The sequence below is a fragment of the Aeromicrobium sp. PE09-221 genome (assembly GCF_002174305.1).
GTDB lineage: Bacteria > Actinomycetota > Actinomycetes > Propionibacteriales > Nocardioidaceae > Aeromicrobium.
Genome location: NZ_MIJB01000009.1, coordinates 57,672 through 173,014, shown reverse-complemented (window position 1 = coordinate 173,014; position 115,343 = coordinate 57,672). Strand labels below are relative to the sequence as shown.

108 protein-coding genes, 1 tRNA gene and 1 CRISPR repeat array (2 of these 110 cut by a window edge) are annotated in these 115,343 nt (G+C 68.8%); of the genes, 47 read left to right on the top strand and 62 right to left on the bottom strand.

The genetic code is table 11. The features are described from left to right. Positions 1–501, bottom strand: the start of a protein-coding gene (locus tag BHE97_RS05390) for a 3-hydroxyacyl-CoA dehydrogenase family protein (protein WP_087622990.1). Its footprint begins 693 nt before the window's first position; the window shows 501 of its 1,194 coding nt (coding positions 1–501); the start codon lies at positions 499–501; the stop codon falls past the left edge of the window. Positions 502–596: 95 nt separating this feature from the next. Between BHE97_RS05390 and nucS the strand changes: the two genes are divergently transcribed. Then, positions 597–1,274 carry an endonuclease NucS gene (gene nucS, locus BHE97_RS05385; RefSeq protein WP_087622989.1) on the top strand — a complete coding sequence of 226 codons (678 nt, stop codon included), beginning with the start codon at positions 597–599 and terminating at the stop codon, positions 1,272–1,274. Between the two features lie 142 nt (positions 1,275–1,416). Here nucS and BHE97_RS05380 read toward each other — a convergent pair whose 3' ends face one another. Then, positions 1,417–1,941: a ferritin gene (locus BHE97_RS05380; RefSeq protein WP_087622988.1), complete on the bottom strand. Its 525-nt coding sequence runs from the start codon at positions 1,939–1,941 to the stop codon at positions 1,417–1,419. Positions 1,942–2,002: 61 nt separating this feature from the next. Here BHE97_RS05380 and BHE97_RS05375 point away from each other — a divergent pair, with 61 nt between their 5' ends. Then, positions 2,003–2,245, top strand: coding sequence for a hypothetical protein (locus BHE97_RS05375; RefSeq protein ID WP_087622987.1), 243 nt, complete (start codon positions 2,003–2,005; stop codon positions 2,243–2,245). 52 nt (positions 2,246–2,297) lie between these two features. Here the strand turns inward: BHE97_RS05375 and BHE97_RS05370 are convergent, their stop codons facing one another. Next, positions 2,298–4,274, bottom strand: a complete 1,977-nt coding sequence (locus BHE97_RS05370; protein ID WP_087622986.1) for a protein meaA — start codon at positions 4,272–4,274, stop codon at positions 2,298–2,300. Positions 4,275–4,339: 65 nt separating this feature from the next. Then, entirely contained in the window at positions 4,340–5,872 is a 1,533-nt protein-coding gene (locus tag BHE97_RS05365; RefSeq protein WP_087622985.1) for an AMP-binding protein, read from the bottom strand. A gap of 71 nt (positions 5,873–5,943) precedes the next feature. On the opposite strand from BHE97_RS05365, the gene BHE97_RS05360 reads away from it, so the two are divergent. The 3 genes from BHE97_RS05360 (at position 5,944) to BHE97_RS05350 (ending at position 8,915) form a co-directional block, all read left to right on the top strand. After that, complete coding sequence (locus tag BHE97_RS05360; protein ID WP_087622984.1) at positions 5,944–6,591, top strand: TetR/AcrR family transcriptional regulator; 648 nt, start codon at positions 5,944–5,946, stop codon at positions 6,589–6,591. Beyond that, the gene (locus BHE97_RS05355) at positions 6,588–8,228 is read left to right on the top strand and encodes an acyl-CoA dehydrogenase family protein (RefSeq protein WP_087622983.1); all 1,641 of its coding nucleotides are present in this window, start codon (positions 6,588–6,590) and stop codon (positions 8,226–8,228) included. The genes BHE97_RS05360 and BHE97_RS05355 overlap by 4 nt, the downstream gene beginning before the upstream one ends. 99 nt (positions 8,229–8,327) lie before the next feature. Beyond that, complete coding sequence (locus tag BHE97_RS05350; protein ID WP_087622982.1) at positions 8,328–8,915, top strand: cob(I)yrinic acid a,c-diamide adenosyltransferase; 588 nt, start codon at positions 8,328–8,330, stop codon at positions 8,913–8,915. A 70-nt stretch (positions 8,916–8,985) separates the two neighbouring features. Here BHE97_RS05350 and BHE97_RS20055 read toward each other — a convergent pair whose 3' ends face one another. The 28 genes from BHE97_RS20055 to BHE97_RS05210 form a co-directional block, all read right to left on the bottom strand. Then, positions 8,986–9,153 carry a hypothetical protein gene (locus tag BHE97_RS20055; RefSeq protein WP_170931282.1) on the bottom strand — a complete coding sequence of 56 codons (168 nt, stop codon included), beginning with the start codon at positions 9,151–9,153 and terminating at the stop codon, positions 8,986–8,988. A 39-nt stretch (positions 9,154–9,192) separates the two neighbouring features. Further along, positions 9,193–9,639 carry a DUF2550 domain-containing protein gene (locus BHE97_RS05340; protein WP_170931281.1) on the bottom strand — a complete coding sequence of 149 codons (447 nt, stop codon included), beginning with the start codon at positions 9,637–9,639 and terminating at the stop codon, positions 9,193–9,195. Positions 9,640–9,658: 19 nt separating this feature from the next. Further along, complete coding sequence (locus BHE97_RS05335) at positions 9,659–10,036, bottom strand: F0F1 ATP synthase subunit epsilon (RefSeq protein WP_087622979.1); 378 nt, start codon at positions 10,034–10,036, stop codon at positions 9,659–9,661. After that, positions 10,036–11,478, bottom strand: coding sequence for a F0F1 ATP synthase subunit beta (gene atpD / locus BHE97_RS05330; RefSeq protein WP_087622978.1), 1,443 nt, complete (start codon positions 11,476–11,478; stop codon positions 10,036–10,038). The genes BHE97_RS05335 and atpD overlap by 1 nt, the downstream gene beginning before the upstream one ends. Positions 11,479–11,483: 5 nt before the next feature. Beyond that, the gene (locus tag BHE97_RS05325; protein WP_087622977.1) at positions 11,484–12,413 is read right to left on the bottom strand and encodes a F0F1 ATP synthase subunit gamma; all 930 of its coding nucleotides are present in this window, start codon (positions 12,411–12,413) and stop codon (positions 11,484–11,486) included. A gap of 2 nt (positions 12,414–12,415) precedes the next feature. Then, positions 12,416–14,056 (bottom strand): F0F1 ATP synthase subunit alpha, encoded by a 1,641-nt coding sequence (gene atpA / locus BHE97_RS05320; RefSeq protein WP_087622976.1) that lies wholly within the window; start codon positions 14,054–14,056, stop codon positions 12,416–12,418. A gap of 37 nt (positions 14,057–14,093) precedes the next feature. Further along, a complete protein-coding gene (locus BHE97_RS05315; RefSeq protein WP_087622975.1) occupies positions 14,094–14,894 on the bottom strand; it encodes a F0F1 ATP synthase subunit delta in 801 nt (266 codons plus the stop codon). Further along, positions 14,894–15,427, bottom strand: a complete 534-nt coding sequence (locus tag BHE97_RS05310) for a F0F1 ATP synthase subunit B (protein ID WP_087622974.1) — start codon at positions 15,425–15,427, stop codon at positions 14,894–14,896. The genes BHE97_RS05315 and BHE97_RS05310 overlap by 1 nt, the downstream gene beginning before the upstream one ends. A 41-nt stretch (positions 15,428–15,468) precedes the next feature. Beyond that, positions 15,469–15,654, bottom strand: coding sequence for a F0F1 ATP synthase subunit C (locus BHE97_RS05305; protein WP_087622973.1), 186 nt, complete (start codon positions 15,652–15,654; stop codon positions 15,469–15,471). 132 nt (positions 15,655–15,786) lie between these two features. Next, the gene (gene atpB, locus BHE97_RS05300; RefSeq protein ID WP_236757535.1) at positions 15,787–16,578 is read right to left on the bottom strand and encodes a F0F1 ATP synthase subunit A; all 792 of its coding nucleotides are present in this window, start codon (positions 16,576–16,578) and stop codon (positions 15,787–15,789) included. A gap of 78 nt (positions 16,579–16,656) precedes the next feature. Further along, entirely contained in the window at positions 16,657–17,100 is a 444-nt protein-coding gene (locus tag BHE97_RS05295; protein ID WP_087622972.1) for a hypothetical protein, read from the bottom strand. Next, positions 17,091–18,212: an MraY family glycosyltransferase gene (locus BHE97_RS05290; protein ID WP_087622971.1), complete on the bottom strand. Its 1,122-nt coding sequence runs from the start codon at positions 18,210–18,212 to the stop codon at positions 17,091–17,093. The genes BHE97_RS05295 and BHE97_RS05290 overlap by 10 nt, the downstream gene beginning before the upstream one ends. Continuing rightward, complete coding sequence (locus BHE97_RS05285; RefSeq protein WP_236757534.1) at positions 18,212–18,859, bottom strand: L-threonylcarbamoyladenylate synthase; 648 nt, start codon at positions 18,857–18,859, stop codon at positions 18,212–18,214. Before BHE97_RS05285 ends, BHE97_RS05290 begins: the two co-directional genes overlap by 1 nt. A 79-nt stretch (positions 18,860–18,938) precedes the next feature. Further along, positions 18,939–19,436 carry a hypothetical protein gene (locus tag BHE97_RS05280; protein ID WP_087622970.1) on the bottom strand — a complete coding sequence of 166 codons (498 nt, stop codon included), beginning with the start codon at positions 19,434–19,436 and terminating at the stop codon, positions 18,939–18,941. Positions 19,437–19,473: 37 nt separating this feature from the next. Beyond that, on the bottom strand, positions 19,474–20,061 hold the full coding sequence (locus tag BHE97_RS05275; protein ID WP_201791318.1) for a CDP-alcohol phosphatidyltransferase family protein: 588 nt from the start codon (positions 20,059–20,061) through the stop codon (positions 19,474–19,476). 49 nt (positions 20,062–20,110) lie between these two features. Further along, complete coding sequence (gene prmC, locus BHE97_RS05270; protein ID WP_087622969.1) at positions 20,111–20,941, bottom strand: peptide chain release factor N(5)-glutamine methyltransferase; 831 nt, start codon at positions 20,939–20,941, stop codon at positions 20,111–20,113. Between the two features lie 19 nt (positions 20,942–20,960). Then, positions 20,961–22,025, bottom strand: coding sequence for a peptide chain release factor 1 (prfA, locus tag BHE97_RS05265; protein ID WP_087622968.1), 1,065 nt, complete (start codon positions 22,023–22,025; stop codon positions 20,961–20,963). A gap of 79 nt (positions 22,026–22,104) precedes the next feature. Further along, complete coding sequence (gene rpmE / locus BHE97_RS05260) at positions 22,105–22,311, bottom strand: 50S ribosomal protein L31 (protein ID WP_087622967.1); 207 nt, start codon at positions 22,309–22,311, stop codon at positions 22,105–22,107. Positions 22,312–22,453: 142 nt separating this feature from the next. Then, positions 22,454–22,930, bottom strand: coding sequence for a glutathione peroxidase (locus BHE97_RS05255; protein WP_087622966.1), 477 nt, complete (start codon positions 22,928–22,930; stop codon positions 22,454–22,456). A gap of 121 nt (positions 22,931–23,051) precedes the next feature. Next, on the bottom strand, positions 23,052–25,007 hold the full coding sequence (gene rho, locus BHE97_RS05250; RefSeq protein WP_236757533.1) for a transcription termination factor Rho: 1,956 nt from the start codon (positions 25,005–25,007) through the stop codon (positions 23,052–23,054). A gap of 217 nt (positions 25,008–25,224) precedes the next feature. Further along, on the bottom strand, positions 25,225–26,100 hold the full coding sequence (thrB, locus tag BHE97_RS05245) for a homoserine kinase (protein ID WP_087622964.1): 876 nt from the start codon (positions 26,098–26,100) through the stop codon (positions 25,225–25,227). After that, a complete protein-coding gene (gene thrC, locus BHE97_RS05240; RefSeq protein ID WP_087622963.1) occupies positions 26,097–27,161 on the bottom strand; it encodes a threonine synthase in 1,065 nt (354 codons plus the stop codon). Before thrC ends, thrB begins: the two co-directional genes overlap by 4 nt. Further along, on the bottom strand, positions 27,161–28,468 hold the full coding sequence (locus BHE97_RS05235) for a homoserine dehydrogenase (RefSeq protein ID WP_201791317.1): 1,308 nt from the start codon (positions 28,466–28,468) through the stop codon (positions 27,161–27,163). The genes thrC and BHE97_RS05235 overlap by 1 nt, the downstream gene beginning before the upstream one ends. Before the next feature lie 82 nt (positions 28,469–28,550). Next, positions 28,551–28,799 (bottom strand): hypothetical protein, encoded by a 249-nt coding sequence (locus BHE97_RS05230; protein WP_087622962.1) that lies wholly within the window; start codon positions 28,797–28,799, stop codon positions 28,551–28,553. Further along, on the bottom strand, positions 28,787–29,896 hold the full coding sequence (locus tag BHE97_RS05225) for an MFS transporter (protein ID WP_087622961.1): 1,110 nt from the start codon (positions 29,894–29,896) through the stop codon (positions 28,787–28,789). Before BHE97_RS05225 ends, BHE97_RS05230 begins: the two co-directional genes overlap by 13 nt. 106 nt (positions 29,897–30,002) lie before the next feature. Continuing rightward, a complete protein-coding gene (lysA, locus tag BHE97_RS05220; protein WP_087623096.1) occupies positions 30,003–31,397 on the bottom strand; it encodes a diaminopimelate decarboxylase in 1,395 nt (464 codons plus the stop codon). 4 nt (positions 31,398–31,401) lie between these two features. Beyond that, positions 31,402–33,063, bottom strand: a complete 1,662-nt coding sequence (argS, locus tag BHE97_RS05215) for an arginine--tRNA ligase (protein WP_087622960.1) — start codon at positions 33,061–33,063, stop codon at positions 31,402–31,404. Positions 33,064–33,083: 20 nt separating this feature from the next. Further along, positions 33,084–33,473, bottom strand: a complete 390-nt coding sequence (locus BHE97_RS05210; RefSeq protein ID WP_087622959.1) for a response regulator — start codon at positions 33,471–33,473, stop codon at positions 33,084–33,086. A 47-nt stretch (positions 33,474–33,520) separates the two neighbouring features. Between BHE97_RS05210 and BHE97_RS05205 the strand changes: the two genes are divergently transcribed. The 10 genes from BHE97_RS05205 to BHE97_RS05160 all read left to right on the top strand — a co-directional run bounded on the left by BHE97_RS05205 (position 33,521) and on the right by BHE97_RS05160 (position 43,643). Beyond that, positions 33,521–33,592, top strand: a tRNA-Arg gene (locus BHE97_RS05205). A 212-nt stretch (positions 33,593–33,804) separates the two neighbouring features. Continuing rightward, positions 33,805–35,430 (top strand): AMP-binding protein, encoded by a 1,626-nt coding sequence (locus tag BHE97_RS05200; protein WP_087622958.1) that lies wholly within the window; start codon positions 33,805–33,807, stop codon positions 35,428–35,430. Between the two features lie 58 nt (positions 35,431–35,488). Continuing rightward, the gene (locus BHE97_RS05195) at positions 35,489–35,980 is read left to right on the top strand and encodes a metallophosphoesterase (RefSeq protein WP_087622957.1); all 492 of its coding nucleotides are present in this window, start codon (positions 35,489–35,491) and stop codon (positions 35,978–35,980) included. 72 nt (positions 35,981–36,052) lie between these two features. Next, positions 36,053–36,499 (top strand): OsmC family peroxiredoxin, encoded by a 447-nt coding sequence (locus tag BHE97_RS05190; protein WP_087622956.1) that lies wholly within the window; start codon positions 36,053–36,055, stop codon positions 36,497–36,499. A 98-nt stretch (positions 36,500–36,597) separates the two neighbouring features. Next, on the top strand, positions 36,598–37,464 hold the full coding sequence (locus BHE97_RS05185) for an ABC transporter permease (protein ID WP_087622955.1): 867 nt from the start codon (positions 36,598–36,600) through the stop codon (positions 37,462–37,464). 5 nt (positions 37,465–37,469) lie between these two features. Further along, positions 37,470–38,201, top strand: a complete 732-nt coding sequence (locus tag BHE97_RS05180) for an ABC transporter ATP-binding protein (protein WP_087622954.1) — start codon at positions 37,470–37,472, stop codon at positions 38,199–38,201. Between the two features lie 132 nt (positions 38,202–38,333). Beyond that, on the top strand, positions 38,334–42,101 hold the full coding sequence (locus BHE97_RS05175) for a multifunctional oxoglutarate decarboxylase/oxoglutarate dehydrogenase thiamine pyrophosphate-binding subunit/dihydrolipoyllysine-residue succinyltransferase subunit (RefSeq protein ID WP_087622953.1): 3,768 nt from the start codon (positions 38,334–38,336) through the stop codon (positions 42,099–42,101). Between the two features lie 16 nt (positions 42,102–42,117). After that, positions 42,118–42,294 carry a DUF6104 family protein gene (locus BHE97_RS20050; RefSeq protein WP_087622952.1) on the top strand — a complete coding sequence of 59 codons (177 nt, stop codon included), beginning with the start codon at positions 42,118–42,120 and terminating at the stop codon, positions 42,292–42,294. 3 nt (positions 42,295–42,297) lie between these two features. Beyond that, positions 42,298–43,014 carry an AAA family ATPase gene (locus BHE97_RS05165; protein WP_236757532.1) on the top strand — a complete coding sequence of 239 codons (717 nt, stop codon included), beginning with the start codon at positions 42,298–42,300 and terminating at the stop codon, positions 43,012–43,014. Positions 43,015–43,034: 20 nt separating this feature from the next. Continuing rightward, positions 43,035–43,643 (top strand): endonuclease, encoded by a 609-nt coding sequence (locus BHE97_RS05160; RefSeq protein WP_087622951.1) that lies wholly within the window; start codon positions 43,035–43,037, stop codon positions 43,641–43,643. A gap of 137 nt (positions 43,644–43,780) precedes the next feature. Here the strand turns inward: BHE97_RS05160 and BHE97_RS05155 are convergent, their stop codons facing one another. The 3 genes from BHE97_RS05155 to BHE97_RS05145 all read right to left on the bottom strand — a co-directional run bounded on the left by BHE97_RS05155 (position 43,781) and on the right by BHE97_RS05145 (position 46,499). Next, a complete protein-coding gene (locus BHE97_RS05155) occupies positions 43,781–44,749 on the bottom strand; it encodes a zinc-binding dehydrogenase (protein WP_087622950.1) in 969 nt (322 codons plus the stop codon). A 23-nt stretch (positions 44,750–44,772) separates the two neighbouring features. Continuing rightward, positions 44,773–45,984 (bottom strand): NADP-dependent malic enzyme, encoded by a 1,212-nt coding sequence (locus tag BHE97_RS05150; protein WP_087622949.1) that lies wholly within the window; start codon positions 45,982–45,984, stop codon positions 44,773–44,775. A gap of 113 nt (positions 45,985–46,097) precedes the next feature. Next, on the bottom strand, positions 46,098–46,499 hold the full coding sequence (locus BHE97_RS05145) for a hypothetical protein (protein WP_087622948.1): 402 nt from the start codon (positions 46,497–46,499) through the stop codon (positions 46,098–46,100). Between the two features lie 244 nt (positions 46,500–46,743). Here BHE97_RS05145 and BHE97_RS05140 point away from each other — a divergent pair, with 244 nt between their 5' ends. Further along, entirely contained in the window at positions 46,744–46,995 is a 252-nt protein-coding gene (locus BHE97_RS05140; RefSeq protein ID WP_087622947.1) for a WhiB family transcriptional regulator, read from the top strand. Between the two features lie 77 nt (positions 46,996–47,072). On the opposite strand, the gene BHE97_RS05135 is transcribed toward BHE97_RS05140, so the two are convergent. Further along, a complete protein-coding gene (locus tag BHE97_RS05135; protein WP_087622946.1) occupies positions 47,073–48,470 on the bottom strand; it encodes a sensor histidine kinase in 1,398 nt (465 codons plus the stop codon). A 93-nt stretch (positions 48,471–48,563) separates the two neighbouring features. On the opposite strand from BHE97_RS05135, the gene BHE97_RS05130 reads away from it, so the two are divergent. The 3 genes from BHE97_RS05130 (at position 48,564) to BHE97_RS05120 (ending at position 51,242) form a co-directional block, all read left to right on the top strand. Beyond that, complete coding sequence (locus tag BHE97_RS05130; RefSeq protein ID WP_087623094.1) at positions 48,564–50,219, top strand: acetolactate synthase; 1,656 nt, start codon at positions 48,564–48,566, stop codon at positions 50,217–50,219. A 14-nt stretch (positions 50,220–50,233) separates the two neighbouring features. Then, complete coding sequence (locus BHE97_RS05125; protein WP_087622945.1) at positions 50,234–50,734, top strand: GNAT family N-acetyltransferase; 501 nt, start codon at positions 50,234–50,236, stop codon at positions 50,732–50,734. 142 nt (positions 50,735–50,876) lie between these two features. Continuing rightward, entirely contained in the window at positions 50,877–51,242 is a 366-nt protein-coding gene (locus BHE97_RS05120; RefSeq protein WP_087622944.1) for a hotdog domain-containing protein, read from the top strand. A gap of 188 nt (positions 51,243–51,430) precedes the next feature. Here the strand turns inward: BHE97_RS05120 and rsrA are convergent, their stop codons facing one another. The 3 genes from rsrA to BHE97_RS05105 all read right to left on the bottom strand — a co-directional run bounded on the left by rsrA (position 51,431) and on the right by BHE97_RS05105 (position 53,166). Continuing rightward, the gene (gene rsrA / locus BHE97_RS05115; RefSeq protein WP_236757531.1) at positions 51,431–51,718 is read right to left on the bottom strand and encodes a mycothiol system anti-sigma-R factor; all 288 of its coding nucleotides are present in this window, start codon (positions 51,716–51,718) and stop codon (positions 51,431–51,433) included. Beyond that, a complete protein-coding gene (locus BHE97_RS05110; protein ID WP_087623093.1) occupies positions 51,715–52,326 on the bottom strand; it encodes a sigma-70 family RNA polymerase sigma factor in 612 nt (203 codons plus the stop codon). The genes rsrA and BHE97_RS05110 overlap by 4 nt, the downstream gene beginning before the upstream one ends. Before the next feature lie 129 nt (positions 52,327–52,455). Then, positions 52,456–53,166, bottom strand: a complete 711-nt coding sequence (locus BHE97_RS05105; RefSeq protein ID WP_087622942.1) for an SOS response-associated peptidase — start codon at positions 53,164–53,166, stop codon at positions 52,456–52,458. 98 nt (positions 53,167–53,264) lie between these two features. Here BHE97_RS05105 and BHE97_RS05100 point away from each other — a divergent pair, with 98 nt between their 5' ends. From BHE97_RS05100 to folP, 9 genes are all read left to right on the top strand, one after another. Then, complete coding sequence (locus BHE97_RS05100; protein ID WP_087622941.1) at positions 53,265–54,710, top strand: hypothetical protein; 1,446 nt, start codon at positions 53,265–53,267, stop codon at positions 54,708–54,710. A 72-nt stretch (positions 54,711–54,782) separates the two neighbouring features. After that, on the top strand, positions 54,783–55,268 hold the full coding sequence (locus tag BHE97_RS05095; RefSeq protein ID WP_087622940.1) for a DoxX family protein: 486 nt from the start codon (positions 54,783–54,785) through the stop codon (positions 55,266–55,268). Positions 55,269–55,271: 3 nt separating this feature from the next. Continuing rightward, positions 55,272–56,534 carry a 3-phosphoshikimate 1-carboxyvinyltransferase gene (gene aroA, locus BHE97_RS20045; RefSeq protein ID WP_170931280.1) on the top strand — a complete coding sequence of 421 codons (1,263 nt, stop codon included), beginning with the start codon at positions 55,272–55,274 and terminating at the stop codon, positions 56,532–56,534. Further along, entirely contained in the window at positions 56,531–57,520 is a 990-nt protein-coding gene (rsgA, locus tag BHE97_RS05090) for a ribosome small subunit-dependent GTPase A (protein ID WP_170931279.1), read from the top strand. Before aroA ends, rsgA begins: the two co-directional genes overlap by 4 nt. Positions 57,521–57,655: 135 nt before the next feature. Then, on the top strand, positions 57,656–58,513 hold the full coding sequence (locus tag BHE97_RS05085) for an inositol monophosphatase family protein (RefSeq protein ID WP_087622938.1): 858 nt from the start codon (positions 57,656–57,658) through the stop codon (positions 58,511–58,513). 47 nt (positions 58,514–58,560) lie between these two features. Then, positions 58,561–58,992 (top strand): CBS domain-containing protein, encoded by a 432-nt coding sequence (locus tag BHE97_RS05080; protein ID WP_087622937.1) that lies wholly within the window; start codon positions 58,561–58,563, stop codon positions 58,990–58,992. Between the two features lie 86 nt (positions 58,993–59,078). Then, positions 59,079–59,654 carry a PadR family transcriptional regulator gene (locus BHE97_RS05075; protein WP_087622936.1) on the top strand — a complete coding sequence of 192 codons (576 nt, stop codon included), beginning with the start codon at positions 59,079–59,081 and terminating at the stop codon, positions 59,652–59,654. Beyond that, positions 59,651–60,055 carry an alternative ribosome rescue aminoacyl-tRNA hydrolase ArfB gene (gene arfB, locus BHE97_RS05070; RefSeq protein ID WP_087622935.1) on the top strand — a complete coding sequence of 135 codons (405 nt, stop codon included), beginning with the start codon at positions 59,651–59,653 and terminating at the stop codon, positions 60,053–60,055. The genes BHE97_RS05075 and arfB overlap by 4 nt, the downstream gene beginning before the upstream one ends. A gap of 5 nt (positions 60,056–60,060) precedes the next feature. Beyond that, a complete protein-coding gene (gene folP / locus BHE97_RS05065; protein WP_087622934.1) occupies positions 60,061–60,927 on the top strand; it encodes a dihydropteroate synthase in 867 nt (288 codons plus the stop codon). Positions 60,928–61,120: 193 nt separating this feature from the next. Here the strand turns inward: folP and BHE97_RS05060 are convergent, their stop codons facing one another. Further along, the gene (locus BHE97_RS05060; protein ID WP_087622933.1) at positions 61,121–61,888 is read right to left on the bottom strand and encodes an enoyl-CoA hydratase-related protein; all 768 of its coding nucleotides are present in this window, start codon (positions 61,886–61,888) and stop codon (positions 61,121–61,123) included. After that, a complete protein-coding gene (locus BHE97_RS05055; RefSeq protein WP_087622932.1) occupies positions 61,885–62,478 on the bottom strand; it encodes a TetR/AcrR family transcriptional regulator in 594 nt (197 codons plus the stop codon). Before BHE97_RS05055 ends, BHE97_RS05060 begins: the two co-directional genes overlap by 4 nt. Before the next feature lie 60 nt (positions 62,479–62,538). On the opposite strand from BHE97_RS05055, the gene BHE97_RS05050 reads away from it, so the two are divergent. Together BHE97_RS05050 and BHE97_RS20040 are read left to right on the top strand one after the other, a co-directional pair. Continuing rightward, positions 62,539–63,672, top strand: a complete 1,134-nt coding sequence (locus BHE97_RS05050) for an acyl-CoA dehydrogenase family protein (RefSeq protein ID WP_087622931.1) — start codon at positions 62,539–62,541, stop codon at positions 63,670–63,672. 96 nt (positions 63,673–63,768) lie between these two features. Further along, the gene (locus BHE97_RS20040) at positions 63,769–63,909 is read left to right on the top strand and encodes a hypothetical protein (RefSeq protein WP_170931278.1); all 141 of its coding nucleotides are present in this window, start codon (positions 63,769–63,771) and stop codon (positions 63,907–63,909) included. Between the two features lie 134 nt (positions 63,910–64,043). On the opposite strand, the gene BHE97_RS20035 is transcribed toward BHE97_RS20040, so the two are convergent. Together BHE97_RS20035 and ald are read right to left on the bottom strand one after the other, a co-directional pair. Then, entirely contained in the window at positions 64,044–64,205 is a 162-nt protein-coding gene (locus BHE97_RS20035; RefSeq protein WP_170931277.1) for a hypothetical protein, read from the bottom strand. An 87-nt stretch (positions 64,206–64,292) separates the two neighbouring features. Further along, complete coding sequence (ald, locus tag BHE97_RS05045; protein WP_087622930.1) at positions 64,293–65,450, bottom strand: alanine dehydrogenase; 1,158 nt, start codon at positions 65,448–65,450, stop codon at positions 64,293–64,295. 53 nt (positions 65,451–65,503) lie between these two features. Between ald and BHE97_RS05040 the strand changes: the two genes are divergently transcribed. From BHE97_RS05040 to BHE97_RS05030, 3 genes are all read left to right on the top strand, one after another. Continuing rightward, a complete protein-coding gene (locus BHE97_RS05040; protein WP_087622929.1) occupies positions 65,504–65,872 on the top strand; it encodes a nuclear transport factor 2 family protein in 369 nt (122 codons plus the stop codon). 74 nt (positions 65,873–65,946) lie between these two features. Next, the gene (locus tag BHE97_RS05035; RefSeq protein ID WP_087622928.1) at positions 65,947–66,768 is read left to right on the top strand and encodes an alpha/beta hydrolase; all 822 of its coding nucleotides are present in this window, start codon (positions 65,947–65,949) and stop codon (positions 66,766–66,768) included. Positions 66,769–66,816: 48 nt separating this feature from the next. Next, positions 66,817–67,686 carry a DUF817 domain-containing protein gene (locus BHE97_RS05030; protein WP_087622927.1) on the top strand — a complete coding sequence of 290 codons (870 nt, stop codon included), beginning with the start codon at positions 66,817–66,819 and terminating at the stop codon, positions 67,684–67,686. Between the two features lie 54 nt (positions 67,687–67,740). Here the strand turns inward: BHE97_RS05030 and BHE97_RS05025 are convergent, their stop codons facing one another. Continuing rightward, a complete protein-coding gene (locus tag BHE97_RS05025) occupies positions 67,741–68,571 on the bottom strand; it encodes an alpha/beta hydrolase (RefSeq protein ID WP_236757530.1) in 831 nt (276 codons plus the stop codon). A gap of 19 nt (positions 68,572–68,590) precedes the next feature. Then, positions 68,591–68,758: a hypothetical protein gene (locus BHE97_RS20030; RefSeq protein WP_170931259.1), complete on the bottom strand. Its 168-nt coding sequence runs from the start codon at positions 68,756–68,758 to the stop codon at positions 68,591–68,593. 78 nt (positions 68,759–68,836) lie between these two features. On the opposite strand from BHE97_RS20030, the gene BHE97_RS05020 reads away from it, so the two are divergent. From BHE97_RS05020 to BHE97_RS05010, 3 genes are all read left to right on the top strand, one after another. Continuing rightward, a complete protein-coding gene (locus tag BHE97_RS05020) occupies positions 68,837–69,154 on the top strand; it encodes a metalloregulator ArsR/SmtB family transcription factor (RefSeq protein ID WP_236757529.1) in 318 nt (105 codons plus the stop codon). Between the two features lie 19 nt (positions 69,155–69,173). Then, complete coding sequence (locus tag BHE97_RS05015; protein ID WP_087622925.1) at positions 69,174–70,151, top strand: SRPBCC family protein; 978 nt, start codon at positions 69,174–69,176, stop codon at positions 70,149–70,151. A 107-nt stretch (positions 70,152–70,258) separates the two neighbouring features. Further along, a complete protein-coding gene (locus BHE97_RS05010; RefSeq protein ID WP_087622924.1) occupies positions 70,259–70,696 on the top strand; it encodes a universal stress protein in 438 nt (145 codons plus the stop codon). Positions 70,697–70,701: 5 nt separating this feature from the next. On the opposite strand, the gene BHE97_RS05005 is transcribed toward BHE97_RS05010, so the two are convergent. Both BHE97_RS05005 and BHE97_RS05000 read right to left on the bottom strand, forming a co-directional pair. Further along, positions 70,702–71,937: an MFS transporter gene (locus BHE97_RS05005; protein WP_201791316.1), complete on the bottom strand. Its 1,236-nt coding sequence runs from the start codon at positions 71,935–71,937 to the stop codon at positions 70,702–70,704. Between the two features lie 41 nt (positions 71,938–71,978). Further along, positions 71,979–72,635 carry a GntR family transcriptional regulator gene (locus BHE97_RS05000; protein ID WP_236757528.1) on the bottom strand — a complete coding sequence of 219 codons (657 nt, stop codon included), beginning with the start codon at positions 72,633–72,635 and terminating at the stop codon, positions 71,979–71,981. Positions 72,636–72,684: 49 nt separating this feature from the next. Between BHE97_RS05000 and BHE97_RS04995 the strand changes: the two genes are divergently transcribed. Both BHE97_RS04995 and BHE97_RS04990 read left to right on the top strand, forming a co-directional pair. Beyond that, positions 72,685–73,437 (top strand): hypothetical protein, encoded by a 753-nt coding sequence (locus BHE97_RS04995; RefSeq protein ID WP_140399976.1) that lies wholly within the window; start codon positions 72,685–72,687, stop codon positions 73,435–73,437. A 66-nt stretch (positions 73,438–73,503) separates the two neighbouring features. Beyond that, positions 73,504–74,187 (top strand): histidine phosphatase family protein, encoded by a 684-nt coding sequence (locus BHE97_RS04990; RefSeq protein ID WP_087622921.1) that lies wholly within the window; start codon positions 73,504–73,506, stop codon positions 74,185–74,187. A gap of 210 nt (positions 74,188–74,397) precedes the next feature. On the opposite strand, the gene BHE97_RS04985 is transcribed toward BHE97_RS04990, so the two are convergent. After that, entirely contained in the window at positions 74,398–75,528 is a 1,131-nt protein-coding gene (locus BHE97_RS04985) for a DUF222 domain-containing protein (RefSeq protein ID WP_087622920.1), read from the bottom strand. 195 nt (positions 75,529–75,723) lie between these two features. Continuing rightward, positions 75,724–76,666: direct repeats of the CRISPR family, unit length 28 nt; unit sequence GTGCTCCCCGCGCAAGCGGGGATGATCC. 241 nt (positions 76,667–76,907) lie between these two features. On the opposite strand from BHE97_RS04985, the gene BHE97_RS04980 reads away from it, so the two are divergent. From BHE97_RS04980 to BHE97_RS04965, 4 genes are all read left to right on the top strand, one after another. Beyond that, a complete protein-coding gene (locus BHE97_RS04980) occupies positions 76,908–77,468 on the top strand; it encodes a DUF3090 domain-containing protein (protein WP_087622919.1) in 561 nt (186 codons plus the stop codon). Positions 77,469–77,579: 111 nt separating this feature from the next. Then, entirely contained in the window at positions 77,580–78,215 is a 636-nt protein-coding gene (locus tag BHE97_RS20025; RefSeq protein WP_201791315.1) for a G5 domain-containing protein, read from the top strand. Positions 78,216–78,312: 97 nt separating this feature from the next. Beyond that, positions 78,313–79,080 carry an SCO1664 family protein gene (locus tag BHE97_RS04970; RefSeq protein WP_087623089.1) on the top strand — a complete coding sequence of 256 codons (768 nt, stop codon included), beginning with the start codon at positions 78,313–78,315 and terminating at the stop codon, positions 79,078–79,080. Between the two features lie 34 nt (positions 79,081–79,114). Next, entirely contained in the window at positions 79,115–79,459 is a 345-nt protein-coding gene (locus BHE97_RS04965; RefSeq protein ID WP_236757527.1) for a DUF2200 domain-containing protein, read from the top strand. A gap of 197 nt (positions 79,460–79,656) precedes the next feature. Here the strand turns inward: BHE97_RS04965 and BHE97_RS04960 are convergent, their stop codons facing one another. The 3 genes from BHE97_RS04960 to BHE97_RS04950 are packed head-to-tail and all read right to left on the bottom strand — an operon-like array spanning position 79,657 to position 83,758. Next, complete coding sequence (locus BHE97_RS04960) at positions 79,657–80,838, bottom strand: thiolase domain-containing protein (RefSeq protein ID WP_087622918.1); 1,182 nt, start codon at positions 80,836–80,838, stop codon at positions 79,657–79,659. Then, complete coding sequence (locus tag BHE97_RS04955) at positions 80,835–82,163, bottom strand: MFS transporter (RefSeq protein WP_087622917.1); 1,329 nt, start codon at positions 82,161–82,163, stop codon at positions 80,835–80,837. Before BHE97_RS04955 ends, BHE97_RS04960 begins: the two co-directional genes overlap by 4 nt. Then, a complete protein-coding gene (locus BHE97_RS04950; RefSeq protein WP_087623087.1) occupies positions 82,163–83,758 on the bottom strand; it encodes a class I adenylate-forming enzyme family protein in 1,596 nt (531 codons plus the stop codon). The genes BHE97_RS04955 and BHE97_RS04950 overlap by 1 nt, the downstream gene beginning before the upstream one ends. Before the next feature lie 96 nt (positions 83,759–83,854). Between BHE97_RS04950 and BHE97_RS04945 the strand changes: the two genes are divergently transcribed. Beyond that, positions 83,855–85,027, top strand: a complete 1,173-nt coding sequence (locus BHE97_RS04945) for a helix-turn-helix domain-containing protein (RefSeq protein WP_140399974.1) — start codon at positions 83,855–83,857, stop codon at positions 85,025–85,027. A gap of 8 nt (positions 85,028–85,035) precedes the next feature. On the opposite strand, the gene BHE97_RS04940 is transcribed toward BHE97_RS04945, so the two are convergent. The 5 genes from BHE97_RS04940 to BHE97_RS04915 form a co-directional block, all read right to left on the bottom strand. Continuing rightward, on the bottom strand, positions 85,036–85,674 hold the full coding sequence (locus BHE97_RS04940) for a class I SAM-dependent methyltransferase (protein WP_236757526.1): 639 nt from the start codon (positions 85,672–85,674) through the stop codon (positions 85,036–85,038). 188 nt (positions 85,675–85,862) lie between these two features. Then, entirely contained in the window at positions 85,863–87,344 is a 1,482-nt protein-coding gene (locus BHE97_RS04930) for an FAD-dependent oxidoreductase (protein WP_087622913.1), read from the bottom strand. 93 nt (positions 87,345–87,437) lie between these two features. After that, positions 87,438–88,271: a formate dehydrogenase accessory sulfurtransferase FdhD gene (gene fdhD, locus BHE97_RS04925; RefSeq protein ID WP_087622912.1), complete on the bottom strand. Its 834-nt coding sequence runs from the start codon at positions 88,269–88,271 to the stop codon at positions 87,438–87,440. A gap of 5 nt (positions 88,272–88,276) precedes the next feature. Next, positions 88,277–90,589 (bottom strand): FdhF/YdeP family oxidoreductase, encoded by a 2,313-nt coding sequence (locus BHE97_RS04920; RefSeq protein WP_087623086.1) that lies wholly within the window; start codon positions 90,587–90,589, stop codon positions 88,277–88,279. 43 nt (positions 90,590–90,632) lie between these two features. Continuing rightward, entirely contained in the window at positions 90,633–91,133 is a 501-nt protein-coding gene (locus BHE97_RS04915) for an SRPBCC family protein (protein ID WP_087622911.1), read from the bottom strand. A 203-nt stretch (positions 91,134–91,336) separates the two neighbouring features. Here BHE97_RS04915 and BHE97_RS04910 point away from each other — a divergent pair, with 203 nt between their 5' ends. Further along, on the top strand, positions 91,337–91,729 hold the full coding sequence (locus BHE97_RS04910; RefSeq protein ID WP_087622910.1) for a VOC family protein: 393 nt from the start codon (positions 91,337–91,339) through the stop codon (positions 91,727–91,729). A 90-nt stretch (positions 91,730–91,819) separates the two neighbouring features. Here the strand turns inward: BHE97_RS04910 and BHE97_RS04905 are convergent, their stop codons facing one another. Beyond that, positions 91,820–97,261, bottom strand: a complete 5,442-nt coding sequence (locus BHE97_RS04905) for a non-ribosomal peptide synthetase (RefSeq protein ID WP_087622909.1) — start codon at positions 97,259–97,261, stop codon at positions 91,820–91,822. Positions 97,262–97,362: 101 nt separating this feature from the next. Between BHE97_RS04905 and BHE97_RS04900 the strand changes: the two genes are divergently transcribed. From BHE97_RS04900 to BHE97_RS04890, 3 genes are read left to right on the top strand one after another with little or no spacing between them, the layout of a single operon-like run. Continuing rightward, positions 97,363–99,048, top strand: a complete 1,686-nt coding sequence (locus BHE97_RS04900) for an ABC transporter ATP-binding protein (RefSeq protein WP_236757525.1) — start codon at positions 97,363–97,365, stop codon at positions 99,046–99,048. Continuing rightward, entirely contained in the window at positions 99,042–100,742 is a 1,701-nt protein-coding gene (locus tag BHE97_RS04895) for an ABC transporter ATP-binding protein (protein ID WP_140399972.1), read from the top strand. Before BHE97_RS04900 ends, BHE97_RS04895 begins: the two co-directional genes overlap by 7 nt. Further along, positions 100,735–101,661, top strand: coding sequence for an NAD(P)/FAD-dependent oxidoreductase (locus tag BHE97_RS04890; protein WP_087622906.1), 927 nt, complete (start codon positions 100,735–100,737; stop codon positions 101,659–101,661). Before BHE97_RS04895 ends, BHE97_RS04890 begins: the two co-directional genes overlap by 8 nt. A 148-nt stretch (positions 101,662–101,809) precedes the next feature. Here the strand turns inward: BHE97_RS04890 and BHE97_RS04885 are convergent, their stop codons facing one another. The 5 genes in view from BHE97_RS04885 to BHE97_RS04865 are tightly spaced (at most 2 nt apart) and all read right to left on the bottom strand, a layout consistent with a single transcriptional unit that may run on beyond the window. Next, on the bottom strand, positions 101,810–104,005 hold the full coding sequence (locus BHE97_RS04885) for an ATP-binding cassette domain-containing protein (protein ID WP_140399970.1): 2,196 nt from the start codon (positions 104,003–104,005) through the stop codon (positions 101,810–101,812). A 2-nt stretch (positions 104,006–104,007) separates the two neighbouring features. Continuing rightward, entirely contained in the window at positions 104,008–104,997 is a 990-nt protein-coding gene (locus tag BHE97_RS04880; RefSeq protein ID WP_140399968.1) for an ABC transporter permease, read from the bottom strand. Then, complete coding sequence (locus BHE97_RS04875; RefSeq protein WP_087622903.1) at positions 104,994–106,535, bottom strand: ABC transporter substrate-binding protein; 1,542 nt, start codon at positions 106,533–106,535, stop codon at positions 104,994–104,996. The genes BHE97_RS04880 and BHE97_RS04875 overlap by 4 nt, the downstream gene beginning before the upstream one ends. After that, positions 106,535–114,781 carry a type I polyketide synthase gene (locus BHE97_RS04870; protein WP_087622902.1) on the bottom strand — a complete coding sequence of 2,749 codons (8,247 nt, stop codon included), beginning with the start codon at positions 114,779–114,781 and terminating at the stop codon, positions 106,535–106,537. Before BHE97_RS04870 ends, BHE97_RS04875 begins: the two co-directional genes overlap by 1 nt. Further along, positions 114,778–115,343: the 3' portion of a class I SAM-dependent methyltransferase gene (locus BHE97_RS04865; RefSeq protein WP_087622901.1), read on the bottom strand. 532 nt of this gene lie beyond the right edge of the window; 566 of the gene's 1,098 nt are visible here — the last part of the coding sequence; its start codon lies off the right edge, out of view — the gene reads right to left on this strand; it ends in the stop codon at positions 114,778–114,780. The genes BHE97_RS04870 and BHE97_RS04865 overlap by 4 nt, the downstream gene beginning before the upstream one ends.

The window sequence follows — 115,343 nt, the reverse complement described above, 5'->3', positions numbered from 1 at the left end:
GTCGAGGTTCTTGGTGATCCGTGCCAGGACACTGTCCACCTTGTCCTGTCCGCGGCCCACGTAGACGACGTCGTAACCAGACTTGGCGAACACCTCGACGATGCCGGAGGCCATGGTGCCGGTGCCGACGACGCCGACGGTCGAGATCGGCCGCGCGAAGGACGGTGCTGCGGAAGGATCGGCATCCGGGTCCGCCGAGAACGAGCCGTCGCCCGCGGCGTGCCGGGTCAACACATCGGCCGGCTCGTGCAGAGGGTCGCCCGTGCGACCGTGCTGCTCCCTCAGCCCCGCCACGAGGGTCTCGGCACCGAGGGCGTCGATCAGGGTGAGCGGCCCGACGGGGTAACCGCAGCCGAAGATCATCCCGGCGTCGATATCGGCGGCCGTGGCGTAGCCGCTACCGAACATCGTGGCGGCATGATTCAGATAGGGATAGAGCAGCGTCCGGGCAATGCGCCCGCCCTGATCGTCGGCCACGATGCGGTCCACGATGTCCTGCATGCTTTAGTCTCCTTAGGCGGTTTGTGCACGAGTCGGTTACCGACTGGTAGCAAACAGTAGCCCACACCACACCCGACTGAGAGGGAGACTCCACGTTGAGGGTCGTCATCGCCCGCTGCCAGGTCGACTACGCCGGCCGACTGACCGCGCATCTGCCCATGGCCACCCGCGTCATCATGGTCAAGGCCGATGGCTCGGTCCTCGTCCACTCTGACGGCGGTTCCTATAAGCCGCTGAACTGGATGAGCCCTCCCTGCACGCTGCGCGAAGAGGTCGCCGAGGACGGCGTCACCGAGTGGACGGTCTCGGCGGCCAAGTCCGATGACACCTTGAGGATCCGGATCGAGGAGATCTTCCACGACACCTCGCATGATCTCGGCATCGACCCGGGGCTCCGCAAGGACGGCGTGGAGAAGCACCTGCAGGAACTGCTGGCTGAGCACACGACGACCCTCGGCGAGGGCATGTCGTTGGTGCGTCGCGAGTACATGACCGCCATCGGCCCGGTCGACCTGTTGTGCCGCGACGCCGCCGGCGCCGCGGTCGCTGTCGAGATCAAGCGGCGCGGCGAGATCGACGGTGTAGAGCAGCTGACCCGATATCTGGAGCTCATGAACCGCGATCCGCAGTTGCGTCCGGTGCGTGGCGTCTTCGCGGCCCAGGAGATCAAGCCCCAGGCACGGGTGCTCGCCGAGGACCGCGGCATCCGCTGTGTCGTGGTGGACTACGACGAGTTGCGCGGCATCGACGACCCGAGCTTGCGCCTGTTCTGACCCTCCCCTCGGGCGGTGACCCCCGCACCTCTCACTTCGCAGAGCGGTGACCTACGCACCTCTCACCGGCCTCGAGGGGTGCGCCACCCACCGCCCGAGGGAACGAGAGGTGCGTAGGTCACCGCCCCGGGCCGGGAGAGGGTCAGGCGCCGGCGACGGGCGGCGCCATCGGATCGGATTCCGGTCCGGAGTCCTCGCGGGCGACCCAGTCCTCGATGCGCTCAAGGTCGTCCTTCGAGCGGGTCACGACGGCCAATAGATCGCTCATCGTGGCGACCTCCTCGACCTGCTCCTTGATGAACCACTGCATGAACTGGTCCGAGGCGAAGTCCGATGCCTCCCGCGCCACCCGGGTGAGCTCGTTGATCTGGGCCGTGACGCGCTTCTCCTGGGCCAGCGCGAGCTCCACCGGGGACACGACATCGTCGAAGTCCATCCGGGGTGCGTCGAGCGCCGGGATGACGACCTGCTCGTCCGCATCGAGCAGGTACTGCACCATCATCATCGCGTGATCGCGCTCCTCGAGCGCCTGCGCATAGAAGAGCGCCGCCATCTGCGGCATCGTCAGGGCGTCGTAGTACGTCGCGATCGCCACATACTGCTGATGCGCCGCGAACTCGTGTCCGATCTGCTCCTGGAGCTTCTCGACGAAGGCGGGTGCTGCCATGGGGCGTTACTCCTCTCGTGAGGTGAGGTCAGGCTCACCTGCCGCTGGTACCGTTCACCTCGTGCCCAAGCCTCCGAAACGCAAGTGCTGCGAGAGCACGCCGCGGTGCAAGCGGTGCCCGCTGCGCATGCTCAAGGAGGGCACGCTTCCCGCAGAGTACACCGTCAAGAAGCGTCGGCTGGTGATGGCGGACGGGTCGCCCTTGCCCAAGAAGGACAAGAAGAAGAACAAGGGCAAGAAGAAAAGGAAGAAGGCGGCCGCGGAGAAGAAGTCCGCGATGAAGACGACCGCCCTCGCCGGCTGAGCCCCGCACCGCGCTTCCGGCGGACGCGGGATCACTCACCGCCCGCGACGGATCAGTCCAGGCCGTTGGCTTTGCGGATCTCCGCGACCACGCGGCCCATGATGTCCGTCATGCCGAAGTCCTTGGGCGTGAAGACCGCGGCGATACCGGCGGCCTCGAGCTTGCGCCCGTCCGAGTCGGGGATGATGCCGCCCACGATGATCGGCACATTGTCCAGCCCCGCCTCGGACAGTCCACGCTGCACGTCCGGTACCAGCTCCATGTGGGATCCGGAGAGGATGGACAGGCCCACGACATCGACATCCTCGGCCACAGCGGCGGAGACGATCTGATCGGGGGTCAACCGAATGCCCTGGTAGATGACCTCGAAGCCGGCATCACGCGCCCGCACCGCCACCTGCTCGGCACCATTGGAGTGCCCGTCGAGGCCGGGCTTGCCGACCAGGAAGCGCAACCGGCGCCCGCCGAGCTCCTCGCCCGTGCGGCGCACCTCCTCACGGACGGCCGTGAGCTCGGCTCCGGCCTCGGTGACCCCGACGACGCCGCCGACCCCAGTGGGCGCCCGGTACTCGCCGAAGACCTCACGCAGCGACCCGGCCCACTCCCCGACGGTGGCCCCGGCGCGCACGGCGGCGAGCGTGGCCTCCATCAGGTTCTCGTCGGTCTTGGCGACGGCCTGGACGCGTGCGAGCGCCTCGTCCACCGCCGCCTGGTCGCGCTGGTCACGCCACTGCTGCACGTCGGCGATGGCATTGGCCTCGGCCTGCGGATCGGCGAGCATGATCGCGGCGTCGAGGTCCTCGGTCAGCGGGGACGGCTCGGTCTCCGTATAGCAGTTGACGCCGACCACCTTGAGCTCGCCACTCTCGATCTTGGCGCGCCGTTCCGCGTGCGAGGACACGAGGGCCTGCTTCATATAACCGGACTCGACCGCCGCGACGGCCCCGCCCATCGCCTGGACGCGGTCGATCTCGGCCTTGGCCCCCTCGGCGAGCTCGTTCACCTTGGCCTCGATGACATGCGAGCCATCGAAGATGTCCTCGTATTCGAGCAGATCGGACTCGAAGGCCAGGACCTGCTGCAGTCTCAGCGACCACTGCTGGTCCCAGGGTCGCGGCAGCCCCAGGGCCTCATTCCACGCGGGCAGCTGGACGGCCCGCGCACGGGCACGCTTGCTCAGCGTCACCCCGAGCATCTCCAGGACGATGCGCTGGACATTGTTCTCGGGCTGGGCCTCGGTGAGACCGAGCGAGTTCACCTGCACGCCGTAGCGGAAACGGCGCATCTTCTCATCGGTCACGCCGTAGCGCTCGCGCGCGATCTCCTCCCACAGCTGCGTGAAGGCCCGCATCTTGCACATCTCCTCGATGAAGCGCACACCGGCGTTCACGAAGAAGGAGATGCGCCCGACGACCTTCTCGAACTTGTCCTCGGGCACCTGACCGGAGTCCTTGACCGCGTCGAGCACGGCGATGGCCGTGGACAACGAGAAAGCCAGCTCCTGCACCGGCGTCGCTCCCGCCTCCTGCAGGTGATAGCTGGAGATATTGAGCGGGTTCCACTTCGGGATGTTGTTGACCGTGTACGCGATCATGTCGGTGGTCAACCGCATCGACGCCTCCGGCGGGAACACATAGGTCCCCCGCGAGAGATACTCCTTGATGATGTCGTTCTGCGTGGTGCCTGCGAGTGCCGCCGCGTCCACGCCCTGCTCCTCGGCCGCGACCTGGTACATCGCCAGGAGCCACATCGCCGTGGCGTTGATCGTCATCGACGTGTTCATCTCGTCGAGCGGGATGTCCTGGAAGAGCCGGCGCATGGCACCCACGTGCGGGATCGGCACGCCCACCTTGCCGACCTCGCCACGCGACAGCACATGATCGGGGTCGTATCCGGTCTGCGTCGGCAGGTCGAAGGCGACCGAGAGACCGGTCTGCCCCTTCGCGAGGTTGCGGCGGTACAGCGCGTTCGACTCCGCGGCGGAGCTGTGACCGGCATAGGTGCGCATCACCCAAGGCTTGTCAGGCATGGCCACACGTTACCGCCAGGTAAAGCGCTCCGTCACGCACGGTCGCGTGATGCAGGTCACCCCGCTTAGGGGCGTGGCGCGAGCAGGTCGCGGCGGATGACGTGCTTGGTGAGCTTCCCCGACGGGTTACGCGGGAGTTCGGGAACACGGACCACCTCGCGCGGGAGCTTGTAGCGGGCAAGCTTGTCGCCGAGGTACTCCCGCACGTCGTCCACCGCGACATCCTCACCATCGGCACTGACGTAGACCGCGACGACGATCTCGCCCCACTCGGGCTCCGGTCGACCGACGACGGCGACATCGGCCAGCCGCGGATGCCCGCGCAGCGCCTCCTCGACCTCCTGCGAGTGAACGTTCTCGCCACCGACGATGATGATGTCCTTCAGTCGGTCGACGATGAACAGATAGCCGTCCTCATCCACCCGGGCGACATCGCCGGTGCGGAACCACGGACCAACGAATACGGCATCCGTGGCCTCGGGGTTCTCGTGATAGCCGAGCATCCGGGTATCGGCACGCAGCCAGATCTCCCCCGTGCCACCGGGGCCCACCTCCCGGCCGTCCAGATCGACGATCCGCAGGTCGACGCCGGGATGCCCTCCCCTGCCGATCGATCCGGCCTTGGCGATCTGCTCCTCGGGGTAGAGCGCAGTACCGACCGGGCCCATCTCACTCATGCCGTAAACCTGGAAGAAGCGATCCGTCCCATAGGCCTCGACAAGCGAGGTGGCGACCTCTCGCCCGAGGGGCGCACCGCCGTAGAGCCACTTGTCGACGCTCGACAGATCGAAGGTCGCCAGGTCGATCGTGCCGGCCCGCGCGAGCTGCAGCGGCATCGTGTAGGCGATCGGCGCGCCGAAGAAGGCTGTGATCCGGTGTCGCTGGACGTTCTGGAGCATCTCGACGGGATGGTATTCACGCTGCAGCACGACGGTCGCGCCGAGGAACATCATGGTGAGGAACCAGCAGTTCAGGGGTGCGGCGTGCCAGATCGGCATGGCCAGCAGGAATCGCTCCCGGGACGTGAAGCCGAGGGTCGTCGCGAGCAGAGGTGACGCGCTGCTGATAGTGCGATGCGTGTGCACGCAGGCCTTCGGGGCGCTCGTGGTGCCCGAGGTGAAGAGCAGCTGGGCCGGACTGTCCAGATCATCATCGACGGGCGCCGCGATCGGCTCGCAGGAGCGCGAGAGGCCGTCGAAGTCCTCCATCCCGTCCGCCGGCATCTCAGTCGATAACCAGCTGACTCCCGGGGCGGCCTCGCTCGCCGTGTTCGCCAGCTCACCGGTCACGATGCCGAGAACAGCTCCGCTGTGCTCGGCCGCGTGGCGGACCTCTGGCACGGCGAGCTTGTGATTGACCGGGACGAGGACCGCTCCCGCGAACCATGTCGCGAAGGCAGCCACGGCGAAGCCGGGGGTGTTGTAGGACATGACGGCCACCCGATCGCCGGGCCTCACTCCGCGCTCGACCAATGCGGTGGCCCCGCGGCGCGACCTTTCGAGCAGTTCCGCGTAGGTGAGGATCTCGTCGCCGTAGACGATCGCCTCCGTGCCGGGGGTGGAACGGGCGACGCGTTCGAGGACCGCTGTCAGGTGCATGGGGCTTCTCCAAGTCCGAGGGGTGACGGTAGTATTGAATCATCCTTCAATCCTTCAGTAGGGAGCCGGGCATGCCGTACCGCGAGACGGACGCCACTCGTCGACGCGCCGAGGAACGCCGTACCTCCCTGCTCATGGCGGCACGTGCCCTGGTCGCCCGTCACGGATTCGCGGGGGCGAAGGTCTCGGCCATCGCCGACACCGCCGGGACGAGCACGGGCCTCGTCTACTCCTATTTCGACAATCGCGATGAGCTGCTCGCCACCGTCTTCCGCGAGTCCGCCTCACAGGAGCTGGACACGACGCGGCAGGCCACGGCGGCCGCCGGCCCGGATGTGACCGGTCGGCTGGATGCCTTCATCCGCACCTTCGCCGGGCGGGCGCTCCGCGGCCGCCGACTGGCCTGGGCGCTGCTCTTCGAGCCGGTGTCCCCGCTCGTGGAGGCCGAGCGACTCGTCTACCGGCGCGCCTATATCGACATCGCTGAGCACCTCGTCCGCGACGGCATCGACACCGGGGCCTTCGCGGCCCAGCATCCCGGGGTGAGCGGCGCGGCCACGATCGGCGCCATCAGCGAATCGCTCATCGGCCGTCTCAATCCGCTCGGCCACGACAGTCTCGACGGCCTACCCGACGAGACGATCATCGACGACATCGTCCGCTATTGCCATCGCGCGCTCGGCGCGCCCGCCATCGAACCGAAGGAGACACCACGATGAGCCGCACCCATGAGGTCCTGAACCAGTCGCCACCCCGCGTGGACGTCAACGAGTACACGAGCAACGTGCCCCTCACCGAGGCCGTGGCCCGGTACGACGCCGATTGGGCGCACGATGCGCTCGTCGAGGCCGGGGGGCTCGTCGGTCGCGCGGACTTCCAGCGCGACGCCGAGCTCGCCAATACGATCACCCCGGTCCACCACAGCCACGACCGGTGGGGGCATCGTGTCGATGAGATCGAGTTCCATCCCGCGTACCACCGCATCTTCGGGGAGGCGATCTCGCGCGGCGCCCACACGTCCTGCTGGACCGAGGACCGCAAGGGCGCGCACGTCGCCCGCGCGGCGATGTTCATGCAGTTCGGGCAGATCGAGTCCGGTCACTCCTGCCCGGTGAGCATGACTCACGCCGTCGTGCCCTCCCTGCGGCTCGCCGAGGCATCCCTTCGCGAGTTCTGGCTGCCCAAGGTCTTCGCCACCTCCTATGACCCCGAGCTGCGCGATCCTGCCACCAAGGCCAGCGCGGTCTTCGGCATGGCCATGACCGAGAAGCAAGGTGGCTCTGACGTGCGCGCCAACACGACGCGAGCCGTGCCATCGGCCGACGGCACCTGGAACATCACCGGGCACAAGTGGTTCTGCTCGGCGCCGCAGTCCGATGCCTTTTTGATGCTCGCGCAGACCGAGTCCGGACTGTCCTGTTTCGTGGTCCCCCGCGTGCTGCCTGGTGGCGAGCTGAACCGGTTCTTCGTCCAGCGGCTCAAGAACAAGCTCGGCAACAAGTCCAATGCATCCTCCGAGATCGAGGTCGACGGTGCCACCGGCTGGCTCGCCGGGGACGAGGGTCGCGGTGTGCGCACCATCATCGAGATGGTCAACCAGACCAGGCTCGACTGCATCTTCGGCTCCGCCTCGGGGATGCGCCAGTCGGTCGCCGAGGCCGCTTGGCATGCCGCGCATCGCCGAGCCTTCGGCTCGATGCTGATCGACCAGCCCGCGATGGAGCAGGTGATCGCCGACCTGCATCTCGAGGCGGAGGCGGCGACCTGGACCGCGATGCGGATGGCTGCCGCCTTCGATGCGAGCGATGAGCAGTCGGCCGCCTTCGCCCGCCTCGGCACGGCGGTCGCGAAGTACTGGATCTGCAAGCGCGGTCCGCACCACGCCTACGAGGCCATGGAGTGCCTCGGCGGCAATGGCTACACGGAGGACTTCCCACTGGCCCGTCGCTACCGTGAACAGCCGGTCATGGCGATCTGGGAGGGGTCGGGCAATGTCATCGCCCTCGACGTGCTGCGCGCTATGGCGCGTGAGCCGCAGGCGGTCGAAGCCTTCGTCGAGGAGGTCGGTCTGGCCCGAGGCCTCTCGGTCGGCTTCGATGCGCATCTGGACCGCATGGGCGCTCTACTGAGTCGCGCTGCTGAGGATCCGGGATCCGCGCCTGCCTTCGCCCGCCGGGTGGTCGAGTCGATGGCGCTCGCGTTGCAAGGGTCGGTGCTCCTGCGCGAGGCTCCGACAACGGTGGCCGATGCCTTCGTCCTCGGGCGTCTCGGTGCCGACCGCTCCTTCGAGTACGGGGGCCTCCCCCAGGGCGTCAACACGACCGCTCTCGTCGCCCGCGCCGGTCTGCCGCACTGACGCAACCCGCCGAGTGTGACGTTTGGACGCTCATATCGTCGATTCCGCCGTCCAAACGTCACACTCAACGGGCGGCGGGCGGGCCTCTAGACTCGGGGCATGGTGAACCTGACGCGCATCTACACCCGTACGGGCGATGACGGCACGACGGCGCTCGTCGACATGAGCCGGACCTCCAAGAACGACACACGCCTGGTCGCCTATGCCGATGTCGACGAGGCGAACAGCCACATCGGCGTCGCCCTGGCCCTCGGCGGAGTGGACGATGCCGTCGGCGCCATCCTCACGCACATTCAGAACGATCTCTTCGATGTCGGCGCCGACCTCGGAGCCCCCGTCGTCGACGATCCGGAGTTCCCGCCCCTGCGCGTCGAGCCCGACTACATCGAACGGCTTGAAGGATGGTGCGACGAGTACAACGCCCTGACCCCCAAGCTCCGCTCGTTCATCCTGCCCGGCGGCACCCCGGTCGCCGCGCAGCTGCACGTCGCCCGCACCGTCGCCCGGCGCGCCGAGCGATCGGCGTGGGCCGCACTCGACGAGCACGGGGACCGCATGAACGTCCTCACCGCGAAGTACCTCAACCGCCTGAGCGATCTGCTATTCATCCTCGCGCGCCACGCCAATCTCAAGCACGGGGATGTGCTCTGGGTGCCCGGAGGCGAACGCGGAGACCAGCAGGCCTGAGCCCGGATGTGATGATGGGGCCGCCCCGAAGGAGCGGCCCCATCATCGACTCGTCATCTCGTACCGGTGATCAGTACCAATCGATCCGGAACGGCGAGAACGAGGTGACAGGCGCCGTCTTGGACGACGTCGTGACCGAGCTCTTGGTGGAGGTGTCGGCGGGAGCAGCATTCGAGGGAGCCGGGATGGCAATCACCATCGCGGCTGCCACGAACGTCGAGGCGATGATCTTCTTCACCTGCTCATCGTGACACAAAGCGATCCCCGGCGGAACCTTTTACAGCACATTGTTGACGCCCTGGCCCGGCGGGGACGATTCGAGCCAAGCCAGCAGACCGGTGAGCGAGGACGGACTCAGCGCCAGCTGACGGACCGGCGTCGGGCTCTTGGCCCCGACGATGACGTGGCTGTCGTGCAGCGCATAGGCCTCGGCACCCTGGGGCGCGCGCCGGCCCTCGATCAGGACCGCGCCACGCGGGAACCGGTACTTGGGCCGCGGCGAGAGGGAGAATCCACGGAACCACTCGATCTCGGTCGAACCGTACACCGCGATGCCGAGCATCCAGCCGCGCGCCGATGCCTCGGCGTGACGATTGACGCTCATCTCGAAGGCGCCCCCGCGGCGCGTCAGCCAACGGCGACGCACCACGAGGGCGACCAGCAAGAACGCCGAGAGGGCGACGAGCAGGGCCAGGGAGTCGACCAGCCACAACCACAGCGGCACGATCTACTCCCCCGCCAACTCAGGCTGCCTTGCCCAGCAGGCGCAGCTTCACCTCGGCACGATGGCGTGCCTCGTCGTCGTTATTCGCCTCGGCCTCGGAGAGTTCATGACGGACCTCCGCCTCGTCGATCTCCTCCAGCAGCCAGGTGTCCTCGCTGAGGATCGACACGTGGTTGTCGGCCACCGAGAGGAAGCCGTCGCCCACCGCTGCCTGGACGATCGCGCCGTCGACCGGCTTGATCATCACGACGCCAGGGACGAGCAGCGAGAGCAACGGCGCGTGGTCCACGAGCACGCCGAGGTCACCCTCGGAGGTACGGGCGATGACCTCAGAGGCCTCACCGGACCAGACCACGCGATCGGCCGCGACGAGCTCGATCTGCAGCGCGCCCGCCATCAGGAGTTCTTCTGGATCTCGGCCCACTTCTGGTCGACGTCGTCCAGACCGCCGCACATGAAGAAGGCCTGCTCGGCCACGTGGTCGTAGTCGCCGTCACAGATCTTCGTGAACGCCTCGATCGTCTCCGACAGTGGAACGGTCGAGCCCTCGATGCCGGTGAACTGCTTGGCCACGTAGGTGTTCTGGCTCAGGAAGCGCTGGATCCGACGCGCGCGCGAGACGATCGTCTTGTCCTCTTCGCTGAGCTCGTCGACGCCGAGGATCGCGATGATGTCCTGCAGCTCCTTGTTGCGCTGGAGGATCGACTTGACCCGCGTGGCGGTGTTGTAGTGATCCGCGCTGATGTAGCGGGGATCCAGGATCCGCGATGTGGAGGTCAGTGGGTCGACCGCCGGGTAGATGCCCATCGACGCGATCTCACGATTGAGCTCGGTCGTGGCGTCCAGGTGAGCGAAGGTCGTCGCCGGAGCCGGGTCGGTGTAGTCATCGGCCGGCACGTAGATCGCCTGCATCGAGGTGATCGAGTGACCACGCGTCGAGGTGATCCGCTCCTGCAGCACACCCATCTCGTCGGCGAGCGTCGGCTGGTACCCGACCGCTGAGGGCATGCGGCCCAGCAGAGTGGAGACCTCCTGGCCGGCCTGGGTGAAGCGGAAGATGTTGTCGATGAACAACAGCACGTCCTGCTTCTGCACATCGCGGAAGTACTCAGCCATGGTCAGCGCCGACAACGCCACCCGCAGACGGGCTCCCGGCGGCTCGTCCATCTGACCGAAGACGAGGGCCGTCTGTCCGAGGACGCCGGCCTCCTCCATCTCGACGATGAGGTCATTGCCCTCACGGGTGCGCTCACCGACTCCGGCGAACACCGACACACCGCCGTGGTCGCGGGCGACACGGGCGATCATCTCCTGGATCAGCACGGTCTTGCCGACACCGGCACCACCGAACAGGCCGATCTTGCCACCCTGCACGTACGGGGTGAGCAGGTCGATGACCTTGATGCCCGTCTCGAACATCGTGGTCTTGGACTCGAGCTGATCGAAGGCCGGGGCCTTGCGGTGGATGCCCCACCGCTCCTCGGGCTCGAAGGTCTCGCCCTCCTCGAGGTTCATGACCTGGCCGGTGGTGTTGAACACCTTGCCAAGGGTCACATCGCCGACGGGCACCGAGATCGGGCCACCCGTGTTGGTGACCGTGCTGCCGCGTACGACACCATCGGTGGGGCGCAGGCTGATCGCGCGGACCAGTCCATCACCGATGTGCTGCGCGACCTCGAGGGTCAGGGTCTCCTGAGCACCCTCGATCTGCGTGTCGACGGTCAGGGCATTGTAGATCTCGGGCATCGCATCGGACGGGAACTCGATGTCGAGCACCGGACCGGTCACCCGGGCCACGCGGCCCGTGGCGGTCTTCTTCTCTTCGACGGTGGCAGTCATGTCTCTCACTCACTCCCAGCGGCGTCGGCCAGCGCATTAGCGCCACCCACGACCTCGCTGATCTCCTGGGTAATGCCAGCCTGGCGGGCCTGGTTGGCAATGCGGGTGTACTTGTCGATGAGGTCCTCGGCGTTATCCGTCGCGGACTTCATGGCCTTCTGACGGGCGGCGAGCTCGGACGCCGCCGCCTGCAGCAGGCAGTAGTAAATGCGGCTGTGCACGTACTTTGGCAGCAACGCGTCCAGCACCTCGTGCGTGCTGGGCTCGAACTCGTACAGCGGCAGCAGCTCGCCCTCGTCGGGGGGCTCGGTGCCCTCGACGACCTCCAGCGGGAGCAGGCGGATCGTCGTGGGCTCCTGCGTGAGCATCGAGCGGAAGCGCGTGAACACGATGTGCAGCTCGTCGACCGCCCGGGCCGGGTCGATCGCCTCTTCGGCCGACTCATCGACATTGAAGGCCTCGACCAGCGTGTTGCCGATCTCCCGTGCCTCCTCATAGGAGGGCTTGTCGGAGAAACCGGTCCACGAGCGGACGAAGTCGCGCTGCCGGAACGTGAAGTACGCCTCGGCCTTGCGACCGGCGAGGTAGAAGTCGACCTTCTTGCCCTCGCCGCGCAGCTTCTCGGTGAGCCGCTCGGCCTCCTTGAGCACATTTGAGGAGTATGCGCCGGCCAAGCCGCGGTCGCTGGAGATGACCAGCACGGCCGCCTTGGTGGGACTCTCCTTCTCCGTGGTCAACGGATGATCGACATCGGAGAAGGTGGCCACCGCGGAGACCGCTCGGGTCAGCTCGCGGGCGTACGGGGCCGCCGCCGCCGCGTACTGCTGCGCCTTGATGATGCGCGAGGCGGCGATCAGCTCCATGGCACGCGTGATCTTCTTCAGCGACTGCGTCGACCTGATCTTCGCGCGATATTCGCGGAGCGATACGGCCATGCTCAGCCTCGCTTCTGCTTGACGATCTGCTCCTGCTCGACGTCCTCGTCCTCGAGCGCCTCGAACTCTTCGCGACCGGCCTTGATCGACTGACCTTCGCTGGTCTCAAACTGGTCGAGGAATGAGTCGTATGCGGACTCCAGCGCCGAGGCGTTGTCGTCCTCGAAGCGTCCGCTCTCACGGATCGCATCGAGGATGCCGTTGTGGGAGCGCTTGACATAGTCGAGGAACTCGCTCTCGAAGCGACGGACATCGCCCACCGGGACCGGATCGAGCTTGCCGTTCTGGATCGCCCAGAGCGAGACCACCTGCTGCTCCATCGGATACGGAGCGTACTGGCCCTGCTTGAAAACCTCCATGATCCGCTGACCGCGCGCGAGCTGCGCCTTGGAGGCGGCATCGAGGTCAGAGGCGAACATCGCGAAGGCCTCCATCGCGCGGTACTGCGCGAGCTCGACCTTGAGCGAGCCGGTCACGGCCTTCATCGCCTTGGTCATCGCCGAACCGCCGACACGCGACACCGAGATGCCGACATCGACCGCGGGACGCTGATCGGCATTGAACAGATCCGACTGGAGGAAGATCTGGCCGTCGGTGATCGAGATGACATTCGTCGGGATGTACGCCGAGACGTCATTGGCCTTGGTCTCGATGATGGGCAGGCCCGTCATCGAGCCGGCGCCGAGATCGTCGCTCAGCTTGGCGCAACGCTCCAGCAGGCGGCTGTGGAGGTAGAACACATCGCCGGGGTACGCCTCGCGGCCCGGCGGGCGGCGCAGCAGCAGCGAGACGGCGCGGTAGGCCTCGGCCTGCTTCGACAGGTCGTCGAAGACGATGAGGACGTGCTTGCCCTCGTACATCCAGTGCTGGCCGATAGCCGATCCGGTGTAGGGGGCCAGATACTTGAAGCCGGCCGAATCCGAGGCGGGAGCCGCCACGATCGTGGTGTACTCCAGGGCGCCGGACTCCTCCAGCGCACCGCGCACCGAGGCGATCGTCGAACCCTTCTGGCCGATGCCCACGTAGATGCAGCGAACCTGCTTCTCCGGGTCACCGGTCTCCCAGAACTGCTTCTGGTTGATGATGGTGTCGATCGCGATGGCGGTCTTGCCGGTCTGCCGGTCGCCGATGATGAGCTGGCGCTGTCCGCGACCGATCGGCGTGAGCGAGTCGATCGCCTTCATGCCGGTCATCAGCGGCTCGTGGACGCTCTTGCGCTGCATGACCGTGGGGGCCTGCAGCTCCAGCGCGCGGCGACCGACCGTGTCGATCTCGCCGAGGCCGTCGATGGGTTTGCCGAGCGGGTCGACGACGCGACCGAGGTAGCCGTCGCCGACCGGCACGGAGAGCACCTCGCCCGTGCGGCGGACCTTCTGGCCCTCCTCGATGCCGGCGAAGTCACCGAGGATGACGACACCGATCTCGCGTACGTCCAGGTTCAGCGCGAGGCCGAGCGTGCCGTCCTCGAACTCCAGGAGCTCATTGGCCATCGCCGAGGGAAGCCCCTCGACGTGGGCGATGCCGTCGGAGGCATCGGAGACGATGCCGACCTCCTCGGCCTTGTCCGCGGTCGGCTTGTAGTCCGACACGAACTTCTGCAACGCGTCGCGGATCTCGTCCGGACGGATCGAGAGTTCCGTCATGTGTGGTGCCTGCCTTCTTGAGGTAGAGAGATCGGGGTTAGCCAGCGAGGGCCCGGCGGGCGGACTCGAGGCGGGTGGACATCGTGGCGTCGACGACTTCATCGCCCACCGTGACCGCGATGCCGCCGACGACGGCGGGATCGACGATCACATTGAGCTGGACCGCGGTGCCGTACTTGCGCTCCAGCACCGACGCCAGTCGCTCGCGCTCGGCGTCTTCGAGGTCGTAGGCGACCCGCACGGTGGCCGCCAGGCGTCCACGCCGCTGGGCGACGAGGACGTTGAAACCCTCGAGCACCTTCTCGAAGGAGCCGGTCCGCGCCACGGTGGCCTGCTGGAGCACCGCCAGAGCGGTGGGGACGACCTTGCCGCCCAGCACATCGGCCAGAAGCTGCTTCCTGGCCGCCACCGGAGCCGACTTGTCGCTCACCGCACGACGGAGTTCGACATCGCCCAGCACGACCTGTCCGGCCTCGAAGAGGTCGGTCTCGAAGCGCTGACCCTCGCCAGCGTCCTGAGCCGAGCGCACGTAGGCGGCGATACCTGCCTGCTCGAGCCCATCGGCGAGGTCACGCCCGGCGGCCCACCGGCCACCCACTGCCGTCCGCAGCACGGCGACGGTGTCGGCTGAGAAGGTCCCACCGAAGACCGATGCCGCCAGATCCTGCTTGGCGTCGGTATCCGTCGAGGGATCCGTCAGCACACGACGCAACGCGGGGTTGGCGTCGAGGACATCGACCGCCGCCAGCAGCTGGGTGCCGAGCTCGGCGACGTCGCCCTGGGCCGCGTCGACCGCATCCAGGACCTCGTCACGGGACTTCGCTGATGTGCCGCGCATCAGTTGGCAGATCCCTCGAGCTCGTCGATGAAACGAGCTACGGTGCGCTTCTGCCGCTCGTCATCGGCGAGCGACTCACCGACGATCCGCTCCGCGAGCTCGGTCGCCAGCGCACCGACCTCGCCCTTGAGCTGAGCGAGGACCTGCGAGCGCTCCGCCTCGATCTGCGCGTGGGCCGTCGAGGTGATGCGCTCCGCCTCGGCCTGAGCCTGGCTGCGCATCTCCGCGACGATCTGAGCGCCCTGTTCCTTGGCCTCCTCGCGGATGGCCGCGGCTTCGTGACGGGCGTCCGCCAACTGCGCCGTGTATTGCTCGAGCGCGGCCTTGGCCTCGGCCTGGGCCTGCTCGGCGTCGGCGATGCCGCCCTCGATCGCGGCCGTCCGGTCGGCGTACGCCTTCTCGAAGCGCGGAACCACGAACTTGGCGATCGCAGCGACGAGCAGAAGGAAGACGACCGCGCCCAGAACGATCTCGCTGAGGTGCGGGATCAGCGGATTGGGTTCACCGCTGGCCGCCATAAGCGATTCGGACATGATGCTCCTTGGGTCTCGTACACCAGTTCAGAGGCCGGCGATCAAATGACGAATGCGAGCGCGATGCCGATGATGGCGAGCGCCTCGGCCAGGGCGAAGCCCAGGATCGCGATCGGCTGCAGACGCGACTGCGACTCGGGCTGACGGGCGACGCCGTTGATGTACGCGGCGAAGATCAGACCCACGGCGATGGCCGGGCCGATGGTCGCCAGGCCGTAGCCAATCATGTTAAGGGAGCCCACGGGCTTTTCCTTTCGTCGTGACGCACCAAGCGTCTCTTCTGGACCGATGCGGTCCGTTGTTCTCGGTCGTATTCAGTTGTGCCGCCCCGGGATGGCCCGTGGCGAAGTCAGATGAGCTCAGTGCTCGTCGGCGAGAGATTCGCCCAGGTACGTGGCGGCGAGCAGTGTGAAGACATAGGCCTGGAGGAACATGATCAGCAGCTCCAGGACCGTGACGGCCCCGAACATGACGATGGAGAGGACGCCGGCTACACCGTTGATGAGGCTCTGTGACTCGAAGAGCAGGTATTCCGCGCCGAAGGCGAAGAGCATGAGCAGCAGGTGGCCGGCGAACATATTGGCGAACAGACGCAGCGACAGGGTCGCCGGACGCACCAGGATATTGGAGAGGAACTCCAGCGGGATGATGATGATGAGCACCGGGCCCTTGACTCCGCTGGGGATCGTGACGTGCTTGAGATAGCCGCCGAAACCGTGCTTGCCGATGCCGACACCGATGTAGAGGATCCAGACCAGCAGCGCGAGGGCGAGCGGGAAGCCGAAGTGCGACATCGGCGGATACTGGATGAACGGGATCAGGCCGAAGTAGTTGTTGACCGCGATGAAGAGGAAGAGGCTGAAGAGAAACGGCACGAACTTCAAGAACTGTTCCGAGCCGATCGCGTCACGGGCGATGCCGTTGCGGACGAAGCCGTAGACGGCCTCACCCGCATATTGCAAGCGCCCGGGCACAACGGCGGCCGGGCGCGCAGCGAAATAGCTGAAGGTGAAGACGAGTACCGCCGCGAGCACCACGAGCATCATGGGCTTCGTGACCTCGGCGAAGACCGGCGGCAAATGGAAGTCGGCTGGGCCGGGCGGCTGGAATCCATTGCCTCCGGCAGTGCTGATCACGGTCGCGATCGTCAAGTCGTCATTCCTTCATGTGGCGCGGTCGGGTGCTGAACCGCCTGGGCGTGCGTCACGATGCAGTGCTCGGGAAATCCGTCACTTGCTTGGACCTAAGTTATCAGGGCCCTTGTCCTCTTCGTCAGGCAGGTCGAACATCGGAATCCGGGCGCGGGTGGCGTCGAGGGTACTCACGGCGATCCAGACGAGCGTCACGATGATGACGGTGCCCGCGACCGCCTCACGATGCAAGGGACCGGAGGGTTCGGCGAAGCGGTCCACGACCACGAAGAAGGCCAGCAGCGCCACCACTTTGGTGAAGTAGAAGAGCATGGCCGTCGCCAGCGACGCGTGGGGCAGGACCGCGACGATCGGGCCGAGGAAGGCCTTCGTCGAGCCGAAGAAGACGATCACGAGGATCCCCCCGACCGCGGCACTGCCGATCCCGGCCGCTCCGTACTCGGCGGCTGCGACCGCGGCGCAGAGGACGATCGCGGTGAACGCGGCGGCCCCGGTGAAACGCCGTGGCTGCCTCACTTCCATACCCGCTCCTCGATCCGTGGCAGCAGGAGCATCGCCGCGGCTGTCAGCGCCGCGAGCACCCCGAAGACCACCACGAGCTGCCAGCCGCTGAACAGGCTGACGATGACCACGCCGAAGGCGACGAGCGCGGCGGAGGCGTACATCAGCAGGACGGCGCGCCGATGTGAGTGGCCGATCTCCAGCAGTCGGTGATGCAGATGCATCTTGTCCGGGGCCCAGGGGGACTGGCCAGCCCGCGTACGCCGGACGACTGCGAGCACCATGTCCAGGAAGGGGATGAGCAGGATCGCGAAAGGGAGGATGATCGGCAGGTAGGCGGCCAGGAAGCTCGCATCCGCTCCGCCGATGCCCTCGGAGATGCTGGTGGCGGGGAACTGGCCGGTGAGGCTGATCGCCGAGCAGGCGAGCACGAAGCCGATCAGCATCGAACCGGAGTCGCCGATGAACATCTTGGCCGGAAAGAAGTTGTGCGGGAGGATGCCGATACAGGCGCCGGCCAGGCCGGCGGTCAACAGGGCCGACGACATCGCGCGGGACTCCCCGTTCTCGACCGCCAGCACGAAGGCGTACAGGAAGAAGGCGATCGCGCCGATGCCGACGATCCCGGCGGCCAGGCCGTCGAGGCCATCCACGAAGTTGACGGCATTGACGGTCGCGACGATGACGAAGACGGTCAGGATCATCGCCTGGATCTGATCGAGGCCGAAGTAGGTGCCCGGAAGCGGCAGGTAGATGAACTGGACACCCATCGCCACCACTACGACTCCGGCGAAGACCTGTCCGGCCAGCTTGCTCAACGCGTCGAGCTCGAATACATCGTCGATGATCCCGACCGCGCAGATGATCGCCCCGCCGATCAGCACGGCACGCGCGTCCTCGAAGACGGTCGTCCCCGCGCGGGAGAGGAACGGCAGCTGTGTGGCGACCACGAACGCCGCGATGAGTCCGAGCAGCATCGCCGGCCCGCCGAAGTAGGGCATCGGCACCGCGTGCACGTCGCGATCGCGCACCTTGGCGACGGCCCCGAGCGAGTGCGCCGACTGACGCGCCACCGAGGCGAGCAGATAGGTGACCGCGAGGGCGATGCCGAAGACGACGAGGTACTCGCGCACTAGGGAACGTCCTGCGCGGGCTCGATGGTGTTGTTGAAGGCGTGGAGGGACTCCAGCGCCACGGCCCCCTGGCGCAGCACGCGCGGGGTCGCGCCGGTGGCGTCGAGGATCGTGGAGGGCACCGCATCGGCGGTCGGTCCGCCGTCGAGGTAGACCGCCACGCTGTCGCCCAGCATCTCCTCGGCTACCCCGACCGTGGTGGCGGGGGGCTCCCCCGTGCGATTCGCGCTGCTCACCGCGAGCGGACCCGTGACGTCGAGTAACCGCCGTGTCCGCTCGTCCGCGGGGACACGCACAGCGACGGTGCCGTGGGTCTCGCCAAGATCCCAGGTGAGCGAGGGCTGAGCCTGGAGGACGACAGTCAGGGCCCCGGGCCAGATCTGGCCAAGCAGGCGGCGCAGCCATCCCGGCACATCGGCGACGAGCGCGTCAAGCGTCTCGGGGCGGCCGATCAGGACCGGCGGAGGCTGACTGCGCGTACGTCCCTTGGCATCGAGCAGACGACGGACCGCGGTGGGTGAGAAGGCGTCCGCGCCCACGCCGTACACCGTGTCGGTCGGCACCACGATCAGCTGCCCGGCTCGAACGGCCTGACTGGCCGCGGCGATGCCGGCTTCGAGGTCCGTGGTGAGGTCGTGCGTCGTCACGTCCGCCAGCGTAGCCGCCGGGTCTTGTCCGTCCGTCGTGCCCTCTCCCGGGCAACCGGTGGTCCGCGCCCTCACGGGTTCAGTGCGCGGCGTAGGCGATCGGGATGGCCACCGCCGCGAAGCGGGCCAGTCGACCGATGAAGACCGCGATGCTGAACAGAACGATGTTCTGCCGGGCGACGCCGGCCATCACCGCGACGATGAAGAGCGGTGGGATGCCGAAGATGGCCGCGACCAGGATGGTCAGGGGGCCGAGTCGCGGGTCGCCGAGCCAGGTGAGCAGCAGATCACCGGTCTGCCGGATCCACAGCCGGAGCCGCGATGTCGGCGGCGGGAGGCTGTCGCGGGCCCGGGCCTTGCCCACACCAAGCTTCTGCGAGCCGCCACGAGCGAGGATGAAGAGCACGATCTTTCCGGCCATGGTCCCGAACGCCATCGCGACCACCGCCAGCATCGTGGTGCTGGGCTGGGCCGCCGCGGCGACGACGCCGACATAGAGTTCGGAGTTGAAGATCGGGATGATCGAGGAGAGCACGCCGAAGCCGAGCGCGCTGAGGACGGTCAGCAGATCACTCACCCTCGGGCCTCCACGATGCTGAACGGCATCGCAGCGATCACGCCGCGGGCTGTCGTGCCGAGGCTAGCTGGGCGACACGGACCGCGCTGCCGATCTTGACCGCGATCTGTGCGATGACGATCGCGAGGGCCAGCCACAGATTGCCGATGACGACCGCGACGACGATGCCGACATTGTTGAGCGCCTTGGCCGGATGGGACCAGTTGTAGCGGAACACGTGCCGATCGACCTGGGCGAAGTAGTTGGGGCTCACCAGCGGCCACAGCAGGAAGGACAACGACAGAACATTGTCGATGACCATGAAGTTCAACAGGAAGATGGCGATCGGCACCGCCAGATGCGGCTGCTCCAGCACGAGTCCGGCGGCGAGCAACGCGGTGCACAGACGGTCGCTGCAGATGTCGAAGACGGCACCGGCACGCGTCTCCTGGTCGAGAATCCGGGCGAGCAGACCGTCGAGGCTGTCTCCGAGCCAGTAGGTCAGATAGCCGGCGATGAGCCACGGCACCCGGTCGTCAGCGCTCAGCGCCACCAGCGCCAGCGCGGTCGCCGCGACCGTGCGCACGATCGTGACGAGGTTCGGGACCGTCAGAAACGGGCCCGGACCGGGCAGGTGCGTACTCACGGTCAAACCCTACGATGCCGCGGAGGCCGACCGTGTACAGGTGCACCACTCACGGCTTGCGAGCCGTCACGAAGCGCGGGCGTTCAGCGAGATCGCGATGATCCTGGACATCGGACCAGCGTCCGGCGAACACCTGCGGCGCGGAGATGCCCTGGACATCGGCATGCTCGGCACCGACCACGCCCCCGGACTTCAGTAGCCGCCACGCGGTCCGCTCCAGCACGCGCATCGCGTCCAGCCCGTCGTCACCGGACCAGAGTGCCAGGGCCGGGTCGTGATCGCGGACCTCGGCGCTGACGCTCTCCCAAGCCTCGAGGGGGATATACGGCGGATTGGAGACGACGACGTCCACCTGACCCGTGAGCTCCTCGAAGGCATCGGCCATGTCCCCGTGACGGAGGTCGACGCCCGTCCCGTCGAGATTGCGCTGAGCCCAGCCGAAGGCCCGCTCGTCGAGTTCGACGGCGTGGACCCGGGACCGCGGCACCTCGTGTACCAGTGATAAGGCGATGGCACCCGAACCGGTACACAGGTCGACAACCACGGGATCCTCCATGGCCGAGGCCTGCTCGACGGCCCAGCCGGCCAGCAGCTCGGTCTCCGGCCGCGGCACGAAGACACCGGGACCGACCTCCAGCTCGACATAGCGGAAGGGCGCCGATCCGGTGAGGTGCTGCAGCGGCACCCGCCGGGCGCGGGCCTCCACGAGTTCGAGATAGGAGCGGCGCTGCACTTCGTCGAGACGGGCCGACACCAGCAGCAACGCTCGCGGGACCCCGGTCACATAGGACATGAGCAGCTCGGCATCGGTGCGCGGCGAGGCGACCCCGGCCTCCACCAGCTTCCGCTCGGCCCGCTCGAGCTCCGCCCGCGTACTCATCGTTCCCCCGCCTGTCCGCTCATGCGCGGTCCTCGAGGGAGGCGAGACGTTCGGCGAGGTCCGCCTCGACCAGCGAGGTGATGACGCCGTCGAGGGCGCCGTCCATGACCTGGTCGAGGTTGTAGGACTTATAGCCTGTGCGGTGATCGGAGATGCGGTTCTCGGGGAAGTTGTAGGTGCGCACCCGCTCGGAACGATCGACGGTGCGGACCTGGGACTTGCGGACATCGGCGGCCTCGGCGTCGGCGGCGGCCTGAGCGGCATCGAGCAGCCGCGACCGGAGCACCCGCAGCGCCTGCTCCTTGTTCTGCAGCTGGCTCTTCTCGTTCTGCATGCTCACGACGATGCCGGTGGGCACGTGGGTGATCCGCACCGCGGAGTCGGTCGTGTTGACGCTCTGTCCGCCGGGGCCGGAGCTGCGGAAGACATCGATGCGCAGATCGTTGTCGTTGATCTCGACGTCGATCTCCTCGGCCTCGGGAAGGACGAGCACGCCTGCGGCCGATGTGTGGATCCGTCCTTGGGACTCGGTGACCGGCACGCGCTGGACCCGGTGGACGCCGCCCTCGAACTTGAGCTTGGCGTACGGGGCCTCGCCCGGATCGGGCTGCCCCTTGGCCTTGACCGCCACGGTGACCGACTTGTAGCCACCGAGAGCGGACTCGGTGGCGTCGAGGATCTCGGTGCGCCAGCCCTGCTGCTCGGCGAACCGCGTGTACATACGCAGCAGGTCGCCAGCGAACAGGGCCGACTCCTCACCGCCCTCGCCGCCCTTGATCTCGACGATCACGTCCTTGCCGTCGGAGGGATCGCGTGGGACCAGCAGCTGCTGGAGACGCTCACCGAGCTGCGCGGCCTGACGGTCCAGATCCTCGACCTCGTCATCGAGCCCGAGCTCGCGGGCGGCACCGAGATCGGCAGTCGCCTCCTGCCAGGCGCGATAGGTGCGCACGATGGCGCCGAGTTCGGCGTAGCGCTGTCCGAGCCGTCTGGCGCGCGCGGGATCGCTGTGCACGGTGGGATCGGCCATCGCCGTCTCCAACTCGTGATGCTCGCGAACGAGCTGCTCGACCGCCTCGAACATATCGACTCCTCACCCGATGACCGACCATACAGACACCGGAACGCCGGCCCTGCCATGCAGGACCGGCGTTCGGACGGGCTTACTTCTTGCCGTAACGCTTCTCGAAGCGCGCGACGCGTCCACCGGTGTCGAGGATCTTCTGCTTGCCCGTGTAGAACGGGTGGCAGGCCGAGCAGACGTCGGCGCGGATATTGCCCTCGGTGGCGGTGCTGCGCGTGGTGAACGTGTTGCCGCAGGTGCAGGTGACCTGGGTCTCCACGTACTCGGGGTGGATGCCTTGCTTCATGATGAGTCCTCTCTGCAGGTCGCTGGGTCGAGCCGCGGCGCGCCTCGTGAACCAGAACCAGGGAACGATTCTGCCAGTCGCCCTCGGTTCAACCAAACCCGGGGCTCGGTTGTTCCCGCCCTCCCCCGTAGGTGCTGGCCAGTCAGAGGAGCTTCTCGATATCGGGGGCGATCGACTCCGGCTTGGTCTGCGGCGCGTAACGCTTGACGACCTCACCGTCGCGATTGACCAGGAACTTGGTGAAGTTCCATTTGATCGCGCCTCCGAGCACACCGGACTTCTCGCCCTTGAGCCATCCGTAGAGCGGATGGGCGTCCTCGCCGTTCACATCGACCTTGGCGAACATCGGGAACTGGACGCCGAAGCTGGACTCACAGAAGGTCGCGATCTCGTCCTCGCTCCCGGGCTCCTGGTGGCCGAACTGGTCGCACGGGAAGCCGAGCACGACGAAACCCCGGTCGCGATACGTCTCGTACAACTCTTCCAGACCCGCGTACTGGGGCGTGAAGCCGCACTGCGAGGCGGTGTTGACCACGAGCGCGACCTGACCGCGGTAGTCCGCGAGCTGGCGCTCGGCTCCGTCGATCCCCGTCGCGGTGAAGTCATAGGCAGTCGTCATGCGTCCAGGCTACGCCGTACCCGAGGGCAGCAAGGCGTCCAGGACTCGTTGAGTGTGACGTTTGGACGGCAGAATCGACGTTCTTGCCGTCCGAACGTCACACTCAACGAGTTAGCGACGATCAGGAATCGCCGTTGTTGACGCCTCCGGGCATCGTCTTGTTGATCTCCATGAGGAACTCGACGTTGTTGGAGGTCTTCTTCAGCTTGCCGAGCACGAGCTCAAGGCCCTGCTGGCCCTCCAGCCCGGAGAGCACACGACGCAGCTTCCAGATGATCGACAGCTCGTCGCGCGCCATCAGCAGCTCCTCGCGGCGCGTGCTCGAGGCGTCGACATCGATGGCCGGGAAGATGCGCTTGTCCGCGAACTCGCGACGCAGACGCAACTCCCAGTTACCCGTGCCCTTGAACTCCTCGAAGATGACCTCGTCCATGCGCGAGCCGGTCTCGATGAGCGCCGTGGCGAGGATCGTCAGCGAGCCGCCGTCCTCGATATTGCGTGCGGCACCGAAGAACTTCTTCGGCGGGTACAGCGCCGAGGAGTCGACACCACCGGACATGATGCGACCCGATGCCGGGGCGGCGAGGTTGTACGCACGACCCAGGCGGGTGATGCCGTCGAGCAGCACGACGACATCGTGACCGAGCTCGACGAGACGCTTGGCCCGCTCGATCGCCAGCTCGGCGACCGTCGTGTGGTCCCCCGCGGGACGATCGAAGGTCGAGGAGATGACCTCGCCCTTGACGGTGCGCTGGAAGTCGGTGACCTCCTCGGGACGCTCGTCCACGAGGACAATCATCAGGTGGCACTCGGGATTGTTCTCGGTGATGGCATTGGCGACCTGCTGCATCACCATCGTCTTGCCGGCCTTGGGCGGGGAGACGATGAGACCGCGCTGACCCTTGCCGATCGGCGAGACCAGGTCGATCACACGACCGGTCAGGCCTCCGGCCTCGCCCTCCAAGCGCAGGCGCTCTGAGGGGTACAGCGGCGTGAGCTTGGAGAACTCGACCCGGCGCTTGGCGTCGTCGACCTCGAGTCCATTGACCGAGTCGATCTTCACCATCGGGTTAAACTTCTCCTTGCGCTCGCCTTCACGGGGCTGGCGCACCTGACCCACGACGGCGTCGCCGCGTCGCAGACCGAGGCGACGCACGAGCGACATCGCGACGTAGACGTCGTTCTCGCTCGGCAGGTAACCAGTGGTGCGGACGAAGGCGTAGTTGTCGAGGATGTCCAGAATGCCCGCGGCCGGCACCAGGACATCGTCCTCGGTGTAGGTCGGCTCGGCCTCGAGACCACGACCTCCACGTCCGCGACCACGACGGTTACGGCGGCGTCCGCCATCGTCGTCGTTGCTGTTCCCGCGATTGCCGCGGTTGTCATTGCCCCGATTCCCGCGATTGCCCTGGTTGTCACCGCCGCGGTTGTCGTTGCCGCGATTGCCCTGGTTGTCGCCGCCGCGGTTGTCGTTCTTGCCCTGGCCGCCACGCGACTGATCGTTCTTCTGGCCACCCTTGTTCTGGTCGCCGGACTGATCGTTCTTGTCGTTCTTGTTCTGATCGCTCTTCTGATCGCCCTTGCCCTGGCCGCCCTTGGCGGGCGCATCCTTGGCCTGGTCCTTCGGCTGATCGTTCTTGGCCTGGTCGTTCTTGACCTGACCGCCCTTGCCTGCGGCATCGTCCTGCTCGCCTCCGCCCTCGGCGGCCGGCGCGGCGGCGCTCTGACGCGTCGCACGGCGCCGCGTAGGCTTCGTATCGGCTGGGGCCTCAGCGGCGGCCGGCGCCGCGGCGGTCGCATCGCTCGACTCGCTCGCCGCCTGGCTCTTGGCCGCCTGGGCCACGGGAGCCTCGGCCTTCGGCGCCTGGGCGGCGGGGGCTTCAGCCTTCGGCGCCTCGCCACGCGCTTCCTTGATGGCGTCGATGAGCTGGCCCTTGCGCATCTTGGTGCCGTCGATCCCCAGGCCTGCGGCGATCTCCTGCAGCTCGGCGAGCACCTTGCCGCCGAGGGAGCCGCCGGACTTGCGGGCCGTCTTCTTCGGCGCCGCGGTGGTCTCGGTGGTGCTGGTTTCAGTCACTCGGTTCAATCCTTCTGGACAGCCACGAGCCCACGGACCCACCCGGTGATCACACGCAGAGGTGGGAAGAATATTGACATGGGCCTGCCCGCATCTGACGGACATATGAAGTGGCATTGCGCCGGGGAGATCATCGTCTCGACTCCGACATTCACCACTGTAACACCCGATGCCCTCGATGTATTTCGCTCGGGGTGGTTTTTTCGTCGTGTCGAGTTCAAAGCAGCCGCGCGCCGCGGGAATCCACCCCGAGCTCAGCGGCCCACCAGCCCTCAGGGACCGCCTCGGCGATGCCATCGGCGAAGGCCAGCACAGTTGGCCCGGCACCGGAGATCACCGCGGGGATCCCCTCGACACGCAGCTGCCGCACCAGCTTGTAGGAGTCCGGCATCGCGGTCGCGCGGAATGATTGATGCAATCGATCCTCGGTCGCGGAGATAAGCCGCTCCGGTGCAGTGGTGAGGGCCGCGATCAGCAGCGCGGCACGACCGGCGTTGAACGCGGCGTCCCCGTGCGGCACGACGTCTGGGAGCAGGCCGCGGGCCTTCTCGGTGGACACCGCCTCACCGGGCACGAAGACGGTGACCGGGACGTCGACGTCCAGACGCACGCTCTCCGCGGCGGCCCCGTCGATCCACGCGATCGCCAGACCGCCGAGGAGTGCCGCGGCGACATTGTCGGGATGGCCCTCCAGGTCCGTCGCCAGCTGGAGCATGGTGCGCTCATCGAGTCGCTCTTCTCCCCCGACGACCAAGGCCCTCGCCAGGACGATCCCGGCGCTGATCGCCGCTGCCGAGGAACCGAGGCCCCGTCCGTGCGGGATCGCGTTCTCGCAGACGAGCCGCAGACCCTCCGGACGTTCCCCGAGGAGATCGAAGGCAGCGTCCATCGCCCGGACGATCAGGTGCGACTCGTCACGCGGGACATCGGCGGCGCCTTCGCCGTTCACCTGGATCTCCAGACCGCCGCCGGTGGCCTCGGCCGTCACCAGATCGCCCATCGTGAGCGCGAGGCCCAGGGCGTCGAAGCCCGGACCCAGGTTGGCGCTCGTTGCCGGCGCATGGACACGCACCGGCCCTCGGGCGATGCTCATCGCAGGCCCGCCACCTCGGCGGCGGCCTCGACCGTCGGTTCGATGACTTCGTCGACGATGGAGCCGATGCGCGAGAGAGGCGTGTCGATGTCCTTCAGTCCGTGACCGGTGACCGTCACAGCGATCACCTGTCCCGGGGACACTTTGCCGGCCTCCGCGGCGGCCAGGAGGCCGGCGACGCTCGCCGCCGAACCTGGCTCGACGAAGATGCCCTCCTCGGCCCCGAGCCGGCGCTGCGCATCGAGGATCTGATCGTCGGTGACCGCATCGATCAGGCCGCCGGACTCGTCGCGCGCGTTCTCCGCGAGCTGCCATGAAGCGGGATTGCCGATACGGATGGCCGTCGCGAGGGTCTCGGGCTCACGCACGATCTCACCGCGCACGATCGGTGCGGCACCGGCGGCCTGGAAACCCCACATCGCGGGACGACCGCTCGCGATGCCGGCATCGGCGTACTGCCGGTAGCCCATCCAGTAGGCGGAGATATTGCCGGCATTGCCGACCGGGAGGACGTGCACATCGGGAGCGCGACCGAGGACGTCGACGATCTCGAAGGCAGCGGTCTTCTGACCCTCCAGCCGCATCGGGTTGACCGAGTTGACCAGCGCCACCGGATAGTCCTTGGCGAGTCCGCGGCTGATGTTCAAGCACTCATCGAAGCCCCCGCGTACCTGGATGATCTCGCCGCCGTGCATGACCGCCTGGGCCATCTTCCCGGCGGAGATCTTGCCGTGCGGCACCAGCACGATCGGGGTGAGACCCGCGCGGGCCGCATAGGCGGTCATCGAGGCGGAGGTGTTACCCGTCGATGCACAGACGACGGCCTGAGCGCCTTCGCCCCTGGCGGCCGAGATGGCGACCGTCATGCCGCGGTCCTTGAAGGAGCCGGTCGGGTTGTCGCCCTCGACCTTGACGTAGACCTCGCCATCGACGAGTCCGGAGAGCCACGTCGAGCGGATGAGGGGCGTGCCGCCCTCCCCCAGGGTCACCTTCGGAGTCTCCTCGGCGAGCGGGAGCCAGTCCCGGTACTCGGCGATGACCCCGCGCCACGGCTGTGCCATCAGGCCACTCCTTCCACGCGCATGACCGAGGAGACGCCGCGCACCATGTCGAGCTCGCGTAGCCGGTCGATGGTCGCCGACAGGGCAGCGTCCTCGGCCTCATGGGTGACGACGACGAGCTGCGCGTCATCCCCGTGACCTTCCTGGCGCACGGTCTTGATCGAGACATCGTTCGCGGCGAATGCCTGGGCGACCGCAGAGAGCACGCCCGGACGGTCGTCGACATCGATCGCGACGTGATAGCGAGTGCGGGCACGTCCGATCGGCACGATCTCGTGCTGGGCGTGCACCGTCTCACCCGCCCCACGCACCCCGGCGAGCCGGTGGCGGGCGACGCTCACGACATCCCCGAGTACAGCGCTGGCGGTCGGAGCGCCGCCGGCTCCAGGACCGTAGAACATGAGCTGGCCGGCACCCTCGCTCTCGACGAAGACGGCATTGTAGGCACCGCGCACGCTCGCGAGCGGGTGCGAATCGGGGATCATCGCCGGGTGCACGCGGGCCGCGACCTCGCCGGAGGGGCCGAGCTCGCAGATCGCAAGGAGCTTGACGACCGAGCCGATCTCCGCGGCGGAGCGGACGTCGGCGGCGGTGACATCGGTGATGCCCTCGCGGTGCACGTCGGAGATCGTCACCCGCGTGTGGAAGGCGAGGCCGGCGAGGATGGCGGCCTTGGCCGCTGCATCGAAGCCCTCGACATCGGCGGTCGGATCGGCCTCGGCATAACCGAGACGCTGCGCCTCCTCGAGCGCATCATTGAAGCCCGCGCCGGTGGTGGACATCGCGTCCAGGATGAAGTTGGTGGTGCCGTTGACGATGCCGAGCACGCGCGTCACGCGGTCACCCGCAAGTGAGTCGCTCAACGGCCGCACGATCGGGATCGCCCCCGCGACGGCTGCCTCGTAGTAGAGATCACGCTCGGCCTTCTCGGCAGCCTCGTAGAGCGTGGCACCGTCCTCGGCGAGCAGGGCCTTGTTGGCGGTGACGACCGAGGCGCCGTTCTCCAGCGCCGCCAGGATGAGGCCCCGCGCGGGCTCGATGCCGCCGATCACCTCGATGACCACATCCAGGTCGCCGCGAGTGACCAGGCCCATCGCATCGGTGGTGAAGAGGTCATCGGGAACGTCGAGGTCACGGCGTCGGCCTTCGCGGCGGACCGCGATGCCCACGAGCTCGATCGGTGCGCCGACCCGCTGAGCGAGCTCGTCGGCATCACCGGTGAGGACCCGTGCGACCTCCGTGCCGACGACACCACAACCGAGCAGAGCGATGCGCAAGGGACGTCTGGGGTCAGGCGATATGGTCACCACCCCAGCCTATCGGCGCATCTCATCGCCCGGACGCCATGCCCCGAATATGGACGCCCGACTCGCACGAGTGGACCATTCGCTATGCCGCTGACGGTGATGTCACCTTCTGGGAGGCGGGCAAGGCCAGGCTCGCGATCATGAGAGCGACGAGGAACACGACGACGAAAGACATCGTGGGTCCCGTTGCAAGGAGCCAGCCGAACAGGCCACTGCACACTGCGAGCACCAGTGCATCCGCGACAGCATCGCTCGTCTGCATCGAGGCGCTGTTACGACCCTCCTCCCCCACTGCCGAGTGCTCCAGCAGCAGGACGCTTAGCGCCGGCATCGCAAGTCCCATACCCAGTCCGCCGAAGGCCCACCCGATCGCGAGGACGGAGACCGGGACCCCCGGGACGGGGATGAGGAGTGCCGAACAGAGCGCCAACGAGACACTCGTGGCACCGAGGCCGATGCGGCGGGCCGGTGCCAACCAGCGGTCCGATGCCCACGCGCCCGCGAACCAGAGCAAAGCCGTCGAGGTGAGGAACAGCCCGGCGTGGGTCGGGGCGAGGTCGCGCAAGCGCACCAAGGCCAGGGGCACCAAGACTCCGCGGCCACCAATCCCGCACCCATCAGACTGCGCGTCGCGATCACCGCAGGAAGTCCGCGAGCCGCCCGCAGGGTGCCCGCCGGCAAGAGCGGCACCGCCGCCACGAGAGCCAGGACGATCCCCGCCGTCACGAGCGCCCACCATCCCGGCACGTTCCCCTGGCCGCCGATCATCACGGCGAAGATCGCGACCGCTACCACCAGGGAGCGGGCGATCCGAGTCCGGGGTATCGCGACCGCCTCGTCACCGTGCGATGAGCGCAGAGCGGGCCGCAACAGCGCGAGCGCGCCGACGGCCACAGCCGGGACGCCCAGGAAGACCCATCGCCAACCGAGGTGCTGGGCGACCATCCCGGCGGCCAGGGGCCCGATGACGGCGGGGAGCACCCAGGCGCTCGTCAACACGACGAAGGCCCGCGGGCGGAGATGATCGGGGAAGGCGCGAGCGACCAGGACGTACAACGCCACCGAGACGAGTCCGGCACCGATCCCTTGGAAGGCGCGCCCCACCACGAACCACGCCATCGACCCGGCAACACCCGAGAGCACGAGGCCCGAGGCGAAGATAGACACCCCGGTGACCATCGGGTGGGCGTGTCCGTGCCGGTCGCACCACCAGGCGGCGCACGTCATCGCGGCGATCGCCGCCGCCGCAGGGGCGGCGAAGGCCACCGCATACCAGGACAGTCCGTCGAGTTCGGCGGCGACGACCGGGAGCGCAGTCGCCACCGCGAAGGTCTCGACGGCGACGAGGAATGCCACGCTGAAGAGTCCGACGACCTGAGGCAGATACCCGGTCGCCCGCCAGCGGGGGCGGGCCGTCGACGTCGTCATCGTGGTCCCTGGGTCCGCATGACACCGAGGGAACAACCTCAAGCGCTATTGAGGTCAAGGGCGAGCACGACCCCGATTCACGCCCGGTCCAAGCTTTGGCCGTACCCTAGCCGAGGTCGAGGGCGAGGAGATCGTTCTCGGTCTCACGGCGCAGCAGCAAACGCACCTCGCCCTCGCGGACCGCCACGACCGCTGGGCGCGGCACGTGGTTGTAGTTGCTCGCGAGCGAGCGGCAGTACGCCCCCGTCCCCGGTACGGCGAGCAGGTCTCCCGCCCCGACGTCCGCGGGCAGATATTCGTCCTTGACGACGATGTCGCCGCTCTCGCAGTGCTTGCCGACCACCCGGCTCAAGGCCGGTCCCGCATCGGAGTCGCGCGAGGCGAGCGTGCAGGAGTAGTCGGCGCTGTAGAGCGCGGGACGGATGTTATCGCTCATACCGCCGTCGACCGCCACATAGCGCCGAGAGCTGCCGCCATCGAGGGCGACCGTCTTGACGGTGCCGACCTCATACAGCGTGAACGTCGAGGGGCCGGCGATCGCGCGTCCAGGCTCGATCGACAGATGCGGTACATCGATATCGAGCGCGGCGCACTCCTCGTCGATGATCTTGAGCATCCCCCGCGCGAGATCGGCGGGCGGCAGCGGATCGTCCTGGGTCGTGTAGGCGATGCCGAAACCGCCGCCGAGGTCGAACTCCTCGCCCACGACCCCCAGCTCACGCGCGATCTCGGCGTGCAGCCTCAGGACGCGGCGTGCCGCGACCTCGAAGCCGTCGGTGACGAAGATCTGCGAGCCGATGTGCGAGTGCAGACCCAGGAAGTCGATCCCCGGGACCGCGAGCGCCCGCCGCACCGCCTCGAGGGCGTCCCCGCCGGCGATCGAGAAGCCGAACTTCTGATCCTCATGCGACGTGGAGATGTACTCATGTGTATGCGCCTCGACCCCCGCCGTCACCCGGACCATGACCCGTGCGGTGACGCCGAGCTCGGCCGTCAGCGCCGCCAACCTGTCGATCTCCTCGAAGGAGTCGATGATGATCCGCCCGACGCCCGCCTCGAGGGCGCGACGCAACTCGGCGGCCGACTTGTTGTTGCCGTGCAGGCCGATGCGCTCGGGCGGGAACTCGGCCCGCAGGGCGACCGCGAGCTCGCCGCCAGTGCAGACGTCCAGGGACAACCCCTCCTCGGCGATCCAACGGGCGGCCGCCACGCACAGGAAGGCCTTGCCCGCGTAGTAGACGTCCGCATCGGGGAAGGCATCGCGGAAGGCCCGAGCTCGTGAGCGGAAGTCGTCCTCGTCGAGGACGTAGAGGGGCGTGCCGAACTCTCGCGCCAGCTCGTCGACGCCGAGTCCCGCGACGGTCAGGACACCGTCCACCTTGCTGACATTCTCCGACCACAGCGGCGTCACCAGCCCGTTGACGTCATCTGGATGACGCAACCAGGCGGGGCCGCGGTCGCCCGCCTGGCCGTGCAGGGCGCCTGCCTCGTGTGCGCGCATCACGTCACATCCTCTCCGGGGCGCCGACCCCGAGCAGAGCGAGACCGTTCGCGAAGACCTGGCGCGTGGCCGCCACGAGCACCAGCCGGGCCCGGTGCACGTCGCCTGGCTCCTCGTCGCCTTGCGGGAGCACCCGACACACGTCGTAGAAGCGGTGGAAGGTCCCTGCGGTGTCCTCCAGATAGCGAGCGACCCGGTGCGGCTCGCGCAGTTCGGCCGCCTGCGCGACGAGACGCGGGAACTCCGCGAGCGAACGCAGCAGGTCGCCCTCGCGATCGGTCGACACCAGCGACGGGTCGAAGGACTCGAGGTCGGGTGTGAGACCGAGGTCGGCGGCGTTGCGCAGGATCGAGGACAGCCGCGCGTGGGCATACTGGACGTAGTACACGGGGTTGTCATTGCTCTTGCGTGTCATCTCCGCGACATCGAGCGTCAAGGGCGAGTCCGCCGGATACCGGATGAGCGTGTACCGCAGCGCATCGACACCGATGAGGTCGATGAGCTCGCGCAGCGTGACGATGGTGCCGGCGCGCTTGCTCAGCTTCAGCTCGCGCCCGTCCTGCAGGATCTTGACCAGCTGGCCGATGAGGATCTGGATCTGCTCGCCGGGGGTGTCTCCCACGCAAGCGGCCATCGCCTGCAACCGACCGACGTAACCGTGATGGTCGGCGCCGAGCAGGTAGATGCAAGGGTCGAAACCACGGTCACGTTTGTCGACGTAGTAGGCGGTGTCGGAGGCGAAATACGTCAGCTCACCGTTGGAACGGAGCAGGACGCGATCCTTGTCGTCGCCGAAGTCGGTGGTGCGCATCCAGGTGGCACCATCGGACTCGAACAGACGGCCTTCCTCGCGCAGCCGATCGAGTCCCCGCTCGACCGCGTCGGACTCGTGCAGCGACCGCTCGGAGAACCAGACATCGACGTGCGTGTGGAACTCCTCCAGCTCGCTGCGCTGCTCGGCCAGCTGCATCGCATAGCCTTCCTCGCGGAAGGCGAGGAGCTGCTCGTCCTCGGGGAGGTCGAGGATGCCCGGATGCGCGGCGACGACCTTCTGCGCCAAGTCGGCGACATAGTCACCGTGGTAGCCGTCCTCCGGCGGCTCCTGGCCGTTCGCGCGGGCCTTCAGCGAGGCGCCGAACTTGTCCATCTGATTGCCGCGGTCATTGATGTAGAACTCATTGGTCACCTCATTACCGGCGGCGCGCAGCACGCGCGAGAGCGCGTCACCGACCGCGGCCCAACGTGTGTGTCCGAGGTGCAGCGGGCCTGTCGGGTTGGCGCTGATGAACTCCAAGTTGACGCGGTCCCCCGTCGCCGGCGCGTGCCCATAGGACTCCCCCGCCTCGAGCACTTGCCGGGCGATCTCACCCTGCGCGGCGGCCGCGACCCGCACGTTCAGGAAGCCGGGACCCGCGACCTCGACCCCCGCGATTCCCTCCGCTGCGCCGAGACGGGCAGCGATCAGCTCAGCGATCTCGCGGGGCGGGCGGCCGGCCTGCTTGGTGAGCTGCATCGCGACATTGGTCGCGTAGTCACCGTGCTCCTTGACCTTGGGTCGCTCGACGCGGACAGCATCCGGCACCCCGGCGCTGAGCGCCAGGGAGCCGTCGTCGACCAGGGACTGCAATGCGGCGACGATCGCCGCGGAAAGCTGCTCGGGAGTCACCGCCCCAGCCTACCGACGGGTCAGCCGCGACCCGCCTGTCGGTCGGCGATCACGCGCTCGATCGTGGAGATGAGCGCATCGGGTTCGAAAGGCTTGGTGACATAGGCATCGACACCTGCCCGGTCGGCGGCCGTCACGTCGTAGTGCTGACCCTGCGTCGTGACCATGACGATGGCCAGCCGCTCCCATCGCGGGTCGGCGCGGATGTGCTGCACCGCGGCGAGGCCGTCCATGCGGGGCATCATCATGTCCATCGTGACGGCATCCGGCGGCGGATCGGTCACGGCGAGCATCTCCAGCGAGTCCAGACCGTCGAAGGCCTCGACCACGTCGTGACCGGCCAGTTCCAGATTGGTCCGGATGAGGAACCTGATCGACGGCGTGTCATCGACGACGAGAACGGTGGCCACCGGCCCACCGTAACGGAGGTGGCATGCGATAGGCTCGCATTCGCACGGCCCCCGTAGCTCAGGGGATAGAGCACCGCCCTCCGGAGGCGGGAGCGCAGGTTCGAATCCTGCCGGGGGCGCCGTCGCGAGAGGCCTCTGACCAGCCCTGACGCTGGGCGGGGGCCTCTCGCATTCCCGACACTCCTCCGGCTCGGCACGTTCGCCCCATCCCCGGCCGAGGCCGGCGACCAGCCGATCCACGCGGAACGCGCGACCATGGTGCCGTAGGTCACACTCGCTCGCGGCGGATCATCGCTGCCGCGGGCCGGAGCCGATGAAGAGGTGCGAACGCATGTCCGTTGAGCTGTCGTACGCCGCTGGTCCCACCGACATTCCCTTGCTCGAGGAGACCATCGGCGCCGCCTTCGAGCGCATCGCCGCTCGCCACGCCTGCCACGAGGCGCTGGTCGACATCGCGAGCGGCCGCCGATGGACGTGGAGCGAGCTGAACGCGGCCGTCGATGCGCTCGCCCGGGGCCTCCTCGCGGCGGGGGTGGAGAAGGGCGATCGGGTGGGGATCTGGGCCCCCAACTGCCCCGAATGGACGATGACGCAGTTCGCGACCGCCAAGATCGGGGCGATCCTCGTCACCGTCAATCCTGCCTATCGGACCCACGAGTTCGCCTATGCCGTCAATCAATCCGGCATGCGGCTCCTCGTGAGCGCGGAACGGTTCAAGACGAGCGACTATCGGGCCATGGTCGAGGAGACCTGGGCCGGCTGCCCGACGCTCGAGCGCGTGGTCTACCTCGGCACCGAGGACTGGGCCGCGCTCATCGACGAAGGGCGCGCACTGCCCTCCTCGGCAGTCGCCGCACGGATGTCCACGCTGGTCTCCACCGATCCGATCAACATCCAGTACACGAGCGGCACGACAGGCTTCCCCAAAGGCGCGACCCTGAGCCATCGCAATATCCTCAACAACGGCTACTTCGTCACCGACACGATCGACTTCACCGAACGGGACCGGCTGTGCATACCGGTGCCCTTCTACCACTGCTTCGGCATGGTGATGGGCAATCTGGGATGCGTGACCCACGGTTCGACGATGGTCATCCCGGCACCGGGGTTCGATCCCGCGATCACCCTGCAGGCCATCGAGGACGAGCGCTGCACGGGTGTGTACGGCGTACCCACGATGTTCATCGCGATGCTCGGTCATCCAGACTTCGCCTCCTTCGATCTCTCGAGCCTGCGCACCGGGATCATGGCCGGTGCGCCCTGCCCGGTCGAGGTGATGAAGCGGTGCATCACCGAGATGCACATGGATGAGGTGTCGATCGCCTACGGCATGACCGAGACCTCCCCGGTATCGACGCAGACCCGGGGCGATGACGATCTCGAGCGGCGCACCGCCACCATCGGACGGGTGGGGCCGCATCTGGAGGTCAAGATCGTAGACCCGCTGACCGGGGAGACTCTGCCTCGCGGGGAGGCCGGCGAGTTCTGCACCCGCGGGTACTCGGTGATGCTGGGGTACTGGGACGACGAGGCGAAGACAGCCGAGTCCATCGACGACGAAGGCTGGATGCACACGGGCGATCTGGCGCGGATGCGCGACGACGGCTACTGCGTCATCGTCGGCCGCATCAAGGACATGGTGATCCGCGGAGGTGAGAACATCTACCCCCGCGAGATCGAAGAGTTCCTCTACGGGCACCCCGATATCGAGGATGTCCAGGTCGTCGGCGTTCCCGACGAGCGGCTCGGCGAGGAACTGTGCGCGTGGATCCGCATGCGGGAGGGAACGAGTCCGCTCGACGAGAGATCGGTCCGCGCGTACGCCGAGGGCAAGCTGGCGCACTACAAGATCCCGCGCTACGTCAAGATCGTGGACGACTTCCCGATGACCGTCACGGGCAAGATCCGCAAGGCTGAGATGCGCGAGCTCTCGGCACGCGAGTACGGGCTCTCCTGAAAGCAGCGGACCCATCGGCGCGTCTGCATCTCCTCAGCGCGCACGGCAGACTGCGGGGATGAGGCTGCTGCTGATGTCCGACACCCATGTGCCGACGCGGGCACGCGATCTGCCCGACCGGCTCTGGGACGAGGTGGACGTCGCGGATGTGGTGTTCCACGCCGGAGACTGGATGGCTCTCGGGCTCTTCGAGCGACTCGAGGAGAGATCGACCCGCCTCATCGCCTGCTGGGGCAACAACGACGGAGACGACCTACGGACGCGCATGCCCGAGCGGGCCGATGCCGTCCTCGACGGCCTCCGCTTCACGGTGGTGCACGAGACCGGGGCATCGAAGGGACGTGAGGCACGCATGGTCGCGGCCTATCCCGATACCGACGTGCTGGTCTTCGGGCACAGTCACATCCCGTGGGACACCGTCGCGGACAACGGCCTGCGTCTCCTCAACCCCGGCTCCCCCACGGACCGCCGCCGCCAGCCGCACTGCACCTACATGACCGCCGCGATCATCGACGGCGAGCTGCGCGACGTCGAGCTCCATCGACTCTAGGGCTTTCGACTTGTGCACCGGCGCGAGGTGGCTAGCGTCGATATCAGACGTCCAACTCATCTGGGAGGCACCATGCCCACACGCCACGCACGCACCGCCTGGGACGGCGGATTCGAAGACGGGTCCGGACAGGTCGAGCTCACCGATTCCGGTCTCGGCACGTTCGAGATGTCCTTCCCGAAGCGCTCGTCCGAGGACGGCGCCGGAGCCACCAATCCCGAGGAGCTCATCGCCGCGGCGCACTCCTCCTGCTACACGATGCAGCTCACCGCACTGCTCGGCCAGCGGGGAGCGACGCCGATCAGCATCGAGACCTCGGCGGCCGTCACGCTGGGCCCGGACCCCGAGGGCGGTTTCAAGATCAGCCGTATCGATCTCACGGTCCGCGGCGAGGTCGAGGGCATCGACGGGGACGGCTTCGCCGAGGCGGCCGAAGCGGCCAAAGCGGGCTGCCCGGTCAGCAAGGCCCTCGGCGGTGTCGACACCATCACCCTGGACGCGGTCCTCGAGACCGCGTGACACATCCCACTCGTGGCTCCGTGGGCCGCGAGGAGGAGACGAGTACGATGCTCAGGGCCCATCCGTGGGCCCTGAGTTCTCGTTTCTAAGGAGAGGGCATGTCGGTCACCGACGTGGACCTGAGCGCGTTCGACACCCCCGGCAAGGGGCGCGGCCTGCTCGATGTGTTCCGCCGTCGCTATCTGCTGCGACTGCTGGTACGCAAGGGCACCGCCACGCGCTACCGCAACTCCGTCCTCGGCTGGACGTGGTCGTATGTCAAGCCCGGCGTGCAGTTCTTCGTCTACTTCTTCATCATCGGCATCGTCCTCAACGCGCATCGCGATGTCCAGTACTTCCCGGTGTATCTCTTCTCCGGCCTGATCCTCGTGAACTTCTTCAACGAGGCCTTCGGCAACGCCACGACGGCGATCGTGGAGAATCGTGCGCTCGTCCGCAAGATCTACCTCCCCCGCGAGCTATTTCCCGTGTCGGCGATCATCGTCGCCTTGATCCACTTCCTGCCGCAGGCGGCGATCCTGCTGGTGATCGTGGTGATCCTGGGCTGGGTGCCCACCCTCACGTCAGTCGCGATCGCTTTCGCCGGGCTCGCGTTGATGGCGACCTTCGCGCTCGGCCTCGGGATGATGTTCGGTGCCGTCAACGTGCGCTTCCGCGATGCTCAGAACTTCGTCGAGATCATCCGCATGGTGGCGATCTGGTCAACCCCCACGATCTACACCTGGGGCTTGATGCGCGATGTGCTGCCTGAGTGGGCCTTCAACATCTACTTCTCCAATCCGCTGGCGATCGGCGTCGAGATGTACCACGAAGCGTTCTGGGCCCCGATCATCGACGGGACCGCCGCCTGGCCGCCCCATGCCCTCTGGAATATCGTCGCCGCGAGCACGCTCGCGCTGGTCACCGTCGTGGTCGGTCAGCTGATGTTCCGTCACTTCGAGCGCACTTTCGCCCAGGACCTGTGAGGCCGATGTCCGACCCCGCCCTGCCCAGCATCATCGTCGACGATGTCACCAAGCACTTCCTGAAGCGCAGGACCCACTCTCTGAAGGAGGCCTTCGTGACGTGGGCCAAGCGCAAGCCGGTTCGTGCCGATCGCTTCATCGCCCTCGACGGCGTGAGCTTCTCCGTCCCGGAGGGTGAGGCCGTCGCCGTGCTCGGCCTCAACGGCTCCGGTAAGTCGACGACGCTCAAGCTCATCTCCGGTGTCCTCGAACCGGACGAGGGCCATGTCTACACCCGCGGCCGGGTCGCCGGGCTCATCGAGGTCGGCGCGGGCTTCCACCCGGATCTCTCCGGTCGCGAGAATGTCTACCTCAATGCCGCGATCCTCGGCATGAACCGCCAACAGATCGAGGAACGCTTCGACGACATCGTCGAGTTCTCCGAGATCGGCGACCACATCGACCAGGAGGTCAAGCACTACTCCTCGGGCATGTTCATGCGTCTCGCGTTCTCCGTCGCGATCCACGTTGATCTGGACATCCTGCTCGTGGACGAGGTCCTCTCGGTCGGTGATGCCCCCTTCCGGGCCAAGTGCGAGAAGAAGATCGCCGAGCTCACAGCAGAAGGCGTCACGATGCTCGTGGTGAGCCACAGCCTCGGCATGGTGCAGAAGCTCTGCACTCGCGGCATCGTCCTGCACCAGGGCAAGAAGGTCTTCGACGGCCCCATCAGCGAGGCCGTCGCACGGATCAAGTGACGGCTCGTCGCGGGGCACCTACCGCTCGCCGACCCGCCCCCCGGCCCTGCCTGCGAACCGTTGGTCTTCCGCGCTAGAGTTGTCGGGACTTCACCCACTCCTCAGCACACTCCGGAAGAGGCGATTCAGGCCGTGGCCGAGTCCTCCACCACAACGTCCCATTCCGACGCCCAGTCCCCCGACTTCGGAGCCAATGAGTGGCTCGTCGAGGAGATGTACGAACGGTTCGCCAGCGATCCGTCGTCGGTCGACTCCCAATGGGCGGACTTCTTCCGCCAAGGCAACTACACCGGTGGGCAGAACGGTGCCTCGTCGAACGGCGCGTCGGCCAAGCCCGACTCCGTGGCCGAGAAGGCCGCCGCCTCCCCGGCACCCACCAGGCAGCCCGCCGACAAGACGGCCAGCGGCGAGCGCGCCCAGACGCGCGTCCCCGATAAGGACACCGCCGCGACGCCCCCGGCCGCCAAGAGCACGGAGCCGAAGGCGACCCCCGCCAAGAAGAGCGGCACGCCCAAGGCCGCGCCCGCTGCCGCCCAGCAACCCCAGGGTCCCGGCGAGGTGGAGAAGGTCGTGCTGAAGGGCGCAGCCGCCCGCACCGCCACCAATATGGACCAGAGTCTCTCGGTTCCCACCGCCACCAGCGTGCGCTCGGTCCCGGTCAAGCTGCTGTTCGACAACCGCATCGTCATCAACAATCACCTGGCCCGGGCTCGCGGCGGCAAGGTGTCGTTCACGCACCTCATCGGCTTCGCGGTCGTGCAGGCGATGAAGGCGATGCCGGAGATGAACACCGGCTTCGAGCACAATGAGAAGGGCAAGCCCGTCCAGCTCAAGCCAGAGCACATCAACTTCGGCCTGGCCATCGACCTTCCCAAGCCCGACGGCACGCGCCAACTGCTCGTGCCGAGCATCAAGGCCGCCGAGACCATGGACTTCGCGCAGTTCTGGTCCGCCTACGAGACGATGGTCAAGAAGGCCCGCGACGGCAAGCTCGAGGTCTCGGACTTCCAGGGCACCACCGTCAGTCTCACCAATCCCGGCGGCATCGGCACGAATCACTCCGTGCCGCGCCTCATGGCAGGACAGGGCGCGATCATCGGCGTCGGATCGATGGAGTATCCGCCGGAGTTCCAGGGCGCGTCGGAGCACACCATCGCTCAGATGGCGATCTCCAAGATGATGACCCTCACCTCCACCTACGATCACCGCGTCATCCAGGGGGCACAGTCCGGTGAGTTCCTCAAGCGTGTGCACCAGCTGCTGCTCGGTGCCGACGGCTTCTACGACGACGTCTTCCGGTCACTGCGCATCCCCTATGAGCCGATCCGCTGGGCGCAGGACATCGCGGTCAGCCACGACGACCAGCTTCAGCGTCAGTCGCGCGTGCTCGAGCTCATCCACGCCTTCCGGGTCCGTGGCCACCTGATCGCCGATACCAATCCCATCGAGTACAAGATGCGCACGCATCCCGATCTCGACACCGCCACGCACGGTCTGACCCTCTGGGACCTGGATCGCGAGTTCGCCACCGGATCCTTCGGCAAGGCCTCCGGCAAGCCGCTCATGAAGCTGCGCGAGATCCTCGGCATCCTGCGCGACTCCTATGTCCGCACCATCGGCGTGGAGTACATGCACATCCAGGACCCGGGTGAGCGCGAGTGGTTCCAGGACCGCTTGGAGCGTCCGCACGTCAAGCCCCCGCGCAGCGAGCAGTTGCGGATCCTGCAGAAGCTCAACCAGGCCGAGGCCTTCGAGACCTTCCTGCAGACCAAGTTCGTGGGTCAGAAGCGCTTCAGCCTCGAGGGCGGCGAGACCACCATCCCCGTGCTCGACGAGATCGCCTCCGGCGCGGCCGCCGACGGCCTCTCCGAGGTCTGCATCGGCATGGCCCACCGCGGCCGCCTGAACGTGCTGGTCAACATCGCCGGCAAGGATCCAGGTCAGGTCTTCCGCGAGTTCGAGGGCAATATCGACCCCCGCACCGTGCAGGGCTCCGGTGATGTCAAGTACCACCTCGGCGTCGAAGGCGAGTTCACCTCGTCCAAGGGCGACAAGGTCAAAGTCTCCGTCGCCTCGAACCCCTCGCACTTGGAGGTCGTCGACCCGGTCCTCGAGGGCATCACCCGCGCCAAGCAGGATCGCCTCAACCGCGGAGAGGAGTTCCCGGTGCTTCCGGTCCTCGTCCACGGTGACGCCGCCTTCGCCGGACAGGGCGTGGTGGCCGAGACCCTCAACCTCTCGCAGCTGCGCGGCTACCGTACCGGTGGCACGATCCACCTGATCGTCAACAACCAGGTCGGCTTCACCACCAGCCCGTCGTCATCGCGGTCCTCGACATACTCGACCGATGTCGCACGTATGATCCAGGCGCCGGTCTTCCACGTCAACGGTGATGATCCCGAGGCCTGTATCCGCGTGGCGCAACTCGCCTACGAGTACCGCCAGACCTTCCACAAGGACGTCGTCATCGACCTGGTGTGCTATCGCCGCCGTGGTCACAACGAGGGTGACGATCCCAGCTTCACCCAGCCGCTGATGTACGACACGATCGAGAACAAGAAGTCGGTGCGCAAGCTCTACACCGAGGCATTGGTCGGTCGTGGCGACATCACCATCGAAGAGGCCGAGGAGGCCCTGGCGGACTACCAGAAGCGTCTGGAGTCCAATTTCGCCAAGGTCAAGGAAGGTGCCGAGATCCCCGACTACACGCGGATCCCGGAGTACCCCGCCAAGCCCTTCGAGAGCGGCTACGTCACCGCGGTCTCTCCCGATGTCCTCAAGGCGGTCGCGGATGCCTACACCACCGCCCCGGAGGGCTTCACGGTCCATCCGAAGGTCATGCCGCAGCTGCAGCGCCGGGCCCAGTCGATCACGGCCGGTCCCATCGACTGGGGCACCGGCGAGATCATCGCGATGGGCTCGCTGCTCCTCGAGGGCCGCCCGGTGCGGCTGGCCGGACAGGACTCGCGTCGCGGCACCTTCTCGTCGCGGTTCGCGGTCATCATCGACCGACACAATGCCGCCGAGTGGACGCCGCTGTCGCACGTCGGCGAGGACCAGGGCACGTTCTACATCTACGACTCCCTGCTGAGCGAGTACGCCGCCCTCGGCTTCGAGTACGGCTACTCGGTGGCCCGCCCCGAGGCGCTGGTCATGTGGGAGGCGCAGTTCGGCGACTTCGTCAACGGGGCCCAGTCGGTGATCGACGAGTACATCTCTTCCGGCGAGACCAAGTGGGGCCAGAAGTCCGGCGTCGTGCTGTTGCTGCCGCACGGCTACGAGGGACAGGGTCCCGATCACTCCTCCGGTCGTATCGAGCGCTTCCTGCAGCTCGCCGCGAACGACGAGATGCGCATCGCCCAGCCATCCACCCCGGCGTCGTACTTCCACCTGCTGCGCAAGCAGGCACTGGAGGCCAACCATCGCCCGCTCATCGTCTTCACGCCCAAGCAGCTGCTGCGGCGCAAGGCGGCCACGAGCATGCCCGATGACTTCACCCGCGGTGAGTTCCGTCCGGTGATCGGCGATGACGGTGCCGAGGCCTCGGCTGTCGAGCGCGTGATCCTCACCTCGGGCCGTGTCGCCTACGACCTGCTCGATGAGCGCAAGAAGCGCGAGGATTCACGCACGGCGATCGTCCGCGTGGAGCAACTGTACCCGCGGCCCGAGGAGGAGATCCTCGCCGAGATCGCGAAGTACCCGAACGCCACCGAGGTGCGCTGGGTGCAGGATGAGCCGGAGAACCAGGGGCCGTGGCCGTACTACGCGCTGCACCTGCGCGACCTGCTCGGTCTGCCCTTCACGGTGGTCTCGCGTCCGGAGTCCAGCACTACGGCAGTCGGCTCGCACGCGGTCCACGTGACCGAGGCGCGCGATCTGATGGACCGGGCCTTCGCCTGAGCCTCGGGTAGCAGGCGTGTACTTCACCGATCGCGGCATCGAGGAGCTCGCGTCACGCCGGGGGGACGAAGAGGTCTCCCTGGCGTGGCTCGCCGAGCAGTTCTCGGCCTTCGTCGACCTCAACCCGGAGTTCGAGGTGCCCGTCGAGCGTCTGGCCACCTGGCTGGCACGGCTCGACGACGAGGACGAGTAGCCGGTGACCTTCGCGGAGCATCCGGTCGTGCGGGTAATGGCCGGTGCGCTCCCGCCCGCCGACTGGTCCTCGGCGATCCCCGCGGTACGCCAGCTGCTCGACGAAGGACGCGAACTCGACCCGGGGGTCACCTTCCTGGTCGGTGAGAACGGATCCGGCAAGAGCACGATCGTCGAGGCCGTTGCCGGAGCCTATGGTCTGTCGCCCGAGGGCGGCAGCACTCACGGTGCTCACGCCACCCGGCCCACGGAATCGGGACTCGCCGAGATGTTGAGCCTGCAGCGGGGCCTCGGGGCGTCCCGCTGGGGCTTCTTCCTACGCGCGGAGACCATGCACGGCTGGTACACCTACAGTGAGGACCGGGCGGGACCGACCACGCCGGACTACCATGCGATGAGCCACGGCGAGTCCTTCTTGGAGGTCGTCCGCACTCGGTTCGCCTCGCCGGGCTTCTATGTGCTCGACGAACCTGAAGCGGCGCTGTCCTTCTCTTCCACCCTGGCGCTGATCGGGGCACTCCACGATGTCGTCGGTGAAGGCGGCCAGGTCCTCTGCGCGACCCACTCCCCTGTGCTCGCAGCCCTCCCCGGAGCCACCATCCTGGAGGTCGGCTCCTGGGGCATGCGGGAGGCGGCCTGGGAGGACCTCGACCTGGTGCGGCATTGGCGCGGCTTCCTGGAGATGCCGGAGCGCTATCTGCGGCACGTGATGGACGCCTGAGACGAGCGTAGGGTCGGACCATGAGCACCCAACGCGAGACCGCGCGCTCGTTGATGGAGCGCCATGGCACCACCTTCACCGAACAGGCGGGCATCACCCTGCGCGACAAGCCCTCGCCCCTGTACCGGCTGCTCGTCCTGTCCACGCTGCTCTCGGCGCGGATCCACAGCGACATCGCTGTCGCGGCGGCGCAGGAGCTGAGCAAGGCGGGTCTCCGCACGCCACGAAGGATGGCGGATGCGACCTGGCAGCAGCGGGTCGATGCCCTCGGGCGAGGCCACTACCGCCGCTACGACGAACGCACCTCCACGCAGCTCGGGAACGGCGCACAGCTGCTGCTCGAGCGCTATCGCGGTGACCTGCGCCGGCTGCGCGACGCCTCCTCCGACGCCGCCGACATCGGGCAGCGTCTGCAGGAATTCCCGGGCATCGGGCCCACCGGCGCGGCGATCTTCTGCCGCGAGGCTCAGGGCGTCTGGCCCGAGCTCGTGCCCTCGATGGACAAGAAGGTCCTCCAGGGCGCTCGCCAGGCCGGCCTGCCCGACAACCCCGACCGCCTGGCGAAGCTGGTCGACGCCGAGGAGCTCCCCGCCCTCGCCGCCGCCTGCCTCCGCGCCACCCTCAGCTGAGCCCCTCCCCGCAGCGGTGGGTTAGACACCCCTCGTCGTCGTCGGCGGCGGGTTAGACACCCCTCAACGGGCTGGAGAGGTGCGTAAGACACCGCCCACCGGGGACCTCGCGAGCCGGGGAAGACGTGCCTGGGGCGTCAGCGGGTGAGGACGATCTTGCCGAAGAGATCGCCATCGATGACCTTCTGCAGGCCCTCCGCGGCATCCTCCATGGGGATCTCCGCCTCGATCACCGGGCGCACACCCGTGACATCGAGGAACTCGGCGAGCCGCGCGAGCTCATCGCGCGTGCCCATCGTGGAGCCGTGGACCCGCATCTGCTGGAAGAAGATCCGCGTCAGCTCCGCGGCCTTGGGCGCATCGCCCGAGGTCGCGCCGGCGATCACGATCGTGCCGCCGGGGCGCATCGACTTGACCGAGTGGGACCAGGTGGCCGCGCCGACGGTCTCGATGACCGCATCCACCTTCTGCGGCAGTCGCGCACCGGACTCCAAGGCCTCATGGGCCCCGAGATCCAGCGCCCTCTCACGTTTGTCAGCATCGCGACTGGTTGCGAAGACCCGAAAGCCTGCGGCCCGTCCCAGAGCGATCGCGGCGGTCGCCACGCCACCACCCGCGCCCTGCACCAGCACGGCGTCGCCCGGTCGCAGACCCGACTGAGTGAACAGCATGCGGTAGGCCGTCAGCCATGCGGTAGGCAGGCAGGCCGCCTCGGCCATCGACAGGCCCTCGGGCTTGGGCACCACATTGCGACGCGGCACGGCGACCCGCTCGGCGAAGGTGCCCTGGTACCTCTCCGACAACAGGGAGCGGCGCGGATCGAGGGTCTCGTCATCGCGCCATGAGGGATCGGAGATCACGGCGTGCACGATGACCTCATTGCCGTCCTCGTCCAGGCCGGCGGCATCGCAGCCCAGGATCATCGGCAAGGACTCCTCACGCAGTCCGACCCCGCGCAGGCTCCACACATCGTGGTGATTGATCGAGGCGGCCTTGACAGTCACGGTGGTCCAGCCGTCGGGCACCTCGGGCTCAGGGCGCTCACCGATGACGAGACCATCGAGCGGGTTGTCGGGGTTGATGGATCCGGCGTAGACGGCGAACATGCTTCTCCTGATCGGTCGACGGGTCAGTACGGGCGGCGAGCGAGACCGTCGCGACGTGCCGTGTCGGTCACGGCCCGCGCGACGACCTGCGCCACCCGCGGGTCGAAGGGCGACGGGATGACGTAGTCCTCGCGCAGGTCCTCACCGACGAGGTCGGCGAGCGCCGTCGCCGCCGCGAGCTTCATGTTCTCGGAGATCTCCGTGGCACGCACGTCCAGGGCCCCGCGGAAGATGCCGGGGAAGACGAGCACATTGTTGATCTGATTGGGGAAGTCCGATCGCCCCGTCGCCACCACGCGGGCGTGCCGGCGCGCCACATCCGGGTGAACCTCCGGATGCGGATTGGCCATCGCGAAGACGATCGCATTGGGCGCCATCTGCGCCACGGCCTCCTCGGGCACGGTTCCGCCGGAGACGCCGACGAAGACGTCCGCGTCCACCAGCGCGTCGTCGATCGAGCCCGGAGACGCCCACGGTGCGCAGAAGTCCGCGAGCCAGCGCTTGATCTCCGTGAGGTCCTCGCGCTCGGGGACGAGCACACCGGAACGATCGACCACGCTGATCTTGCGGACGCCCGCGGCGCGCAGGATCTTGGCGATCGCGACACCCGCGGCTCCCGCACCGGAGATGACCACCTTCAGCTCGTCGAGCTCGCGATCGGTGAGCCGCGCCGCGTTGATGAGCGCGGCGAGCGTCACGACGGCCGTCCCGTGCTGGTCGTCGTGGAAGACCGGGATGTCGAGCCGCTCGATGAGCCGGCGCTCGACCTCGAAGCACCGGGGCGCGGAGATGTCCTCCAAATTGATGCCGCCGAAGGAGGGGGCGAGCCGGGCCACGGTGTCGACGATCTCGTCGACATCGGTGGTGTCAAGGGCGATCGGGATCGCATCGACCCCGCCGAACTGCTTGAACAGCACGGCCTTGCCCTCCATGACCGGTATCGAGGCCGGGGCGCCGATATCGCCCAGACCGAGCACGGCGGTGCCATCGGTCACCACCGCCACGGTGTTGGACACCCAGGTGTACTCGTGCGCCAGCTCGGGATCGGCGGCGATCGCCTCGCACACGCGGGCGACGCCGGGCGTGTACGCGAGAGAGAGATCGTCGGCGTCACGCAGCTCGACGGTGGAACCGATCGCCATCTTGCCTTGGCGATGGAGGGCGAAGACCGGATCGGTCTCGTCGGGAAGGGTCATGTCGATATCCGGGGAGGCTGAGATGTCGTAGGCGACCATGCGGGTGTCCTTGAACGCGTGGGGCGGGGCGTGGAGAGGTCACCGGTCTGGCGGCCAGAAGCGGAGAGATCCGCAAGGGCGTGGGTGTGCCTCGGACAGTCTCTCACACCGGATCAGGCGGGCTCGTCGCGGCTCATCGCCCGGCGTCCCGGACCAGAGAACAGGCTCACCAACACGATGATGGCCGCGAGCGCCATCACCGGCGAGACGCCGCGGACGACGTCATCACCGGCATCGCGCAGGTTCCAGGCCAGGCCCAGGGAGATGAGCTGCGCGACCAGGACCGGCCCACGCCCACCGTGCCGCCCGCGCATCACTGCGATCGCGGCGATCGCCAGGCCACCGCCGAAGAACAGGAGCATGACGGCGATGCCGACGCCGAGACTGACCCGTCCCGCCACGAGATGGGTGACGTCGAGCACGGCGAGGCCCAGGAGGACGACTGCCTGCGCGAGAGCGATGGCGCCGGCGACGACGAGCAGCCGGCGCCCGGTGGGGTCGGCGGTGGTGGACACGCCTCTCAGCCTAGAGCGTGAGACCTCGCCGGGAGGCGATCGGATGGGCCGCAACCCGCTACAACGGGTCCCGCCGTCGAGCCACCACGACACGTGTGAGATAACCGACACCTCTCACGGGCGTATCACTCTTGTCATGTATTCGAAACCTTGCGAGAGTAGACCTCGAATGCCGCCGGGTTCGACGCTACGAGCCTGCCTCATTCTCATCCAGAAAGCCGCCAATTAGGGAAGGAGCGTCCTCATGGACTGGCGCCACCGTTCCGCCTGCCTCGACGAGGATCCCGAGCTCTTCTTCCCCATCGGAACCACCGGCCCCGCGATCATGCAGATCGAAGAGGCCAAGGTGGTCTGCCGCCGTTGCGACGTCCGCGAACTGTGCCTGCAGTGGGCACTCGAAAGCGGTCAAGACCACGGAGTGTGGGGAGGCATGAGCGAAGACGAGCGCCGTGCACTGAAGCGTCGCAACGCACGAGCCAGGATTCGTACTGCGTGATCTCACGCTAGCATGTCGAACCCCGGGGCCCTGAGGGGCACCGGGGTTCTTCTGTGGTGGCCTCGCGAAGGGACCGATCACCCGAGGTCGACATTGATCGTCACCATCGCGCCGCCGAGCGGCGACCGCTCGAAGGCGAGCGAGCCGCCCAGCTCACTCTCCACGAGCGTGGTGGCGATCGACAGTCCCAGACTCGCTCCGGCATCGAAGTCCTCCCCGAAGCCGCGGCCGTTGTCGCTCACCCGCAGCCGCAGCCGCCCCCGGATCCGATTGGCGGCGACCGTCACCGTTCCCTCCGTGCCCGAGAACGCGTGCTCGACCGCATTCTGCAAGAGCTCCGAGAGCACCATGGCGAGCGATGTCGCCACCTCGCCGGGCACCAGCCCGAAACTCCCGATCCGCTCAGCGTGGACGATCACTTGGTCGGCGAACTCGGGGATCGTGCGCAGCAAGGTATCCGCGACGTCGTCGAAGGGCACGAGCTCGTCGAAGGACTGGCTCAGCGTCTCGTGGACCAAGGCGATCGAGCCGACCCTCCGCTCAGCCTCCCGCAAGGCCTCCTTCGCCTCATCGGCGACGACGCGCCGACTCTGCAGGCGGAGGAGCGCGGCGACCGTCTGCAGGTTGTTCTTGACCCGATGGTGGATCTCCCGGATGGTCGCCTCCTTGGAGACGAGCTCCCGTTCGCGCAGGCGCAACTCGGTCACATCGCGCAGGAGCACCAGATAACCTTCGCGATGCCCACCGCAGACGAGCGGCACGATCTGCATCCTCAGGGAGGCATCGGCACCCTCCACATCGGCTACCGACTCCGTATCGCCGAAGAGCGCGGCGAAGCCGCGATCGGTCGGCCGGCGGTGCAGCAGATCGGTGGTGACCGCGACGAGATCCGCTCCCACGAGATCGCTGCGCAGTCCGAGCCTGCGGTAGGCGGACATCGCATTGGGGCTCACGAAGCCGACCCGTCCGGAGGCGTCCGTGCGGATCAGACCGTCACCGACCCGCAAGGTGTCCGCGAGTTCCTCGGTTCCCGCGACGGGGAAACGGCCTTCGCGGACCATCTGCAACAGCACATCGCTCGTCTGCGCATAGGACTGCTCGAGCGCGCCGGGAAGACGACGCGCCTCGCGGTAACGGCGCTGGCCGAGCAACGCGATGGTCCGTCCCTCGTAGCACACGGGGATGGTCTCGACCTCCACCACGACGCCATCGGGCAGCTGCTCCTCACGCGGAGGCTCGTCGCGCGGCACGAAGGAGCCGACGATGTCCTCCAGCAGGGTCGTGGGTCCGGTCGCAGGACGGATCTGCGCCGCGGCCCACCACCCTTTGTCCTCCACATCGGCGACCCAGAGCACCAGGTCGCAGAAGGCGAGGTCGGCGATCATCTGCCATCGCGCCACGAGCGCCTGGAGTCGCCCGGTCTCCGCGGCGGAGAGCGAGCTCTGCGAGTCGGCGATGTCCTCCAGCGTCGGCACGTCGCCAGCCTACTGCGCCTGACCGGCCAGTAACCTAGGTCACATGAGTGAGCAAAGCGAGCGTAGAACCGGCGGTGGGGTATGAGCGCCGAGATGCCCGAGCCGTCCGGGCCCCACGGTGGACATCACGCCCTGGACGTGGCGCGGGCCCACGGCGTGACCACCATGTTCACCCTGTCCGGCGCCCACGTCTTCCCGATGTACGACGCCGCCGTGAAGACCGACGATCCGATGCCGATCATCGATGTCCGGCACGAGCCCTCGGCCGTGTTCGCCGCCGAGGCGATCGGCAAACTCACCCGCACCCCCGGGCTCGCCGTGCTCACTGCTGGCCCCGGTGTCACCAATGGGGTGAGCCCTATCGCCCAGGCGCACTTCTCCGGCGCGCCGGTGGTCGTCGTCGGCGGTCGTGCGCCCGCGGCCACCTGGGGCAGCGGCACGCTCCAAGAGCTGGACCACCCGCCGATCCTAGAGTCCATTACCAAGTCCGCCCGCACGGCAGGCTCGGTCGCCGAGATCGCCCCCGCGGTCGACGAGGCGTTCACCGCCGCGCGCTCCTCGCATCGCGGGCCGGCCTTCGTCGATATCCCGATGGACGTCTTCTTCGCCAACGGACCTGTCGAGCACACCACCACCGGCGAGGCCACCCAGGTCGACATCGATCCCGATGACATCGCCCGAGTGGCGGCCCTGCTCGCGCAGGCTGAACGCCCGGTGCTGGTCCTCGGTTCGGATGTCTGGTCCGATCACGCCGATGAAGCCGCGCGGCGATTCGTGGAGGACTCGGGTATCCCGGTCATTGCCAATGGCATGGGGCGCGGCGTCGTCCCCGGCGGGCATCCGCTGCTCGTCACCAAGGCGCGCTCGCACGCCCTCGGGAGCTGTGATCTCGCGATCGTAGCCGGCACGCCCCTGGACTTCCGGCTGGGGTTCGGGCGCTTCGGGGGCAAGGACGGTGCCCCGGTCGCGACCACCGTGCATCTGGCGGACTCCCCCGACCAGCTGTCCTCACACGCCGAGCTGGGGGCCTCGGCCGCCGGCGACCTCAGCACGCTCTTCGACACGCTGCTCGGGGCCCTGCAGACGCAGCCACGTCGCCCTGACTGGAGCACGTGGACCGAGCGGCTTCAGCAGACGGTCGCCGGTGCGGTCGAGCGCGACAAGGCGCTGCTGGGCGCCGAGGCCGATCCGATCCACCCGGCCCGCATTTACGGGGAACTGCTCCCCCGTCTCGATGACGATGCCGTGGTGATCGGCGACGGCGGCGACTTCGTCTCCTTCGCCGGCAAGTTCGTCGAGCCGAGCCGTCCCGGCGGCTGGCTGGATCCGGGACCGTACGGATGTCTCGGGGCGGGACTCGGCGCCGCGATGGCGGCGCGGATCGCGCGTCCGAGCAGTCAGATCGTCCTGCTGCTCGGTGATGGTGCGGCCGGCATGTCGCTTATCGACGTGGACACGCTCGTACGGCACAAGCTCCCGGTGGTCATGATCGTCGGCAACAACTCGGCCTGGGGACTGGAGAAGGCCCCGATGCAGATGCTCTACGGCTATGACGTCGCCGCCGACCTGGCGCCCGCCACACGCTACGACCAGGTGGTCACGGCCCTCGGCGGCGGCGGGGAGATGGTGACCGACCCCCGCGAGATCGGTCCGGCCATCGACCGGGCCTTCGCCTCGGGCGTGCCCTATCTCGTCAATGTCATGACCGATGTGAACGCGCAATACCCCCGTGCCACCATGGGCGTCTGAACCGGGGCAGCAGCATGACGCTCGAGATCCGCCGTCCGTCCGGCGACGAGCTCGCCGCAACAGGACGGGTGGTGATCGACGGCTACATGGCGGACGGACATCTCGCCACCGGCGACGACTACGGCAATTGGCTGGGCGATGCGGCTGAGCGCGCCGACGATGTCATCGTCGCCGTGCTCGACGGCGCCGTCATCGGATCGGTCACCTGGTGCCCTCCGGGGTCACCGCATCGAGAGCTGGCGACGAGCGACGACGAGGGCGAGTTCCGCGCCCTCGCGGTCGACCCGGCTCACCGCGGTCACGGAGCCGCCCGCGCCCTGGTCGGCCACTGCCTCGACGAGGCTGCTGCGCTCGGGCTGTCACGGATGTGGCTCTGTTCGAGGCCGACGCAGACGAAAGCCCACCGGCTCTACGAGTCGACAGGCTTTCGTCGTGTGCCCGAGCGCGACTGGTCGCCACCGGACGCCCCCGACATCACGCTCCTGGCCTTCGTGCGCGAGATCACGGCACCCTGATCGGCCGCCCCGCCGCTCATCGGCTGAGACCGGTGAGGTTCCCCGGGTTTCGGCGGCTACTGGGCCGTCCTGTGGCAGGCCTGGAGTGCCCCCACCCTCCGCGGCCGACGCCCTTCGGGCCGGTAGCGGATAGGGTCGTCTCATGGCCACCGTGACCCATGTCGTGACCGCCGAGCACACCGCCCGCGCCGTGGGCAGCGGGGACTTGGAGGTCCTCGGGACTCCCGTCGTGATCGCCTGGCTGGAGGAGGCGGCCTGCGCCGTGCTCGACCTCGGCGACCGGCAGACGAGTGTCGGCACACGGATCGAGGTCGATCATCGTGCTCCGAGCGCGGTCGGAGCGACGATCACCGCGACCGCCTCCCTGGCGCACCAGGACGGACGGCTCCATCGCTTCCACGTCGCCGCCCATGACGAGCACGGCACACTCGTGGCTGCCGGCGAGATCCGGCGCATCGTCGTGGACCGGGAGCGATTCGCCGCCCGTATCCCCGATGTGGGACACTAGGACGCCGAAGTGTCGAGATCAGGAGGACCTCATGGGTAAGACCGGCCGCAAGCGCCGCGCGCGTCGCAAGAAGAACGCGAACCACGGCAAGCGCCCCAACGCGTGAGTCGTCACTGACATCACAAGAGCCCCACCGCCGGTGGGGCTCTTGTCATAGGGGCTGATCTGCGAACGCGCCGTCGAGGACTTCAGTCCCGCTGCTCACGGACCTCCACCTGCACGGTGCGGATCGACAGCAGGACGCGCTCGCGCAGGGGCGGCGGCGCGGTCTCGCTGCACGAGCGCGAGAGCAGGGCCTTGACGAGGATGTCGAGCTCGTACTCGGTGAGGCACGCGCGGCAGTTGTCGATATGCGCCTGGATCTGCTCGCAGCTGGCGTCCTCGAGCTCGTGGTCGATGAACAGGTAGAGCTTCTGCAGGGCCTCATTGCAGTCGGGTCCGTCGCACTCGCGACCGTCCGTCATCCCCTCGCTCATGCGTCGTCACCCACCCTCGCGACGGCCATGCCACGGGCCCGGGCGTAGTCGGTCAGCATCTCGCGCAGCTGGCGGCGGCCACGGTGCAGGCGCGACATCACGGTGCCGATCGGCGTGTCCATGATCTCGGCGATCTCCTTGTAAGGAAAGCCCTCCACATCGGCGAGATAGACGGCATAGCGGAAGTCCTCCGGCAGGGCCTGGAGCGCCTCCTTGACGTCGCTGTCGGGCATCCGCTCGAGGGCCTCCATCTCGGCGGACTTCAATCCACTGGACGTGTGCGCCTCCGCGGCGGCCACCTGCCAGTCCTCGATCTCCTCGGTGACCTGCTGCGGCTGGCGCTGCTTCTTGCGGTACGAGTTGATGTAGGTATTGGTCAGGATTCGGTACAGCCAGGCCTTGAGATTGGTGCCGGGCTTGAACTGCTGGAAAGAGCTGAACGCCTTGGCATAGGTCTCCTGGACGATGTCCTCGGCATCGGCGGGATTGCGCGTCATGCGCAGCGCCGCCGAGTACAGCTGATCCAGGAACGGCAGAGCATCGGCCTCGAACCGCGCTTGGCGCTGTTCGGGGGTTTCCTCGTTGAGTACGACGTCGTCGGTGGCCATCTCCTCGAAGTCTACGGGGATCGGCCTCTCAGGACACGCGAGCATCGACTACCTCCTCAGCCGTGACAACGCGAGGGGCCGGCGAACTATTCCGGGGGTCGCGAGAATCCGGTGCGTCCGACGGGACCGCTATTGCGCCGCGACCGGCTCCACCAACTCCGGAACGTTGTTGCGCACGTTGTTGACGGCGAGCGAGACCGGCCAGGCATCGAGCACTCCCGGCGTGGCGGGTACGAGATCCGGCAGCAGTCCGGAGCCGGGCACATCGCGATCCAGCCAGGCATCACCGAGCTCCGAAGGGACCAGTAGCGGGGCGCGGTCGTGCAGGCGCCCGTCATCGCCTTCCGCCGAGGTGGTGAGGATGCTGTAGCTGAGCACCCAGGTGCCCTCGGGATCCTTCCAGAACTCGTAGATCCCGGCGAGCGCGAGCCCGGCTCCCTCGCGTCCGGTCAGATAGAAGGGCTGCTTGCGCGGCGTGGCACCGTCGGCGCCGGGCTGGGGCTGGTACCACTCGTAGAAACCGTCGGCGGGAACGAGAGCGCGACGAGCGGCGAAGGCTCGGCGGAAGGAGGGCTTCTCGGCGACCGTCTCGGAGCGGGCGTTGATGAGCTTGTTTCCGATCGAGGGATCCTTCGACCAGGAGGGGATCAACCCCCACCGCGCCGTCACGACCTCCCGCCATGACCCCGCCTCGTCCCGGCGGCCGACGATGAGGGGCTCAGCCTTGGTGGGCGCGGCGTTGTAGTCCGCCTCGGTCTCGACGTACAGGTCGCCCAGCCTCGCCTGGAAGTCCCGTTCCAGCTGTGACGATGTACGTGACGTCGCGTATCGACCGCACATGTCGTCATAGTGCCAGCCCAGTCCAGCGAGTCGTCTGGCGGATATGGACTCCCTGCCTAGGATGAGAGGCAGACGAGGCCGCCGACCCCGGGGACAGGATGAGAGCCGACGACGCCCAGCGCACTTCGCAGCGCAGTGATGAGGCGTTGGTCGATGCTGCCCGCGCCGGGGACGCCACCGCCTATTCGACCCTCTTCGAGCGCCATCGCCCCGCGGTCGAGCATCTGGCCCTCTGCCTCACCCACGAGGGACCCTCGGAGATGCTCGTGGGCACCGTGTTCGCTGAAGGCCTCTCCCGTGTGCTCACCGGAGAGGCCGAGGGCGCGGCCATCCGACCCTGGCTGCTGGGGCTCACGCTGGAAGCCCACGGTGCGGCAGCTCCGGATTCCGCGACATCGCGTGCCTGGCGGAGTCTGGCACCGGTCCATCGTGCCGTCCTCTGGCACGCGATCGTCGAGGGGGCTCCGGCTACCGAGACCGCCATCGTGACCGGGGTCCGCGTCAAGGACATCCCCGCCCTGCGGACCACGGCGGAGACCGCGCTGCGGACGGCCTATCTGACGCACCAGCGCGAGGACGCCGCCCCCTTGCACGCCCGCACGCATCTGGACGACCTGACGGCCCATGCCGATGCGTGCGCCACCTGCCTCGGTCTGTGGTGGGCCGTCGAGGACCTCGCACACGCTCACGAGCTGGCCACTGCGACACTCGGGCCCGCAGCGCGGCGCTATCTGCGCGAGCCCACGTCACGCCGCGCTGCCCCGGCGCGCCCTCGATGGGTGCCCGCGGTCCTCATCGCCACCGCCGCCACCTTGTTGGCTGCCACGAGCGCGGGAGCGCTCGCGGTCGCGCAATGGGGACCGTCCGGTGTCCCGTCCGCCTGGGGTGGCCTGCCCTCCGTGCCGAATGCCAGCTCCTCACCGGCACCGGACTCTGAGACCGCCGAGGAACCCACACCGGAGACCCCCGACGCCACCAGGGCTGAGCCGTCCCCGGAGCAGAAGGACGCCCCCGAACCTTCGTCCGCCACGCCCCCTCCCTCGGCCGAGGAGCCCGACACCCCGTCACCGAGCACACCCCCTGCAACCATGGGCGTCGGTTTCGCCTTCGGAGATCCCGACCGCCTCACCGACGGAGAACAGCGCCTCGTACGCATGAACCTGCAGGTGGTCGGCGAGCCCGCCGCTCCGGGGGCACGGCAGGTCACGGTGCGTTTCGATATCGACACGAAGTTCAGGTTCTCCGGTGCTTCGGGCCTCTCCTGCGCCCCATCCTCGAACGCCGTGACCTGCACCCGGACGCTGCGTCCCGGTGAGACGGCTCGCGCCTCGGCGACGGTGGTCGCCGACGAGGTCCGCGGCCGCGCTCAGGTGTGGTCGAGCGATACGTCGGGGTCACCGCGGGGGCACTCCTTCTCCTTCGGTCCGTGGCCCGGCGGGGAGACTCCCTCCCCCGAGCCCATCCCCGAGGAGACCACCGGGCCCAGCGATGGCGACGGTCCCACGTCGGGGGATGTCGACGGGCGTCGTCCGACCTCGGAGTGACCCGCGACCACCGAGTGCTGGGCGGCTCAGGTCGCAGATGCCGGAGTCGGCCAGGTGCGGTAAGAATGACCTATGACGCTTCTGCGCACCGTAGCCCGGCCCATGCTTGCCACCATGTTCGTCTACGGCGGCACGATGGCGCTCCGCAACGCCTCCGCGATGGCTCCCAAGGTCGAGCCGATCGCGGACGCCGCGCGTTCGGTCGCGCCCTCGGCCCCCGTCTCGGCCACCAACCTCGTCCGGCTCAACGCTGCTGTCCACGTCGCCGCCGGGCTAGCCCTGGCCACTGGGCGCTTCCCGCGGGCGAGCGCGCTGGCACTGGCGGCGACGATGCCCGCCACCACGGGGATCGGGCACCAGTTCTGGAACGAGACGGATCCGGATGCCCGCCGCAATCAGGCGATCCACTTCGCCAAGAACGTCTCGATGACCGGCGGGCTGCTGCTGTCGACCCTGGACCCCGACCCCAAGAAGCGCTGGATCGGTGCTCGCGCGAAGAAGAAGGTCGTCGACACCGGCCACGCGATCGCCGACCAGGTCGATGACCTGCGGAGCTGAGGCGTGACCGACTGGCCCGCTCCTCTTCGCAATCGGCCCCTCGATACCGAGGTCACCATCCCGGGATCGAAGTCACTCACCAACCGTGTACTCGTCCTCGCCGCTCTCGGCGAGGACGAGTCGCGTGTCGAGCGACCGCTCATCTCGCGTGATACCGATCTCATGGCCGCAGCATTGGAATCCCTGGGCGCTCGGATCGAGCGGCACGCCGAGCAGTGGACCATCCGTCCCATCGAGTTCGGCGAGGCCCCGGTCGAGATCGACTGCGGCCTGGCCGGCACCGTCATGCGTTTCGTTCCGCCGATCGCGACCCTCGGCCGCGCCGCAGTGACCTTCGACGGAGACCCTCGAGCGCGCGAGCGGCCGATGACCGGGACCATCGCCGGCGTGCGGGCCCTCGGCGCGGACGTCGACGACGGCCGGCGTGGCAGCCTCCCCTTCACCGTCCACCCGCGGCCTGATGCGCGAGGCGGCGAGATCGCGATCGACGCATCGGCATCGAGCCAGTTCGTCTCGGCGCTGCTCCTCGTCGGGGCGCGGTTTCCCGATGGGTTGCGGATCCGCCACACCGGTGACGTCCTCCCGTCACAGCCTCATATCGAGATGACCATCACCCAGTTACGCCATCGCGGGGTGCGGGTCGACGCCGAGGGCTCCAGCTGGGTCGTCCACCCCGGCCCGATCGCCTCTCGGGACGTGACGATCGAACCGGATCTGTCGAATGCCGGACCTTTCGTCGCCGCGGCGCTGGTCACCGGTGGGACGGTGCGTGTCCGCCAGTGGCCCGAGGACACCGATCAGGCCGGTGACGCCTGGCGGTGGATCGTGCCCGCCTTCGGAGGATCGGTCCGCCGCGACGATGATGCCCTCGTGTTCTCGGGCGGCTCGGCACTCGCGGGCGTGGACGTGGACCTCCACGATGTCGGCGAGCTGACGCCGGTGGTCGCCGCACTGGCGGCGCTGGCCAACGACCCATCGACGCTGCGGGGAATCGCCCACCTGCGTGGACACGAGACCGACCGACTCGCGGCACTCGCCGCCGAGATCAACAGCCTCGGCGGCGAGGTCACCGAGACCGCCGACGGGCTGCACATCGTGCCGCGACCCCTGCGCGGCGGCGTCTTCGACACCTACCACGATCACCGCATGGCCCATGCCGCGGCGGTGCTCGGACTCGCCGTCCCCGATCTCGTGGTGGCGGACATCGAGACCACGGCGAAGACCTACCCAGGCTTCGCCGCCGACTGGATCGAGCTGTGCCGATGACTCGTCGCGAGCGCGACGAGCACGAGGCCTACGACCGCCCGCGCCGGCGCGGGAGCCGCCCACGCACCAAGGAACGTCCGGACTACGACGATGCCGCGGTGGCACAGGTGGTCACGATCGATCGCGGTCGCTACACGCTCGATCTCGACGGCAGCCCCGTCACGGCGATGAAGTCCCGGCCCCTCGGCCGTCAGGGCGTGGTCGTGGGGGACGAGGTGCGCGTGGTGGGCGATCTCTCCGGACGCGACGGCACACTCGCACGCATCGTGGAGGTTCTCCCCCGCCGCACTGTGCTGCGCCGCACGGCCGACGACGACGAGGCCCTCGAACGCGTGATCGTGGCGAATGCCGATCAGCTGGTGATCGTCCAAGCGCTCGCCGATCCTCCTCCGCGCGCCGGCCTCATCGACCGATGCCTGGTGGCCGCCTACGATGCCGGGATCGAGCCCCTGGTGTGCTTCACCAAGGCTGACCTCGGCTCTCCAGAGGAGATGCTCGCCCTGCTCGATCCGCTCGACGTCCGCGTGGTCGTGACCCGGCGTGGCGGCGACCTCGACGAACTGCGGACTCTGCTGCGCGATCGGATGAGCGTGCTCGTCGGACACAGCGGCGTCGGCAAGTCCACACTCGTCAACGCCCTCGTACCCCAGGCTGATCGCGCGACCAGTCACGTCAACGAGGTCACCGGCCGGGGGCGCCATACCTCCACCTCAGCGCAGCTGCTGCGCCTGCCGTTCCCCGGGTCGATCATCGACACGCCCGGGATCCGCTCCTTCGGGCTGCGTCACGTGGAGACCGATCACATCATCCGCGCCTTCGACGATCTTGACGCCGTCGCCCGCGACTGTCCACGTGGTTGTACCCATCTGACCGAGGAGCCTGAGTGCGCGCTCGATGCGGCGATCGCGGCCGGCGAGCTCCCCCGGGCCCGGGTCGAGTCCTTCCGCCGCATCCTGTCGAGCCGCTCGCTCGCCACCGACTACTGACGCCTGCCACCGCTGGGCGGTGCCTCATCCTGCAGGACGAGCGTCCGTGTGCGGGTCGACTCACCGCCCAGGGCGCGGGGGACGCACCACCCACGTGGCCACGGGACCGCCCGGAGGTTTCGTTACGCTGAGCCCATGGCCACCCCGTACTTGGACGACCTGCGTCTCGCGCACGTGCTGGCCGACTCGGCCGACAACCTCAGCATGGACCGCTTCGGCGCGGTAGACCTCAGCGTCTCGACCAAGCCGGACCTGACCTATGTGACAGAGTCCGATCAGGCAGTCGAGGCGGCGATCCGGCGCACGCTCGCTTCGGCACGCAGCCGCGATATCGTCCTGGGTGAGGAGGAGGGCGAGACCGAGGGCACGGCATCCTCCTCCGAGCGACGCTGGATCGTCGACCCGATCGACGGCACGTCGAATTTCGTGCGCGGCGTACCGGTCTGGGCGACGCTCATCGCCTTGGAGGAGGCAGGGGAGATCGTCGTGGGCTGTGTCTCCGCACCCGCCCTCGGCCGCCGCTGGTGGGCCTCGAAGTCCGGCGGCGCACACACGGGCAAGTCGCTGTTGAGCTCCCGTCAGATCGAGGTCTCACAGGTCGGCGAGCTCGGCAATTCCTCGATCTCCTATTCCTCCCTCGGAGGATGGGCCGAAATCGGCAAGCAGGCCGAGTTCCTCGAACTGCTCTCTCGAGCGTGGCGCACACGAGCCTATGGCGACTTCTGGTCCTACATGCTGCTCGCCGAGGGGGCGGTGGATGTCGCCGCCGAGCCCGAGCTGAACCTCTGGGACATGGCCGCCCTGGACGTCATCGTGCGCGAGGCCGGCGGCAGCTTCACCGGTCTGGACGGCCAGCCCGGGCCCTGGGGCGGCAATGCGCTGGCGACGAACGGTCGTCTGCACGACGCCTCGATGGCTTTCGTCGGCTACTTCCCCGATGACGAGCCCGACCCGGATGACAATGTGCGTCACCTCGACTTCGGTCGACACTGACCCTGCGGTGTGATCTGGGCTACACTCGCTGCACCCGGAGGTGTTCCATGCGAGTCCACGATGTCCTGACCTCGAAGGGAAGCGACGAGGTCTTCACCATCAGCCCCGATGCCAGCGTGTCGCAGCTGCTCGACCTGCTCGCCGAGCTCAATATCGGTGCGCTCGTCGTGCGCCGCGATGACGACGACGCGATCGCCGGAATCGTGTCCGAGCGCGACATCGTGCGCAAGCTGCGCGGCGTGGAGGATCCGCGCACCGCGACGGTGGCCACGATCATGTCCGAGCAGATCCAGGTCTGCTCACCGGACACCCCGCTGGCCGATCTCACCGCGACGATGACCGAGTACCGGGTGCGCCACGTCCCCGTCGTCGACGACGGACGGCTGGTCGGCCTCGTGAGCATCGGTGATGCCGTCAAGTACCGCATGGACCAGCTGCAGTTCGAGCGCGACCAGCTCGAGCAGTACGTCCAAGGCTGACCGCCATCGTTCTCGTTCACGGTCCTTGTCGTCGACATTATTTCGATATATCGTTAACGTAACGACGATAGGGAGGGAGGTCCCCAATGGGACCCCACGACACTCCCGGACGCGCCCCACGCCGTCCGTTCAATCCCCATGAGATGGACCAGCATCTCGAACACCTGGCCCGCTTCGGATTCGGAGGCCCGCGAGGCCGGCGAGGACGCGGCGGCCGTCGAGGACGCGGCGGCGATGTCCGCGCAGCGGTCCTGCTGCTCCTCGAGGAGTCGCCCATGCACGGCTACCAGCTCATCACCGAGATCGGCGAGCGCAGCGAGGGCGAGTGGACGCCCAGTCCCGGCTCGGTCTACCCGGTCCTGCAGCGACTGGAGGATGAGGGACTGATCACCTTCGAGCGTGTGGACGGCCGCAAGACGGCGCAGCTCACCGAGGCCGGACGCGCTCATATCGACGAGCATCGCGAGGGCCTCGGCACGCCGTGGCAGGTCGCCGAGGAACGAGGCGGTCGTCCCGCCCGCGAATCCGCCGAGTCCCTGCGGTCACTGATCGGCGCCTGGACTCAGGTCATGCAGGCCGGCACGGACGAGCAGCGACAGCGGGCGACCGACATCCTGGCGGATGCCCGCAAGTCGCTGTACCGCGTCCTCGCCGACGCATGAACGCCCGACGCGTCCGGATCCCCGACGAGGAGCTGAGCTGGAAGTTCACTCGCTCGTCAGGGCCCGGCGGCCAGCACGTCAACACCAGCGACACGAGGGTGGAGCTGCGCTGGTCGCTGGAGGACACCGCGGCCCTCGACGACGCGGAGAAGCAACGCGTGCGCGAACGGCTGCGCTCTCGGCTTCGGGACGGCACGATCACGATCGTCTCCTCCCAGTACCGCTCGCAGCACCGCAATCGCGAGGCCGCCCGAGCGCGTCTGACCGTCCTGGTGGAATCGGCGATGGTGCCCGCCAAGCGCCGACGTCCGACGCGGGTGTCCAAGGCCGCCGACCAACGCCGGCTCGATGCCAAACGCCGCCGTGGCGACATCAAGCGTCAGCGCCGTATGGAACCCTGAGTCCCATGCCAGCCCTCCGCTTGCGCGGTCGCCAGGTGGAGCGCGATCGCGCTCTCGTCATGGCGATCGTCAACCGCACACCGGATTCGTTCTTCGATCGCGGCGCCACCTTCGATCCATCGCAGGCCCTCGACGCGGTCGCGCGGGCCATCGGCGATGGCGCCGACATCGTCGACATCGGCGGAGTCAAGGCGGGCACCGGCGAGGAGGTCACGATCGCCGAGGAGATCAGCCGGACCGTCCCCTTCATCGAGACGGTGCGCGACCGCTTCCCCGACATCGCGATCAGCATCGACACGTGGCGGGCCGAGGTCGGCGATGCCGCCGCGCACGCCGGCGCGGACCTCCTCAACGACACGTGGGCGGGCGTGGATCCGGCGCTGGGGGAGGTCGCGGCGGAACACGCCTGCGGTTATGTGTGCTCCCATACCGGCGGCATCCGTCCCCGCACCGATCCGATCCGCGCACGATACGACGATGTCGTCGCCGAGGTGATCGCCGAGACCACCACGGCCGCGGAGCGTCTCGCGGCACTCGGTGTCCCGCGGGAGGGCATCCTCATCGACCCCACCCATGACTTCGGCAAGAACACCTTCCACGGACTCGAGCTCCTGCGCCGGACCGATGAGCTCGTCGCGACCAGATGGCCCGTGCTGATGGCGCTGAGCCGCAAGGACTTCGTCGGCGAGACCCTCGACCTCGGCGTCGGAGACCGCCTTGAAGGCACCCTGGCCGCCACGGCGATCGCCGCGTGGAAGGGTGCGGCGGTCTTCCGCGCCCACGACATCGTTGCGACCCGGCGAGTCCTCGAGATGATCGCGACGCTGCGCGGCGAGCGTCCTGTCGCACGCCCGCGCCGCGGTCTCGCCTGAGGGCGGTCCACGGCGGTCCTGCCCTCACCCGAGCGCGGCCTCGTCCACTGACGGAGGATGTGTCTTCGTGGCGGCTATAGCAACCACCGAGCCACATCTACCGTCGTCGCCGGGACGGAGGATGTGACTCTGTGGTCGCCATGACGACCACGGAGTCACATCCTTCGTTGCCCGGCACACACCATGCGGGTGGTCAGCGCTTGAGGAAACGGGTGATGCGCTCTCCGGCCTCGTCGGTCGCGGCGATCGAGGAGATCGACTCGGCCTCGGCCCCGAGATGCTCCACGAGCGAACGCTCCCAGGAGGACCGCACCAGTCGGCGGGCTCGACCGATCGCCGTCACCGGACGATCCGCCAGGACTGCCGCGGCCTCGGACACCGTCGCGTCCAGCGCGTCATCGGCACAGAGCCGGCCGACGATCCCCCAGTCCCGCGCCTCGGCCGCCGGAAGAGGCCGCCCGGAGACGATCAGATCGAGGGCACGCTGCTGTCCGATCGCGCGCGGCAGCAACCAGGACATGCCGCCGTCGGGAGTCAGACCGACCGATGTGTATGCCGTGACGAATTTCGCCGACTCGGTGGCCACGACGAGATCAGCTCCCAGCGCGAAGGAGAAGCCGATCCCCGCCGCGGCGCCCTGGACGGCGACGACCAGCGGTTTCCCCAACAGCTGCATGGCCTCGACTGCCCGATGCGCCGACTCCACGAGCTCGCGCAGGTAGGCACCGCGATCGGCCTCCTCCATCATCGCCGCGAGGTCGCCGCCGGCACAGAAGACCCGCCCGTTGCCACGCAGCACCACGACGCGTGCCCGCTCGTCGGCGGCCAGTTCAGCGACCGCGGCCTCGAGAGCGCGCGATGTCGGCAGGTCGAGGGCGTTGGCATCGGCGGGCCGGTCGAGGGTCACATAGCCGACGGCCCCCTCCACAGTCGTCGTCACGGTCATTCGATCATCGGTCATCTGGGTCGTCCTTCTTTGGCGCCGGCCGTCAAAAGGGCGGCGAGTTGGTGATAGGCCGAGGCATCGTCGAGGCCGGTCAGCGCCTCGATCTCCCCTCGGTGGATGGCGTCCATGAGCTGGCCGGCAACGGCACCGGCGAAGGCGGACGTCAAGGGGCCGGGGGCATCGTCGATCCCCCGCACGAGCTGCTGGACCCGACGCGCCGCGTACCGGGTGTTCTGCTGGTAGATCTCCCCCGCCGGCTCGAAGGCATCGAGATCGGCGAAGAACCGTGCGGAGGCGGGACGCAGCTGGGTCGCGATCGCCTCCAGATAGCGACTCACCGCCTGTGGGCTCTCCTCGTGGCCGGCGATGGCGTCCTCGACGCCCTCGGTCGCGCGGCGGAAGAAGGCGCGGACGGCGGTGACGATGATGCGCTCCTTGCTCCCCGCGATGGCATAAAGCGTCGATTTGGAGCACCGCAGCCGTGCGGCGAGCTCCGCCGTCCCGAAACGCAGGAAGCCCTCGGCGAGGTAGAGGTCGATGAGCTCGTCGAGGAGCACCTGCCGCGCGCTCTCGCCTCGACCGCGCGAGACCGTCTCGCTGTCCACGTCCGCGACAGTACCCGATAGAGTTCCAGCGTACTATTCCTGGTATCGAAAGGGCCCGCCATGTCCGCCGAGAGGATGCTCCCCACGCCCGAGGCAGAGGACCTGATCAGCCTCACCCGTCGCATCGTCGACGAGCAACTGCGCCCCGCAGTCGACGCCCATGAGCGAGAGGGCACCTTCCCTCGTGATGTCTTCCGCACCCTCGGCCGAGCCGGCCTGCTCGGACTCCCCTATCCGGAGGAGTACGGCGGTGGCGGGCAACCCTATGAGGTCTACCTCCAGGTACTCGAGGAGATCGGCACCGCGTGGGCCTCGGTCGGTGTCGGGACGAGTGTGCACGCATTGTCGTGCTTCGGCCTGTTCACCGCGGGCACACAGGTACAGCGGGAACGCTGGCTTCCCGACATACTCGGCGGGGAACTGCTCGGTGCCTACTGCCTCTCGGAGGCCCATGCCGGCTCGGACCCGGCGGCCATGCGCACGACGGCGCGACGCGTAGGCGACGACTACGTCATCGACGGAGCCAAGGCGTGGACCACCCACGGCGGCCAGGCCGACTTCTACAAGGTGATGGCGAAGGCTGAGGCGGGCATCACCTGCTTCCTCGTGCCGGCCGATGCCGACGGGCTCAGCGCTGACCCGCCCGAGGACAAGATGGGGCTGATGGGCTCGACCACGGCGACCATGCTCTTCGACGGCGTGCGGATACCCGTCGAGCGGCGCCTCGGCGGCGAGGGCCAGGGCCTGTCGATCGCCCTCGCCGGCCTGGATGCCGGGCGGCTGGGCATCGCGGCGGTCGCCACGGGGGTGGCCCAAGGCGCGCTCGACGTCGCCATCGCCTATGCCAAGGAACGCGAGACCTTCGGCCGGCCGATCATCGACCACCAGGGACTCACCTTCGTGCTCGCCGACATGGCCGCCGCAGTGGAGTCGGCGCGGGCGACCTATCTCTCGGCCGCGCGGAGGCGGGACGCGGGCCTCCCCTTCGGGCAGCAGGCCTCGATCGCCAAGCTGGTCGCGACCGACAATGCGATGAAGGTGACCACCGATGCCGTCCAGGTGCTCGGCGGCGCCGGTTACACCCGCGACTTCCCGGTCGAGCGCTACATGCGCGAGACCAAGGTCATGCAGATCTTCGAGGGCACCAATCAGATCCAGCGGCTCGTCATCGGACGCGGCCTGAAGAAGCAGTAACCATCGCCTCGGCCGACGACCCGGCGCCCACACCCTGCGCGAGCTTGAGCGCCGTGGTCTCCTGGACCTAAGGCCATCCACTGAGGAGGAGTCATCATGACCGATCCATTGATCGAGCCCGCGGCGGCCGAGGACGTCGCCGAGCAGCATGAGGACGTCTGGGAGGACGAGGAGCCGGAACAGGTCGTGCTCCCTGACGAGGAACGTCCTGTCCCGCTCGATGAACCCGAGAGCTGAGCGACGGCCGCGCGGGCGGTGAGTCATCCCGCGGGTGAAGCCCTGAAGTGCGGGATGGCTCACCGCCCATGACCAGCTGGCACTCGAAGGACGGAATCGGGATCAGCCGGGGTGGGATGTGGCCGAGGTCCGCGTCAGAGGATCGTGACGGCCGTGAAGGCGATGAAGGCCGATCCGGTGAGCGCCGTCAACGCTCCCCCAGCGAACACCAGTCCGTCCTTCTGCTTGCGGCGACCCACCACGAGGGTGACGATCCCCACAGCGAGTAGCAGGACCAACCGCACAGCGACGGGCATTTTTTCCTCCGATGCGAGAACAAATCTACGTGATGTCATCCATGATGAGGCATCGGTCTACCGAACCCGTCATCGGCACGGTTTGATCTATGTCACATCCGGAGATTCGCGTCGACCGTTCCGTCCCGACCCCCGAAGGACGCTCTCCAGGGTGACCGCGTCGATCCCCAGAGCGTCGCCCACCGCCGGTTGCGTGAGCTCGCCGGCGTGGGCGTTCAGACCCGCGGCGAATCCCCGATCCGCCTGCAGAGCGGTACGCCAGCCGTCCCCCGCGAGACGTCGAACGTACGGCAGCGTGGCATTCGTGAGGGCCAAGGTCGAGGTGCGGGGCACCGAGCCCGGCATATTGGCGACACAGTAGAAGACGGAGTCGTGGACGCGGAAGGTCGGCTCGTCGTGCGTGGTGGGCCGCGAGTCCTCGAAGCAGCCGCCCTGGTCGATCGAGATGTCCACGAGCACGCTTCCGGGCCGCAGCCGGGCCACGAGCTCATTGCTGACCAGAGTCGGCGCCCTGGCACCGGGCACGAGCACCGCTCCGATGACGAGATCGGCCTGGAGCAGCTGCTCCTCGATCACCTGCGGATTGGACGCGAGGGTCGTGAGACGGCCCCCGAACTGCTCATCGAGCTCGCGTAACCGCGGCAGCGACAGATCGAGCACGGACACCCGGGCGCCCATCCCGAGAGCGATCGTCGCCGCGTGGGTGCCCGACACTCCTCCGCCGAGCACGACGACCTCCGCCGGCGGGACTCCGGGCACGCCTCCGAGCAGTACACCCCGACCGCCCGCGGGCGCCATCAGGTGATACGCCCCGACCTGGGTAGCGAGCCGTCCGGCAACCTCAGACATGGGCGCCAGCAACGGCAGGCCACCGTCTGCCCCCTCGACCGTCTCGTAGGCGATGGCAGTCGTACCGCTGGCCAGAATCGCCTCGGTGGTCTCACGGTCCGCGGCGAGATGCAGATAGGTGAACAGGACCTGCCCGGCGCGCATCCGGGCGTATTCGGCGGCCACCGGCTCCTTCACCTTGAGCAGCAGGTCGGCATCCTCCCAGACATCCGTGGCCGTCTCGTACAACCGGGCGCCGCTGGTGCGGTACTCGTCATCGGCGAAATGCGAGCCCTGCCCCGCACCCGCCTCCACGACCACCTCGTGGCCATCGGCCACCAGCGTGGCGACACCCGCGGGCGTCAATGCGACGCGGTCCTCGTGGTTCTTCAACTCCGTGACGACACCGACTCGCATGCAGCAACATCACCAGACCTGAAGACACCGCGCAACCGCGCTACGGTCGGCCTATGGACGCGCTGCTGGAGGAACTGCTGACCCTCGAACGGGCGGGATGGGACGCCTTGTGTGCAAGTTCCGGCGCTGGCTTCTACGGGGACCTGATGTCCGAGGACGGCGTCATGGTCCTCGCGGACGGGTCGGTCCTCGACCGGCCGGCCGTCGTGACCTCGCTCGACGGCGCCCCCGCATGGGATGCGTACACGATCGACGATCCGCGACTCGTCCGCGTAGGCGATGAGGCGGCCCTCGTCTACTCCGCGGAGGCGCGACGAGGTGACACCACCTTCGTCGCGCGGATGTCGAGCGTCTATGTGCACGAGGGTGACCGGTGGCGCCTGGCGCTGTATCAGCAGACACCCGCCGCCCACGGAGGCTGACCGCGCCGTCCTGCGGAGCGGTCGGTCTGGCCCTACCGTCGAAGAGAGCCATCACCGATCCGAGGAGGACCCCCATGGCGACCATCGACGCAGCGGGCACCACTCTGGCCTATGAGGACACCGGAGGCGACGGACGTCCCGTGGTCCTGATCCACGGCTGGCCTTTGAGTGGTGCGTCCTGGTCCGGCCAGGTACCCGCACTCACCGACGCGGGCTATCGCGTCATCAGCTATGACCGCCGCGGCTTCGGTGCCTCGAGCAAGCCCGACGACGGCTACGACTACGACACCTTCACCGCCGATCTGGCCGCACTGCTGGACTCGCTCGATCTCACCGATGCCACCCTCGTCGGCTTCTCGATGGGTGGCGGAGAGGTGGCACGCTATCTCGGGACCCGCGGGTCCGAGCGGATCCGCTCGGCGGTGTTCGCCGGTGCCGTGCCCCCGTATCTGCTGATCACCGATGACAATCCCGATGGCGGCCTCCAGGACGGCGATGTGCAGGAGATGATCGACGGCATCGCCGAGGACCGCGAGGGCTTCCTCGACGAGTTCAGCGTCACCTTCTTCTCCGCCGATGACGAGCTCAAGGTCGGAGACGACCAGCGCAAGCAGGCCTTCGCGCTGTCCACGCCGGCGAGCGATGCGGCGATCCAGGGCTGCATCGACGCCTTCGGCCGCACCGACTTCCGTGCGGACCTCGAACGGATCGATGTCCCGGTGCTCGTCATCCACGGCGATGCCGATGCCATCGTGCCCTTCGAGGTCTCAGGCAAGCGGACCGCCGAACTGGTCGACGACACCGAACTGCGGGTGATCAAGGGTGCCCCGCACGGATTCACCGTGAGCCACGCGGACGAGTTCAACGCCGCGCTCGTGGACTTCCTCGCCCGCTGAGCTCCCGTGCCGCCGGCCCCGGGTGGGATTATCTCCTACCCTGGGCCGATGCACGATGACCAGTCGTCCGATGACCTGACCGCCGTCGAGCGACGGCTGCATCGCTGGGCCAATGCCGTGCTGGCCGACGCGCCCGCGGACGGCGCCCGCGCCCAGTTGGTCGAGTTCCTGGTCTTCGGCGCCAAGCAGGCCTGGGCCTGCGTCTTCGGCGCGGCCATGCTGGTCCTCATCATCGCCGCCCGGCTCTGGTATCCCGATGACGCGGCTCTCGCCCGTAACGACTTCCTGGTGATCGCGGCGGTGGCGATCCAGGTGACCATGATCGCGACCAAGCTGGAGACCGGACGCGAGCTCATCGTCATCATCATGTTCCATGTCGTGGGCACGGCGATGGAGCTGTTCAAGACCGATGTCGGCTCCTGGGAGTACCCCGGGGAGGGCGTGCTGCATCTCGGAGCCGTTCCCCTCTACACGGGGTTCATGTACGCGGCCGTGGGCTCCTATCTGGTGCGCGTCTATCGGCTGTCGGACCTACGATTCGATCGCTATCCGCCCCGCTGGATCACCTCGGTGCTGGCCGTGCTGATCTACGCCAATTTCTTCACCCACCACTATGTGTACGACATCCGCTGGTTCCTGGTGGCGGGTGTGCTGGTGCTGTATGCGCCCACGGTGATGCACTTCCGGGTGTTCCGGGGTGTGCATCGGATGCCGGTGCTCGTGGCCTTCGTGGGCGTCGCCTTCTTCATCTGGATCGCCGAGAACATCGGCACCGCCTCGGGAGCCTGGCTCTACCCGACACAGGTCGACGACTGGCATCTCGTGTCGCTCAACAAGATGGTCTCGTGGTTCCTGCTGATGATCATCTCGGTCGTCATGGTCACCTGGGTCGACAAGCCGCAGCCTCCCGGACGCTGATCCCGGGATCCGCGTCACATCCGAACCCGGGAGCTCCCGCGGGCGAGCGAAGGGTCACCGCGGCACTGCGTGATCGGCGAGGCGGGACATCGCCTCGGCCACCGGGCGGCCGAACATGACCGCGTCATTGTGGCCCACCCCATCGAGCACCAGCTCCTCGTGCAGATTGCCGACGGATGCGGCGACCTCGGCGCTCAGCGCAGACGGGACGATATCGTCATCGGTGCCGTGGACGACCGTCACCGGGACCTCGGATCCCGCGAGATGGCCGACGACCGGGAACTCATCGCGCAGCAACGCAGCACCCAGCCAGCCATAGTGCTCACGCGCGACGGAGGTGAATTCGGTGAACGGCGACCGCAGGAGGACGCCTGCGGGCGGATGCGTGCTCTGTAGGCGTGCCACGACTCCGGTACCGATTGACTCGCCGAGGTAGAGTATCCGCTCGGGTGCGAATCCCTCGCGCGCCAGAGCCTCCGCAGCGGCGACCGCGTCGTGGGCGAGCCCCTCCTCGGATGGACTGCCCTCATTGCCGCCGTAGCCGCGGTAATCCACCAGCAGGATTGTGAAGCCCTCCTCGGCCAGCTGCCCGGCGATGCCGAGGCGTCCCTCGCGGTTACCGCCGTTGCCCGGCGCGTAGAGCACGGCCGTCTCACGGTCGACTGTCGTCGCGGGCGGGATCAACCAGGCATCGAGTTCGACCCCGTCCCTCGTCACGAGCGTGAGATCGCGACCGCCCTCGACCGCGTGGGCCGCCGAGCCGGCCGGCGTCGTGTCGGGCAGGAAGACCAGCGATCTCTGCAGGGCCCAGGCGAGCGCCACCACCCCGCCCGCGGCGGTGAAGAGCGCCACGATCACAGCCATCAGCCGTCGCTTGCCGGTCATCGCTCCATCGTCGCAGGTGTCACAACCGCTGGGGAGGGCATCGCAGCTCGTCCACCTGCTCTCCCCCGTCGCAGCGCAGGAGCGCGATGACCATCTCGCCGCTGTGCTCACCGTCGTCGAGCACACGCCAACTCCCACCGAAGAGCTCCCAGCGCCGCAACGCCGTCGACACGTCCATGCGCTCCATTCATGCATCGTCGCACGGCGGGCCTTGACGAAAGCTATCGATCGAGTATTGTGAAACCAAATGGTTGTACGTATTGACGTGAGCGATGACGAGGTGGATCGGATCTTCCGAGCCCTCGCCGATGCGACCCGCCGTGACATCGTCCGCCGCACCCTCACCGGGCCGGCGAGCGTGTCGCAGCTGGCCGCGACCTATGACATGTCCTTCGCCGCCGTGCAGAAGCACGTGGCCGTGCTGGAAGGGGCCGGTCTCGTGACCAAGCAGCCCCGGGGCCGCGAGCGACTGATCCACGGCAACCCCGAGACTCTCCAGCGCGCGCAACGGCTGCTGGACGCCTATGAGGGGATCTGGCGCGGCCGGATATCCCGACTCGACGCTCTCCTGGAGGACGACTGACCACCGAGAAAGGCCCATCATGCCCATCACCTCCGTCGAGAAGGATCCCGACAACCTCACGATGACCGTCACCGCCGAGTTCGGCGTGCCCCTCCGCCGACTCTGGGATGCCTACGCCGATCCCCGTCAGCTCGAGCGCTTCTGGGGGCCACCGACCTATCCGGCGACATTCGTGCGCCATGACTTCGCCGAGGGCGGCCGCTCGGACTACTACATGACCGGCCCTGAGGGCGACAAGTCCGCCGGATTCTGGGAGTTCATCCGCGTCGAGGAGTTGAAGTCCTTCGAGGTGCGCGACGGCTTCTCGACCGATGATGGCACCCCGAACGACACCATGCCCAGCATGCGCATGGTCTTCTCCTTCGAGGAGACGCCGAACGGTTCGCGGGTCACGACCGCCACCCACTTCGGCTCCGCCGACGAGCTGGAGCAGCTCCTCGCGATGGGCATGGACGAGGGCATGAGCCAGGCCATGGGACAGATGGACGAGGTGCTCGCCGACCTCGCCTCGTTCGCCGTGGGCAGTGGCACGCAGACGCAGATCATCAGCGAGACCCTGGTCCGGGTGAGCAGAGTGATTCGGGGCTCACTCGATCAGGTGTGGCGTGCCCACCACGACGCCGACCTCCTGCGGAGGTGGCAGCTCGGACCCGATGACTGGCGCATGGTCACCTGCGAGGTCGCCGAGGACGTCGGCGACACGTACGTGTTCGAGTGGGAGACCGACGAGGGTGAGCACCGTTTCGGCTTCACCGGCGAGCTCCTCGAATCGGCTTCTCCCTACCGCGAGGTGACGACCGAGCAGATGATCGGGACGGATGGGCCGCGTACCACCAATGAGCTCACGCTCACACCGGTCGAGGGTGGAACCTTGCTGTCGATCCTCATCACCTACCCGGATGCCGAGCTGCGCGATCAGATCCTCGCGACCGGCATGACCGATGGCATGGAAGCCAGCTATGCACGACTCGAAGAGGAGGTCCTGACGGCGGTCTGACGAAGGTCCCCATCTCGACCATCGGAGGCGAGCAGACCGGCACTCGTGCGCGCTATGCTGCCCGCAGGAGGACCCATCCGGGCAGCATCGGCAACGAGGAGATTCCAGTGACCAAGACGATCGTGGTGGGCGTCGACGACAGCGAGACAGCATCGGCCGCTGCCCGCAAGGCGGCCGAGCTCGCCCATGCCCTCGGCGGTGAGCTGCACGTCCTGTCCGCCTACGGCAAGTTCGAGACCGAGACCTTCCGCAGCGGCAGCGAGGAGATCCAGTTCACCACGGAGAAGGATGCCAATGACGTCGCGTCCTCGGTCGTAGACGGACTCCGTCGCGACTTCCCGGACCTGAACCTGACCTATGCACCGATGGAGGGCAAGCCCGGCGAAGCGCTCGTGCAGGCCGCCGAACGCCTCGGTGCCGATGTGATCGTCGTAGGCAACAAGCGGGTCCAGGGCATCGCACGAGTGCTGGGCAGCATCGCCCGCGACGTGGCCGCCCATGCCCCCTGCGATGTCTACGTCGCACATACGCATCAGCGGCGCTGACGGGTTCAGCCTCGCCGGATGCCCTCGGCTGATCTCGGCTCGCCCGAGGGGAGATGGGCTCGCCAGGCGAAGGCCACGATCAGCAGGCAGCCGGTGGCCACGAGGGCACCGGCACCGAACATCTGGGGGTAGCTCCATTGCACGGCGAGGGCGGCCAGCACCACCGGGGCGAAGAAGCCGAGATAGGTCAGTGAGTAGTACACGGCCGTGAGCCCGGCGAGATCGTCCGGGCGTGCGATGCGCTGCACCTCACTCAGGCTGGCGACGAGCGCGAGCCCGTAGCCGGCACCCAGCACCGCCGCTGCCGCGATGGTCGTCACCAGATCCAGACGCGCCGCAGCAACGGCCCCGAGTGTCATGCCGACCGCCACGATCGTCATCGCGATGACCGAGGCTCGTGCGCTGTCGCTGGTGTCGATGAGCCGGCCCAGCACTTGGATTCCGACACCGCAGCCGAGTCCTAGCACCGTGAGGGCTCCGGCGAAGGCGATTGCCCGCCCCGTGACCTGATCCATCATGAGCGCCGGCAGCACCGCATAGGCCGAGGCCGCACATCCGAAGACCCAGGGCGCGACGGGGACGACGACCCGCCAGAAGCGCCGATGCGCGGCGGCGGGGACCTTGAGATCGTCGATCAGGCGCCCGGGTGAGACCGTCTCCCGCGGGCGGGTCTCCGGCACGATGAGAAGCCAGAGCCCGGTGCCGAGGGCGAGCAGGGCATGCAGGACATAGGCGAGGTGCGTTGGCCAAGGCGCCCACTGGGCCAGTCCGGCGGCGACTCCGGCTCCCAGCAGGAAGCCGAGCGTCAGGGAGAGTCCCGCGCGGCGCGCGCCGGCGGAGGAGTCGATGTCTGCGCCCTGCCGTGCGGCACGATCGGTCAGTTCCTTGACCCATGTCGTGCCGATCGCCATCACCAGACCGAGCGCGACTCCGCACAGCACACGTCCCACCGCGAGGACCACGGCCGATGTCTCGCCGACGGCCAGCACGAGGGATCCGGTGACCGCGATCGGCGCCGCCGGGATGAGCATCGGCCGTCGGCCGTAGCGATCCGACAACGGCCCGCCGAGCAGCAGCGCCGGGACGATGCCGAGCACATAGGCGGCCAGGAGCGCGTCGACCGTCACGGTCGAGAAATCGCTGACCTCGCGGTACATCACGAGCAGCGGAGTGAATTCGTTGCCGCCCCAGGCGACCACGAGCATGACCGCCGCGACCGGCCACCACGAGCGGTTCCCCACCGCCGACCTCTGCCCCGGGACCGCCAACCCGGCTGTCCCCTTCACAGGCCCGCCCTCGCGTCGTCGAGATGCTCGCGAATGAGCCGCTCGAAGGCAGCCGGGTCGCGCTGCTCTATGGCGTCGAGCAGCGCCCGATGCCCTTGCACGAAGACAGTGACGCGGCTGGCATCCCAACGGACACTGTGGGCGATCATCCGCTGCTGACGCTCGCGCAGACCGACCGAGAATCGCCGCAACACCTCATTGCCTCCGGCCTCCACGATCTCCTGATGGAAACGCGCGTCGAGGGCTCCATAGCTGGCGAGATCACCGTCTCGCACAGCTTCCTCCTGGGCGGTGAGCAACTCACTCAGCAGCTCCACGAGACGCCGATGGGCAGCCGCGGGCAGTTCGGTGGCCGCCCGGCCCGCATGCGTCTCGACGAGCCTACGGGCCTCGATCACGTCGTCGGCTTCTTCCGCACCGACCGGCACCACCAGCGCGCCGCGTTTCGGATAGAGCCTTAACAGACCCTCCGTCTCCAGTCTCAAGAAGGCCTCGCGCACCGGCGTTCGGCTGATTCCCAGCTGCGCCGAGATCTCGCCCTCACTGGTCATGCTCCCGCCTGCGAGCTCTCCGCTCAGCAGCTTCTCCTTCACGACCCGATAGGCGCGCTCGGTCACCGGCAACGACTCCACCTGCATAGATACATCTTGCATCTATCACGTCATCGCGATGTCACCGGGCTTGTCATGGGACCCTAGGGCTATGGAGTACCAGCGCTTTCGCATGGACCCTCGCCTCGCGGGAGCGATCGGGCCGATCGCCGCGGAGCCCGCGGGGCAGGACCTTATGGAACGATTGAGATCACTGGTCGAGACCGCCCCTGCGTCTCCCACCGGGGAGCATCTGGCCGAAGCCGTCGCCGCCTACCGGCACCTCCTCGATCACGTCGGCGACCAAGGACTGCCCCTGACCTCCGCGAACTATCTCAAGCCCGCCGATGTGCGGGTAGTCGCCGAAGGCCTGCCCTCGATGACCGAGTGGATCTTTCCTATCACCCGTGAAGTGAATGTACATCCGGTGCACGGCTTCCGCGTCTCGGCCGAACGACTGGGACTGATCCGCCGGCGACAGGGCTCGCTCACGCTTACCCGAGCCGGGCGGAGCGCCCGTAGCGACCCGCGCGCCCTCTGGGAACACCTGCGGCAACGGCTCCTCCCCAGCACGCCGACCTTCGATGCGACCGCCGGAACCATCGTGGCCCTCCACCAGGCCACGGCACCTGGCTCCACCCTCGACACCCAGGACATCGCTCACACGCTCACCTCCCTCGGGTGGTCTCATGCGGGTGGTCACCCGGTGCTCAAGGACGATGTGATCGCCGTCCGCAACGTCCTCTGGGACTGCATCGGCAATATCGGTGCCTGGGCGGGAACGACGTGGGATCAACGCCTCAGCCGGGAGGCGGTGGCGTTGATCCGTGACGCACTCGTCACCCAGGTGCCGCTGGAGGGTTGAACGCCGATCGGCGCACACACGGTGTGCGCAGTCTCCCCTCATCCACATGACCTCTAGGCTCGCCGCATGGCCATCGTTCTGCTCGTCCGGCACGGCCGGACCACCGCCAACTCCGCCGGCATCCTGGCTGGCCGCTCCCCCGGCGTCCTCCTCGACGAGACCGGCCGCGAGCAGGCGGCGCGAATGGCGCGACGACTCGCCGACGTGCCGCTCGCACGAGTGGTGACGAGCCCGCTGGAGCGGTGCCGTGAGACATCGCAGGCGATCCTCGACCATCACGGGGTCCCGGTGGATCTGGTCGTGGACGAGGCGATCACCGAATGCGATTACGGACATTGGCAGGGGCGCGAGCTGAAGGAGTTGGCCGACGAGCCACTCTGGTCGACCGTCCAGACGCAGCCCTCGGCAGCGGCATTCCCCGAGGGAGAGTCGCTCGGGGCCATGCAGGCGCGCGCGGTCGCGGCGGTGCGTCGTATCGATGCCGCGATGGAGGCCGAGCGCGGTCCAGGAGCCGTGTGGGCGGCGGTCTCCCATGGCGACATCATCAAGTCGGTCCTCGCCGATGCCCTTGGCATGCACCTCGACCTGTTCCAGCGACTCCACGTCGACCCGGCGTCCGTCTCGATCGTTCGCTACGGCCCGCAGCGACCCGATGTCATCTGCAGCAACTCCTCGGCAGGTGACCTGGGATGGCTGCGGAGTGCCGGCGAGGCCGGGGACGCACCGGTCGGCGGCGGCGCCGGGCACTAGCGACCCTCGACCGTCTTGGGTCGCCGTCGGTGGTTGCGTTTCCATCGGGTGGTTCTGGGTGTGCGGAATTCGGGTACGCCGTCAACGGGGTTGGTGCGGCATTGGAGGTGTCCGGTGTGGATTTGTCGGTGATGTTCGGCGCAGATGGGGATGGCGTCTTTGAGGTTGGTGGTGCCGCCGTCTGCCCAGGTCTCGTCTCCGTGGTGTGCTTCACACTCCGTCGCGGCTATGCCCGTGGTGCGACGGCTCCATTCCGGGTGGGCGATCGCAGTCTGGTGCGGCGCATCCGGCGTCGCGGTTGGCGATCGCGATCCGCTGATGTCGGGTGAATAGGCGTTCTTCGCGTCCGAGGTCGAGGGGAACCGATTCCCCAGCGAAGACCTGCGGCAGTAACTTCGCATCACATGCCAGCCGGCGGGTCTGTCCGGGCGAGAGGCGGGTGCCGTCGGTGGTGATGGTGCCCGGTGCGGCGTCCTCGATGCGGCCCTCCAAGTCCGCGAGGTCCATGTTGACGGTGACGAGGACGTTGTTGCCGCCGTGGTTCGGGAGCCGGTCGGTGGGGACTCGTTCGATCAGCTCACAGAATCCCTGACCGACCCGGGTGGTGTAGTCGTCGATCTCGCGTCCGAGCATGGACGCTCGGCGGGGTGAGGCGTACGCGTCGAGCACGGTCTTCAACATCGCGGCCTGCGCGTCGGGGATGGTGAAACGACCCGAGGTGGTGCCGTCACCGTTCGCCCACATGGACAGTCTCGTCTGTTCCCAGGCGTGCTGCTCCCGCTCGACCAGGAGCTCGGATTCGTGGCGGTCGACGGTGGTCTTGTCGGCCCATTGGTCGGCGATCCGATCCGCCCGCGCCCGCAGGTCCCTGGGCGTGTAGGTCCGGGCGTCGGCAATCAGGGCCTGTTCAGCCAGGACCCGCTGTTCGGGTGTGGTGTTGGTGGGGAGGTTGTTGAGTCCGTCGGTGATGATCCGGGCCTGATTCAACGTCAGATCACCGGAAGAGAGCGCCTGATCAGTCAACGACTCCTCGGGAACATCTCTCGCTACTCCGAGGAGCCGGTTTCCGGCAGAACGGTCATTGCCCAGATCCCTGCCGAGCAGGTCTCCGGTCGAGGCGGCGCCGTGGCGGCGGGCGAGGCGGCTGTCGTGGATCACCCGCGCCGCCCGCACAGCCAACGCGTCGAGTCGGTTCTTGACCCGACCGACCGCGGCACTCAACTGCTGGGCCTCGGCGGGAGTGAGTCCGGCGCGGACGAGGGGGTCGAGACGGTCGATCACCCCCTGCAACGCGGCAAGCTCCGCACCCAATGGTGTGGTCTCGTTGAGTACTGCGACCATCTCTGTTCACCCCCTGACAGTGAAACGCCTTGATGTCGAACTGGTGTTCGATCTGGTTCCCACTTTAGGGCAACCTGCTGACACTTTCTGCGTCCATCCACACCCACCCCAAACGGGTCCCGTGAGTGATCGGGGCGTGGTAGAAAAGTGATGCCGAAACCGGTGAACGCCGTCTGTTTGCGCAGGTCAGCAAGTGTGCTCCCCGCGCAAGCGGGGATGATCCCGTGCTGTGCGTCGTGACCGCCGACAAGCCCTGGTGCTCCCCGCGCAAGCGGGGATGATCCCAATGCCGTGAAGGCTTTGGAGCGAGGCGCGGAGTGCTCCCCGCGCAAGCGGGGATGATCCCACTCCCCAGGCCACCCGATACGCCGTGACATTGTGCTCCCCGCACGAGCGGGGATGATCCTCGCACCTTCCACGCGGCGGGCACGACCTCGGCGTGCTCCCCGCGCAAGCGGGGATGATCCCGGCGTCCTGACGTTCGGGGTGACGGAGGATGGGTGCTCCCCGCGCAAGCGGGGATGATCCCTGCTCGACCTGAGCAGCGGTCGCCATGACTACGTGCTCCCCGCGCAAGCGGGGATGATCCCCCGAGACGGGCTCCCTCCTCGTCCGCCCAGGGGTGCTCCCCGCGCAAGCGGGGATGATCCGGCGCGGATCACGAACGAGGTTCGGTACCTGCGGTGCTCCCCGCGCAAGCGGGGATGATCCCAACTACCCGGGCCACTCGGGTGTCGACATCGCGTGCTCCCCGCGCAAGCGGGGATGATCCGTACGACCTGGAGGCGCAGGGCTTCGAGCCCGAGTGCTCCCCGCGCAAGCGGGGATGATCCCCGAGCGGCCCGCGAGCGCTGACCATGTTCCACGTGCTCCCCGCGCAAGCGGGGATGATCCGCGCGTCCGTGACCTCGCCGCCGACGGCGTGTTGTGCTCCCCGCGCAAGCGGGGATGATCCGGGCCACGTCCGGGACATGATCAGCGGCAAGCTGTGCTCCCCGCGCAAGCGGGGATGATCCGGGACAGCTCGACGCCCGCCTCGCCGCCGTCTTGTGCTCCCCGCGCAAGCGGGGATGATCCCGCGTACCGCGGGCTGCGCGACAAGATCACCGGGTGCTCCCCGCGCAAGCGGGGATGATCCCCGTTCCGAGGCAGGGTGCAGCTGACCGTGATCCATTCCCTACACGGCGGGTCTGTGCTTGGGTGCGGTAACAGCCGCAGATCGAGCACCTCGCCCGTCGACTACTCAGAGCCGCCAGCGAACCTCCGGCAGGCCACTAGAGCGCGGTGAAGCCGCGTCCAGATCGCAACGCCAGCGTTCGCCAGGAGAAGAGCCTCCACACCGGTCAGACCCCCTGGTTTATCTGATCTAGTCTGGAGATATGGCGACGGTGGTGCACGACTTCGATTGGCCCGACCGGCTCGTGGTGGGAACGGTCGGCCCTCCGGGGCATCGCGCGTTCTACCTGCAGGCTCGCGACGGTGAACGCCTGATGAGCGTCGGGCTGGAGAAGGAGCAGTCGGCCGTGCTCGCCGATCGGCTCGACGAGTTGCTCGACGAGCTCATGGCGATGGACGGCAATCCCGCCAGCATCCCCGCCACCGCTCCGGACGGCCTCGAGGACCACGCTCCCCTCGACGAGCCGATCGAGGAGCAGTTCCGCGTGGGCCTGATGACGTTGGGATGGGATCCGAGCACGGCACAGGTGGTGATCGAGGCTCACCCCCTCGTCGAGATCGAGGGCGATCCCGCGGTCATGCCCGCACCCGATCCGGAGGACTCCCCCGAGGTGCTCCAGGTGCGCATCCCCGTCGGAGCGGCCCGATCCTTCAGCAAGCGCACTCGCGAGATCGTGCTCGGTGGACGGCCGTTCTGCCCCCTGTGTCTCGAACCCATAGACCCCGAGGGTCACCGATGCCCGCAAATCGGGGAATTCGAGTAGAAGCGCCCGCGCCCCTGAGCATTTCGGACTAGTACGTCCGCTCCGAAAGGCTCATTGTCACTGCAAGTTACACCGCGAGACGATCTCCCCGGGATCGATCGAGGAGATGACGTGAAGCAGTGGTTCTTGTCCCATACCGTGGGTCAGCGGATCGGATTGAGCGCGGGTGCCGCGCTCATCGCCCTGGTGACGGTGGCCGCCGGCGCCGGAGCGATCGCACCCCAGGAGACGGAGCCGGCGCCCACCGGGGCGACCACGACGGCCAGCCCGTCACCCACAGCGGCGAAGCCCATCGTCCTCCACAGCACCGAGACGGTCACCGAGGAGATCGCCTTCGCCAGCAGCACTGTCGAGGACAGTGAGCTCGAGGTCGGCCAGACCCGGGTTCGGACCGCCGGCGTACCGGGACAACTCGAACGGACCTTCCGCGTCACCCACACCGATGGCAAGGAGACGGCCCGCGAGCAGGTCTCCGAGCGCATAGTCACCGAGCCGGTGCACGAGGTCATCGCACAGGGCACTCGCCAACCGGCTCCGCCCCCGCCCCCGGAGCCCGCGGCGCCCGCGCCCGCCACCTGCCCGAACGGAACCTACGTCAACTCCGCGGGCAATTCTGTCTGCCGCCCGCATGAGAGCGCCCAAGTCCCGGCCGGTGCGACCGCTCGCTGCCAGGACGGGACCTACAGCCACAGCCAGAACCGTCGCGGGACCTGTTCGGGCCACGGAGGCGTCGCCGCCTGGCTGTGATCGCGGCCCGCTCAGGGCGGTGCCCTGCGCACCTCTCGCTGGGCGTGAGGGGTGCGTAGGTCACCGCTCACGGGTGGGGAGTCCTAGCATGGGCGTCATGACGATGCCGTCCCTCTCCGACGCCGAACTGGTACTCGAGGGGCGCATCCTGCCCGCTTCGAATGCGACCTTCTACGCTCACATCGGTGACACGCCTGTCGTCTACAAGCCGGTCGCCGGCGAGCGGCCGCTGTGGGACTTCCCCGGCGCCGTGCTGGCACACCGCGAGGTCGCCGCCTTCCTCGTGTCCGAGGCCCTCGGCTGGGGGATCGTGCCGCCGACGTGGCTCGGAGACGGTCCACACGGTGAAGGGATGATCCAGGTCTGGCAAGAGACCGACCAGGCACAGGAACCCGTCACGATCGTGCCGGCCGGCGAGATCCCCGAGTCCGGGTGGAAACACGTCCTCGACGGGGTGGACGCCGATGAGCAGCCGGTCTCCGTCGTCCACGAGGACTCCGCGGCGCTGCGACGCATGGCGGTCTTCGATGTGCTCGTCAACAATGCCGACCGCAAGGGCGGCCATGTTCTCGCGATGCCGGGCGGGCACCGTCATGGGGTCGACCACGGCCTCACCTTCCATACGGAACCGAAGCTGCGCACGGTCCTCTGGGGGTGGATCGGCGAGCCCCTGACCGAGGACGAGCGTGCGGGTGTCGGCCGTGTTCTCGCCTCTCCGGACGGTGACGATGGAACGCGCCTCCACGAGCTTCTCGCCCCGCCGGAGATCGAAGCCCTGCTTCGACGTGCCGAGCGGCTGGTTGCGACCGGCCGGTTCCCGTCACCCGAGGGCGAGATGCCGCCGGTCCCCTGGCCGCCGTTCTGAGGACCTCCAGCGACCCGCACGGTACCGTGATCCGGTGAGCAGCAGGATCTTCATCATGAGCTTCGCGTCCGTCTACCCGCTCTACCTGGCCAAGGTCGAGCGCAAGGGCCGCACGAAGGCCGAGCTCGACGCGGTGATCGAGTGGCTCACCGGATTCGACGACGGCGAACTGCAGCGTCATCTCGATGCGGAGACGACCTTCGAGGAGTTCTTCGCCGATGCCCGACTGACCCCGCACGCCTCGCTCATCACGGGCGTGGTGTGCGGCGTGCGAGTCGAGGAGATCGACGATCCCCTGATGCAGAAGATCCGCTATCTCGACAAGCTCGTCGACGAGCTGGCCAAGGGCAAACCCCTCGAGAAGGTCCTCCGCGCCTGAGCCGGCGCGGTGACGGTCAGTTCGTCGGCATCGACATGGATCTGTTGAACGCGATCGCGGAGGATCGGGTTTCGAGCTCGAGATCTGTCAGCCCGGCGTGCTCGACGGCGGTTATATCGCCGCCTATGGGGATCTCGAAGGTCCTCTGAGCCGGTACGCGGTGGCCCTCGTCGGGGGTCACCGCGTACCGCGGCGCGTCAGCGCGTCGTCAGGACGTGGGCGTAGTTCGCGATGGCGAGCCCGCCCATATTGTGCACGGCCGCGACACGCGGGTCCGGCAGCTGCGAGGCACCTGCCGTTCCCGTGAGCTGCATCGCCGCCATGATTATCTGCGACACACCGGTCGCGCCCACGGGATGGCCCTTGGACTTCAACCCGCCCGACACATTGACCGGCAGCGCCCCCTCGCGACCGAACCATCCGTCGCGCGCCGCCTCTATCGCGCTCATACCCTCGGGAACCAGGCCGAGGACGTCATAGAGGACCAGTTCGGCGATCGTGAAGCAGTCGTGCAACTCCACGAAGGACAGGTCCCTCTGCCGGACACCGGCGGCGCCGATGGCGCGCTGCCAGGCCGTGGCGGAACCGGCGAAGGCGATCGGATCGCGGCGCGCGGCCGGGAGGAAGTCATTCGCCTGCCCCCATCCGGCGACCGCAGCGCCGCTGGTGTGCGCATCCGACGAGGCGTCTGCGGCGGTGCTCAGCACGATCGCCGCCGCACCGTCGGAGACGGGCGAGCAGTCACTGCGCCGCAGTGGCGCGGCGACCATCGGGTTCGTCGCCGATACCGTGCTGCACTCCTCATAGGTGAGCTCGCGCCGCAGGTGGGCCAGCGGATTCGAGGCCCCGTGACGGTGGTTCTTCTCGGCGATACGCGCCATCGCGTCCCCCGGATCGCCGATTCTCCCCGCGTAGGCGGTGGCGACCTCGGCGAAGAGCCCGGCGAAGCCGACGGAGGATGACGTCCCCGCGTGATCGTAGTCGGCTCCGATGAGTGCAGAGCCGACGAGCTGCGGATCCAGCCCCGTCATCTTCTCTGCCCCGACCACGAGTACACGGCGGGCCGATCCCGAGAGGACCGCCTTGATACCGGTCTGAAAGGCGGCTGCGCCCGAGGCACAGGCATTCTCCACCCGCGTCGCGGGAACCCCGGCGAGCGCATCGTGGGTCTGCAGCACGAGCGAGGAGGAGAAGGCCAGCGGCTGCATGCCGGCATTGAAGTGGCCGAGCACGATCTCGTCGATGTCACCAGGCGCGAGACCCGCCGAGGCGATCGCGTCCGCCGCTGCCTCCACGATGAGCTCCTCGAGAGTGGACTCGTGCTTGCCGAATCGCGTGTGACCCCATCCGCTCACCACGAACTCCCCACGGTTCCTCATGCGGCCACCTCCTGCGCGGCGCGATGTTGCGCGATCCGGTCGGCCTCGGCGGAGCGTTCGAAGTCGCTCGGCTTCAGGACCAGGAGCGCGGCGATCGAGAGCAGTCCGGTGGCGACGAAGAAGTAGCTCGGCGAGGTGATGCTGCCGGTGCTCTCGATGAGAGCCGCGGCGACCAGCGGCGCACTCCCTCCGAAGACGGCCACCGGGACGTTGTAGGCCACCGCGATGCCCGTCGAGCGGATCCTGGTCGGGATGAGCTCCGTCATCGTCGCGTAGGTCGACGAGGCGTACAGGCCGAAGGAGAGCGCACAGGCCATCAGCGGGAAGAAGAAGGTCGTCGGGGTGGCCCCCGGTGCGGCCAGGAAGAACCACAGCATCGACAGCGTCGCCATCGCGGCCGTGACCAGCAGGAAGGGACGCCGGCCGTATCGATCGGTGAACGCACCTCCCAGAGGCATGACCGCGGCCGCGGTCGAGGCGGCGACGATCACGAACCAGAATCGCGTCGACGAGCCGAAGCCCAGGGTGTTGCTGAGGAAGGTCGAGGCGAAGGTCAGCACCAGGTAGAAGATCGAGGCGTGGACGGTGATGATGCAGAAGACCAGGACCAACGCACGCCGCCACCGCATGCACGCACGCAGCGGCGCCTTCTCGGTGTGCCCGGCCTCGGCGAGCGCCTGGAACTCGGGGCTGTCCTCGAGCTTGAGGCGGATATAGGCGGCGATCATGCCGAGCGGGCCGGCGATCAGGAAGGGGATCCGCCATCCCCAGTCGTGCATCGTCTCGTCACCCAGCACGGCACTGAGCCCATTGGCGACGAAGCTGCCCAGCAGCAGGCCGAGCACAGCTGTGACCATCAGCCAGCTCGTCGAGTAACCGCGTCGGCCGGGGCCCGCGTACTCGGCGATGAAGGTCGTCACCGTGCCGATCTCACCACCGGCCGACAGCCCCTGGAGGCAGCGCAGCAGCACGAGGAGCACCGGCGCGAGCACCCCCACGGCAGCATAGGTGGGAAGCACGCCGATGAGGCAGGTCGAGCCCGCCATCAGCACCATGACGATCGTGAGCGTCGCGCGGCGTCCGATCCGGTCCCCCAAGGGGCCGAAGAACAGGCCGCCGAGGGGTCGCATGAAGAAGCTCAGGGCGAAGGCCGCGAAGCTGCTCAACAGGCTGACACCCGGTGACGACGAGGCGAAGAAGACCTGCCCCATCACGACGGCGAGGAATCCATAGATCCCGTAGTCGTACCACTCGATGAGGTGGCCGGAGATCGCGCCGACGAACGCGCGCCGGCGGCGTTGAGGGGAGATCGCGGGAGCGGACATCAGTGTTCTCCGTTCGTGGGAGTGTCGAGCTTGAAGCGCCGGACCTTGCCGACGCTGGTGCGCGGGAGTTCGGCGATCACATGCCATTCCCGTGGTCGAGCCGCCTTGGCGAGGTGCTGCGTCGCCCACACCTCGAGTGCGGCGAGGTCCGGAGGGCTCGCCTCGTCTCGGGGCACGACATAGGCGACGGGCACCCGGTCGCGGATCGGGTCGTCCTGGGCCACCACGGCGGCCTCCAGCACGCCGGGAGCCTGTGCGAGCGCCGCCTCCACCTCCGTCAGTGACACGTTCTCACCGGCGACTTTGATGACGTCGTCGTTGCGTCCGACGAAGCGCCACCCACGCGCTCCGTCGTCGACGGCAAGATCACCCGTCAACAACCAGTCGACTCCCTCGTCGTCCTGGACGAGGGTCCGTGCCGTCGCCTCCGGATCATCGAGGTACTCAGCGAAGAGATCATCGCCGCGGCGTCCGGCTACCGCGATCATCCCCGTTTCCCCGGTGGGCACCGGCTCGAGCGAGGCTCCCCGGACGAGTCGGGCGATGCGCCCCGGGACAGGGTGTCCGATGAGATCGTGGACGGGCTCGGCGCTGCGGTCGTAGGTGACCACCGGGACCGTCTCGGTCATCCCGTAGAGCTGTCGGGGGGTGACCCCCGCGAGCTCGGCGAACTGCCGGTGATGTTCGGCCCCCAGATTCTGGGCGAACCAGACATGCTCGAGGCGGGCCGGTCGCTGCTGGGCCGGCGTGCGCGCCAGGATCATGCGCATCGGTGCGGCGAAGAGGCTCGCGTGGGTGGCCTCCACGGCGATCGCGTCAGACACCCAGCGGGATGCCGAGAAGCCGGCGGTGAGGGCGACGCTGGCCCCGACGGCGATCGCCGACGCGAAGCAGTAGTACTGGGCGTTGCCGTGGAAGAGCGGAAGCGTCACGAACCAGCGATGCTCAGGCCTCAGGCGCGCCGCCTCGGCCATCGTCACTGCGACGCAGTGGTAGTTGCGCTGGGTGAGCACGACTCCCTTCGGTTGGGACGTCGTGCCCGAGGTGAACATGATGGCGAGACGATCACGCTCGCCGGGAGCGGTCTTCGAGCCCGCCACCGTGTCACCCGTCAGCCAGCCGTCGATATCGCGAGCCGACTCCTCCAGTTCCCACAGTGGACCGTCGAATGCCTCGGTTCCACTGCGATACACCGCGCCCCGCGACCGGCCGTATACGCCGAGGCGGGCGCCGGTGCGCGCGAGCTGCTGGCGGATCTCGCGACCGGCGGCCGTGGGATCGACGGGAACGATCCATGCCCCGAGCCGCGCGGCGGCCAGCCAGATCGCCACGAAGGCCGGGCAGTTCCGCAGGCACAGGTGGATTCCGTCCCCGGCGCCCACGCCGGCCTCGCGGAGTCGCACGATCACGGCGTCGACGGCGCGGTCGAACTCGCCGTAGGTCCAGGAGCTGACCGCGTCGTCCTCGTTCTGGAAGATCAGGAATGGACGCGTGCTGTGCCGCTCGCGGGCCCGGTCCCATAGGGCGCTGAAGGTCGAGGCGGATCCGGCGGGTGGCGCGGGTGGCGCTCCCTGCCACTGGGCCGTTCTGGACATCGCGTACCTTTCTGTGATGACGATCACGCAGTAGTAGTTTCCCGACAGCATGAGTCGGTGGCTACGGCGAAATCGCCAAAGTTCACGCTCCTCGTCGTGGATTTCTCCAATCAACGGAAGGACCGACCCTCCATGCTGACCCTGGCCGATATCGCCGACGATCTGCAGAGCGAGGTGCACGAGCTCGCGGCACGAGCCGCCGAGAGCATCTATGCGGAGCTGCCGGACTACGTGTCGATCAGCCGCGACGAGCTCCTCGGCTCGATCCACACCAATGTGAGCCGTGGGGTGGCCTGTCTGCGTGCGCGCCGAGCCCCCCTGGACGACGGGGAGGGCGAACCCCAGCGCACGACGCGGCGGCGGATGGAGCAGGGCATGCCCATCGACGCCATCATCCGGGCGTATCGGCTCAACCTCACGGCGATCCACCATCGGTTCATCGAGGTCGCCCGGCAGCGCTCGCTGGACCCCGAGGAGACGCTCTTCGGCTCGAGCCTCCTGTGGGAGGTGGGCGATTGGTTCATGGACCTCGCCGTCCGCGAGTATCGTGCCCATGCCGTGACCGACGAGGTGCGCCGCAATGTCGAGAAGGCCGATGTCCTACGCGCCTTCGGCGATCGCGAGGGCGACCATGAAGGGACACTGCGACGAGCGGAGGCACTGGGACTGGATCGAGGACAGCGCTATCGCATCGTCATGACGGTGTGCGAGTCACACGATCCGTGGGTGCGGAAGGTCGAGAGCCATGGAGCGACGCCCGAGTCCCCGGCGCTCGCCGCCTCACTCGGCTCATTCGCCGTGGGCATCGTGGCACGCGACCCACGCGAAGCCCTCGTCTCCGGGTCGATCGCGGCAGGAACGCTCGAATCCCTGGAGCACATCGGTCGGTCCTGGCGGTCAGCACGACGCGTCCTCGCCCAGACCGATGCCGTCCCCGGCAGCTGGCTGGACGCGACGGAGATCACCTGGCGCATGGCCGTACCCGAGGAACGCCTGGTCCACGAGCTGATCTCGGACAAGTACCTTCCCGCGCTGGCGGGTGAGCATCGCTTCGGCAGAGTCCTCTTGGACAGCGTCTGGACCTATCTGGAGAGCTCGCAGAGCATCCGTCAGGCCTCCCAGCGCCTGGTCGTCCACGAGAACACTTTGCGTCACCGGCTCCAACGCTTCCAGCAGCTCACGGGCGCCGACCTCGCCGATCTGCACACCGTCGTCGAGCTGGCTTGGCTACGAGAGGCCGTGCGAACGAGGGCGATGCCGCTCCCGTGAGCCCGTCCTCACTCCCCGCTGGCCGTGATCCGCACCAGCACGCCGCGCCCCTCGAACGATCGCCGTTCACCGACGTGGAGGCGGGAGTGCCGGTCAAGCTTCTCGGCGAGGGCATCGATCTGAGCATCGTCGCCCAGTTGCAGCAGCATGCTGCCGCCCGGCAGGAGATGTCGGTCCGCCAGGGCCAGACAGGAGCGAGCGATCCTGAGCCCGTCGTCGCCGCCGTCGATCGCGCCGACGGGATCCTCGGGAAAACGCTGCACCTCCTCGCTGCGTACCCACGGAGGATCGGCGAGGACGAGAGCGAACCGCTCGCCCGGTCCGATGCACCGCTCCATCTCACCCTGGCGCACCGTCACCCGGCCGCTCAATCCCGCCGTCTCGGCATTGAACGAGGCGAAGTCGCAGGCGATCGGATTGCGGTCGACCATCACCAACCGGCGATCGGAGCCCCGGACGGCGAGCAGGCCGATCTGCCCGGCACCGGCACACAGCTCCAGCACCGGCCCGGCTGGCGCTGTCGCCAGCAGTTCCTCGGCCCACCAGGACTGTGCCACCGTCCAATCCCGTGGATGCAGAACGCGGTCGTCGAAGACGATCTCCAGTCCGCCGAACGTCATGGTCGATCTCGGGCGCGTCTGCTTCACGGTCACCTCCGTCATGTCGGCCTATGGGAGAACCGACGGCTCGCTCTCCATGATGCGGGTCCACACACGCAGCGCATCTCGTGGCCGCTTCCAGTCACGACGGGCCACCGCCACCGGCATCGGCGGATCGACCACCGTGGCCGGCTCGAATCGCCGGTGGTAAGCGCCACCCGCCTGCCTCCGTGAGCTCAAGAACGCGGTTTCAACGGTGACGTCGCCGGACCCTCGAGCACGCTTCCGTCGGGGGCGAAACGCGAACCGTGCAACGGGCAATCCCACGACTTCTCGGCGTCATTCCACGCGACGACACCGCCGAGATGGGGACAGACAGCCGAGACCGCGCAGGTCGCGCCGTCGACAGTGGAGACCCCCACCGGACCGGCCGCGCTGCGGGCCACCAGGCCGGCTCCCTCCGGTGGTGTCCGCCGAGAACTCGCGCCCGTCCGGAGCCAACCGGTCGTCGCATGAGCACCGACCTTGGCATTGACCATCCCGGTCCGCGCCAGAACGGCAGGACCGGGAGCGCGGCGCTCCAACGCCTTGCCCCAGGCCGGCGTCTCGTCCCCCAGCAACTGGGCCGCGAGCCGAAGTGCCGCACCTGCGGCATTGGTCATCCCCCACTTGGCGTAGCCCGTCGCGGCGAAGACACGTCCCCCGGTTCCGGGAACAGCGCCCACCACGGGCATCGCATCTACCGGGGCGTAGTCCTGGGCGGACCACCAGTGGGTCTCCTGCGCACCGGGAAAGTGACGATGACTCCACTCGCGCAGATCCTCTACCTGTCCCAGCTCGGAGCGGATGCGCCCCACGCCGTGACCGTTGCCGCCCACCAGGAGCTGTTCGGTCCCATCCGGCCGCGGTGCCGTTCTCAGGGAGCGGGTGGGCTGATCCACCGACAGGTACATGCCCGTCGGTGCGTTGGAGACTCCGCGGAACGAGATGGCGTAGGAGCGTTGCGGCTCCATCAACGCGAAGTACAGGCCTCGATCCAGGATCGGGATTCCCGTCGCCAGAACGACTCGATCGGCGCGGAGCTCGCCAGCCTCGGTCTGGACGATGCACGGCCGCCGAGCACGCACTCCGGTGACACGGATGCGGTGATGCAGACGCCCGCCCCAGCTCCGCAGTTCGGCACGCAGCGCCGCGAGAACCTGCACCGGGTCGAACTGTGCCTGGTCGGCGAGACGCACCCCCGCGAGGGTTTCGAAGGGCAGGGCGAGATCATCGACCCATTCGGTCGCCAGGCCGGCCTCGTGCGTGTGGTCCAGCTCCCGCCGTAGGGTCATCACGCCGTCAGGGGTGGTCGCGTAGCTGTACGCGGGGCGCCGCTGTACAACGACGCCGTGCGCAGCACAGTACTGCAGGAGCCATTCTTGACCGGCCGTGTTGGCCGCGACATAGGCCCGGGCCGTCTCAGCGGAGTGGTAGCGCCGGAGGGCGGAGAGATGGCTGCCCTGCAGCAGGCTGAGCTTGGCGGTGGTGTTGCCGGTGGCCACCGCTCCGGGATAGCGGGCCTCGATCACGGTGACCTGTCGTCCCGCGCGGGCGAGCAGCACTGCCGTCACGAGCCCGGTGAGACCCGCCCCGATGACGGCATCCTGGACCCCGAGCTCCGGCGCCCAGGGGTCATCGGTCGGTTCTTCGGTTCCGGCCAGCCACAGGGACGTCATACCGCGTTCCTACCGGGTACCGGCAGCTGTCGCAAAAGATAGACGAGCTGCGCCGGCACAGCTCTCTCCCATCGCGACCTCGCGACGGCAGGCTTACTCCACCACGCGATCGACCCGGGTGTAGACATTCATCGACTCGCCGCGCAGGAAGCCGACCAGGGTGAGTCCCGAATCCGCCGCCAGCTCCACCGCGAGCGAGGACGGAGCGGATACCGCGGCGAGGATCGGGACCCCGGCCATGATGCTCTTCTGGACCAGCTCGAAGCTGGTCCGTCCGGAGACCTGCAACACGGTGCCGTTCAATGGCAGCCGGTCGTTGAGCACCGCCCAGCCGATGACCTTGTCCACCGCGTTGTGGCGGCCGACGTCCTCACGCACGACCAGCGCCTCGCCCGTGGCCGCATCGAAGAGGCCCGCGGCGTGCAGTCCGCCGGTCTTGTCGAACACGGCTTGATGCTCCCTCAACAGATCGGGCAGCCGCGCCAGCCGCTCGATATCGATCTCCGCGGGATCATCGGCGACCCGATAGGCCGAGACCGTCTCCACCGCCTCAATACTGGCTTTACCGCACACCCCGCACGAGCTGGTGGTGTAGAAGGCCCGAGCGATGTCCGGAGCGGGGAGCGGCACTCCCGGGGCGAGCCCGATGTCGAGCACGTTGTAGGTGTTCTCGGCACCACCGGTGCCCGGACCGCCGCAGTGGATGGCCGAGCCGAACTCCTCGCCCCTCGCGATCACCCCCTCCGAGACGAGGAAACCGGCGGCCAGCTCGACATCGTGGCCAGGGGTGCGCATGGTGACGGCCAGCGGGTTACCGCCGATGCGGATCTCCAGCGGTTCCTCGACGGCCAGCGTGTCGGGGCGGATCCGCTGTCCACCGCCGACGGTGAAACGCGTCGTGCGCCACCGTCTGGTGATCGAGCCCACGGTGCTCAGCCGCGGCCGGCGGTGACCGGCGCACCGACGGTCTCCAGCCGCACCACGACGCTCTTGGAAGCCGGCTGGTTGCTCACCTCGGCGACGCTGTCGAGGGGCACCAGGACATTGGTCTCCGGGTAGTACGCGGCGGCACAGCCCCGCGGCGTCGGATAGGCGACAACCTCGAAGCCGGGGGCACGGCGCTCGACGTCATCGGACCACACGCTGACCAGGTCGACGCGGTCGCGCTCTGCCAGGCCCAGTTCGTCCATGTCCTCGGCGTTGACCAGCACCACGCGGCGGCTGCCGTGGATCCCCCGGTAACGGTCGTTGTTCGTATACGGCACGGTGTTCCACTGGTCATGCGAGCGAAGCGTCTGCAACAGCAGATGCCGCGGCGGTGCGGTCGGCGCTGAGCCATCGTTGCGGGTGAAGATCGCCGTGCCGGTCCGCGTGGGGAACATGCCCTCGTTGACCGGATTGGGCAGTCGAAGACCGCCCGGACGGACCACCCGCGCGTTGAAATCGTGGAATCCGGGGACGATACGCGAGATCCGGTCGCGGATCGTGCCGTAGTCGTCCTCGAACTCCTGCCACGGAATGTCGACCGTGTCGTGCACGGTCTTGTTGGCCAGCCGCGCGAGGATCGCCACCTCGCTCAGCAGCACTCGCGAGGCGGGCTCCAGCCGTCCGTGCGATGCGTGCACCTCGCTCATCGAGTCCTCGACGGTGACGAACTGCTCCCCACTCGCTTGCACGTCGATCTCGGTCCGGCCGAGGGTCGGCAGAATGAGGGCAGTCTCACCACAGACGGTGTGGGAACGGTTGAGCTTCGTGGAGACGTGAGCGGTGAGGCGGCAACGTCGCATCGCCTCCTCGGTGACCGCGCTGTCAGGGGTGGCGCGGACGAAGTTGCCGGCCACGCCCAGGAAGACCTTGATGCGGCCCTCGTGCATCGCGCGGATCGTGTTGACCGCGTCGAATCCGTGGTGTCGCGGGGGCTCGAAACCGAACTCATCGCGCAATGCGTCGAGGAAGTGGTCGGGCATCTGCTCCCAGATCCCCATCGTGCGGTCACCCTGGACATTGCTGTGCCCGCGGACCGGGCAGGCACCCGCACCGGCACGGCCCACATTGCCGCGCAGCAGCAGGAAATTGACCATCTCCCGGATCGTGGGGACGGCGTGGCGATGCTGGGTGATCCCCATCGCCCAGCAGACCACGATGCGATCGGCGCGCAGCACCTCGTCGCGAACCGCCTCGATCTCCGCACGGCTCAATCCGGTCTCGGCGAGCACCGTGTCCCAGTCCGTCGACCGGGCATGCTCCGCGAACTCCTCGAAACCGCTGGTGCTGGCCGCGATGAAGTCATGATCCAGCACCTCGCCGGGGCGGGCGTCCTCGGCCTCGAGCAGCAGCCGGTTGAGGGCGCGGAAGAAGGACAGGTCTCCCCCGAGGCGGATCGGAAGGTACTGGTCGGCGATCGGGACACCGCGGCCGATGACGCCACGGGGCTTCTGCGGGTTCTTGAAGCGGAACAGTCCGGCCTCGGGCAAGGGATTGACCGCGATGATGCGCGCGCCGTTACGCTTCGCCTCCTCCAGCGCCGAGAGCTGGCGAGGGTGATTCGTGCCCGGATTCTGGCCGACGACGAAGATCAGATCGGCGTGGTGCAGGTCCAACAGGCTCACGGTCCCCTTGCCCGTGCCGAGGGTCTCGCTCAGAGCGGTGCCGCTGGACTCGTGGCACAGATTGCTGCAGTCGGGCAGATTATTGGTGCCGAAGGCCCGGGCGAACAGCTGCAACACGAAGGCGGCCTCATTGCTCACGCGACCGGACGTGTAGAAGGCCGCCTCATCGGGAGAGTCCAGGGCGCGCAGTTCGGTGGCGACCATTTCGAGGGCATCGTGCCAGCTGATCGGCACATAGTGATCGGAGCCGGGACGCTTGACCATGGGCTCGGTGAGCCGCCCCTGCCGGTTCAGCCACTCGTCGGACTGCTGGGCCAGCTCCGAGACGGGATGCTGCGCGAAGAAGTCGGCGGTGACGCGACTCGACGTCGCCTCGTCGTTGATGTGCTTGGCACCGTTCTCGCAGTACTCGTTCTTGTGCCGGTGCCCCGGAGCGGGATCGGGCCAGGCGCAACCGGGGCAGTCGATACCGTCGACCTGGTTCATGTTCAGGAGCGTCAGGGCGGTGCGCCGCGGGGAGGTCTGCTCCAGCGAGTACTGCAACGCGTGAGCGACAGCGGGAACGCCCGCGGCCCACGTCTTGGGTTCGCTGACCGACAGCTGCTCGTCGGAGTCGCCGTTCGGGGTGCTGCTCATCGCCATCGCCTCTCGTAGATCGTCGGATATCGGCCGGATCGGTTCACCCGTGCGGCCACGTGGGCGACCGGGGCGCAGGCTCGCCGGGCTGCCGCACACGGCCCTCGTGGATCGCGCCCCGCCATGCGGCACCGGACTCGCCGAGACCTTGGATGAAGCCCTTGAAAGCGCCGAGCTCCCGGCGCAGAGCGCGTTCAAGGATCCCCCGAATCGGCCCGCTCCCTCCCGAGCCGAGACGGATCCTCACCAAGACCCGCGTGCGGCCCTCGGAGATCTCGGAGAAGACGACCTCTCCCTCGTGCTTGGGGCGCACGTCGAGGCTGCGCCACCGCAAGCTCTCGTCGGGATGCTGTTCGAGGATCTCCGTGTGGAAGTCACGATGCAGCGGGCCGATGCCAACGCGCCAGCGAGTGACCGTGGGACTCACGTGGTGGACCGCTCGCACCGCGGACATGAACCGGGGGAAGCTCTCGAACTGCGTCCACTGGTCGTAGGCAGTGCGCAGAGGCACATCGACCTCGCTGTGCGCTTCGATCACGACCATGCTGCGCCTCCGTCGGGATGCCGTCGGTCAGCGGCGCCGGGGGCGCCGCGAGTTCCTCCATCGTAGCCTCGACCGGCCCGGCTCACCCCGCGCCGCTCGGGCGGGCGGGACGTCGCTCACGTCGCCATCGTCCTCATCCCAGCCGCCCGACACCATGCCTCGCATCCGTCGTAGGTGTCGGAGGGTTACGGCAGGCTGAGGTCATGACCAGCTATGTCTCCCACACCTCGGTCGACTGTGGCGACGCCTACGCGCTCGCGCTCTTCTGGAAGGAGGTCCTGGGATACACGGAGCTGCCCGATGAGCCGCTCCGCGCCAGAGAGGAGGAGTGCCTCATTCTCGACCCCGACACCGGCCACCAGATCCTCTTCATCGAGGTGCCCGAGCCGAAGTCCGTCAAGAACCGCATCCATTTCGATCTGCGTCCCCGTGAGGGGACGCGCGATGCCGAGCTCGAGCGACTTCTCCGGCTCGGTGCGACGCAGGTAGCGGACCACCGCGGGCAGTACGGCCCCGGCACGGGGTGGGTGATCCTGGCGGATCCGGAGGGCAATGAGTTCTGCATCCTGCGCTCTGAGGCCGAGATCGACACCTGACCGGGCACTCGCGGAGGATGTCAACGGTGGACGCCCCGCGCAGCCGACGTACACGCGAGCCTCACGAGCGGCGGTGCGCGAGCGGGATCCTCAACGCCGCCGATCCCGGTGGACACGCCGACGCCGTTCACCGCGCTGGTGCGCCGCCGAGAGACCTCCGCGAGCCGGTCGCGGCGCCTCGATGACGGCGTGGCTCTCGGTGATGGCAGCGGCCAGCCGTTCGAGGGTCGGATGGGCGAAGAAGTCCAGCACGGTGACATCGATGCCGTCCTCCGCGAGCCGGCGTTGCAGCTGCACGACCGTCAGCGAGGTCGCGCCGAGATCGAAGAACCGCGCCGACGCGTCGACGGCCGATACCGTACACCCGAGTTCTTCGGCGAGATGCTCACGGATCGCGCTTGCCACATCGCGCACCGGCCCAGCGCGTCTCGCTGGCGCCGCACGGGGTGTCTCCGCCTCGGCATAGGCGGCGGGGGCGGCGCGCAGCTCGTCGAGGAAGTCCGTGAACGACGCGTCGAGGAATCCCGGTGGAAAGGCCGCATCGACGCCATCCCAGCGCACCACCAGATCGTCACCGTCCTCGAATGCCTGCACGTCGAGCGCGACATTGGGTGTCTGACTCACCGCGTGCACGACGGTCCCCCAGCGTTCGAGCAGCCGCCCTGCATCACGGCTGACGCCGTCGCCACCCACGCTGCTGCCGATGCCGCTGGAGAAGGCGACCGGGAATCGGCTGGACCGCCCCAGCCGCGCCAGCTCGCGCAGGGTGTGGTTGCCGTGCACTCCGTGGACGCCGACCGCGTGCTCGAGGTCTGCCCACAGCTCCTCCTGCAGGACCCGCGCGGACTCCGGCAGCGAGCCTCCGCCGCCCGGCAGCGCCGCGAGGACCGTGGTGGTGTAGTCGCCGATCACACCATTGTGCGCGGCGGGACGGTCGAACACCGTGACCACGACCGTGTGGTCCTGGCCGTTCGTCACCCTTCCGAGCGCGGCTCCGAGGGCGGCGAGCAATAGCCCGGTCGGCGTGGTCCCTCGTCCGGAGACGGCATCGCGCAGAGGCCTCCACCAGCCCGCCTCGAAACGGTGTTCACGGCGTTCGAAGCGCACATGCCCCTCGACCGGCGCGGTGAGCGGCAGCTCAGGAGGCGGAGGTAGCGTCGCGGCGCGTGCCGCCATGTGCGCCTCCGCGGCTCGGCGCCGGTCGCCGTCACGTGTCGCGGACAGATCGGCGATCCATCGCCGGAATTCCCCCTCAGGTCGCGGGATAGACTCGCCGCCCAGTGCGGCGTGGAGGGAGTCGACGAGAACCACCGCGCTCGTGGCATCACAGAACAGCAGATCGAGGCCCAGGTGCACCCGACTGACCCCGTCGTCGAGCCGACTCACCGCTAGCCGGAGCCCCGGCTCGCGCATCGGGTCGACCACGCGGTGGGACTCCGCCTCACGGATCTCCCGCAACGAGGACTCGCGCGCGCCGTCCCCCAAACCACGCAGATCGCGGACCTCGACCGGTACCCGCCCGCTGGGATCATCCGGCGCGAGTACTGTCTGACGCGCATCGGCGGTCGCGCGTGCCCGCAGCATCGGATGCACGGCGACGACCTCGTCGACGGCGTGCTGGAGATCCTCGGCCCTGATTCCCGGCAGGTCGACCTCGGTGTAGTAGTGCGGGGCAACCGGCGCGCCGAGCCAGTCATCCGCACGGCCTAACAGATAAGACAGCTGCATCTCCGTCATCGCGAAGGGACCACTGTCCGACACGTGACCTGAAGCCGTTGTCGACGCTGGGTGATCACGGGTCGCTCGCGGATGTACGCTCGGCTCGCCCAGCGCGACCTCCACGGCGACCCCTCCCCCACGTGACGTCCACCGCGTCTGTGCCGTCCGGCCCGCATCTTTCGTCCACCGCTCGATCGCGCGCAGCCAGTCCGTCAGTGCCATCAGCTCCTCGGGGTCCGGCGAGCATACGGGCACACGGAGGACCACGGACGTCTCTGGCAGCGGGGGCACCGCATCCGGAGCACTGTAGGCGGGCTCGGACTCAGCCATCGGCTCAATCGGTGTTTCAGCCACCACCGTCGCACTGCGGGGAACATCTTCGAGCACATCGCGGACGGTCCGCTCTCCGAGCAGCTCACGCACCGGTGGCCGCCAGCCGCAGGCATCCTCGACGGCATTCGCGAGCCGGACGGCGTCGAGCGAAGTGGCGCCGGATTCGAGCAATGTCCGGTCGAGCGCGACACTGGCACCCAGCACCTCGTACGCCACGGCGGCGAGCCCCGGGACATCACCCGCCGGCGCGGTATCGGCCGGGACATCCTCGGGAGTCATCCCCTCCTCGCCCTCTGCCGGCAGCACCGAGTCCCCCGGACGCACGGTCTCGTCCGCCACGGGGCGAGCGAAGGCGGCCGGCAGGCTGCCGTGGTCGACCTTGCCGTTCGCCGTCACAGGCAGTGCCGGCAGGACCTGGATGCGGCTAGGGATCATGTAGGACGGCAGGTAGCTCCGCACCTCCTCGCGGAGCCGGCGCGGGCCCTCGGCGGGGTCGTCGGGAGCAGCGACCCATGCGACGAGCCGCGGCCTGCCATCGGGACCTGGCACCGAGGCGGCGACAGCCTGCCGCACCCGCTCACATCGTGCGAGTGCCGCCTCTACCTCACCGAGCTCGATCCGGAAGCCCTGGATCTTGATCTGCCGGTCGACCCGTCCGAGGAACTCGATCGTCGCATCGGAGCGCCAGCGTCCGAGATCGCCGGTGCGGTAGAGGCGTTCGCCGAGCACCGGATGCACGCCGAAGCGATCTGCGGTCTGCTCCGGATCTCCGACATAACCCTCGGCGACACCGTCGCCGCCGATGAACAACTCCCCGGTCTCGCCGACATGGCACGGGCGTCCGTCGGCGAGCACGTGGAAGGACTGGCCGTCCAGCGGGCGCCCGTAGGGGATGCTCGACCAGTCGGGATCGACCCGGCCGATCGGATAGGTGATCGACCATATGGACGCCTCGGTGGCACCGCCGAGCGAGTGCACGCTCGCGCCCGGCACCAGGGCGCGCAGGCGATCCGGAAGCGTGACGGGGATCCAGTCCCCCGAGAGCATGACGACGCGCAGTGACGCCAGGTGTTCGGCCGATACCGGATCGTGCTCGGCGTGCTCGACGAGCATCTCCAGCAGGGCAGGGGCGGTGTTCCAGATCGTCACCCCGTGCTCGCCGACGAGCCGGGCCCACGCGGCAGGGTCGCGGAGCTCCTCGGTGGCCGGCAGCACCATCGCTCCCCCGGCGCCGAGCAGCCCGAACACGTCGAACACCGACAGGTCGAAGGTGAGGGCCGACACGGCGAGCACCCGGTCGTCCGGGCCGACACCGTAGCGCCGCACGATGTCGTCGATGGTGCAGCGCGCCTGCCGGTGGGTGACCGCGACGCCCTTGGGCTCACCGGTCGATCCGGACGTGAAGATCGCGTAGGCGAGGTCGTCGGGACGCGCCCCCGGATCATCGGCAGCCTGCTCCGAGGGCCCGGGCCCGGTGGTCCGGCCGTCGGCCGTGAGGCGGACGAGCGTCTGCAGGCCGAGCAGCGCCTCGGGCTTGGCGCCATCGGGGACGATCGCCCATCGCGCACCGGAGCGCCGCACGACGGACTGCAGGCGCGACGCCGGCCACTGCGGGTCAACCGGTACGTACCCCGCCCCGGCGGCAACGGTGCCGAGCACCGCGACGATCTGCGCCGCCCCCTTGGGCAGGGCGACCACGACCAGGTCTCCCGTTCCCGCTCCCGCCGTCCGCAGCCTCGCGGTGACGACATCGGCACGCTCCGCGAGTGCGTCGTGGCCGAGGGCGATACCGTCCGCGATGACCGCGGGCTCCGGGGTCCGCCACCGTCGGGCCGGGTCTGCGATGAGTGGCCCGGCGCCGGCGAACGGCGACTCGGGTCGTGGTGCCGGCAGGCATCCGGACGGGTCCCATCCGAGTGCCGGTGACCACCACGCGTCCCGGTCGGCCAGTGTCTCGATCAGGCCCGCGACCATGGCGAGGACTCCTTCGACGGTCCCGTCATCGAACGCTCCCTCGACGGCGTCCATCGTCAGCACCAGCTCGCCGCCCTCTTCCCATACGAGGTGGTCCAGGAGGACCTGTGGCGTCTGCGAGACCCCGTAGACCCACTCGCCGAGCCAGCCGTCGTGGTGATCCTCACCCAACCCGATCCCTGAGGTGAAGACGATCGGGAAGTCCGCGGCCGACGGGTCCCGGCCGGCAAGGCGCCGGACCTCCACGCTGCCGACCGAGGCGTGATCGAGCAGGTCGAAGAGGCCCCGTCCGATGTCGCGCGCATAGCCGGCGAAACCATCGCCGGGGCGCTCCTCGGGATCCGGGCAGGCGAGCAGGCCGGTCTGGGCGAACTGGCCGACGGTGTGCTCCGCGCCGACATGGTCGGGACGGCCGGCGAGCGTCAGCGCGAGGGTGTGCCGGCCACCCGTGCCGAACCGGTCGAGCGCCAGCGCGTAGCACGCCAGCGACGTCCCGGTGGCGGTCACCCCGTGATCGGCGGCCCAGTGACGCACCGCCGCCCAGGTCTCGGCTCCGATCCGCGTGCGATGGCGGACGAACCGCCGGTTCGCGCGAGCGCGATTCACCGAAAGGGAGGGAGCCGGGGGCAACGTCACGGCGCGGTCACGCCACCACCGACGATCCTCGTCGGTGGCCCCCACCTGAGCGGCATGCTCCACGAAGCTCACCGTGCTCGGCTCCAGCGGGTGATCCGGATCGTCCACGAGGTGCCCCCACTGCCGCATGAGCAATCGCCAACTGGTGAGGTCGGCGATGAGCGCGTCGAGCCCCACCATCACGCGGACGCGCCCACCCGGCAGAAAGACGGCGCCGACGGCGAACAGCGGTCCGTCCTCCCCGGTCAGCACGCGGTGGCTGCGCTGCTCGCGCAACCGCCCGGCGCGATCGTCCGCATCGGCGGCATCGCGTAGGTCGACACGCTCGAAGACCCAGTCCACGGAGTCACGAAGCAGCTGCCGGCCGTCGCGTGTCACGTCAAGGCGTAGCGCCGGATGGTGATCGATGAGCCGTGACCATGCCTGCTCGAGTCGGTCGCAGTATTCCTCGGGACGAGTTGCCGGGACGGACTCGTACTCGTTGTACCAGTAGGTCGCGACCCCGCCGAGATCGAGCTCGGGGTCCCGACCGGCCCAGTAGGCCGCCTGCACCTCGGTGAGTCGACCCTCGTCGAGGGACGGCCGCAGCCGCTCACCCCGCAGCGGGAGGCTCACGGCCGGTGCGGCATCGCGCACGGCGGTGACGACGGCGTGCACCGTCCGCTCGCCCGTGAGGTCCACGAGCGCCACGGCTTTGCCGAAGCGCTCCTCGACGAGCCGTCGCAGACGCAACGCCTGCCGCGACTCCAGGCCCAGCTCGGCCAGCGTCACGGCCGGATCGGCGTTCTCCACCGCCTCGCCGAGCACCTCCCCGAGAAGACCGAGGACCTCGGCACGCACCTTCTCGTCGTCTCCCCCACCACGGGTCATGTCCACTCCTCCTCTTGCGAGTGATTATCATTATCCATATGCCACCACCCGACAGTGCCGCACCCCTGCGGCCGGTGACTCCCACCTCGTTGCTTTCACCAGTGAGGACGCGTCTCGCCGCAGCGATCGTGGTGCAGGCACTGGCGTCGATCGCCGGTGTCGTGCCGCTGTTCGCGCTGACACAGCTCGCGCATGCCGCCGCACACGGGCATTCGGCCGACCTCATCGGCTGGATCTTGGCGGGCAGCATCGCCGCTCTCCTCCGCGCGGCATTGCACCCCTGCGCCTTCGCGCTCAGCCACCGCGCCGACGCCGACCTGCAGCATTCCCTGCGCGAGCGCGTCGTGGCCCAGCTGTCGCGGCTTCCGCTGCGATTCTTCGACGAGCGGTCCTCCGCGCAGGTCAAGCGCACCGTGACCGACGACGTGGGCGCCCTGCATCATCTCGTGGGACACGCCCTCCTCGATCTGGCGAGCCTCGTCGTGACCCCGGCTGCCGTCATCGTCGCGCTGGCCGCCACCGCGCCCGAGCTGCTGCCCGCGGCGCTGCTCCCGGTGGCGGCCGGTATCGCCCTGCATCGACGTGCCATGCGGCGCATCGCCGGGACGATGCCCCAGTTCCAGTCGGCCGTGACCGAGCTCGACGCCGCTGCGACCGAGTTCGTCCGCGCGATCGCGCCCGTGCGGCTCTTCGGCGCCGAGCACCGCGTCCACGGCCGCTTCGACGATGCCGCGCGGCAGTATGCCGGCTTCCTGCGCTCCTGGGCCCGCGGCCTCACCGGCCCGAGCAACGCGACGCAGCTCGCCTTCGCTCCGCTCACCGCGACGGTGGTGACCGCCGTCGCCGGGGCGGCGCTGGCCGACGCCGGTCACACGGACGTCATCTCCGTCGGCGCCGCCGTGGTGCTGGCGCCCGCGCTGGGGGCGCCCTTCCTGCCGCTGACCTTCGCGCTCCAGGACGTCGGCCACGGCAGGGCCGCCCTGCGGCGCATCGGCGACTTCCTCGGCGAGGAGACCGTGCGCGACGCACCGGTGTTGCCGCCGGCCGCGCTCGGCGAGCCGGTTACAGTGACGCTCCACGATGTCGCCATCGCGTACGGCGACCGCCCGGCGGTCACCGGCATCGACCTCGACCTGCGTCCCGGCAGGGTCGTCGCGCTGGTGGGCCGGTCCGGAGCGGGCAAGTCGACGATCGCGCAGGCCGTCGCGGGACTGCGCCCGATCACCGTCGGCCGGATGACTCTCAACGGCCTCGACTACGCCGATCTCGACGAGCAGGACGTGGTGAGCCGCATCGCCTGGGTGCCCCAAGACCCCCGACTGCTGCGCGCGTCGGTCCGCGACAACATCGCCCTGGCCGCCCCGGCGGCGTCACTCCAGGAGGTCGTCAACGCCGCGCGTGTGGCCCGGATCGCCGACCGCATCGCCGCGCTCCCCGACGGATATGACACCGTCGTCGGCGAGGGCATCGAGCTGTCCGGGGGCGAGGCGCAGCGCGTGTGCGTCGCGCGGTCCGTCCTCACCTGCCGCGGCGTCCTGGTGATGGACGAGGCAACGTCGGCGCTCGACCAGCGGACCCAGCGCGAGGTGCTCCAGGGACTGGCCACGGTCCGTGCGGAGAGGGCCGTGCTCGTCGTCGCGCACCGGCTGGAGACCGTGCGCGATGCGGACGAGATCGTGGTCCTCGATGAGGGCCGGATCGTCGAGCGCGGTCGCCACGAGGATCTGCTCGCGTGTGACGACCACTATGCGCGACTGTGGTCCGAGCAGCAGGGGGTCACGTGCTGACCCGGATCACGACCGCGAACGTGCCCGATGAGCACCGCCGCGGCCTACGGGCCGCCGAGGCGCTGCTCGTCGCGGCGGCCATCGCCCAGGGCGCGGGCATCGGAGCGCTGTTTCCTGTCTTCCACGCGCTCGACGAGGCCCGATCGCCCTGGCCGTCGCTCACGCTCCTCGCGATCCTCTGGGCCGCGTGGGCGGTGCTCCAGGCGGCGGGGACGGCGCTGGCGCGGTCCCACGGCTATGGGCTCGCCGGTCCTCTCCTCACCGCGATCGGCGAGCAGGTGGGGTCCATGGCGCCAGGCCGGCTGACCGGACCGGTGGTCGGCACCGTGAGTCGCCTCGCGGTCAGCGACGTGATGAGCCTGGTCACGCGTCCGGCCCATCTGCTCGACCCTGCGATCGGCGCGGTCGTCACCCCGGTCGCCGCACTGGCCGTCGCCGGGTTCATCGACCCGGCGGTGTCGGCGGTGGGCCTCGCGCTGCTGCCGCTGATCCTCGTGGCCTATCTCTGGTGTGGTCGTCGCGTCGCGCGCAGCGAGGCGGCGCTGCACGATGCCGCGGCCGATGTGGCGACGCGCATCGTCGAGCTAGCCGAGCAGCAGCCCGTGCTGCGGTCCGCCGGACGCGCGGACGACCCCGACGGGCAGGTGTCCCGGGCACTGAACCGGCTCGATCGGCGACAGCGGCAACTGCTGCGTGAGGCGCTCCCCGGTCTCGCCGGATATGTCGTGGTGATCCAGTGCGTGATCGCCCTGCTTGTCGTCGTCCTCGGGCTGGCCGCGCTGGACGGTCGGGTCGGCACCGCCGGGTTACTGACGCTGGCCGTGCTGGTGGTCCGGACCGGCGAACAACTCTTGCACGCGGGCGAGCATGCGGGAGCGTCCCGGCTGGCCGCCGCCGCGCAACGACGAATCGATGACTTTCTCGAGGGGGAAGGTCTGCCGGAACCGGCGGTGCCCAGGCATCCGCAGCTCTCCCCGTCCGGCATCTCCGTGACGCTCGACGACGTGACGCTGGTCCGTTCCGATGGGCGGCGGGCTCTGGCCGACGTGTCGCTGGAGATCCCCGCGGGCGCGATGGCGGCAATCGTCGGCGAGTCGGGAGCCGGCAAGAGCACGATCGTCCAGCTGTTGACCCGGATGATCGACCCGACCTCCGGCGCGGTGCGCCTCGCGGGCGTGGACACCCGCGACCTCGGCACCGCCGGGGTGGCCCGACTCGTGGCCCCGGTCTTCCAGCACACCCACCTGTTCGACGACACGATGGTCGCCAACATCGCGATCGCGCGGCCCGATGCCTCTCCGGCGCACATCGAGGCGGCCGCGAGGGCGGCCGGGTTGGACGAGGTCGCGGCGCGCGTACCGGACGGCTGGGAGACGCGAGTCGGTGAGGGCGGGTCGTTGCTCTCCTCGGGCGAACGACAGCGCGTCGCGATCGCGCGCGCGATCGCGAAGGGCTCCCCTCTGCTGGTGCTGGATGAGTTCACCTCCGTGCTGGACGCCAGCACCGAGTCCGAGGTCGTCGCGGCGCTGCGCGGTGCGGTCGGCGGAGCCACGGTCGTCATCGTCACCCACAGTCCGGCCGTCGTCTCGGCGGCCGATGTCGTCGTCACGATCGCCGATGGTCACATCGTCGGCGTCGAGCGACGGACCCCGAATGTTTCCCATTCGCCGATCGAAGGAGATGCCCATGTTTGACGTACTCGTCGTCGGAGCAGGTCCCGCAGGACTGAACGCCGCGATGGTGCTCGGCCGTCAGCGCCGGGAGGTGATCGTCGTCGACCGCGGCACGCCGCGCAATGCGCCGGCCGAGGAGATGCACATGTTCCTCAGCCGCGACGGTGCCGACCCCGCGCGGCTGCGCGAGATCGGACGGACCGAGCTCGCCGCCTATCCGAGTGTGACGCTGTGCGAGGACACGGTCACCACCATCACCGGTGAGGAGGGCACTTTCCGTGCCGAGCTGGCGGGCGGCGATGTCCTGGACGCGCGCCGCGTCCTCCTCGCCACCGGGCTGACCGATCACCTCCCCGATATTCCCGGGCTCCGAGAGCGGTTCGGGCGCACCGTGCGGCATTGTCCGTTCTGCCACGGTTGGGAGAGCCGTGACCAGCCGCTGGCCGTGCTCGGCGGATCGCTCGTGGCAGCGCTGCAGGCACGGTATATCGCAGACCGTTTCAGCGAGGACGTGGTGCTGGTGGCCAACGGCCCGCTCGAGGTCGATGACGCCGTCCGTCGCTCCCTCACCGATCACGGAATCCACGTCGAGGAGCGTCCGATCACGCGGCTCGACGGTGACGACGATCTACGTATCGTGTTCAGCGGCGGTGGGGTGCTCGGGCGGGCGGCACTCTTCGCCTTCCCGAGCACCACCGCTCAGACCGATCTCGGACAGCGGCTCGGCGCCGAGGTCCTGCCCGACGGCTGCGTCGCGGTCGACGCCTTCGGTCGGACCGGTGTGCCGGGTGTGAGCGCCGCCGGCGACGGGGCGCGGTCCGGGGAGCTCCCCGGACCCGCGGCCTCGGTGATCGCGGCGGCAGGCTCCGGCGCTACGGCCGCCATGTGGTTGGAGCAGGAGCTGTTCCGCATCGACCTCGACCTACCCCTCCCCACCTGACCCCGACCCGCTGAGGAGGGCGCAGGGGCCACGATCTCGAGCGCCTGCCCACGACGATCTTCCTCGGCCAGATACCGCATGACCTCCTCGGCTGTGTCGGTGTCCCCCAGCTCGGATGCGCTGGCGATCACCCGCAGATCGGCGCAAATCATGAGTCTTCCCCTCTCGCATCCACCGGCGTGAGGGGCTTCAGGTGGCCGTCGTCGATCATGTAGACCCGGTCGGCGAGCGCCGCCAACTCCTCGTCGTGGGTCGCGATCACGACGGCACCGCCGCGCCGGCGATGTTCAGTCAGCACGCGGAGCATCGCAGCGACACTCGCGCGGTCGAGGGCCGAGGTGGGTTCATCAGCCACCAGGACAGCGGGCTCCACGATGACGGCGCGCGCGAAGACAGCGCGCTGCCGCTGCCCACCCGAGCACTCGCCCGGTCGTCGGCGCCGAGCGGACGCGTCGACACCCAGTCGGGCGAGCAGTTCATCGGCCCGCCGCAATGCCTCGCGTCGCGGCGTCCCGTGCAGTGTCCGTAAGGGTTGTGCGACCTGAGCGACCAGGCGCATCACCGGATTGAGCTCGAGACGCCCGTCCTGGCCCGCGCGCTGCAACGCGCGCCATTGCTGGGCGCTCCGCCGCGCGGGGCGGTCGATCGAGGCGGCCACCGGCAGCGAGATCATCCGGCCATCCGCCGCCAACTCGATCCGACCGGCGCACACGGGGTGAAGACCCGCGATCGCCCGCAGGAGCGTGCTCTTGCCGCAGCCGCTGGGGCCGACGACGGCGACCACCTCGCCGCTGCCGATCGATAACGTGGCGTCACGCAGGAGAGCGCGGCCATCCACCATGTCCAGACCGAGGTCGTCGACCTCCAGCAGGCGGCCGCCCTCGGAGGAAGGACGGCCCAGGCTTAGCTCGGCGTCCACCGCTGCGAGCGAGAGGATCCGTGCCTGCAGCCCCGCGATCAGCACATCGTCGTGGGTGACGACCACTGTCGTGCGCCCCCGGTCCCGACGATCGCGGAGCACGGCGGCGACCCGCTCGCGTGCCTGCGCTCCAAGGCCCGCTGTCGGCTCATCGAGCACCAGCAGCTCCGGGTCGCCGATCAACGCTCGCGCGATAGCGACGCGGACGGCCTCGCCCCCGGAGACGCGACCCGCCCGCTGTGAGAGGATCCGCACCGGCAGGTCGAGCATGTCGATGACCTGCTCGACCTCTTCTCGGGACACTACCCGCCGGGACCGCCCGTCGAGCAGCACCCGCTCGACCCGCTGACGGGGATCAAGGGTCGATGCCGGGTCCTGTGGCACGTATGTGGCACCGGAGCCGATGCCAGTGACATCGATCGTCCCGGTGACCGCGAGACCCGGTGCCACGCGGCCGGCCAGGACCTCCAGCAATGTGGTCTTGCCGCTGCCGGAAGGGCCACGGACGACCAGCAGATCACCGGCCTCGATGCGCAACGGGCCGGTCGACAAGATGACCGTCCCGGCACTGTCGCGGACCGTCAGCCCCCCGTCGTCACCAGTCGCCGCTCCCGGCCCTCGCCGCCGTGCGGGCCGCCCGTTCACCGGCGGCGCGACCAGCTCGGAGGCACGGTCGATGCCGAGTGCGATCGCGGCTCCCACAGCTCCGAGCGCGATCGTGGGAGCCGCCACCGACCAGGGATTGATCGACACGCCGCTGAGATTGGACATCACCATCGAACTCCAGGTGACGTGGTCACCGCCACGGATGACCTGGATCGCCACCACGAGCTGCAAGGCGGCGACGGCCCGATTGCCGAGGTCGGTGAGGACCGTCGCGCTGATCGCCGGCAGCACATCGCGCAGCAGGATCGCGATGGGTCGTTCGCCGCGAGTCACGGCGGCGTCGACGTGACCTGACCGAGCCTGCACGGCGAGGGACGCGGCGACGATGCGGGCGGAAGCCGGCACGCCGAGGGCGAGCATCGCGACGATCACGGCGGGCCAGAGACCGATGAATACCGACAGTAGGAGCACGAGGATCACGCCCGGCACGGCCAGCGCGACCCCGGTGACGTGCCGGACGAGGGACGCGACCCGCGGACGCCGCCAGGTGATCAGGGCTAACAGGGCGCCGACGCCGGTGGTCACGACGCCGATGAGCAGACAGCCCGCGATGAGCTCGGCGCCTCCGGCGAGCAGCCGGGCGAGGACATCGCGACCCAGCGCGTCGAGGCCGAGCGGATGTGCACTCGACGGACCCTCCCACGGCCGGCCGAATGATCGCGTGGGGCTGATGCCCCGCGCCTCGCCCACCAGCGGTGTCAGCCAGGTCGCGACGACCACGGCCGCGGAGACACCAAGGAGTGCCTTGCGCCCGTCCACGGCTACCACTGCCGTTCGAGCCGGGAGCACATGGCGTCGGCGCAGGCGAGACCGGCCGCGGTGACCGTCGCGACGATGACGGCGACGGCCTGCACGACGGGGACGTCGCGAGCGGCGACCGCCTGTGCCAACAGGCCGCCGAGACCGGGCAGGGCGACGATCTGCTCGACCACGACCGAGCCGGCGATGATGCCTCCGGCGAGCATCGCAGCACTCTGCGCCAGCGCAGGCAGCAGCGGCGGGAGGACGTGACCGAGGGAGACGGAGATCACGCCGCGTCCACGCTGACGCGCCTCCGTGACATAGCGACGGGCGGCGATGTCCTCCGCCGGCCCGCGCAGTGTCCGCACCAGCCAAGCCGAGGCCGGGAGCACGAGGGCCGCGATCGGCAGCACGAGCAGCACGGGCTCCTCCAGGATCGAGGTGCCGGGACTGGTCAGGGAGACCGGTGGGACGAGGCCGAGCCAGGTGGCCAGGACGAGCACGAGCACTGTCGCAATGATTGCGTCCGGAATACCGCACAGCGTCCCGGCGACCGTCTGCACCAATCGTGTCCGGGGCGTCGCCCGCACTGCCACCAGGAGCACGGCGACTGTGCCGAGCAGCACCGCGAGGAGCCAGGCTGGGATCACGATCGCCGCCGTCACCACCGAGCGCTCTCCGAGCAGCCCGAGGACGGGACGGCCGCTGACCAGCGAGGTGCCCACATCGCCCCGCGCCGCCGCGCCGAGCCACTGGACGATCTGCACCACCACCGGGTCATCGAGGCCGAGTTCCCCGCGCAGCCGCTCGACCCGCTCGGGGTCGGCGCCCGGACCGGCGATGACGGTCGCCGCGTCGGTGGGCAGCAAGCTCACCAGGATGTGCACCAGGACGACGGCAACCACGGCCACGAGGATCGTCCACCCCACGAGGCGGGCGAAGAGGAGCGCAGCGCCCGCCGCCCGCCGTCGTGGCGCCCGCGCGGGCGCCACGACGGTCGAGGACGTCACGACGAGATGGCGACGTCGGTCAGCTTCAAGCGGGCGAATCCGGGACCCTTCGACAGCCCGTCGACATCGCTCGAGGCGACCGTGAGGCCGTCCCCGTGGCCCCAGGCGACGACACCACCCTCAGCGGCCATCTCCCGTTGCAGGTCCGCAAGCTGCTCGCGGCGCTGGTCGGTGTCGGTGGTCGCCATTGCCTCCTCGAAGGCGGAGTCGAAGTCCGGCCGGCGCCACTGTGTCTCGTTGAACGCGGAGTCGCTGAGCGCGGTCTGGCGCACCCACACCGGGTACGGCATCTGCGAGTAGTAGCCGACGCTGAACGGCACTTGTCCGTAGGTCTCCGTCCAGTAGGTGTCGGGCGACTCCTCGGCGATCTCGACGCGGATGCCGGCCTCGGCCAGCTGCTCGGCCACGAGCGTGGCCGTCGGGACCATCGAGGGATAGGCCGCCGAGGTGTGCAGCGTGATGTCGACGCCGTCCGGGTATCCGGCCTCGGCCAGGGCCTGCTCCGCGGTCTCGACATCGCGTGCGGGTGGCTCCAGGTCGTTCGGGGCCGAGGGATCGTTCGGCTGCGGCAGGTCCGCACCCTCCTGGCCGAAGCCGAGGTACACGTTCTCCACGAGCGCCTCGCGGTCGATCGCCAGCTTGACGGCCTCGCGCACGCCAGGCTCGTCGAACGGAGGCTCGTCCAGCCTCATGAGCAACGGTGTGGTGGACCCCGCCGGCCGGCGGATCACCTGCAGGTCGTCGTTGTCCTCCGCGGTCGCGGCGGCAGCCGGTTCCACGCCGAGCGCCAGGTCGATCTCACCGGAGGTGACCGCCTCGTTCATCGTGCGGGGATCGGCGAAGGCGCGGATCTCCAGGCCGGGGGAAGCGGGCTCGCCGCCCCACCAGTCGGGATTGCTCTCCAGGCTCGCCGCCGACTCGTCCTGCGCGGACACGACGAACGGCCCGGAACCGACGGGCTCGTCGAAGGACTCGGTACCGTCGGGCACGATGAAGGATGAGCCCGCGAGGGTCGTCAGCAGCTCGGCATCGGGCACCGAGGTCGCGAGGACGACCGTGTGCTCGTCCGGTGCCGAGGACGCGCCCATGTCGACCGAGCCGAGCCGCGCGCCGTTCTGGTCGGCCAGCTCGTCGATACGGCCCAGTGAGTACATGACATCGGCTGAGGTAACCGGGCTGCCGTCGCTGAACTGGGCGTCGTCGCGCAGGGTGAACGTCCACTCGCTCGCGGTGTCGTCGACCTCCCACGACTCCGCGAGGGCGGGGGCCGGAGCGCCGTCCTCGTCGACGCCGACGAGTGGATCGTAGATCGCCGAGAGACGGACCCAGTCCGACTCGTTGAACAGCGAGCCGTGCGGATCGGCCGTGGCCGGTCCCGCGCCGACGGCGCCGACGCGAACGGTGCGGTCGGAGCCGTCTTGCTCGTCGTCGCCGGATGACGAGCAGGCGGCCGTCGCCGTGAGAGCGAGGGCCGCGACGACGGCCACGGCGACTCGGCGGAAGGGGCGTCCGGAGCCGGACGCGAGGGGCGGTGTCATCAATGGGACCTTTCCGATACGGGGGGATACGGCACGGCCTGCGGGTCGCGCAGGGCGAGATCGAGAGACGCGGCCACGACGCGGGCGCCGTCGTCGCGGATCACGGAGTAGTGATGTCCGGGGGCCGGGTGGACGGTCAGCGGGCCGTCCACATAGGGCTCCCAGCCGAGCGAGGAGCTCTCGAAGTCGTCGTCGACGCCCATGCCCAGCCTGCTGTTGTGGGGTGATGTCTCGGTCGCCCGGATCAGCAGCACCGGCACAGTGGCGTCGAGCCGGCTCGCCTGGTGCGCGGCGAGCCCACGCAGGTGCCGGTCGAACACGGCGAAGCGCTCAGTCGCGGCGTCGCCGTCGGCGAAGGCGCCGAGATCGATGAGCGCGCGCTGCAGCCCGTCGGCATCGTCGCCGTTCGCGTTCACGCCCAGATAGGACTGCACCGAGCGCAGGAAGCGCATCCGCTGGGTCGTGGTCGTCGTGTCGATGTCGAGCCCTTCGATCGCGACGATCCGCTCCGGGCAGGTCGAGTCGATCATGGCGAGGAGATCGACCTCGCGACCCGCGCGCCGCAATGCCCCCGCGATCGCGTGCGCGAGGGTGCCGCCCATCGACCATCCCCCGAGCGTCAACGGGCCCGACGGCTGGTGCGCGGCGATCGCCGCCGCGTAACGGTCGACGACCTCCTCGAGGTCGGTGGGCCAGTCATGGCCCGCGAGGCCCGGGTCGGCGATCGCGACGACGGGGCGCTCCGTGCGCAGCAGGCGCACGATCGACAGATAGCACGACACGTCGCCGCCCGAGGGGTGGACGAGGAACACGGGTCGGCCCTCCCCCGAGGACAACCGCACCACGGCGTCGGCGGGCACCGGGGCCTCGACCGGCTCCGCCCGCGGTACGGACTTCGAGGATGACAACGTAGCCAGCTGGCGTGGCGTCGGCCCGGGCAGCAGGTCTCCGGGATGGACATCGGCGCCGCAACGGCGGCGATGCTCCGTGAGCATCCGCACCATCAGCAACGAGTCGCCGCCGAGGTCGAAGAAGTCGTCATCGGGGCCCACCGGGCAGCCCAGCAGCACCGCCCACGCGGAGCGGATCTCATCGACGTTCCCCAGGTCGGCCGTGGGTGGCGGCTCCTCGGTGGTCCAGCCCCGTCCGCCCGCGAGGGCGCGCAGCGTCGCCATCGTGTCGGCGAGCAGCACGTCGGCGAGATCGGCAGCGTAGAGCCCCTCGCGCACTGACAGGTCCGCGACGAGCTCGCCCTCCAGGGCGAACACCCGCAGCTCGCCGTGGATGTGCGGGGTGGAGACGGTCTGCTCGAAGGCGCTCACCTCGGGGTGGCCGAGCGCGCCGGCCCGACCGAGCCGCTCTCCCGGCACGGCGGCGTCGAGGCCGAGGGTCGACTGCACCACCCAGGGTGCGACGACACGACCACGGTCGCCGTTCCGAACGAGCTCGCGCCCCACGTCGACAGCGCTGGCGCCCAGATGGCCGGAGGCCTCGGTGAGGGTCTTCCCCACGCGCCGCGCCCGGCCCACGAGATCGGGATCGCGCCCGAGCTCAAGGTCGACGAGCGCCGTCGTCGATAACGGCCCGACGAGCCCGAGCACGTCGGCGTGGATCGCCTGACGCCGGGACAGCAATGTCGTGAGCAGTAGCCGGTCCTGGCCGGTCCGCTTCCTCAAAGCCATCGCGAAAGCCACCATGGCCACGGCCGAGAGCGTGACCCCCTCGGCGCGGGCACGCACGGCGAGCGCCTGGTGCCGCTGCGGGTCAAGGCGGGCCTCGCGTCGAATCATCCGGCCGGTCACCGACGCGTCGAGGCGTTCGAGCCGGGGCGGCTCCGGCGGGTCGGCGAGTCGTTGCCGCCACCAGCGCAGATCGTCGTCGCGTTCCGTCGACGTGCGGCGCAGGTACTCCGGGACCTCGAGCGCCGGTGGTTCGTCGATGGCCTCGCCGACCAGCAGTCGCAGGAGCTCGCGCTCGACGAGGGCGATGGACCATCCGTCGACCGCGAGCAGGCTGAAGCGTGTGACGAGCCGAGCACGGCCCTCCGGTTCCAGGCACAGGGCGACGCGCAGAGCGGGCTCCGCGGACAGGTCCGGGGTCCGTCCGGCCAGATCGCTCGCGATGCGCTCGACGGCCGTGTCGACGGGACCGGGGTCGTCCCTCAGGTCGTGGACGTCGAGCGACGGCGCGCAGGTCGGGTCGTCCGCGGGGCGGGTCCACTGCGTGCCGTCCGCTTCCACGCTCACGCGGAGCATGGGGTGACGCCTCAGCACGAGGCCCAGGGCGTCACGCAACTCGGTCGCGACGCGCTCGTGGTCGACATCGCGGCAGGGCACCACGGTCACGACGCTCGCGGGGCAGGCGGGCACCTCCCAGTCGATCTGCTCGCCCAGCCAGTAGGACCGTTGCAGGGCAGTGAGCGGGAACGGCCGGCCGGCCTCGGACTCCGGCGCCGGGACCGCCTGGGTCTTCGCCGGCACCCCTTCGTCCTCGGCGCGCAGCGCAGCGGCCACCTCCGCGACGGTGGTCTCGGATCGTACGGCGGTCAGTGGCAGCGTCCGTCCCGTGCGCTCCGCCAGGTGCGCCGCCATCCGTACGGCCAGCAGAGAGTCGCCGCCGAGGGACAGGAACGTGGAGTCGTCGTGGATCTGCGCGACGTCCACGGTCAGCACCTCGGCCCACGACTGCCGGATAGCGGCCACGAGGTCATCGGCCGGCGTGGCCGAGGCATCGTCGGGTTCCGGCGTACTGCTGTCCCAGGCGTCGTCCGCGGTGAGTCCACGCAGTCGCTCGACATACGCGTCGAAGGCCTCGTCCGCAGTTTCCGGATCGATCGCCGCCTCGTTGACGTCCCACTGAAGGATCAGGTCGCCGCGCAGCTCGAAGGCCTGGTGGTCCAGCCAGGTCTGAGGGGTCTGGCTGACACCGTCGACGACCGGGCCGAGCCATTCGTGGTCGTGCCGCTCACCGTCGGGCGCGGTGTCGAGCCCGAGCATGCTGGTGAAGACCACGGGCACATTGCGCTGCCGGCCGGTGCGTCGCGCCTGCTCGGCGAGCACCTCCAGGCCGGAGACGGCCGTGTGCGGGAGATCGGCGTGGAGCTGGTGTTGCAGGCCTGCCGCTCCTGCTGCGAACCCGGCCGTCTCGGGTGGCCGACGTTCGAGCAGCAGGAGTGTGGAGAACTCCCCCACGACGTCCTCGACACCGGTCAGCTCGGGCCGGTCGAAGACGGTGAGCGTGATGCTGAAGTGTTCCTCTCCGGACCACTGCGCCAGCGTCTCGCTGTAGGCGGCCAAGACCACGGCCGTGGGGGTCAGCCGCTCAACCGCCGCCCGTTCGCGGATCCGAGCCCAGTCCGACGCCTCCACGACGGCGCGCCGCCGTGTGAATCGCGGTTCGGCCGACCCGCGGTCGCTACCGATGGCGGGGGCGGCTGGCAGTGTGTCGGCGCGCGGACGCCAGTACGCCCACGCCTCTTCTCGCTCCGAGCCACCGGCTCGTGCGTCGAGGGCGGCCACGCATGCGGCGAAGGTAGTGCGCGGCGCCGGCAACTCGCGACCCGAGTCCTCGTACAGAGCCCGCATCTCCCGGTCGACGAGCATCCAGCTGGCCGAGTCGCATACAAGCACGTCGACCGAGATCAGCAGCCGGTGCTCTCCGTCCGGCATGAGGACGACGACCGGCTCCACTAGCGGCCACGCGGCGGGGTCGGCGACGCGGTGGGCGGACTCGTCCCGCAGCCGGGCGAGCTCGTCGCGCGCCCGGTCGGGCACCTCGTCGGTCAGGTCATGCACGCGCAGGCCGGCCTCCGGCGGCGGATCCAGCGGGTGGTTGCGTCCCGTGTGGTCGATGACCGTGCGGAGCATCTCGTGGCGGTCCACCACCGTGCGCCACGCGTGTGCATAGCGCTCGACGTCGATCGTGGGACAGGCGATCTCGAGGTGGAAGTGGCAACCGACCCCGCCGAGCTCATAGGTGTCCTGTCGGCCGAGCAGATAGGCCGTCTGCACCCGCGTCAGCCCGAAGGGCTCGGACGGCGCGGACGGCGACGGCACGCTCGGCGCGGGCCCCGGTTCGTCGGTCGCGACGTCGCCGTCCGGGCCGTCGAACAGCTCGGCCAGGGCGGCGACGGTGGGCGCCTGCAGGAGGTCGCGCAGGCGCAGCGTCACGCCGCTGCGATCGCGCAGTTCCGCCAGGACGCGGGTGGCGAGCAGCGAGTGTCCGCCGCGCGCGAAGAAGTCGTCGTCGCGGCTGGTGACGGGTGCGCCGAGCACCGTGCTCCACACGTCCGCGACCAGGCGCTCGGCAGGCGTGCGCAAGTCCTCGTCACCGGCTGCGACCGCGACCGAACGACGCGGCAGCGCCAGGGAACGCGGATCGAGAGCCCCCGGCGAGACCGCGATCTGCGGTGGTGCGGTAGGCAGCGCGAGGACCCGGTCGAGAGCCCGGACGGCGTCCTCGGCATCGAGCGCGTGCCGCATCGTGATCTCGGAGACGGCCTCCGCCTCCGCGGCCGTGCCGAAGCGCCACCGATCCCAGTCCAGGGCCGTCCATCCCTGCGCGTGCCGACGGTGGGCCACCGCGTCGAGGAATCGGCTCGCGGCGACATAGGCGCCGAGGCCGAACCCGCCGATCGTCCCTGCCGCCGACGACATCAGCACGACCCGGCGAGGCCGCCGGTCGGCCGCGAGTCGATCGACGGCGGCCTCCAGCGCGGCGACACCGTCGACCTTGGCGGCGAGATTGGCCGCGATCGCCGCGTCGTCGAGCTCGGCCAATGGCGCGAGCTCCAGGGCGACGGGAGCGTGCACGATCAGGTCGAGCGGCCCCCGCTCGGCGGTGAGCCTCCCGATGAGACGATCGACCGCGCCGGTATCGGACACATCGAGCTCGGCCAGCTCGATCTCGACGCCTCGCTCGCGGAGTACCGCGACGGTGTCGCGCTGCTCGATCGATCGCGGGTCCCGGCTCTGTTCGAGACCCGCGCCCCGGCGCGAGGCGAGCACGATCCGGGCGCCATGCCGCAGGCCCCATCGCTCCGCCAGGGTTAAGCCCACGGCGCCGAGACCTCCGGTGACCAGTACGGTGGCACCGCTCGGCAAAGGCGCGATGTCCGGTGTCGAGGAATGCCAGGACTGCCAGGTACGGATGCGCCGCGTGTGCCCGTGCAACCGGACCTCCCAGCCCGACTCCCCGGTTGCCGCGAGATCGCCCAGCTCGGCGTTCAACGCGCCGGTCGCGATGGCGGGGCGGTCCGCGGAGACCGTGCGCCAGCGCACGCCTGGGGTCTCCTGGCCGACGACGCGCATCGTACCGGCGACGGCTGCGGCGACCGGGTCGTCCTCCGCCGGCTCCGCGGCCTCGTGCACGTGGAGGACGGGCAGCGGCTCCTCGTCACCGCTCAGGGCCGCGATCTCACGGGCGAGAACGGCGACCTGCCGCAGGGAGGCGGTGAGCCGCTCGCGCTCACCGGAACCACGGCGAGTGTCGACGGTGAGGACGACCGCGGCCGGCCGCTCCTCACCGGTCTCCCCGAAGAGCTCGCGCAGCCGGTCGGCCTCTTGGCCGGTGCCGAGCACCCGGACGGAGCCGGGCGACGGTGCCGTCGCCGGAGGAACCTCGCGCCAGGTGGGCAGTTGCAGCGGCTCGGTGGCGCTCGGCTCGTCCTGCCGCGGGCCCACGGCCGTCAGCCCGCGGCGTGCGGGCTCGACGTAGAGTCGGCGCCGCTCATAGGGATAGGTCGGCAGCGCGACACGACGCACGACGGGACCGGTGAGCTCAGCCAGATCGACGCCCGCACCGCACGCCCACAGCACGCCGGCGGCCTCGAGGAAGGCGTCCCGGCCGTCACCGTCGTCCTCGGCGAAGGCCGAGACGACCGCGGTCGTCCGGTCGGCGCCGACGGCACGCGCCGCCCACGGCACCGTCGAGCCCGGGCCGCAGGAGAGCACGATGCACGGGCCGTCGCCCATCGCGGCGTCCAGCGCATCGGAGAACCGCACCGTACGACGCAGATGCTCGCCCCAGCGGGCAGGATCACTCCACTCGGCATCACCGACCCGTTCGCCGTCGAGTGTGGAATACAGGTCGATCGCAGGCGTGCGAGGAGTGAGGGTGGACGCCAGCGCATCGAGCTCGGGGCGCACCGCATCGACGAGGTGCGAGTGGGCGGCGACGTCGATCCCCACGACCGTCGCCCGTGTGCCGCCCCGGGTCAGCTCCTTCGCGAAAGCGTCGACGGCCGCGGCCGGTCCGGCCACGACGCAGGAGCCGGGCCCGTTGACGGCCGCGAGGTCGACGTCCCGGTGATCCTCCGACAACCTCGTGACCGCGGGCTCGTCGAGAGCCACGGCGAGCATCCGCCCCGGGGCGGTCCAGCCCATCGCCGTCGAGCGCGTCACCACGAGCGCGGCGGCGTCGTCGAGGCTCAGTCCCCCACTCGCCACGGCTGCGGCGTACTCGCCCACGCTGTGACCGACGACCGCATCGGGACGGACACCGAGGTCGATGAGGCGAAGGGCCGTCGCGACCTCCGCCGCGAACAGTGCCGGCAGGCCGACGGCCGGATCCGGCACGGGATCATCGGAGGACCGGTCGGTCAGCAGTTCCAGGAGTGCGGGGCCACCGGCTTTCTCGACGGCCTCGGTGGCCTCGACGAGGTGCGCGTACAGGGACGGGTCGGCGTGGGTCGCGTCGCGCAGCATGCCTCGCCGTTGAGCGCCCGCACCCGGGAACGCCAGCACGAGACGGGCGTCCGCAGCCGTGTGTGCACTCGACGCCACGGCCCCACCGGACTCGTCGACGACCGCGATGGCGCGATGCGGCATCTCTGCGCGGCCATGGGCCAGCGTGGCGGCGACATCGGCGACCGTAGCGCGGTCGTCAGCGCGCAGGCGCCGTGCCTCGGCGAGGGTGGCGTCACGCCAGGTGATGGCCGCCGAGGGGGTTGCGGCGCTCAGCGCGACGAGCTCGGAGCCGCGCGGCATCCGGCCCGGCGCCCGGCGTTGGGGCGGCTGCTCCACAATGAGGTGGCAATTGACGCCGCCGATGCCGAAGGAGCTGACACCCGCCCGGCGCGTGGTGCCGCCGTTCCAGGATCGGGCCGTCTCCGGCAGGTAGAACGCCGAGCCGTCGAGCTCGGCGACGGGATCGGCGTGCGGCGTCGGGAAGATCTCCCCGTCGCGCACCGCTAGCACGGCCTTGATCAGTCCGGCGACCCCCGCGGCGGAGGACGTGTGCCCGATATTTCCCTTCACCGAGCCGAGCGCGCACCACGGCGTCGCGGCGGCGCCCCATACCTCGCGCAGCGCGGCGATCTCGATGCGGTCTCCCAGCGCCGTCGCGGTTCCGTGCCCTTCGAGGAGGCCGATATCGGCGGGTTCCAGATCGGCGACCGCGAAGGCCTGTTCGATCGCAGCGACCTGGCCGGCCACGGTAGGAGCCGTGAAGCCGACCTTGCCGGCACCGTCGTTGGTGACGGCGCTGCCGCGGATCACCGCGTGGATCGGGTCGCCGTCAGCCAGCGCGTCCTCGAGCCGGCGCAGCACGACGCACCCGGCGCCGTCGGCGAACACCGTCCCGGAGGCGCCTCGCGAGAAGGAGCGCGTGTGGCCGTCGGTGCTGAAGGGCCCGTCGGGCACGGCGACGTAGCCCTCGGGCGGAGGCACCTGCAGGGAGACTCCTCCCGCCAGCGCGGTGTCGCACTCGTCGGCGAGCAGCGCCTGGACGGCGGTGTGCACGGCGACCAGCGAGGTCGCGCACGTCGCGCCGACGGCCATCGACGGGCCGTCGAGGCCGAGCAGGTGGGCGGCGCGCAGCGGCAGGTAGTCGGCGACATTGGCGGTGTGCAGGTGCAGGCTGGCGACAGGGTCAGCGCCTCCGGTGGCGTCGAAACGGCCGGCGAGATTGTGGGCGAGGTAGCCCGACAGGCCGGCCCCGGCGTAGACGCCGACCACGCCACGCGTGTCACCGGCACCATGTCCGGCGCGATCGAGCGCGTCGCGGGCGCATTCGAGGAAGACTCGATGCTGCGGGTCCATCACCTCGGCATCGGTCTCACCGAGGCCGAGGGCGGCCGGATCGGTGTCCAGGGCCGTGTCCACCCGTCCCACGACGGGCACCAACGGCGCTGCGGCATCGGTGCGACGCAGTCCCTCGCGGCCTGCAGCCAGGAGATCCTGGAACTCGTCCACATCGGCGGCGCCGGGGAACCGGCACGACATCGCGACGATGGCGACCTCGGTCATCGCGCCGCCTCCGTCCGCGGGCGGTGGGCGACGAGCACGAACTGCGCCATCGGATCGAGCGGGTGGTCCCGGCTGGGCTCGAGACTCACCGGCTCGAGGCCCGCGGCCCGCGTGGCATCCAGCCACTCGTTGCTCCGGAGCAGGATCCGGCCGTCGTGGCGGCGCTGGTCGCACGGCAGCTCATCAGGACGATCCGCCGCGGGCGACATCAACAGATACATCGAAAGCAGCAGAGGGTGGTGCTCCCGGCCGGTCTCGACCATGACCAGGTGACCGCCCGGCCGCAGCAACCGGGCCACCCGATCGAGGGTGGCGACGGCGTCGACACCGTTGTGCAGCACATTCGCCGCCACCACCACGTCGATGCTCTCCGGCTCGCGTCCCTGTTTCGCGCAGTCCTCGTGCAGGTCGTAGTGGGAGGCATCGAAAGCACCTCGGTCCGCCCAGCGGCGGCGGGCCTCGGCAAGGAAGTACTCGCTCACATCGGTGAAGTCGTAGTGCACCGAGCGGGGTAGCCGCTCGAGGATCGGCTGCGTCGTGGCGCCAGTGCCGGCCCCGATCT

Bases quoted from the DNA above. Each gene is read 5' to 3' on its own strand.
- BHE97_RS05380 (WP_087622988.1), bottom strand. From the start codon at position 1,941: ATGGCAGCACCCGCCTTCGTCGAGAAGCTCCAGGAGCAGATCGGACAC.
- BHE97_RS05370 (WP_087622986.1), bottom strand. From the start codon at position 4,274: ATGCCTGACAAGCCTTGGGTGATGCGCACCTATGCCGGTCACAGCTCC.
- BHE97_RS05365 (WP_087622985.1), bottom strand. From the start codon at position 5,872: ATGCACCTGACAGCGGTCCTCGAACGCGTCGCCCGTTCCACCCCCGGC.
- BHE97_RS05360 (WP_087622984.1), top strand. From the start codon at position 5,944: ATGCCGTACCGCGAGACGGACGCCACTCGTCGACGCGCCGAGGAACGC.
- BHE97_RS05355 (WP_087622983.1), top strand. From the start codon at position 6,588: ATGAGCCGCACCCATGAGGTCCTGAACCAGTCGCCACCCCGCGTGGAC.
- BHE97_RS05350 (WP_087622982.1), top strand. From the start codon at position 8,328: ATGGTGAACCTGACGCGCATCTACACCCGTACGGGCGATGACGGCACG.
- BHE97_RS05335 (WP_087622979.1), bottom strand. From the start codon at position 10,036: ATGGCGGGCGCGCTGCAGATCGAGCTCGTCGCGGCCGATCGCGTGGTC.
- atpD (WP_087622978.1), bottom strand. From the start codon at position 11,478: ATGACTGCCACCGTCGAAGAGAAGAAGACCGCCACGGGCCGCGTGGCC.
- BHE97_RS05325 (WP_087622977.1), bottom strand. From the start codon at position 12,413: ATGGCCGTATCGCTCCGCGAATATCGCGCGAAGATCAGGTCGACGCAG.
- atpA (WP_087622976.1), bottom strand. From the start codon at position 14,056: ATGACGGAACTCTCGATCCGTCCGGACGAGATCCGCGACGCGTTGCAG.
- BHE97_RS05315 (WP_087622975.1), bottom strand. From the start codon at position 14,894: ATGCGCGGCACATCAGCGAAGTCCCGTGACGAGGTCCTGGATGCGGTC.
- BHE97_RS05310 (WP_087622974.1), bottom strand. From the start codon at position 15,427: ATGTCCGAATCGCTTATGGCGGCCAGCGGTGAACCCAATCCGCTGATC.
- BHE97_RS05305 (WP_087622973.1), bottom strand. From the start codon at position 15,654: ATGATTGGCTACGGCCTGGCGACCATCGGCCCGGCCATCGCCGTGGGT.
- BHE97_RS05295 (WP_087622972.1), bottom strand. From the start codon at position 17,100: ATGGAAGTGAGGCAGCCACGGCGTTTCACCGGGGCCGCCGCGTTCACC.
- prmC (WP_087622969.1), bottom strand. From the start codon at position 20,941: ATGAGTACGCGGGCGGAGCTCGAGCGGGCCGAGCGGAAGCTGGTGGAG.
- prfA (WP_087622968.1), bottom strand. From the start codon at position 22,025: ATGTTCGAGGCGGTCGAGCAGCTCGTTCGCGAGCATCACGAGTTGGAG.
- rpmE (WP_087622967.1), bottom strand. From the start codon at position 22,311: ATGAAGCAAGGCATCCACCCCGAGTACGTGGAGACCCAGGTCACCTGC.
- BHE97_RS05255 (WP_087622966.1), bottom strand. From the start codon at position 22,930: ATGACGACTGCCTATGACTTCACCGCGACGGGGATCGACGGAGCCGAG.
- thrB (WP_087622964.1), bottom strand. From the start codon at position 26,100: ATGAGCATCGCCCGAGGGCCGGTGCGTGTCCATGCGCCGGCAACGAGC.
- thrC (WP_087622963.1), bottom strand. From the start codon at position 27,161: ATGGCACAGCCGTGGCGCGGGGTCATCGCCGAGTACCGGGACTGGCTC.
- BHE97_RS05230 (WP_087622962.1), bottom strand. From the start codon at position 28,799: ATGCCGGCGCTAAGCGTCCTGCTGCTGGAGCACTCGGCAGTGGGGGAG.
- BHE97_RS05225 (WP_087622961.1), bottom strand. From the start codon at position 29,896: ATGACGACGTCGACGGCCCGCCCCCGCTGGCGGGCGACCGGGTATCTG.
- lysA (WP_087623096.1), bottom strand. From the start codon at position 31,397: ATGCGCGCACACGAGGCAGGCGCCCTGCACGGCCAGGCGGGCGACCGC.
- BHE97_RS05200 (WP_087622958.1), top strand. From the start codon at position 33,805: ATGTCCGTTGAGCTGTCGTACGCCGCTGGTCCCACCGACATTCCCTTG.
- BHE97_RS05195 (WP_087622957.1), top strand. From the start codon at position 35,489: ATGAGGCTGCTGCTGATGTCCGACACCCATGTGCCGACGCGGGCACGC.
- BHE97_RS05190 (WP_087622956.1), top strand. From the start codon at position 36,053: ATGCCCACACGCCACGCACGCACCGCCTGGGACGGCGGATTCGAAGAC.
- BHE97_RS05185 (WP_087622955.1), top strand. From the start codon at position 36,598: ATGTCGGTCACCGACGTGGACCTGAGCGCGTTCGACACCCCCGGCAAG.
- BHE97_RS05180 (WP_087622954.1), top strand. From the start codon at position 37,470: ATGTCCGACCCCGCCCTGCCCAGCATCATCGTCGACGATGTCACCAAG.
- BHE97_RS05160 (WP_087622951.1), top strand. From the start codon at position 43,035: ATGAGCACCCAACGCGAGACCGCGCGCTCGTTGATGGAGCGCCATGGC.
- BHE97_RS05155 (WP_087622950.1), bottom strand. From the start codon at position 44,749: ATGTTCGCCGTCTACGCCGGATCCATCAACCCCGACAACCCGCTCGAT.
- BHE97_RS05150 (WP_087622949.1), bottom strand. From the start codon at position 45,984: ATGGTCGCCTACGACATCTCAGCCTCCCCGGATATCGACATGACCCTT.
- BHE97_RS05140 (WP_087622947.1), top strand. From the start codon at position 46,744: ATGGACTGGCGCCACCGTTCCGCCTGCCTCGACGAGGATCCCGAGCTC.
- BHE97_RS05130 (WP_087623094.1), top strand. From the start codon at position 48,564: ATGCCCGAGCCGTCCGGGCCCCACGGTGGACATCACGCCCTGGACGTG.
- BHE97_RS05125 (WP_087622945.1), top strand. From the start codon at position 50,234: ATGACGCTCGAGATCCGCCGTCCGTCCGGCGACGAGCTCGCCGCAACA.
- BHE97_RS05120 (WP_087622944.1), top strand. From the start codon at position 50,877: ATGGCCACCGTGACCCATGTCGTGACCGCCGAGCACACCGCCCGCGCC.
- rsrA (WP_236757531.1), bottom strand. From the start codon at position 51,718: ATGAGCGAGGGGATGACGGACGGTCGCGAGTGCGACGGACCCGACTGC.
- BHE97_RS05110 (WP_087623093.1), bottom strand. From the start codon at position 52,326: ATGGCCACCGACGACGTCGTACTCAACGAGGAAACCCCCGAACAGCGC.
- BHE97_RS05105 (WP_087622942.1), bottom strand. From the start codon at position 53,166: ATGTGCGGTCGATACGCGACGTCACGTACATCGTCACAGCTGGAACGG.
- BHE97_RS05100 (WP_087622941.1), top strand. From the start codon at position 53,265: ATGAGAGCCGACGACGCCCAGCGCACTTCGCAGCGCAGTGATGAGGCG.
- BHE97_RS05095 (WP_087622940.1), top strand. From the start codon at position 54,783: ATGACGCTTCTGCGCACCGTAGCCCGGCCCATGCTTGCCACCATGTTC.
- rsgA (WP_170931279.1), top strand. From the start codon at position 56,531: ATGACTCGTCGCGAGCGCGACGAGCACGAGGCCTACGACCGCCCGCGC.
- BHE97_RS05085 (WP_087622938.1), top strand. From the start codon at position 57,656: ATGGCCACCCCGTACTTGGACGACCTGCGTCTCGCGCACGTGCTGGCC.
- BHE97_RS05080 (WP_087622937.1), top strand. From the start codon at position 58,561: ATGCGAGTCCACGATGTCCTGACCTCGAAGGGAAGCGACGAGGTCTTC.
- BHE97_RS05075 (WP_087622936.1), top strand. From the start codon at position 59,079: ATGGGACCCCACGACACTCCCGGACGCGCCCCACGCCGTCCGTTCAAT.
- arfB (WP_087622935.1), top strand. From the start codon at position 59,651: ATGAACGCCCGACGCGTCCGGATCCCCGACGAGGAGCTGAGCTGGAAG.
- folP (WP_087622934.1), top strand. From the start codon at position 60,061: ATGCCAGCCCTCCGCTTGCGCGGTCGCCAGGTGGAGCGCGATCGCGCT.
- BHE97_RS05060 (WP_087622933.1), bottom strand. From the start codon at position 61,888: ATGACCGATGATCGAATGACCGTGACGACGACTGTGGAGGGGGCCGTC.
- BHE97_RS05050 (WP_087622931.1), top strand. From the start codon at position 62,539: ATGTCCGCCGAGAGGATGCTCCCCACGCCCGAGGCAGAGGACCTGATC.
- BHE97_RS20040 (WP_170931278.1), top strand. From the start codon at position 63,769: ATGACCGATCCATTGATCGAGCCCGCGGCGGCCGAGGACGTCGCCGAG.
- BHE97_RS20035 (WP_170931277.1), bottom strand. From the start codon at position 64,205: ATGCCCGTCGCTGTGCGGTTGGTCCTGCTACTCGCTGTGGGGATCGTC.
- ald (WP_087622930.1), bottom strand. From the start codon at position 65,450: ATGCGAGTCGGTGTCGTCACGGAGTTGAAGAACCACGAGGACCGCGTC.
- BHE97_RS05040 (WP_087622929.1), top strand. From the start codon at position 65,504: ATGGACGCGCTGCTGGAGGAACTGCTGACCCTCGAACGGGCGGGATGG.
- BHE97_RS05035 (WP_087622928.1), top strand. From the start codon at position 65,947: ATGGCGACCATCGACGCAGCGGGCACCACTCTGGCCTATGAGGACACC.
- BHE97_RS05030 (WP_087622927.1), top strand. From the start codon at position 66,817: ATGCACGATGACCAGTCGTCCGATGACCTGACCGCCGTCGAGCGACGG.
- BHE97_RS05025 (WP_236757530.1), bottom strand. From the start codon at position 68,571: ATGACCGGCAAGCGACGGCTGATGGCTGTGATCGTGGCGCTCTTCACC.
- BHE97_RS20030 (WP_170931259.1), bottom strand. From the start codon at position 68,758: ATGGAGCGCATGGACGTGTCGACGGCGTTGCGGCGCTGGGAGCTCTTC.
- BHE97_RS05015 (WP_087622925.1), top strand. From the start codon at position 69,174: ATGCCCATCACCTCCGTCGAGAAGGATCCCGACAACCTCACGATGACC.
- BHE97_RS05000 (WP_236757528.1), bottom strand. From the start codon at position 72,635: ATGCAAGATGTATCTATGCAGGTGGAGTCGTTGCCGGTGACCGAGCGC.
- BHE97_RS04995 (WP_140399976.1), top strand. From the start codon at position 72,685: ATGGAGTACCAGCGCTTTCGCATGGACCCTCGCCTCGCGGGAGCGATC.
- BHE97_RS04990 (WP_087622921.1), top strand. From the start codon at position 73,504: ATGGCCATCGTTCTGCTCGTCCGGCACGGCCGGACCACCGCCAACTCC.
- BHE97_RS04985 (WP_087622920.1), bottom strand. From the start codon at position 75,528: ATGGTCGCAGTACTCAACGAGACCACACCATTGGGTGCGGAGCTTGCC.
- BHE97_RS04980 (WP_087622919.1), top strand. From the start codon at position 76,908: ATGGCGACGGTGGTGCACGACTTCGATTGGCCCGACCGGCTCGTGGTG.
- BHE97_RS04970 (WP_087623089.1), top strand. From the start codon at position 78,313: ATGACGATGCCGTCCCTCTCCGACGCCGAACTGGTACTCGAGGGGCGC.
- BHE97_RS04960 (WP_087622918.1), bottom strand. From the start codon at position 80,838: ATGAGGAACCGTGGGGAGTTCGTGGTGAGCGGATGGGGTCACACGCGA.
- BHE97_RS04955 (WP_087622917.1), bottom strand. From the start codon at position 82,163: ATGTCCGCTCCCGCGATCTCCCCTCAACGCCGCCGGCGCGCGTTCGTC.
- BHE97_RS04950 (WP_087623087.1), bottom strand. From the start codon at position 83,758: ATGTCCAGAACGGCCCAGTGGCAGGGAGCGCCACCCGCGCCACCCGCC.
- BHE97_RS04930 (WP_087622913.1), bottom strand. From the start codon at position 87,344: ATGACGTCCCTGTGGCTGGCCGGAACCGAAGAACCGACCGATGACCCC.
- BHE97_RS04920 (WP_087623086.1), bottom strand. From the start codon at position 90,589: ATGAGCAGCACCCCGAACGGCGACTCCGACGAGCAGCTGTCGGTCAGC.
- BHE97_RS04915 (WP_087622911.1), bottom strand. From the start codon at position 91,133: ATGGTCGTGATCGAAGCGCACAGCGAGGTCGATGTGCCTCTGCGCACT.
- BHE97_RS04910 (WP_087622910.1), top strand. From the start codon at position 91,337: ATGACCAGCTATGTCTCCCACACCTCGGTCGACTGTGGCGACGCCTAC.
- BHE97_RS04905 (WP_087622909.1), bottom strand. From the start codon at position 97,261: ATGACCCGTGGTGGGGGAGACGACGAGAAGGTGCGTGCCGAGGTCCTC.
- BHE97_RS04890 (WP_087622906.1), top strand. From the start codon at position 100,735: ATGTTTGACGTACTCGTCGTCGGAGCAGGTCCCGCAGGACTGAACGCC.
- BHE97_RS04875 (WP_087622903.1), bottom strand. From the start codon at position 106,535: ATGACACCGCCCCTCGCGTCCGGCTCCGGACGCCCCTTCCGCCGAGTC.
- BHE97_RS04870 (WP_087622902.1), bottom strand. From the start codon at position 114,781: ATGACCGAGGTCGCCATCGTCGCGATGTCGTGCCGGTTCCCCGGCGCC.